Source organism: Fibrobacter sp. UBA7003 (genome assembly GCA_002449765.1).
Lineage (GTDB): Bacteria > Fibrobacterota > Fibrobacteria > Fibrobacterales > Fibrobacteraceae > Fibrobacter.
The window spans coordinates 56301-171643 of the sequence record DJXN01000012.1; the positions used below are offsets into that span (position 1 = coordinate 56301).

Below are 115343 nucleotides of genomic sequence, written 5' to 3' on the forward strand. Positions count from 1 at the left end.
TCCTGTTCGCCTTCATCTACTGGCCGCTGAACAAGGAACTCAAGCGCAGGAATGCCGTTAACTACAACAATCCGGCCCCGAAAGATCCGTAAAAAAACACAACGGCAAAAAAATTATTAGATATTTTCCGTCATGGATAGTCTGGAACTAAAGGTCATCGCGCGAATCGAAAGCGACTTTCCCGAAAAATTCGGGATTCCGAGGCAGAGCGGGATAGTTCCCGCGCTGCGTTCCACGATCCGTTTCGAACCAGAATTCCGCAACGCCGATGCCCTGCGTGGACTTGACGGATTCAGCCACCTGTGGCTCCTCTGGATTTTCTCGGAGAACGTGCGCGACACCTGGAAACCGACCGTACGGCCGCCCAGACTCGGAGGCAACACTCGGCTCGGGGTATTCGCGACCCGCAGCAGTTTCCGCCCCAACCCCATCGCAATGAGTTGCGTGAAAATCGAGGAAATCCGGCTAGAAGGTTGCGACGGGCCCGAAATTGTCGTGAGCGGCGCAGACCTCATGGACGGCACCCCCATCGTGGATATCAAGCCCTACCTGCCGTACGCGGACGCCATCTCCGATGCGAAGGGAGGTTTCGCCACGGCAGTCGCCGAAGACAAGCTCCCCGTGGTCGTTCCCGCGGAACTCGCAGGCGCTCTTCCTGCAGAAAAAATGGACGCCCTCAGGGAAGTCCTCGCGCAAGACCCGCGCCCGCATTACCAAGACGACCCCGAACGCATTTACGGATTCCCGTTCGCAGGCAAGGAAATCAAGTTCAAGGTCAACGAAAAAGGCCTAAGCGTAGTTTCCATCGCCTAGGCCTCATCACCACCCCTGGTTGCTTCTCCAACCTAACCCCAAAGAGGTGATTTTTACTTAATCTTCAACTTCTGCACCGAGCGAACAGCGCCCACCTCAACAGAAACGATGTAGTTTCCAGACGGAAGCATCGCGGAATCGAACCCGAGCATGCCACCGGCATAGCTGCTGCCAAAGTCAAGGACCTCGTTTCCAAGCAAGCTGTAGACCTTCGCGACAATGCGGTTCGCGGACGCCATGACCGGGACGGACACGCGGTTATCCTTCACGACTACCTTTCCGATGATTCCGGACTGAGCCTGTTGCAAATCAATGGCATCCGTCGCAGAAGATTTCGGCCAAGACCAATTGTGATGGCTGGAACTGGACGCCGCGCTCGACGAACTTTCGGCCTGCTGGCTGCTGCTTGACTTCGCCTCGGAACTGCTCGATGCAGCTACGGTCGCAGGCTTGACCTTGTCGCCCAGGACCTCGATCATCTTCTCGGCGTAGCGCTTACCGAAGTCGCGGTATTCCTGTGCGGTAAAGTGCACGTTCTGGCCATCGCCCAGAGCCTGGTTGAACCCTTCGGAAGAGACTACGTAGAAGTTCTTGGACTGCTGCGGGAGCTTCGCGATGTTGTTGTTCGCGCCGGCACTCACACCGCTGCGCAGCACTTCGCCCGCAAGGAACGGGATGTCGTCGCCGAGGCCCAAGTCCTTGATGATGTTGCTGTAGACCCTCTTGACATTGGAGGACCACTGGCCGTCACCGGCATCCGTTTCGCCCTGGTGGAAGATGATGCCCTTGATGACACCGACTTCCTGCGCCTTCTTGGCCATCTCGATCAAGCGGCCATAGGGATTTCCGCCGTATTCATTAATGCGTTGAATCATCCAACTCTGGCTCTGCTGCGAACTGACATAACTTTTATAGTTGTCCTTGTCGAACAGCTTGATGCTGCAACCTGCAACAGCGACCACAATGACGCCCACCTTGATCTGGGAATCGGTCTTTTCGACCATCGTGCGGCCGAAGTAGTCCGTGGGGCCAAGCTTCGCGCCCTGGCAATGGGCCAGCGGCGGAACGGCAGTAGACCATTTGCCTTTGGTCTTCCCGGAGCAAGAGCCATTGTCGGCCGCCCAGAGAACCTGGAATCGGTCGTCGACAGACTTGTCCTGTTGCCCGATATCGCCCTGGCCTTCCATGTTGGACTGGCCGAAAGCGAGATAGATGTGGAAATTCGGGTCCGGCGCTGCATATACAGCCGAAGCAACGCACGCTGCGAGTGCAATTTTCTTTAGATTCATTTTATACTCCATAACACAGACAGGTAACCAGCCCGTCACCATGTAAAATAAATCATAAACGCTGGATAATCGCGCCTAGAATCCAGATTCCGTTGTATAAAAAAGCAACACCGGCCCCTTTTTAAGGCTCAATAACATCAAAAAAAGATATGTCGACTAGCTAGTTGCAAAAGTTTTATATATATTCCCTAAAAACACTATCCGGAGAAGTTCTATGAAAAAAATTTTCCTGACCGCCCTTGCCGCAGCAAGCCTCTCGCTCCTTTCTGCCTGTGGAGACGACCCCGAACCGACCATGGTCGAAAAGTGCGCCAACGGTCTGAGCAAGGACTGCCTCGTCGGCACCTGGAACCTCCAGGCCATCAAGACACTCGACCTGAGCAGCGTCCACATCGACTTCGGTACAACACCGAGCACGATCGAGTTTACCAAGGACGGCAAGTTCACCTTCACCTGCACCTCCAACACGTCCGAATCCGAAATGGCGGGCCGCGGATGTGCTGGGCAGAGTTCGTTCGGAACGTGGGAAATCGCAGGCGCGAACCTGAACATCAAAATCGACATTTCCCGTTGCGGCGAACCCGTCGAAGGAAACTACACGGTCACGCCGACCATCAACGACACCTACATGGACTTTCACGGACTCCTGTTCCATGTGAACGACATGACGGACCCGCTCACCAACAAGAACGCGACGGAATACTACATCCGCGCGGCAAACTAACGGCGCCAGCGGTTCTTCTCGTAATCGCGAATTACATCCAGGGCACGCTCGAAGAGGGCGCGCCTTTTTTGCGGGATACCCTCTGTATTTTCTATCCGCCGCAAGAACGCCCCGACCGTTTCTCCGGGCTTGCGGACAAGCCCGAGCCTAACAAGTGCTTTTTCCGCAGAATCGAGCCCCTTGACCCAGTGCTGCACGGACTGCGCGTATCCCGCATTTGACTTGCGGCGACGGAGCCCCCGCACGAACCTGAAAGCAACAACCGCAAGCGCGATGCACCCGAGAACCACATAGAGAGCGGCACCCGAAAGGATATTCTGCACGGCATCCTGCCAGGAATTCAAGGCAAGCCTCCATTCCCCATCGCGCAACACGTGGAAAACGCGGGCCGCACGCGCACGCACCCATTCAAACTTCATGTCTAACCAGGAGGGGCTTTCCATCTTCACCACAAAGAGCGGTGGAGTCGGGTCGAATGTCGTCCAGAACGCCATGTTGCGCATCTCTACCCACGCATGCGAGGAATTCCGGCGGAATATTGCATACGGGCGCCCCGGTTCGACTTCCGGGCGGGCAAAACCCGTCACATAACGAGCCTTGATTCCAGCACGGCGCAACAGGAGCACAGACAACGTTGCATAATACTCGCAATAGCCGGAGCGGGTCGCCCAGAAGACCCGAAGCGGGTCTGCCTTCGCGCCCAGCTTGGCGGCAGCCTCCTTGGAATCGTCGACCTTCAAGGAATACGCAAAATGATTCAAGAAATAAGAACGGATAGCGTCGGAATATCTAGAAGGTTTCATTATAGCCGGTTTCTCGGGTATCGTATCGAGTCCCATTTCCATCGCGACTGTATCAAGGAAGCCAACGAGGGGCGCAAAGACCTGCAGGTAGGAACTGTCCGGCGTATCGTTACCATATGTACCCGCAACAAACGGCCCCGTGGAGCCGCTCGGCAACGGCATATAGTAGAACCAGTCACCACGGCGAGTTTCACCCTGCTTGAATATATTCGACCTGAAATATTCCACGGAATCCGCATTCTTCATAGCAACCGCAACGGCATCGTAAGGGGCGAAAATAAATCCGAAATTGTCGAGTGTAGACTGCACCCACACCGGGCGCGTACTATCGGCAGACGACACGGAATCGCGGGTCTCGAACACGGCGTAATCCACCTTGTAGCGCGAAGCGTAGAGCATGCGGTCGTGGTGTGCCGGAAGTTTCCAGATGCCACCCACGTATTTTTCGTACACGGCTGCGCGCATATACTTCGGAGCGAGAGTATCCCACACGCGCAATACGACCTCGCGGTTGTACTTGCCTGCAAAGTTGGATTCGAACGACCCGAGCTTTACCACAGGGTCAAAGCCCATCAGGTTGCGTTTCTCATAGTAGTTCGCCATGCGCTCGGCGCTGTAGCTGCGGTGATGACGCCAGTACTGGAATCCCGCATACGAGATGGCGGAGAAGCCCGCCAAAAGGAGCAGAAACAGCGCATGTTTCCACCACTTGACTCGGGGCCTGGCGTAGGCATGGACAAGGATCAGGAGCGCCACAAGGACCGCCGCAGCTCCGTTTCCATACCCCTGATAGCAGCTCAACAGCATCGCCGCCACGCCATTGAAGAGGATAAAGACATCGTGTCCGCCATTGCCTAGACTTCGCATCTGCAACAAAGCAAGCGACAAGAGATAATATGCGGGAATATACACCAGCCATGGAGAAATTCCATATTCCGCCTGCGGGCTAAGCACCCACCAGATGGCAAAGGGAACAATCAGCCCGTAGGCTATCGACTTGCGGTACACAGGATTGCGCGAGGCATCGTTGCGGAAAAACACCACCATGAAAGCCGCAAAGAAAATAAAGCCCAGCCAAACCAACCCCGAAGAGAATCCCAGGTTGATGCTAGTCATGCCAAGGAGAAGCAACTTCGCCCATTCGCGCAGGGTGAATTTTTTCATAGCGCCACCCCCTCCGCATCAAGCCTATCCAAGTCGACAAACAGCGCGTCTTCCGCACATTCCTTCGCAGCCGACGAGGCTACAACAACCTGCTTATGGACAAGCGGGTTTGATTCCACCTCAAGCCCCAGCCGAAGCACTGGTCCCATCGGGCGGGCCGCGGGCGACCAGACTTTACCTGCAGGCGATCTTGCAGACGAGCCGCGAACCCACCTTTCGAATACTTCCGCACGCGGGATGCGCGCCAAGGCCTCCAGGCAAGCGTCGAAGCGGCTGTCCGCATTCAGCGCAATCTCGCTGTCGCAAATGAAGAGCCTACCGAGGATTCCACGCTCGCACAGCCAATGGCAAACGCCGGCCGCTAGCCGGATCAAGGGTTCCACGCGGTACTTTTCCTGTATCGAGCGCGCGGCGACATCAACGACAAGCACGACACCCGCACCGCGTTCCACCTCGAATTCCTTGGTGAAAGGGCGACCGTAGCGTGCGAACGCCTTGTGGTGCAAATCGCGCAGGGAATCGCCTTCGCGGTATTCGCGCACGCCCACAAAGTCGAGTCCGCGTCCGAAATCCGGCATGAGGAGCGGGGCGAACGCCTGGCCGTTCTTCCCCATCGTGAGATAGGCAAACGAACGCAACGCAATCTCGCGCGGGTACACGAGAAGTTCGGCTTCCCCGCAGACAAAGGGCCAGCAGAGCATTCCCCTGATCTCGGGAACGACAAGCGACACGCGCGGAATCACGAAGGCCCCGCGGCGCGACGTAGCTATATCGCAACGCAGCGTGTGGTCGCTCCCGGGCGCGCATAGCGTCGCGGGCCCGGATTCCTTGCAGACAAGCGAAGTATCTATCCGTTCGCAAGAAAGCGTCGCGTAGTCAAGAGGACTCAGGGCGCGGAACTGGAGCTCGACATGCGCGACATTCCCTTCCACCGCATTCACGACGCGGATACCGCGGCCTTCGATACGGGTCTTGCGCGCCGTCATGAAAAGCGACGGGACAAGCGTCAGCATGAAGAGGAAGCAGACTCCCGAGAAAACCCACGGCAGCCAGAAATTCGCGACAAAGCCCACCACCAGCGAAAACAGGAACAGGCTCGCACAGGCGCGGCCCGCATAGGTGAAGCGTTCGCGCCACAGGTAATAGAGCCGCATCAGGATTCCGGCACGGCGCGGAGTCCTGGGGATAGAATCCAGAAACCACTTGAAAAACGACTGCCTCAAGCTTACCTGGGGATAGACGTTTGCGAGAGGATTCCCGAGAGAATGGCATGCGATGCGCCGGGCGCACTTTCTTTCGCGAACACGCGGTGTTCCATCACCGGGTAGAACACCCTCTGGATATCATCGGGATTCACGAAATCGCGCCCCGCGACAAATGCGCACGCCCTCGCCATCGAAAGCAGGTTGATTCCTGCGCGCGGGCTTGCGGCAAGCCGCACCCCCGCATCGCCGCGCGTCGCCTGCACGAGCGACACCGCATAGCGTTCCAGCGACTCGTCGACATGGACATCCCGCACCTGGGCCCGCGCGTCCAGGACGCCTTCCGGCGACGTCACCGCGCCGAGCTTTGCCAAAGGCCGCCCCGCGCGGTGGCTCCTCACGATGTCGAGTTCTGTCTCCGCCGTGGGGTAGCCGAGCGAAAGCCGTATCATGAAGCGGTCCATCTGCGCCTCGGGAAGCGGGAAAACCCCGTGGAATTCCACCGGGTTCTCGGTCGCGAGCACCATGAAGAGTTCGGGCAGCGCGTGGCGTTCGCCCTCGAGGCTCACCTGCCGCTCTTCCATCGCTTCCAGGAGGGCGCTCTGCGTGCGCGGCGAGGCTCGGTTGATTTCATCGGCCAGGAGCACCTGGGTAAACACGGGTCCCTTGCGAATTTCGAACTCGCCCGTATTCGCCTTGAACACCGCACCTCCCGTCACGTCGGCGGGCAAAAGGTCGGGCGTGAACTGGATACGCGCGAAGTCGGCACCGACAGCCGCCGCCAGCGCCTTCGCGAGCGTCGTCTTGCCCGTGCCGGGCACATCCTCGATCAGCACGTGGCCATCGGCAAGGAGCGCCATCACAAGCAGTTCAACGGAATCGTGCTTTCCAAGCAGCACGGAATCAAGAGCGTCAACAAGTTTTTTCACCATATCCGTAAAATACATTTCTATCCGCCCGCGCGGTTCAGAAATTTTCGCAAAAATGCCCGCCTTTCTTCTTTTCTATATTTTTGGTATGGAAATAGAGAAGCAAACCGTCGCCGTAGGGCTTTCCGGAGGAGTCGACTCCTCGCTCGCCGCCTGGACCCTCAAGCAGCAGGGCTACAACGTCGTGGGCATCACCATGTCCACATGGGACAACTCCATCCCCGGCATGCCCAAGATCGAGGGCCGTTCCGGATGCTTCGGCCCCAACGAGGACGAAAGCATCGCCGAGGCGCAGGAAATCGCGAAACGCATGGGAATCCCGCACTACACCGTCCCCGTCTCCGACGAATACAAGCGCCAGGTGCTCGACTATTTCCGCAGCGAATACCGCGCGGGCCGCACCCCCAACCCCTGCGTCCGCTGCAATCAGACCATCAAGTTCGGCGCCCTCCTGCATACCGCACGCAAGATGGGAATCGCCTTCGACCGATTCGCCACCGGCCACTACGCGCGCCTCGAATTTACCACCCCCGACAGGCCGTTCCTCTACCGTGCCGCCGACAATTCTAAGGACCAGTCGTACTTCCTTTCGAGACTGAGCATGGACCAGCTTTCCACCGTCATCTTCCCGCTCGGCGGCATGCACAAGGAAGACGTGAAGAACCTGGCCCGCGACCTCGGCTGGAACGACTACGCCGACAAGAAGGAAAGCCAGGACTTCCTCGAATGCGGAGACTACTCCGTACTCTTCGACGAGAGCGACAACGTCCCCGGCGACTTCGTGGATATAAACGGCAAAATCCTCGGCAAGCACAAGGGAATCGTCCACTACACCATCGGGCAACGCAAGGGGCTAAACATCGGCGGCCAGCCGGAACCCCTGTTCGTCGTGAGCATCGACGCCAAGAACAACCGCGTCGTCCTCGGACCACGCAGCACCCTGCAGTGCCACCAGGTCCACGCCGTAAACCTGAACCTAATGGTCGACCGCGACTCTTCCCTGCTTACAGGCAAGCTGTCCGCGCAGATCAGGCTCGGGCACAAGGGCGCACCCGCGCACATCACGCAGCTCGAGAACGACAGTATCTCCGTGGAATTCGAAGAGCCCCAGTTCGCATCGACACCGGGGCAAATCCTGGTACTCTACGACGGAGACGGTGTTGTCGCCTCCGCCGTCATCGACAAGTAAAAACTAGCCCTGGCTTTCGGTATATTCGCCGCCGAACGCCATCCCGCTCACCGAGAGGATCGGCGGGAACTGGATGCGTTTCGCAAGCGCAAGCCCGCGGAAGCGCCTGTGCCATGCGCGCATGTCCTCGAGCGCATCGGCCTTCGTCTTGAAAAGCTTCTTGAAGTACTTCGGGTCCGCCCCGATTTCCCTGCAGAGAGTTCCCTTCTCGAGCAGTTTCTCCGTATCCTCGAGACCATGGTTCTGGTCTACCCAGTAGGCGAATAGCCTGTCGTGGTACGGGTACTTGATCGGATCGCCCTTGCCCTCGTCCACGTTCATCGCCTCGCTGAGTTCCGCACTCGCGGGTACGTCGATGGAAGCCTTCGGGATGATTTCCTTCTTGCGGTTGATATAGCGGGCCAGTTCGTACACCTGGGTCTTCCAGAGGTCGCCGAGCGCGCACATCACGCCGCAGGTATCGCCGTAGAGCGTGCAGTAACCGGCAGTGGCCTCGCTCTTGTTGCCGTTGCAGGTGATACCCGCACCGAGCACGGATGCAATCGAAAGCAGCACGGAAGAAGAACGGGTGCGCGCCTGCAAGTTCTCGTAAGCAAGCCCTTCGATATTGATTTTCCTGTCGCTACGTTCGAACTTGCACTTGGAGAGGCTCCCGCGCACGGCTTCGAGCATGTCAGAAATCGGGGCGACCATGTAAGGCGTCTTCAGGTTCTTCGCGAGATCGCGAGCCGCATTCTTCGTGGTATCGGAATTGAAGCGCGTCGGCATATTCACAAGGTAAACATTCTTCGCGCCAATCGCCTCCACGTACAAGGCCGCAGAAACGGCACTGTCGATACCGCCGCTCGCACCGATGACCATGCGTTCGATATGGAACTTCTTCAGGTTCTCGCGGATCATGTACACGAGCGCATCATGGAGCTGTGCAATCGGCTCCGCGGGCTTCACGGACTTTTGACCCGAAATAAACTTCACGCGGCCCTTCGTAATATCCAGCAGGGCCTCGCATTCGCGGAACTGCGGCATGCGGTAGGCAATTTTGCCCGTCCTGTCGTACACGCGGCAACCGCCATCGAGCGCATAGATGTTCTTGCCGGAATTCTCCGTCCCGACAGCGCCCATGTAGACAATCGCCTTCTTGTTTTCCTTCACGAAATCCGTGCAGAACTCGTCGACGTATTCTTCCTTGACAATCGAGAATTCCTGATAATCAGAGACGACCTCGAAGTCGTTCTTCCAGTCTTCGACACAGCCATTCACATAATGGTTGTACATGAATTCTTCGAGCATCGCACTCGTACCTGCGAGAATCTCGACACCCTTCGAAACCTTTTCAAGTTCCACTTCCGCATCACGGCACCTTATCTGGAAGCCGATTTCGTCTTGTCTGGAGCCGAGCCTGCTGAAATCGCCAGATACCGAAAATTCCGGGAACAGCACCACCTCCGCACCCGCCTTCTTGGCGCGCGCGACAGCGGCCTTCATTGTCTTGAAATTTTCTTCCGGCTTTCCCGGAACCACATTCATCTGCGCTATATAAACCTTCATGGCAAGCCTCTTGTATATTCAATCCAAATATAAAAAACGCTGCCAGCACAAGACCGGCAACGTCATAATCACTCAATGGCGTTCAGCCTCGCCACTATTCGTACTCCGGAGCAATCCAGTCCTCAGGAATCGAGGGATCGTCGGGATCCGAATTGCCGTAGTTGAAGAACGAGCCGGCCTTCCATTTCGAGACAGAGCCTATCACGGCCGGAGTGCACTTGCCGCCCAGGCAGCCGGTCACCTTCATCAGCAGCTGGTTGCCGTAGACATCCCACGTTCCCTGCTTGAGCGCCTTGTTCTCGTTGCCCTTGAAGGCCTTCACCTCGAAGGTGCGGTCGGTGCGCAAGTCAAGAGACCAGGCGAGGCCGCCTTCGTCAGATTCCCATTCGCCCTCGAGATCGGCAGCAGGCACTTCGTTATACTTCAATTCGCTCAACGTGCACGAGACATCTTCCGCTGATATAGTCAACGTCTTGTAATCCGAGCTCACGGAAGCCGACACCAGCGCATACACAGGAGCACTGTAGAACAACGGGCGCATCAGGAGCTTGCCGCGGTGGATGTCGTAATAGCCGGCAGACCAGGATACAAGAGAATCGTTCGTTTGTTTGGCATTTCGGACAACATCGGTCGCCACATAGCGGCCCTTATAGAAGCTATAACCCGTAAAGGTATTCTCGCCGGTCTTGCAAAAGAGTTCCTTCGATGCAAGGCTGTCGCCGTTCCAGACTACCGAGGAATTCTTCTTGACGGAAGTCTCGCCAACATCCTTGTATTCCCCGCCATCCAGGGAATACTGCAGCTGGTCATCCTCGTTCACGATAAATCTCATGGAGTGGTCGGAATCCTTCTCCACCAGCTTTTCCATGGACTTAATCGCATCGTAATCTATCTTGATAGAAGTAATGGCACCCTGGCTAAAATTGAGCACGCCATCCTTGAAATCGGACGGGGCGGCAAGCCATGCCGTGTCGGGAATCCAGAGAGAGAACAGGCCGTGCTTCTCGCCCGTCGCCAGGTAGATGTCGCGCCCGAACAGGCCCTTGAGGGTCATGTTCTTCTCGAGGTCGTCGAGGGTGGCCGCGCGTGCACCCTTGGGAATATCCTTCGAGACAGACGAAGACGATTCTTCCTCCTGCGAAGAAGAAGACTTCCCGGAATCATCGGCAGAAGACAAGATATCATCATCGGTATCGGACGGAGAGCTGCCGCCACAGGCGACAAGCGAAATCGAAGCGGCCAAAATGCCCGCACAAAGCAAATATTTTTTCATAAGAACCTCTTTCCCTTGAATATACTCTTTTATACGGGAAACGACACGGAAAAACGCAAAAAACATCCTACAAAGCGTTTTTCGGGTGATATTCGAGGTCTTTTTCCGCATTTTCGATGCCGGGTACGGCATCATAGAGGAATCCGGCGAGCGCCTGCTCGGCAGAAACGCGCCGTCCGCCAATCCAGTTCCGGAGTACCGCAAGCCTTTTCGCAATCCACCAAGGCAGCGGGAACATCTGGTGGCGTTTCCCCGCGGTACGCAAGATGCGCGCCGCCATTTCGGCCATCGTCATCACCTCGGGGCCCGCAAGCGCATACGTATTCCCGATAGCCTCGGGAGCAAGACCCGCAGCGGCGATTCCCTTCACGAGGTCAACACTCCGGACGGGCTTCTTGCGCGCGGTACCGCCCCCCGGGAGCGGGTAGACCGGGAACCTGCAGACAAAGTCCGCATACATCCTGAATTCAACACCCCCGCCGTCACCAATCACGAGGGTCGGCCGCACGATGGTCCAGTCAAGCCCGGATTCCTTTACCGCAGTCTCCCCCGCAAGCTTGCTTGCCCCGTAGGGAGTGAGCACCGGATAGGTGACAGAAATGCTCGAAACATAAAGCAGGCGACGCACGCCCGAATCTTGGCAGGCAGAGACCACGTTGCGCGTTCCGCCCGCGTTGATGCGCTCGAACGCGGAAGCATCCCTCGAAAGGAGAATTGCCGCCAGGTGGAAAACGCAGTCCACGCCATCGAACGCGGGCCGAATGGAGGCGTAGTCGGCAACATCGCCATAAACAACATCAATATTTCGAGGAAACGACTGCACCAGGGGATCACCGGGGAGCGTCAGGACACGCACACACACACCGCGTTCCTGTAGCTCCCGGCATAGCGCCCTCCCTACGACGCCAGCCCCGCCCGTTACCAGAGCCCGCATCAGGACTCCAACATGTAACGCAAGTCCCTGACGCGCCCCGCAAGGGCCTCGTCATCTTCCATCATCTTTTTGAGGGACTGAATGGCGGCAATCACCGAGGTATAATCGCGCTTAAAGACCTTGCCCACATCCTCGACCGTTTCGGAGGTGAGCTCGCGGCAAAGGAACATCGCCACCTTGCGCGGCAAGGAGGCGCCCTTGTCCTGGCGCCTGGAAGAAAGCACAATCGTGTCGACACGGAAGGAGGCGGCCACGGTTTCGCTGATATTCTTTAGCGTAAGCGTCGCGCCATCGTTTTGCGGGGATACAAGCAACTGCTTGATGCAGTGGAGGCTCAGTTCCACGCCGTTCAGTTTGTGCATGGCGTCGAGCCAGTGAAGCACGCTTTCGATGAGGCGCACGTTCGCACGCGGCGGAATGGAAAGGAACCTGCAGATTTCCTCGCGGTCTTCAGCCACGAACGGGAGATTCTCCGACTTCTTGCGGATAACGTCCATGCGAGTCTTCAGATCGGGTTCCTCGATCCCGACGGCGACACAACTTTCGAGATGGTTCAAAAGAATCGACGTAAACTGCGGCGTCTGATCGTCCGTCGGCTTCTCGCCCGGCATGAGCTTGCGGAACGAACCCGGATGGCGGTCGCAACTCAAGATAATCTGCTTTCCCTCGTGACGGAGCGTGTTGATGAGTTTTGCAAGATGATCTTGGCAATAGACGCTGCTCTTGAGCAACTGGATATCGTCCAAAAGCAGCACATCGCAATCGATATACATTCCCTGGAAGCGTTCCTTCAGCTCGTTCGCGAGAGTCCAGTTTTTCTTGGAAGACGCTCTCACGATATCCATGGTATCGCGCAAGAAGTCATAGGCCTGGCGATAAACGACCTTGAGCGAGGAGTTCCGCGCGCAAAGCCTCGCCGCAACGGCATGGAGCAGGTGCGTCTTGCCAAGGCCAGTCGCCCCGTAAACCAGGAGCGGGTTCATGGCCATGTCGCCCGGATGATCCACGACCGAAAGGCACGCCTTCAGCGCCGTGTTGTTGCAATCACCCTCGACAAAGTTCTCGAAGGTATAGTTTGCATAGAGTTTCGGGATGCGACACGACTTCTTGCGGGTGCGAGCAGTCGCTTCCGCCTGCTTGACAACCGCAGGGGCCACCGCCGGAGCCGAAAGCTTCATTTCGGGAACCGCCGCGGACTGCGCAATTTGACGCACGCGGTAATCGACAAAGGAAGACCCGACAACCGAGGCAAACGCCTTGCGCAAAAGTTCGCCATAGTGGCTGTTCAGCCAAGTTTCACGGAACTGGTCCGGGACTGTCAAATAAGCAATGCCATCGTCGATTCCCTCGAATCCGACCGCATCGAGAATAGCCATTCCAAAATCATTGCACTGCGAACGCATGTACTCCATGACCATCGGCCAGGGCGACGCAGATAAACTCAATAAGGTAACCGTATTTTCCACAATAAACCAAATAAACCAAAAAAACTTTCGGGTTTAAAAATTAGATAAAGGGCCAACAGCGAAACCGGGGCTTTTTCTTTTTTTTTAAAAGCCCCCCAAAAAGGGCCAAAAAAGGCAATTTCCCACAAAAAACTTTTTATTCCCGCTTCTATCCCCAAATCTCGGGAGTTTAATCACGCAGCAATCAAGGTATCATCACTACCGACTGCACAACATATCAACAGAAAAATTTTCAATCATCCCTTGACAGCGAAAATAATGACCATTTGTTCACTACAACCCTGACAAAATGCGTTTTTTTGTCAAATTTCGGCACTTTAGGAAGGCCCGGAATTCGTAAGTTGTTGATATTGTTGCCGTTATGTGAGTTTTATGTATCATTTTTTGCAGAATACGATATAGTATTCATCCACATGCCCCACTTGCCATTCCGGGGCACTATCGAGAGCGTCGAGAACCCTTCCCCAACGGGCATAGTAGCGGAGCGGAAAAACAGCGCGGTCGACCCCCCAGGAATCCGCCTCGGAGAAAAACAGTCCCGGCTCTTCGGCAAAGCGCAGATAGCGTTCAAAAAAGTCTGCCGTCTTGAGAATAAAGCGTCCATCGACATAGACGGAATCGGACGGGTTCACGAAAGCGAGGTAGCCGCCAGCGCGATCGTCATTGAAAAGCCTGCCAGCATGCGGATGAGCCGACATCCATTTCGCCGCATCGACAGGGACCCGCTGGTAGGCGACAAAGGAATCATAAGCGGCAAGGGAACGCGCCCAGAGCCCGAACACAAAAGCCAAGACCGCAACCCCCGACCATTTATAGAACAAATTAACATTTTGCAAGCAACATTCAGCACGAGATATTTCATGTAAAAAAGCAACGGCAAATACGGGTAGGAACAGCGCCATATTGCGTTCTGCGACTAACGCGAGTACCGCCGTCGTCAAAAGAGAAGCAGACAAAGTCCACTCCCGACGGTACAGGATGTTGCGAAGCGACCAAGCACACGCCACAGCGCACACTGCAACCGCAAAGACACATCCTAAGACGTTTTCTCCCGCCGCAAGTATCGAAAACGGGCTACGGTTCTCGGCGATGGACGATGCAAACACGGCCACCGACGGAGTAATGCCGAGAAGCCTATCCAAAAGCCCAAGCGGGTACAGAAACAGACGCAATCCATCCCCGCGCAACAAAGGCATCGCAAACATCGAAAGGAGGAATGCGGATTTCAGAAGGCGTTCGCGCGCGTTCGCACTTTTTACAATCTGCGGCAAAAGCACGGCCGCCGCAAAGAGCGGCCCCAATATATAGAGGCCCTGCACTCGACACCACAGCCACTGCAAAATGAGAATCGCGACAGCAACGGGAACACGGCGCAATCCCGGCAGCAGATTCCAATAGACACCCAGAATCAACAGGCTGAACAGCACCGGCCGTATTTCGAAGCAATAGCGGAACACAAACAAAGTCACTGTCAAAGTAGCGGCAGTCACAGCATTGCATCGGATTGCCTTACGGAACGGCCAAAGGAACAGCGCAAACACAGTTCCCCAAAGCAACGCCTTGAAAGCGACAAGCAACGGCGCCCCGCCGAGAGAATACGCCGCATAGACGACCTGCTGGAAATACTCGTGAACATTCACTGCGGGAAGCCGCACCGGGGACCACGTCAGATACCACTCCCGGGCACAAGCCAGATGCCACCAGATATCCGTATCCGTCAGAGGAAACAGGGCAAACAGGGCAACCGAAACGGGGACCAGGAGCCCGCTACTGATTGCTCTTTTCGTGATGGCACAGAGTTTCAACAGAATGTCCAAGCAGTTTTTCGATTTCGGGCAGGAGCGAGCCTTTCACGCGCTCAAGGTAAAGGCACTGCAGCTGAATCATGCGGTCGCGATGACGCCCAGCGTGTTCCTGAATCCAGTTGCTCACGGCGGCCTGCCTGTTTTCGAGCTGGCTACGCAACGTCTGCTGGATAAAGGTCCGTTGCACTTCCATATAGCGGTGCATATTGAAAGGCAAGCGGTAGGTGCGGATAAACTGCTTCAGAAGGACCAGGAGCGAAAGGTTCTGCCCCTTGTGCAATTCGATGAAGTTCTTCAAGTCATCCAAATGATCCCTGAAAAAAGGGACGATTGCCTTATCGTCTATTTGATAAAGTTCCAACTCGTCCTGTTTTTTCGTCGCTTCGTCGACTGCCATATTCAAAATTTACGTATTAGACGCCCTATGCGCTGTGATTTTCTTTACAATGAACCCGAAATTGGCCTTTTCCGTGTTTTTTAGCACATTTTCCTGTAAAAAGACGCGCCCTTCCGTCCCCGGGTTCAAGCGGTCGGCCGCCGCACCCCGGAAATCCATCAGGCTTTCCACCTGGATCGGATCCATCCCCGCGGGAGTCATGATTTCGAGCGAATCGTCCATGCAGAACGGGTTCTTCACGTTCACGCGGCAGGAATTCGTCGTAGCGTCATAATCGAGGATCTGTGCGGCGACACACCCGCCTTCAGCATCCACATGTGTCGCCTCGTAATTCTGCGGCAGGGGGCCACGTAAAAATCCCGGCATGAACCCGCGGCCGTCCACAAAGCGCATCGCCCTGCGGGACTCCTGCGGAACAAGGTCCTGAGAGCAGGGACTTCCCGATTCCAGGGCAACAACCGACGCATCGATGGCCATGCGATAAGCGCGCACTACTTGGGAAAGGTAATATACCGAGCGCGTGCGGCCTTCTATCTTGAACGAGTCGAGTCCGCCCTGCACCAGTTCGGGAATCACGTCCAGGGCGCAGAGGTCCCGGCTACTCATAAAGTATGTTCCCCAAGTATCCTCGTCCAGGGCCACCGGTGGAAGTTCGGGTCTATCCGTCCGCTGCAAGCTGAATTCGCCTTCGTGTTCGCGGTAATCCTCCACTTGAGGCCCGGAATTGGCATAAAGCCGGTAAGGCATACGGCAGCTGTTGTCGCAGGCCCCCTGGTTCGCATCGCGGTGGGTCACCCAGTTGCTGAGCATACAGCGTCCGGACATTGCCATACACACGGCACCATGAACAAACACCTCCAGTTCAAGGTCCGGCAGCTTTTCCTTTATCTCCAAAATTTCAGACAGCCGAAGTTCACGACTCAGGATAATTCGGCGGACACCCAGATCTCGCCAGAACTTTGCGGCGAGGTAATTCGTGGTATTCGCCTGCACCGAAAGGTGGATTTCCACATCGGGACGTTCTTTACGAAGCCAGCCGACAAATCCAGGGTCAGCGACAATCAGCGCATCGGGCTTGAGTTCTATCGCCGCAAGCAGCGCCTTTTGGAACGATTCGACCTTCACGTTACGGGGAATCACGTTGCTCGTGAGGTAGAATTTTTTCCCGAGGCTCCTCGCATAAGCGATACCTTCCGCCAGGTCATCCAAGCTCCTGAACCCGTTTTCGCGGGCCCGGAGGCTAAAAGCAGGTTGGCCCGCATATACAGCGTCCGCACCATAGGCATACGCATACTTCATGCGCACAAGGTCACCCGCAGGAGCCAACAGTTCTGGTTTTTTCATACAAGCTACCACTTGAATCCGGCGCGGAGGTACACCTTGCGGTCGTCAATAAAGGTAAGTTCACCCATGAAGCTTACGTATTGTCCCTCATATGCAAGTGCGGGCGTGAGAGAATACTGCATTTTCGCCCCGTCGAGAAACTTCTTATGGATCTTCATGTGGTTATGGCGCGGAGTCGTGTCATTTACGGCACTCCCGTAATCCGTCCCCTTCCAGAACCAGGTATTGCGAAGCGACGCGAAGATATGGCCGTCGAACTGCGCAAATACATTCCAATCTATCGTTTGGCTATTCGGACCGCCCTGGTTTCCGAGCGGATAGCCCAGGTGCGCCATCTGCGCCGTATTCTTCACGAAATGCGTATAGACATAGGGCTCGACACGGGCATATTCAGCGACAGTCCCCACTTCGAGCTTTTTCCCCTTGATATAGAAATCATGTCCCGCCTGCAAGCCGGCCATCCATGCCCACTTCGCTTCGATATTGTCGTTCTTGACGAGACTAATCGGAGATTCCATGTCATCGAGGAAGAATTCCGTATAAATTCGTACCTTGTTGAACAGGCGATAATTGAAATCCATCGCCAGGGAGCCATTGTTGCTGCTTTCGGAATAGTTGCCCTTTTCCATAAAGAGCGGAACCGTCGGCACAAACAGCCACGGCTTCATGTTATTGTAAAGCACCGTGAGTTCGCTAATGCCCACCGTCGCATTCCCGAAGGCAAGTTCGTAGCGGTGTCCAAAGAGGTTGCGCGTTTCGTCCTTATTCTTGTCGCTCATGCTCCCGTAAATGCGAAGATCGCCATAGAAGCTAAACACGCGCAAAGGTCCGAAGCGCAAATCGACACTCATCGAATTGAACGGAAGCGAGAACTGATTCAACGTGAGGTTGTTATAGTAGCCAGGGCCCCAGTGCATCACGTCACGACCGAAGTCCAGCCGGAACCAATCGTAATTGAACGACAGGTGCGTGCGATAACGGGCATAACTCGTATATTCGACCCCGGAGTTGTTTTCTTCTTTCTGCACTTCCAGGAACTCGCGGTCCCACGACTTCGGTTTAGCCGCGGAATGTCCTTCGTCGTAAATTCGCGCATCAAGTACAAACTCGACGGAATCGGCAAAGCCGCGCAGGTAGATGCCACCGTCGATTCCTGGCCAAATGGTATCGCCCAAAGCCTCGCCTCCGCGATAGTCGATTCCACCCACAACACTCGTCGCAATTCCTATGCGCGGAGCCCTGACAGAATCATCATCGAATCCGTGGCCCGCAATACCCACGCCGTTCGCATTGTCGTAATAGAGAATCGCGTTCGATTCCGTTTCGACAAAATGCTTGTGGAATTCCGCATCACGTCGCGGATAGGTAAAGAACTGGCGGTCGCTACCGGTTGTCTGCCGATGGTATTCAAAAAGCATCGGGGCCATTTCAAGCGTCCGCAAATTGCGCGTGTGCTCGGGGCCAACGACCGGGGATGCAGCAATCACCTGCGAAGAAATAATTGCCACAAGAGCAAGAGAACGAGTTTTTTTTACGAACATAACTGCAATTTAGTTTTTTAAAAAGAGTCCGTGCCGTTGTCAAAAGCACAACAGGTCTTTTCTGACCGCATTCGTTCCGAACGGAACGAAAGCCCCCAAATATCGAATCGACTTTTTTCAAAACAAGCGAAAAAAAACTTAAAACCCGGACTTTCACTTGGTATTTTTGAAAACGAACAAGCCCATTCAGGATTGTTGTTTGGAAAAGGGATACAATCATGACATCAAGAATTCAAAAAAAGCTCGCGGTTTCTTCTGCACTCGCCTTCGGCCTACTCGCCGCCTGTTCGGACGACGCTCCTAATACCCAAGCGCCGGCAAACAGCGATTTCGAAGGAATCGAAACTAACGGGAATGCCGATAACATCTGCCTCAACGAGAACTACACGGGATTTTACGCCGCTGACGGGATTACGGTCATGTGCTTCGATGCCGCAGGGAATCTCTCGTTCTGGATTGGAGAGGACGGCATTATCGGCGTCCCCGAATCCGAAGCAGGGACGCCCTCCGGAGACACCCCAGCGGACACAGGAACGGCAACCGTCGAACCCACCTCCAGTTCCGCGGCAGCAATCGACTGCGACACTCGCGGAGCAACAATGTTGTATGTTCTGGACGGAATCACCTACTACCGGGCACAGGGCAAGACCTTCTACTTCGACAATGGCTGCAACAAGATTATGTTGGCCGAGGCGGTCGGTTCTTCTTCCAGCGAAGCAGCCGCCATCGCATCTTCTGCCGATGTCGCCGTAGCATCTTCGGGAGACTCCGAAACAGGCTCCAACGCCCCCCCCGAAGCCGTATCCAATGGCAACGAGCCGTCCATCACTTTTGCCGCCACGGGCGCAACCGTCGTAAACGACAACGGCTGCGTCAGCATCGAAGGGAGCAACGTCACCGTCACCTGCGCAGGCAACTACTTCTTCAGCGGAAGCAGCAGTAACGGACAGATCAAGGTCCTCGCCGGCGCACAGGACAACGTGTATCTCTTCATGAATTCGGTCACGCTTTCGAATACGACTTCAGCACCGGTTGTATCGCTCAACAGCAACAAGACCTTCATCGTCGCAAACGAGGGAACAAGCACATTCTCTGACGCATCGACGAGAAATTCTGTTATCTCATTTACAAACGCAAACGGGGCATCCGATACGACCTACGCGGGCGCCTGCATTTTCTCGAAGGATGACCTTACCATCAAGGGTTCCGGCATCATCAAGGTGACCGGCAACTACAACAACGGCATCCACAGCAGCGACGACCTGCGCGTCCGCGACAATCCGACCATCACCGTAACCGCGAAAAACAACGCATTTAAGGGAAAAGATCTCGTCGATATCGAAGGCGGCACGCTGAACCTCACGGCTACAAGCGGTGACGGCATCAAGAGCGACGAATGCACCGTAAGCGGGAACGACACGACCATTACCGAAGGCAAGGGCATTGTCAACATCAAGGGCGGCACCATCAACATCGAAAAAGCCGGCGATGACGGCATCCAGGCTTACAACTACGTGTTCATCAACGATTCCATCTCCGCCCCGAAAATCACGGTCAAGAGCACCGGCAAGGGCATCGTATCCGAAGACAGAATCTACATCAACGCGGGCAACATCGATGTCACCTCGAACGATGACGGCATTCATTCCAACCTGAACGTTTACATGAACGGCGGAAACGTGACCGTGAGCGCCGGCGACGACGGCATCCACGCCGATTCCGCGCTCCACCTCGCAGGATCCACCATCAACGTCACGAAGGCCTCCGAAGGCATGGAAGCGTTCTACATCTTTGCCGAAGGCGGAATCACCGCAACATACGGCACTGACGACGGCTGGAACGCCGCAGGCGGTTCTGCAGACCCAGGCACCTCCAGCGGCTCGCAGTGGGGCGGTTTCGGTGGCGGCATGATGAGCAGCAGCAAGGGCTACATCGTCATCACGGGCGGCTACCACTACATTAGCGCCTCGGGCAACGACATCGACGTGCTCGATGCGAACGGTACGGCAAAGCAGTCCGGCGGAGTCGTCATCGTAGAAATTCCCGCAAGCAGCGGCGGCATGGGCGGCAGTATGGGCGGAAGGCCGGGTCAGAGCGGTAGCAGCGGCGGATGCGCAACGAACGGCGCGGGCGGACTCATCGACACCGACAACGGGTTCACCATTACGGGCGGAGTGTTCCTCGGATTTGGAAGCCAGACCGAGGAATACCCGAACTGCACGGCAACATCGTACACAGCAGGCACGGCCTACGGTAGCGCCAACGCAGCATTCGCCCCGAAGGGCTCGGGAAGCATGATCCTCTATGGCGGCTCAGTCACTTCCGTCGCACAGGTAAACACCAGCGGCATGAAGCAAGTCACCTTCCCCAACGGCCTTGTTTTCTACGAAAAATAGGCAAAGTGACCAAAATCACATATGCGACTTTTTTCAAGGGGGATATCTTCCCAAGAGCATTTAAATTTCTATAATTAAGGATACTCCAAACCAACCCCAAGGTCAGACATTCTAAGCGTTCGCGCTTGCGGTGTCTGGCCGCTTTTTTTATATATTTAAAGTCAAGAAGTCCCCCAGCGAGGTTTCCATGTTTTTTTTGCGCACTTTTCGCACTTTTTTAGCTGTTCTCTGCACCTTAGTCCTCGGCGCCTTTGCCCAGGTCGAGTTTCCCATGGGCGCCGAAGTCGTAAACGTCAAGGCTGACCCCTACAACGCGAAGGGAGACGGCAAGGAAGACGACACGGAGGCCATCCAAAGAGCTTTGAACGACCACCCTGATGGCGACTACATTATCTACCTGCCCCATGGCATCTACAAGATTTCTTCTGCGCTCACCTGGCCTACAGCAAACGGCAAACCCGAAAAGGACTACCGCCGTACTATTCTCCAGGGTGAAAACATGGGTAGCACCATCATCACCCTCCAGGACGATGTCCCGGGATTCGAGAACCCCGACTTTCCGCAGGCAGTCATCTACACAGGCGACGGCCCTGCCCAACGACAGAGGAACGCTATCCGCGACCTTACCATCCGCACCGGCAAAAAGAACCCCGGCGCCATAGGCATCCGCTTCAACGCGGCAATCCAAGGCAATATTACCAACGTGAAAGTTCAGTCCGGCGATAGCGCGGGCGTCTACGGAATCGACATGGGCTTCACCGAGAACATCGGCCCGTTGCTCCTGAAGAACGTCGAAGTCAACGGATTCGACGTGGGTGTCTACACTGCGGGTACGACCAACAGCATGACCTTCGAACACTTGACTCTCGGAGGCCAAAAAAAATACGGTCTCGACAACGACGGTCAGATGATTGCCACGCGCGGGCTCAGATTCAAGGGCAACGCGCCGGCAGTCTACAACCACGGCACGGACGCATCCCTCGTCATTGTCGATGCCACCCTCGAATATGACCCCGGCAAGAATGTCGCCAAGCCGACCACCGCCATCGTGAACGAAGGACAGCTTTTCGCACGGGCAGTCATCGTAAGCAAGTTCAAGTCCAAAATCAAGAGCACCGTCAAGGCACACAACGAGGAATTCAGCAATACCGAGATTATCGAGTTTTCCACGCAGGAAAACCACCAGCTCTGCCACAGCCCCAAGCAGTCCATGAGGCTTTCCGTGACCGAGACGCCGACCGGAAGCGATCAAAAGTCCATGTACTGGACGTCCATCACCGGCGATTATGGCGGCAGGGCAAACGACGGATCCGATGATTCCAAGGCCATCCAGAGCGCCATCGACGACGGCGCAGAAACCATCTTCTTCCCGCCCGGAGGCCGCTGGACCATCAACCGCGACATCTACCTGCGCAACCGAATCCACCGCATCATCGGAACCGAAGGTAAGATTGACGGCAAAGGCAAGTTCATTATCGAGGAAGGCACCTTCCACGACATCACCATCGAACGCTTTTCCACCTTCGGAAGCGGCATCATCAACAACTCCAAGCGCACCGTGCTCCTGAAGAACATGTACGTGAAGTCATTCGAGACATCCGAATTCGGCAACGGTGACGTATTCCTCGAAGATGTCTCGGTAGGCACCATCCAGATGAACTACCAGAAACTCTGGGGGCGCCAGGTCACCATGATCGGCGACACCAAGGGAGCCAAGATTACAAACAACGGCGGAACGCTCTGGATTCTAGGCCTCACCGTCAAGGACGGCAACACCATCCTCAACAACTTCAACAAGGCGTCTGCCGAACTCCTCGGCGTGAACGTCATCGCAAGCGACAAGGCGAAGAACGCGCCCATGTTCATCAACGACAACTCGAACCTCTCCATTGTCGGCCTCAAGGAGACTCTTACCCGCGGGAACCCCTACGTGAAGATTGTCGAGGAATCGAGGCAAGGTTCGAAGGTCTACGTGCTCAAGAACACGGAACTGCCGAAGAACGAATCCGGCGGAATCATGATGAACCTCTACACAGGCTATGCCCCGAAGCAGGGCCACAACGATCCTCCCAAGGCGAGCATGGCCAAGGAACTCATCCTGGTGCAGCCGAACAGGCTCAAGCTCACCGGGACCGTCGAGGATGATGGCCGTGGCGACGGACTCTGCCGCGTACCCGTTGTCTGGAAAAAGGGAGTCGGCCCCGGCAAGGTGACCTTCTCCGATTCCACCGAATACGAGACGGACGTGTCGTTCACGGCAAGCGGTCGCTACAACATCCTCTTTACCGCAAACGACGGCTACCAGACGGGCGCCGATACAGGCAAGGTCTATGTGTTCGACAAGCGCTACACCACGTTTGACCATTCGGGCGACAACATCCCGAGCGGGCGCGGCGCCGACACCTGGATTTCACAGTTCGACAACTATTCCCCGCACGGCACCGACGAAAACCTCCGTGTCGCTCACGACAAGAACGATGCCGGCAAGATCTACCTCAAGTTCGACCTGTCCGTGCTTCCGGGACCGCTATTCGACGTGGCCCTCAAACTCGACTTCGACCCCGATTCCATCAAGAAGCCCGTGCAGTTGAACATCTTTGGTCTCAAGGAAACCGCCAAGGAAATGAACTTCGGAGAAGACAAGCTGGGAGTGGACTGGAAGAGCGACGAACTCACCTGGGAAAACGCCCCCGCGAACCTCGACCAGCCGGGCGGACAGTTCAACATCCGCAAGAACTCCGGTGGAGGCATCGACACGAAGTACGCAGACTTCCTCGGTATCATTACGCTCAATCCGAAGGCTCCCCTCGGAGCCTTCCTCCGCACGCCGACCCTCACCGAGTTCTTCAAGAGGAAGCACCCCTCCAACCTCTACACGCTCATCCTCACCGCCGTCGAGCCCGGCGAAACGCACATCCGCTCCCACAACTCGGGCAAGGATGTCGCCCCCACGCTCTATGTGGGCTACTACGACAACACGCGTTCCGTCGGCGGCGACGCCATGGACGGCGGCTACACGCTTTCGAAGGTCAACATCGACATCGTGAACCTGGAATGCAACTTCGACCTGACCGTGGGCTACCCGCAGTTCGTGCAAATCGAGATTATCAACGAATCGGGCAAGCGCATGCTCACGGTTGCTGCACGCGAAGTCCCCGGCGAAAAGAAAATCAATTTCAAGTTCAAGGCGAAGGCCTTCCCCACCGGCAAATACACCCTCAAGATTAACGGCGAAGCCTTCAACGCCGAACAGAAGTTCTTCATCCTCAACTAACGCGATTCCCCGGTATCCCTATGAACAAGCTTCTTTCTGCACTCATCCTCCTTGCCGCACTCCTTATCGCGTGCAGCGAGACAACGCATACAAACACATCGTCCGTCACCGACGGCAACGAAAGCTTTGCGGGGGAATCGTTCAGTTCGAGTTCCTCGCTCAGCACGCGCCTCGACATCGACTACCGCGACACCATCGACATCGGCGAGACGATGAACTTCTACATGGAAATGGCCACGTGGGACACCGTCAAGGTCAAGAAGGATTCCACCGACAAGAAGTCCGAAGATTCCACCTACGTCGAGAAGGTCTGCCACGACGACATCGTCTGTCTCGACAGTTCGAACACGACCGTTTCGCTGTTCCTCGGGTCGTTTCCGAAGGGAACCCGCATAAACGTTGCCGCAGCGACCAGCGGCACAGAAGGGGACACCATCCGCGTCCGGAGCGAAAAATCCGTCAATCTCAGGACGACCGGACCCGTCTGGAACTCCACGAAAAAAGATTCCGTCTACTCAGACTACATGCATTCCGGCTCCGGAGCCGACATGCTCCAAAACAGCTTCGTCGTGTTCAACGAGGATTTCTACTACCTCGACCTCAAGGCTAAATTCGACACTTCCGCCCACCTGCGCATCAAGGTCGACGTCGACACCTCCTACTACAATTACACCGGAGACTCCTCCCATATCGACATCGACTTGCGCGATACCGTCCGCGGCATTCTCGTCATCGGCGAAGCCCCCAAGAGCATCGAAATCGCCTTCAAGGTCGAAACCGGCTTCAGCGTGAACCTCTCCGTGCAGGGAGATGGGATCAACAAGTATGAACTGATTGACAAGGACAGCAATGTCTACTCCCCCGAGACAAACACGCTCGACACCCTGCTCGTCACCAACGATTCTTCCGCATGGACCCTCAGGCTGAATCCGAGCAACGTGGTAAGCTTCCTCTCCGGGCCTTTCGCCACCTTCGAAGCCGCCACGCGCTTCCGCAGGCTGAACCAGGGAGAATACCTCGCTAACCCCGATTCCATCGTCTATCCCGGCGACACCCTCGTCATCGTGCGTCCGGCAAACGATTCCACCAAGTACTACCTGCGCCAGGACCACTACGTGTGGCTCGCCGACCTCAAGAAGGGAGACTCCATCGTCGTCTACCACGAAATGCAGGGCTACTGCAAGTACATGGAATGCAACGGCACGCCGAAAGCCTACTATGCACTCATCAACGCGAAGGGTGATTCCGTCGGCACCATCAACAGCCTCCAGCACGGCTACAAGGCCAAGAAGGACGGTGCGCTCTACCTGCGCTACCTCCAGCTCAATTCGAAGGCGCTTACCGATTCGAACCTCACCCTCCGGACGTTCATCCAGCGCCCGGGCTCGCTCGATTCCCTCAAGTTCTACAACGAGGCCAAGGACGTCACCTACAAGACCATGAGCGTCGATTCCGGCGACACCGTACGCCTGGACAAGTTCTCCTTCCAGACCGTCCCCTACAAGACGAGTTCCAACGTCAAGTGGTTCGTCCCCTGCGAAGACCTCACCGCCCTCGGCACCGAATCTTATATCAGACAGATGGAAATCTGCAAGGGCGAACAGGAAATCTCCTCGTACTACCTGATTGCCCAGGATGGTGCAGAAGAAAGGACGGCCAGGCTCATCGCACAGAGCATGGCAGACCCCCTGATGAGGGACACTTTGACCGTCCTGGTGCGCTAAAGGTCGGACCAGCCCTTGAAGACCGCCCCGATTTTACTATTTTTGGGGCCTAATCTTGCAAGTCGCGCCAAGCTCTGCCAACCTGCAAGCTGAACCAAAGAGCTTCCTCAAAGAGGTAACTATGTCCTCCTTCCGTGGACCAAAAGGTAAAGTAGCGCGCTCCCTCGGAGTCGCCGTTTCTCAGAAGACACAAAAGGCTCTCGACCGCCGCAACTTCGCGCCCGGCCAGCATGGCCAGAACCGCAAGAAGTCCGCTTCCGTGTACAAGCAGCAGCTCGTCGAAAAGCAGCGTCTTCGCTTCACCTACAACATTTCCGAAGCACAGCTCGCCAAGGCTTACAAGGAAGCCAACCGTCGCGAAGGCTCTGCCGGTGACAACCTGATGATCTTGCTCGAAACCCGCCTGGACGCTCTCGTCTACCGCATGGGTTTTGCCCGCACCATCTTCGCTGCCCGCCAGTACGTCGCACACGGCCACTTCGCCGTGAACGGTGTTCGTAGCTTCTCCCCCAGCCGCCTCGTGAAGGCCGGCGACGTGATTTCCGTGCGCGAACGTTCCAAGGAACACGTGCAGATCAAGGAAGCCATCGCTAACGCCCCGGCTGCTCCGGAATACCTGACTGTCGACGCCGGCAAGATGGAAGGCACGCTCGTGAAGCTCCCGCTCCGCGAACAGATCCCCGTCAAGCTCGAAGAACAGCTCGTCGTGGAATACTACTCCAGGTAGTAAACCATACAAACGAAAGTTTGAGAAAACGCCCGGCGAATGCCGAGCGTTTTTCTTTTGCAGTTTCGAATCGCGCAAGAAGGAGGGAGCCGGTGCTCCCCACAATCAGTCGTCCGCAGCGGACGCGCCCACCGCCTGTTCTAGCGTGGTGAGGCCCTGCAGCGCCTTGTTGATGCCGTCCATGCGGAGCGTAATCATGTCGCATTCCTTCATGGCGCAGCGCTTGATCTCGTCGCCGGATGCGCGGCGGATAACGAGGTTACGCACGGATTCGTTCGGCACCAGGAACTCGTAGATACCGCAACGGCCCTTGTAGCCCGAACCGTCGCACTTCTCGCAGCCCTTGCCGTGGTAGAACTGCATGTCCGGGGAGAGGTGCAGTTCGTCGCGAAGGGAGTCGGAAATTTCCACCGGCTCCTTGCAGTACTTGCAGATGCGGCGCACCAGACGCTGGGCCAGGATGCCCTTGATAGCGGTAGAAACAAGGAACGGTTCCAGGCCCATTTCCAGCAAGCGCGGGAACGAACCGGCAGCATCGTTTGTATGGAGCGTACTGAAGACCAAGTGACCCGTCAATGCAGCTTCGATAGCCATGGACGATGTCTCCTGGTCACGCATTTCACCGATCATGATGACGTCCGGGTCCTGACGGAGCAAGGCGCGGATGCCCGCCGCGAAGGTAAAGCCCGCGGCATTGTTAATTTGTCCCTGGTTGACGCCGTCGATGTTAAGTTCGACCGGGTCCTCCATGGTAGAAATATTGATCGTAGAATCGAGAATCTCGCGGATGGAAGCGTAAAGCGTGGTGGACTTACCGGAACCCGTAGGACCGGTAACGAGGATAATGCCGTTCGGAAGGTTAATCGCCTCGAGGAACTGCTTGAGCACTCGGGAATCGAAACCCATTTCGCGGAGCGGGAACTGACCCGAGTTCGGGTCCAAGATACGCATAACGATCTTTTCGCAGACACCGCGCTTGCGGAGCGAAATAGGGAACGAGCTCACACGGAGGTCGACTTCGGAACCCTTGTAGCGCACCGTGAAGCGTCCGTCCAACGGGCGACGCTTTTCGGCGATGTCCATCTTGGAGAGGAGCTTGATACGCGAAAGGATCTGCGGCATGAGGCGCGCGGGAATCGGAGCCATCACCTGCAGGTCGCCGTCGATACGGTAACGGAGCTTGAGGAAGGTCTCCTGCGGTTCGAGGTGAATATCGGAAGCATGTCGTGCAATCGCTTCGTGAATCAAGGTCGTCACGATTTTCACCACCGCGCGTCCTTCTTCGTCGGTCAGTTCGGGCTCGTCGTTACCGCCCTGGCCGCGTTCCACCGTTTCGAGTTCCTCGCCATCCTTGGTTTCGCCGATAAGTTCGGCAAGGGATTCTTCGGCGGGGCCGTGGCCCGCAAACACGCGTTCGATAGTCTTCTGGATGTCGGCCTCGGAGGCCATCACCACATCCACTTCCATCTTGACCTTGAACTTGACGATCTGGATGACGCGCATGTTGGTCGGGTCCGCCATGGCAAGCGTAAGCGCCTCACGGACAACCTTGCGTTCGTCCTCGTTCTTCGAGATGAACAGCGGCACCACCTTGTAGGTCTTGCACATGTCTTCGGGCAGGTAGGTGTAGGCCTCGGAATCTATGGCGAAGTTTTCGAGCTTCACATAGGGCACTTCGAACTGCCTGGAAAGAATCTCGATAAGGCGTTCTTCCTGCATGTAGCCGAGGTCCACCAAGGTTCGGCCGAGACGCTTGCCGCTCGCCTTCTGCATTTCGAGGGCCTTCTCCAGCTGTTCCTGGTTGATGTAGCCCTGCGCAAGAAGCATCTCGCCGATACGCATCTTGGTCGTCGACTGCATCTGCACGCCGAGGATGCTTGTCAGTGCGTCTTCCGTCACCATACCGAGACGGACCAGGATCTTCGCAAGGGCCATGCCCGTACGCTTGTGTTCAGAAACGGCATGGGCCAGCTGGTCTTCGTCCAGGACTCCCTGACGGAGCAGCAATTCGCCCAAGTTCATTTTCACGTTGCTTATCATAAATGCGACCACGCTTGTGCTTTGACAATTTCAACACGGCCGTCCTTACGCACCATGCTCACGCCGGAACCGGCCTTTACGGAACCAATTCGCGTCAAGCACTGCGACAAGGCGGCATTTTTTAAAAATATATCATTTTTTAAAGAAAATGCACATAATAGTTGATATTCCTCACCACCATTCAACGCAAATTCCAGGGGATCGAGCCCGAACCGGTCCGCAAGCCTGCGAACATCGGCATCCACGGGCAGCAGGCCCTCTTCGATTTCGATTGCGACCCCAGACGAAAGGGCAAGGTGGTTCAGTTCGGAGGAAAGGCCATCGCTGATATCCATGCAGGCCCCGCACACGCCATGCTTCACGAGTTCCGCGCCACAGCGTTCGTCGATTTGAGGGGCGAGGTGGTAGTCGGCGAGGCGCGCGAAATCCGCGCGAGCGTCCGGGCGGTTCATGAGAAGCCAGAGCCCCGCCGCCGACTTGCCCAGCGTTCCCGCGACATACACGCCGTCGCCCGGACGCGCGCCGCTGCGCAGCAGCGGCGAACCGCCTTCCATCTGGCCAAGAAGCGTCGTCGAGAACATGCCGCACTCCCCCGCAACCGTATCGCCGCCAATCAGGGCGATTCCGCGCCGCGCAAAGCCTTCGGAAACGGCACGGCAGATGCGGTCTCGCACCTCGGCATTCCACGCCTTATTCACGCAAATGCCGAATACGGCGAGCTTCGGCACGCCGCCCATCGCGGATATGTCCGAGACGTTCGATACAATATGCTTTTCGACCGCCTGTTCGGGAGTGGACCAGTCCAGGCGAAAATGCGAACCTTCCACCGAGAGGTCCTTCGTCACGAGCCACCCGTCAAAGAGCGCGCAATCGTCTCCCGCGGGCAACCAGTCACGGTTCCCCGGTGCTTTCGGGTCCGGGGCAACGCTGTTTTCTAGAATCTTGCGAACAAAATTAAACTCGCCTAAATTAGGGAACATACCCCAAATTTAAATAACTCGCGCCCCCTCCAAAAAAACATCTTGGCGACAAATGGTGGATAAGTTGGCAATAATCGTGGGGTAAAAAATAAAAGTTCAAAACACCCTAAAAAATCTATTCACAATTCAAAATAAATACCTATCTTTTAATCCGTGGGACACATATTCTTCATAACGCCATCTTCCCCGGGCAGCCTCGACCGCATGAGCCAGTGGACTCTCCGGTGGCTCCTGGAAAACGACATGGCCGAGGACTGCACCATGTACACGTGCAACTCCGTGGAAGAGGCCTCCGGCATCCTGGAGACGGCCCTCATCGTAGGCGAGACCCCGTCTCTCATCATCTTCGACCATGCCGACCGCCCCACAGACGTAAACATCGAGTTCAGCAAAAGGCTCCACAGCAGCATCCCGGAATCGTGGATTGTGGAAATCGTCCCGGATTCCATGCCTATCCAGAAGGACATCGACAACAGCCTCTACTGGATCCGCCGACCGCTCGACGAAGACGAATGGCGCGAGACGCTCGAACAGGTGCTGTGCAAGACACCGACCCCGCAATGGGCGAGCACAGAAATCTAGATTTCCATACATGGAAAATCCGATTCTCAAAATCAAGGGCGTCAGCTATTTTGGCGTACGCGCGCCCAAGCACGTTCTTGCCGACATGGCCGACGTTAAGGCGGCAGGCTACAACGCGGTACTCCACACGTGGAGCGAAGAAGACGAACAGTATTACTACGGAACGATGAAGGACATCGTGGACGGGAGCGCCGGAATGGGCCTCAAGGTCTACGTGAACCCGTGGGGCGTTGGGCGCGTGTTTGGTGGCGAGGCATATTCGGAGCTTACCGCCCGCAATCACGACATGTGCCAGGTGGCGCTCGACGGCAAGCCCAAGGTGGCCGCCTGCCCGAACCATCCGGAATTCCGCGCCTACATGCACAAATGGATTGAATCCGTTTGCGCGACAAAGGTCGACACGATTTTCTGGGACGAGCCGCATTTCTATTTCGAGAAGGGCGGACTGCAGAACTGGAGTTGCAGGTGTGAAAAGTGCCGGGCGCTGTTCAAGGCGCGTTTCGGCTACGAGATGCCCGCCGAACTTACCAACGACGTGTTGAAGTTCCGCGAGGATTCGCTTATTGATTTTCTGAAAGAAATGACCGAGGACGTTCACGCGCGCGGCAAGCGCAACTGCGTGTGCATGCTTCCGCCCTGGTTTCCCGCAGGGCTCGATGACTGGGGCCGTGTAGCCTCGCTCGAAAGCGTCGACGAAGTGGCCAGCGACCCGTACTGGGAACGCGGCGCCACCGAGGAATGGGTCCGCGAGAAGTATGCCGAGACGGCCCGCAAATTGACGGATGTCGCCGCCAAGTACGGCAAGGCCGTACAGATGTGGGTAAAGGCGTACCAGATTGAAGCGGGCCGCGAAAACGACCTCGCGATTGCTGTCGAAGAGAGCCGTGCCGCCGGCATCGACAATATCTTCGCGTGGAGCTACCGCGGCACCGAGACGCTCACCTGGCTAAAAAGCGACAACCCGGACGAAGTCGCCCGAGTGTTTAGGGATGCTTTAAATGACTAGGGAGGGCATGGGCACACCTGCAGTGTGCTTGAATTATTTTATCTGCATCGTCAAGGAACCTGCGCGGGATTTCGCAATGAACGTGCCGCTGTTTTTCACGAGGGTTTTCGCGCTGGCCCGGAGTTCCTGCATTCCAGAGGCTCGCACCATTCCCAGATAGTTGCCGTTCATGTCAAAGACGCGGTAGTTTTCGGCTCCGGTCGCATGCGATAGCGCAGGCCTTACAAAGTCTGTGCATCCGTCAACGCAAACGATTTCGTCTTCTCCGAACACAAAGTAATCCACGTCCATCCAGGAACCGGTTACCGTAAAGCGCAATATGTGTTCGCCCGCGGGGAGGTTCACCGTCGCACGCACCTTGTTGTAGTCGTCATAGTTGTCCTCGCCTTCGTTTTTCGGGACAGAGATCACGTCGGTGATGTTCTTGCCGTCAAGCGACATCTGTAAGCCTGAAGTCTCGTTTGCGGATGCGACAGACGCGTAAAAGGAATATTCGCCCACTTCCTTGACGTTCACGGTGTATTCGAGCCATTCGCCTTCCTGGTTGTAGCCCACGATGTAGCCCGTCGCCTTCTTGTAAATGTCGACACCCGTCCCTTCGCGGTAATTGGTGCCGCCGTGGTCTTCGGAATCGTTTTCGCTGTAGGAATCGTTGCCCGAGCCGACACCCGGGATGTCGAAGTCTTCGGCCTCGATCTTGCCCGGAATTTCAAACGGCTTACCCTTGAAAGGCTTTTGCGGTTCGGGAACCACCGGAGCGCGGTTTATTGCCTTGAGCATCTGTTCGGCATAGCGCTTGCCAAATGTCACGTAGGCATCGTGACCGAAATGGTAGCGGTCCACGCCGTTGCCGTCAAGGCCTTCGGAAGAAGCGTAATAGGTATTATCCATCGTGTTCGGGAGTTTCGACACGCGGTCGGAATAGCAGCAGCCCGAACGCAGGAGCTCGCCCGCCACGAACGGCACCGTATCGGAACTCATGTCGAGCGCCTTGAGGATATCGTCGCGGGTCTTCTTCACAATTTTCGGCCAGTCCGGGTAGCCGCCGTCGGTTTCACCCTGGTGGAAGATGAATCCCTTGATGACGCCCACCTGCTGCGCCTTCTTCGCGATATCGATAATCGTCTTGGTGACGTTGCCGTCGCTCGCGTATTCCTTCGCGTAGTTCTGGAGCCAGCTTTCTGCCGTAGAGAGGTACGTTGCGTACTGGTCCTGGTCGAACAGCTTGATGCTTGCGCCACCCACCGCGACCGGGATAATCCCGATGGTCACGTCGGGCATGCTGTCGGCCATCGTGCGCCCGAACCAGTCGGCAATCGAAATCGTGTTGCCACAGTTGAACAGCGAAGGCACCGCCGGGTAGACCTCGCCCAGCGTGTTGCGGCCCTTGCCACTGCACTTTTGCGAGGCGAAAATCTTGAAACGCGGGTTTTCGGCCTTATCGGCGCTCTGGGCATCGGCAGTGCCACCCATATTGGACTGCCCGTACGCGATGTAGATGTGGAAATTCGGGTCCGGAGCGGCACCAGCAGGCGCGGTTCCGAACGCAAGAAAGCCCGCGGCAAAGCACGCCACGGACATAAACCGGGTGAGTTGTTTAAACATTCCCATACATACTCCTTTCAAACAACATTCTAAATCTACCCTCTAAAATGCGAAAAAGGCGCCCAAAGCGCCCTTATTCCATAGACAGATTGTCAATGAGGTGATTTTTGAAGGGGTTAGCCCTAGTCCTTGAGGCAACGAACAGAAAAACCGTCGTACTTGCCATTGTAGCCCAAGTGCGCACCGCCGTAGTAGTAGTACAAGAACATGTAGTACGCGTTGTAGCTACCGTCCTCTGTAGAACTCCAGAAGTCCGCGTAGTTGCCCTCGCCGTCGTAACTCCCGTAGTAGTCCCTGCCGCCGGTAGGGAGCGCGGAGAAGGCGAAGGCATCCTCGTTGGTGATGCCGCTCTTCGTCGTCCAGCCAGTCGCGAACTTGAGCTTTTGACCAGCAATCGATAATCCACCGACTGCAGCAAACAGTGTTGCCCACTCCGTTGAATCAGGCAGATGCCAGCCCTCGGGGCAAACACCGCGAACAGGATAAGTCGGAGAGCATGTCTTATTATAGCCGCAACCCATGCCGTTCGTGCTCCATGTGCCCACGCTGTCCATCGCGGCTGCCCATGTATAAAGGCGGCCGTATTTGGTGCAGTAGCTTGCACTGTCTTTGTAGCACCAACTGGTGGAATCAGAGGTATAGTCTAGACGTTTATAAGGAACATCAGTATAGGCGTAGTTGAGGTTCTGGGCCATCCAAGTCTGAGTGCCGATGGTGACCGTCTTGTACGTTTGGCCGTCGCGGGAATCCATAAAGCAGTTCTTATCAGTGTTCACATCGCACGATGTTCTTCCAGTCACTGAACTGCTGCTGGACACACTTGTCTCGCTATCGCTCGACTTCGGTGTGACACTCGAAGACGAATCGTCCGAAGGACGAGTCGCGAAATCGCTGTCGTCGTCACCGCAGGCGACAAACATCGCCGCACAAACAAGAACACTAAACCAAAGTGAGCGCATATTTCCTCCTAAAATTAGTCCTGGAGACAACGAACCGAAAAACCGACGTACTTATAGTCGTAGTTGTTCAGGAATGCATCGTCGTTGTCGTAGTACAAGTTCACGAAGCATGCGTAGTCGATATTGAGCTCCATAGAACTCCAGAAGTACGCGAGGCTGCCCTCATAGTTGTAATTCCCATCGTCGTCCCTGCGGCCAGCAGGGAGCGCCGAAAACGAGAAGGCATCCGTGCCGTTGCGGCTACTATTCCAACCGGATGTAGACTTGAGCTTTTTTCCGGCTATCGTCTTTCCACCGACTGCGTTGAACAAAGTTTCCCATTCTGCGTTGCTAGGCAGGTGCCAACCACTGGGACATACTCCTCGTATAGTACCGGTTGGTGAGCATGTCTTGAGATATCCGCAGCCCTTGCCGTTCACACTCCATGTGCCAGCACTGTCCATCGCCGCGCCCCATGTGTAAAGGCGACCGTACTTGTCACAATAATCGACAGAATCGTTGTAGCAGACACTTTCATCCGTTTCAAAGTTCAGGTTCTCCGCCATCCATACCTGATTGCCGATTTTCACAGTCTTGTATGTCTGACCATCGCGGTCATCCTTAAAGCAGTTTTCGTCAGTTTCAACTTTGCATGGCCCACTTCTATATACAGAACCAGACGACATTGCCGAGCTACTGCTCAACGAAGACCCGTCCGAAGGACGAGTCGCAAAATCGCTGTCGTCGTCACCGCAGGCGACAAGCATCGTCGCACAAAGAAAAACACCAAACCAAAGGGAACGCATATTTCCTCCTAAAAACACAATCAAATAATAGAATTTTTTCGTTTTGGCGGTAAAAAAAAAGACCCCCGAACGAGTCGGGGGTGACAAAAGCGTCATTTTCGCGCAGGCGAAAGGGAGATGCCCGCCTTCGCGGGTATGACAAAACGACGAACGAGCGGTCTTACTTGGCGCGTTCGAGGTAAGAACCGTCGCGGGTGTCCACGCGGATCTTGGTGTTGTTCTCGATGAACAGCGGGATCATCACCTTGGCGCCAGTTTCGAGAGTGGCTTCACGCATCACGTTACCGCTGGTGTTGCCCTGCACTGCCGGAGGAGCTTCAACGATCATCAGGTCGACAAATGTCGGCGGGATGACTTCGATGGGGAGCGTAGAACCGCTCTTCGGGTCCTTCCACCACGTGACTTCGACGGTAGCACCGTCAAGCAGCCACACTTCGCAGCCGTTGAGGGCTTCCTTCGCGATTTCCATGGTTTCCTGCGTGGTATTGTCGAGGAAGTACCAGGTGGAACCGTCGTTGTAGAGGTAAGTCATTTCGGTGTAGGTCACGTCGGCTTCTTCGACAGTGTCGCCGCTCTTCCAAGTACGTTCGAGAGTACGGCCAGTCACCAGGTTCTTGATGCGAACGCGGTTGAAGGCCTGGCCCTTGCCCGGCTTCACGAACTGGTTCTCGATGATTTCGTACGGCTGACCATCAACCATGATTTTGAGTTTCTTGCGGAATTCGTTGGTGCTTACAGTACCCATATTATCCTCTTGTTGATTTTTGATAGCTAAATTTAGCAATATAATGGAAGAATCAATGGACGAATCCCCAAAAATTTTCACGCAAATTCCTGCATTTTTAGAATATCTGGGCCCGGAATGCTCCCCTGCCATCGCAAATGCGGCCCCGCACGGCAAACTAGACTTAAGCCCTAAGTTTCCTTTCGTGTGTTCGAGGCACTATGCCGACCTAATCAAGAAGGCAAACGAACCCGAGGCGCTTTTGCGCGAAATCCTACCGCATGTCGACGAGCGCGAGAACGTCGCCGGATTCGTGGACGATCCGGTAGGCGACCTGCCCGCGGGCAAGGCGGACTGCGTCATCCAGAAATACGACCGGAGGGCGCTGATTGTCTCGACCGCCACCTGCGGTGCGCGTTGCCGCTTCTGTTTCCGCAAGAACTACCCCTTCCAGAACATTCCCGACGTGGCGCGACAGGTAAGCGATTGGCTCGACACGCACAGCGACATCTGGGAAGTCATCCTTTCGGGAGGTGACCCGCTCATGCTGGGCCCCGGTGAATTCCGCGACCTGGTGGAGGCGATAGCCATGCATGGTTCTGTCACCACACTGCGCATCCATACGCGACTCCCCGTAATGCGGCCCGATGTGGCGATGCAGCACTTCGAGTTCCTGCGCGAACTGCCCGCGCGCTTCGAGTGCGTGCTTACAGCACACGTAGACCACCCGGACGAACTCGACGAGGAATCCCAGATGGTTTTCGGACAACTGAAGTATTCCGGCTGGACACTATTGAACCAGAGCGTTCTTTTGAAGGGAATAAACGACAGCGCCGAGACGCTCGAGAAACTGTGCCGCAAGCTTTTTGTCCAGGGGGTGCTCCCTTATTACCTGCACCAGCTGGACCACGCAAACGGCGTCGCGCATTTTGAAGTGAGCGACGAGAAAGCGCGCTCGCTGATTGAAGAAATCCGCAAGCGCCTGCCCGGCTACCTCGTGCCGAAGCTGGTGAGAGAAATCGCGGGCGAAAAGAGCAAGACGCCTGTGTAAAAGATGCTCGCCTTCGCGAGCATGACGAAAGAATGTGTCGCGAGCATGACGTCAGTATAGCGGCTTCCGCCGCGGTGACTAATGTGTAGTGTGAAATGTGAGGTGTGCGATGCGAAATCATTCATTACACATTCCACACTCCACATTCCACATTAAAATAAAGTTTTCACGCCGAAGCCGATTATACCGTCGAGGAAATCGCAGCCGTTGCGGAGCGCGTAATACAGGTTCACGCTCCAGTTCCCGCGATACTGCGTAAACCCGATTCCGTAACCCTGCTCGCGCGCCCAGCCGTGTCCCGGAGCCAAACGGCGATATAGCCCAGGCTGGTAGAACGCCTCGATGCTCAGGTCATAACCGTCCTGCCACAGTAGGGCAAACTCCGAAAGCCCGTAGGCGCGACTGCGAAGCATGCGGTACTGCATTCCCTTGAAATCGCCCGGGCCGCCGAGCGCAAACAGGTCGGAGCGACGGAGATCAGCCTCCGTCGGGAAAATTCCGCCCGCCATGCCGGCAAAGCGCGCAATGAAATTGCCGTACAACGGGTAATACGCCATCACGTTCGCCTTCGCCGAGAGGTAGTTGTCGAGTGAATCGGGCCGGTCAATCTTCCATGAAGCGGAGGCATCCAAGCGCATGCCGCTACGGGGCAACACAAACCTGTCGAGCGACACGTAAGACATTTCGAGGGACGTGTGCTTGTCGTCTTCGCTGATGCCGAGGAACACGCCGATGCTGAAATCGAACCCGATATCGCGCGTAATGCCCGCCTCGCCCACGACGACCCTCTCGATAGTCGAGTCTTCAACCGTTTCCTCGTCGAAGTTACCGCGCACCACCACGTTCCATGCGGTCCCGAAAATCCAGGGTTCTTTGTAGCGGCCCGAGAGGTGCCGCGTATTTTCGCCCGTAAAGCCTTCCAACTGCAGGTCGCGCGCCGTCCCCGCGATATTGAACAAATTAACATCCAATTTTCCTTCCCACACATTGCCTTCGCTGGAATACGTCAGTACGCCTTCCGCTTCCGACACATTTGCCTTCCGCATGCTGAACGCGGGCACAATCCTGTTCCTTGCGGGGTCGCGGAAGAGGCGCGTGGGAGCCGTGCGGTTGTAGTACCCGATGCGCGAAAGCCTGCGCTCGCTGCGTTCCAGGTCCGTGAGGGACACGGCCTCGCCCGCCTCGATGCCTGTGAGTCTTGCAAACACATCGCGCCTTGTCCCGCCGGAATCGAGATTTTCGGGCGTTGCCCATACGTAAGCCGCGCCCCGCTGGATTTCAAGTTCCAGCACATTCCTTCCATGCGTTCCACCCTCGTGCCGGACTTCACCCTGCACGCGCGCTGCGACAAATCCCTGGTCCTCGTAATAGCGTTCCAGTTTCGCCGCCAGCGCCTTCCACGCGTCGCAAGGTTGCCCGAGGGCGCCCTTGATTTGCGCCTCGTCGAATGCGGTATGTTCACCCTTCCACGCGATGCTATTGATAGTACATGCGCCCTCGCCCTTCGCGAAAGCGAAGGCCGCCAAGAGCAATATGTACAACACCAATCGATTCATATCCTAATCTTCAAATTTAAAGTTCACACTCCACATCATCCATTATCAAAATACCGCACGGGCCTCGGTTGAAAGTTTCTGGAAAACATTTTCTTCGGAATCACCGAACCGCAGCACATAATGCAGGCCGAAAGAAATATTCTTGTTCACCGAAAGCGATGCGGAAGCCTCCAGCCTGAAGGTATTGCCGTCGCTGTAGCCCGACATCATCTGGTAGGGAACGACGTCGTCCCCCGTTTCCACCTGCACATAGGAGAAACGCACGAACCCATCGAAGGTGTTAATCCGTCGATAACCGAAACGCAACGACGCTTCCCAAAGGTAGGCGTCGAACTCGCGACCCGTAGATTCCTCGCCCGCGCCATAGCGGTAGCGGCCGCCGGGTTCCAGGCTGAAGCCGTCCAAAAAATGGAAACGGTACTTGCCGGACACACTCCTGATATCCCATTCCAGATCCTGCAGCGCATCCAGTTCATCGCTCTCGACAAACCCGGTCAAACCCATGTAATGGTCTTCATTGATCTTGTAGCCGATTTCCGCCTCGTGACGGAATACGGACTCATAATACTCGATAGATGAAAGTTTCTTGTCGAAATTCGCCGACGGACGGTAAACCGCCAAGGCACCTGACGGATGCTCCCATTCCACATTCCCGCTCCATGAAAGCGCACCCGAAGAAACCCGGTGCAGCGCCGAAGGCAACAATGCCGGGAAATACAGTTTATGCCCCGTCGTATCCTCGGATAACGCGTTGAAGGAACCGGACAGCTTGATATCACGCAAGATACCCGAATTTACTCCGAAGAGGCGCCCAGGCCACATTTCCATACTCGCAGTAAATCCCGAATTCGACGCCAGTACCGCCCCGATGGAATCGTTACGCCCCATTCCCTCGTACACAAAGTCGCCATTGTCGACCCCTTCGATAAACGCGCCCGTCAGGCTATCGTAACGCACGTCGCCCGTCCCCTTCGCCACCGCCTTGTAGACCGGCGTGTAGGTCTGTTCTTCCGTTAGCCCCAATTTGTACGAAACTGTCCCGTGGATTCCCGCCTTTTCATCGCCGAAACGGCCCGCCAAATCCCCCGCCCAGCTATTTTCGTCTCCCGATTCTGCAAGGTCGCGGTATTCATACTGCAAAAAATGCGTCAACTCAATTTGCTTCAGGTGAATTTCGGCAGACTGGTTCCACCTCACTTGCCGCAGGGAATCGCTCCATTCTTCACCATAGGAATCGCCACGCCTGTCCACGTTCCAGAATTCCGCAGCCTCGCGCACGTTCCAGGAATCCTTCACCAGCGATATCCCGGCATTCGCCCTGAGCGAAAATTCCTCGTCCACGAGCCCGGCGCTATCGCGTTCGGTATAGCGCACATCCGAACCGGCAAAGGGTCGCACGAACCCACGTTCCCATTTTTCGGAAAAATACCCTTGGAAACGCTCCCCGGCCGCCTCCGTCTGGCTCTGCACATGGATAAGCGAGAGCTCGGTCGCATGCCCCTGCACGTTACGAGTGAGCCCCCCCTTCACGCGCGAAGAATTCCAGCGTTCAAAGTCGCCCTGACGGTAGCCCCACGCGACATTACCGAACCAGCCCGCCCCCAGGCGGAAGCGCAGGGCGAATTCATCGTGGCGATAGCTGCCGTTTGCAAGCAGCGCGCTATCCAAGTCCCATTCGTCCTTTAGCTTATACGAATTCCAGTCGTTATCGCCGCCCTGGAACCCCGAAAAGTCGAAACGTTCCGCCACGTAGTTTCCGTATGCGGAAAACGCCACAGGAAGGGCGCGCATCGCGGCAGAGGAATCCGTCGTCAAGAACCAGCGGAAGGCACGTCCCGAAGGTCCGTTCACTTCTTCGGAAACCGTATTGCTGTCGCGACGGCTCGCCGCAAGCTCGAAATCCGCAAAATAGCGGTGCATCCCCTGCAAACGGATTCGCGCCCCGGCCATCTCGGTACGCATCGGACGACGCAACTCGCCCAGAGAGTCGTCACGAACAAACTCGCTTCCGTCATCGGACTTGAGCATCTTATAGTCGTCATCGCTCCACAGGCCCTTTTTAAGGCGGTCCACATCGTGCTCCAGCCGGAACCCCGACAAATCCAAATACAGGTTCGGATGCCGGAACGCCCCCGCCACGCCGTAAAGGCCCATTACGTTGTCCGCTTCGTAGGCATCATATTCCACACGAATTTCGTCTTCGGGATGCGGCATCCGCGTCCCCCTGAAGTTCAAAAGGCCGCCAGCATAATTCACCTCGTAATCCTTGCCCCGCGAAAGTTTTTCGCCGTTGATCCAGACGGATTCCGATTGCGGAACCACCGAAATGAAGCTTCCGTCACCGCTCAGGGAATAGCCCTCGCGCTGGCCACTCACGCCCGCAAAAGTGCGAGAAATACTCTGGACACCATCCGTTCCGGCCACGGCGCGAACTTCAGACAAATTCGTCCTAAACCCGACCATTCCCCCCAGTGTGGTCCGTTCCACCGAAAAAAGTCCAAGGTCGGAATCCTGCCACGTGAGGTCGCCCAGATGAAGCATCCAGTGTCTGGAAGTCGCCTTGAAATAGACCTGATCCACCTCCTGGAGCGTCGCGGTCGTCTGGTCTCCCGCCTTGCGGTCCACATCGCTAAGCAAAGCATCTATTTCGACGCTATCCCCGATCATTCCCGTAATGGAAAGCCTAAGCTGCTGGTCAACCTGGGTATCGTCGTCCCCCACGGTCACCTGCATGGTCTTGTAGCCATGGGTCTCAAGCGACTGCACAGGCCTCGCCGAATCTACAGCAACAGGGATGCTGTCGCGAAAAAGCGAATCGGGATTCCATACCGGAAGTTGTTCCACATCCAAGGCAAAAGCCTTGCACGCGACAAGGACGCCCGCCCACAACAAGCGCCTCATGGGCCCTACCTATCGGCTTCGATGCGGAACTGCTTGCTCGACAGAAGCTCCCTGCCGGCAACGAGGTCCACGCTCCATTCGCCCGGTTTCAGGAGTTTCGGGGAAATCTCGGTATGGCAGACGCTAAAGCTGGACTGCGAAGACTGCTTGTCTTCGATTCCCTTATGGATTTCTGCAGCCTTCATCACGCAGGGAGCCTTCTGGATAGTGTCCGTGCCCCAGTACCAAACGTGCAGCAACGTATCGGCAGAATAACGGACCGAACTGGAGACGGTAGAATAGAAGTAAAGTCGAGTATTTTCCTCGAAGACGCTGTCGACACCGAACGGCGTTCCACGCACGACATCGCGGCACACAACACTCTGCGCAGGAGTGAGGTCCGTCCCCGTGAAATTCTGCAACGAGAGGTCGTCGGTCAAGAAATCAACGAAGCGGTGGATGAAGAATCCAAAAAAGACAATGACAACGACGAAGGTCGTCTTCCTCAAATTGCGAAGTGGCGGAATGCCTGCCACGGAAAACCCCTGTTACCTGAGCTTGCTCGTGTTCTGCGTAAATGCGGGGACGGCATCCACCAGCTTTTCGACAAGCAGGCGGTTGAAATCGTCGATACGGTTCGGGAGTCTGGAACCCGGGAACACCTGCACCAGCAGCAGGGATTCATCGACAGGCGAAATATAGATGGAACGGTTTTCGCCGGAATACGATACCGATTGGAAATTTTCGCCACCGAGCATCATCCCCACCTGGCGGGCGGAGTCGAACGACGCCGTACTGAGGACGGCAAGCGGAGTCGCATCTATTCCGAGAGATCCCACTTCGGCAATAATGGAACCGTCACGATGGCACAGCACAATGTAGTTGGCCTTCACGCTAGCCTGGTAAGCAAGCATCAGGCGGCGAACCTTGCCAACGTCATCGGAAAAAATCGTAAAATCGCTCATTCAGCAACACTCCTGAAAAATCCGCAAATCACTTCTTCTTCGGGACATACGGACGAAGTTCGATTTCGTCGTCCGAGACCTCCTGGTTCGCCTTGTCGACCACGCGGCCGAATGAAGGCATGCGCGGAGCCTGCGGAACCGCACGGGGACGTCCGAACGGGGACGAGGCAACGTTTTTCTGGAAGAGCCCCGAACCTGCATTGCCAGACGGCATAGCGCCGGCAGTAGGCCTTGCAGCAAAAGAGGGCATCTTGAAAGGTGTGGCAGCGGGGGCTTCCGCCGGGCGCGGTTCGCGCTTGGGAGCGGGCTGGGAAACGGACACCCCTTCCTTGGTGAGGCTCACGTCGTGCACGCCCGTGTTGTTCACGCTTTCGGCGGCCTTGCGGAGGAACCCTTGCTTCACGTTGAACTTTTCAATCACGAGCATCGCGATAGTCTTGAGCGTCGTGACGACACCCTTGCCGTTGTGAGCCGTCGCCGGGAAGAACGGAACCTGACGCGGGTTAAGCTCGGCGTTCATCTCGTCGAGGGTAAACACGTTTTCCATGTCGCGCTTGTTGTACTGGAGCACGAAGGGCATGTCGTCGAGGTCCATGCCGTAATCCTGGAGGTTCTGGCGGAGGTTCTGCAGGCTCTCGATATTCTCGGCCTGGCGCGACCGCTGCGAGTCGGCGACAAAGACAATTCCATCGACACCGCGAAGCACAAGCTTACGTGTACTATTGTAATAGACCTGGCCCGGAACCGTATAGAGCTGGAAACGGGTCTTGAAGCCCTTAATATCACCTAGATTGAGCGGAAGGAAATCGAAGAACAAGGTGCGGTCACCCTCGGTCGCAAGCGACACCATGTCCGTGCGCTTGTCCTGGGGCATTTTCTGGTGGATTACCTGCAGGTTCGTCGTCTTACCACTAAGACCGGGCCCGTAATACACCACCTTACAGCTGATTTCACGCGTAGCAAAATTAATCGAAGACATTTCTAATCCTTGATACTTGTCGCTAATCTAGAAAAAATTATCAGGAACGGAGCCGGAAAGAGCATGAGAAGCAACGATTTAGCCCCATTTAGACAAGTCCAACTCATTGCCGTACAACGGAATAGACGGGAACGGCCGCAAAAAACACGAAATACCGATGCACGGAAGTGCACCGGTACGCAATTCGTCGAACTAGCGTGCGCGATTAGGCGAAGCCGTTAATGACCTTAGCGACCTTGGCCTTGTAGTTGGCAGCGCGGTTGGCATTGAAGCCGGCGCGGCTCTTGTTGGCAGCAACGTCGAGAAGGCGGAACAGCTTCGGCATTTCGGCAAGGGCGGCATCCTTAGAGGTAGCAGTACGGATGGCCTTGAGGCTTGCGCGAATTTCGGCGCGGGCTGCACGGTTCATGGCATTGGCCTTTTCGGCCTGACGCAAACGCTTTTTGCAAGATTGATGTTGAGGCACCTTAAATCTCCGGGTAAAACCTACTTAAAATTTTTTGTAGGGACAAAGATAGTAAAGAATGGGAATTTGTCAAGCCCCCAAATTGGGCGAATTTGCTAAATTTTAGCCATTATGATGCCATTCGTGAACCTGACAGCGCAAAGAGAGGCCTATCGAGAAGAACTCGAGACCGCAGAACGCGCCGTTCTAGACAGCGGATGCTACATCGGCGGGCCGGAAGTGGCAGCCCTCGAAAAGGAACTTGCGGATTATTGCAATTCTGGGAATTCGGACGCCGGAATGCAAGGCTCTTTTGCCGGAAAAGACCGCGCGGAACCCGAAACTCACGCCATCGCGTGCGCAAGCGGCACCGACGCCCTCACCATCGCGCTCATGGCGCTCGGGCTTCAACCGGGGGACGAGGTCATAGTACCCGACTTCACGTTCATTGCACCGGCGGAATGCGTCGCGTTCTTGGGCGGCATACCGCGTTTCGCCGACATCGACCCCGAAACGCTCCAGATCGACCCGGAAAGCGTGAGAGCGCTGATTGGCCCCAAGACACGCGGGATTATCGGCGTGGACCTGTTCGGGCAAGTTGCGGATTTCAACGAGCTATGGGAAATCGCCGTCGCGAACGACCTCTGGCTTTTAGAAGATGCAGCACAGGCATTCGGGGCGACATTCGCTCCGTGGGAAGGCATATCCCCAAACAAGCCCTGGCGCGCCGGCACCATCGGCAGCATCTCGATCACGAGTTTCTACCCCTCGAAGCCGCTGGGCTGCTATGGCGACGGCGGTGCGCTGTTCACCAGTGACCCGAAGTTGGAAGCAAAAATCCGGCAAATCGCGAACCACGGGAGCAAGGAACGCTACCTGCACGAGACCGTGGGCATGAACAGCAGGCTCGACGCCCTGCAGGCAGCAGTGCTACGGGTAAAGCTCCGCCACCTCGAAGAAGAACTGAAGGTGCGCCGCGAGAACGCCCGCAAATACGGCGAGTTTTTCGCGGAATACAACGCGGGTCTTCGCGCTTCCGCGGGTGCGGACATTTCGGGCGCAAGCGCCGGTGCAAAAATCGTGCCGCAATACATCGAGCACGGATGCACCAGCACCTACGCGCAGTACACCGTGCTGGCTGATGACCGAAATTCGTTTATCGCAAAGTTGGACGCCGCGGGAATCCCGCACTGCATCCACTACCCGCAGCCGCTGCACGAACAGCCCTGCTTCAGGGGGCTCGCACAGGGCAGCGAAAACAGGAACGCCATCATGGCGAGCCAGAAGGCAGTAAGCCTCCCCGTCTGCGCCTTTACCGATGTAGATTTTATCATAAACAAGCTGAGGTCCGTCCTATGAGAAACACAGGCCTGATACCCGAAATCGCCAACGACAAGACTCCCCGCAAGGTCTCTGAGTCCGCACTGGAATCGCACGCCATCGTGCATCCCGTCGACACGAACGCGCTGAACAACGCCTTCGGGGGCTACCTGATGAGCCTCATGGACGAAGCCGCCTGCATCGTCGCCTTCAAGCATGCGGGCCGCAAGGTGAACACCGTCTCCATCGACGGCGTGCGGTTCTTCCGCCCGACTGCGGTCGGCACCATCCTCAATATCCACGCGAGCATGAACCGCGTGTTCAACACCTCCATGGAAATCGGGCTCAAGATAACCGAAACCGACCCCGAGAACGGAGCCGAACTCCCGGTCGCGCACGCCTACTTCACGTTCGTCGCCATCGACGACAACGGCAGGCCCACCGCCACTGCCCCCGTGGAACCCGATTCCGACGAAGCCCGCCGCCGCTACGAGCAGGCGCTTGTCCGCCGCGAAGCAAGGATTGAATTGGGGAAGAAACTCGGGTAACAGCGGCGCGGACTGTATACAGGCGGAACCATTATTTATGTTCGAGGCTCTTTCGCGGGCCCCTTCCCATTTCTAAAATTGTGCCATGCGCGGACCCCAAAAAGACGTCAAAGACCGCTCCCTGATAAGCCTCTCCTGGCCGCTTATCCTCACGTTCGCCGTGGGCATGATCCAGCCCATGATGGACAGCTGGTTCCTCTCGCGCACATCCGAAACCGCAGCCGCCGGCGTCGGCGCCATGCTCCCGATTCTCGGGGCACTCTTTACCGCGCTCCACGCCTTCGCGCAGTCCGGCGCAAGCATCGTCTCGCAGTACATCGGCGCCAAGCAGAACAGCCACGCAAACAGCACGCAGACGATGGTCCTCTTCGGGAGCATCTTGCTCGGGGTCGCCCTCACGCTCGTCATCTTCCCGCTTTCGGGGCACATTCCGCAATGGATGGGCCTCACCGAGGAACCCGCGAAATACGCGATGATGTTCCTGAGCGTCGTCTCGTTCGGATTCGCCTTCCGCGCGCTGCAGACCATCCTCACCGCCCTCATCGCCACGCACGGCCTTACCGTATGGAACCTCGTGGGCAACACGCTCACCATCGCCTCGAACGCCGCCCTGAACGTCGTTTTCCTCGAAGGATATTTCGGGCTCCCCAAGATGGGCGTTTACGGCGTGGCCCTCGCCACAGCGCTCTCGTGGCTGATTTCTTCGGGAATTTTGTGGATGGTGCTCAAGTTCAAGGTCAAGCACCAGAGCAGGGCCCGCGACTGGAAGCGCTCCCGCATACTCCTCCCCGACTGGGTGCGCATCGGCCTCCCCGCCGCCGCGGAGCCCATCAGTTTCCAGCTTTTCCAGGTGTTCATTACCGCGATGGTCGTGTACGTGGGCACCACCGCGATGACCGCCCGCGTGTTCGCAGGTAACTTCGCCGCCCTTTCCGTGATTCTCGGGGTTGGCCTCGGCAGCGGAAACCAGATTCTCGTGGCACACCTCGTAGGCGCCCACGACTTTGTGAAGGCGAACCGCCGCGTTTACCAGACGCTTGCCGTGGGCATCACGAGCGGGCTCTTGCTCTCGATAATCGTCGCACTCTTGGGCGAGCACCTGCTACGGCTCTACACCGACAACCCGGAAGTGCTTAGGCTCGGGAAAATATGCCTCTGGTGCGACGTAGCCGTGCAGCCGTTCAAGGCGGTGAACTTCATCCTCACCACATCGCTCAGGGCCGCGGGCGATTCCAAGTTCCCCGCGATTGTCGGGAGCGGCATGATGTGGACGCTCGGGCTTGCGACTTCGCTTATACTCGCGTTTGTCGTGGGGCTAGGACTCCCCGGACTCTGGCTCGGCATGGCGAGCGACGAATTCTACCGTTCGTTCGCAAACATCTGGCGCTGGCGCAGCGGCCGCTGGAAAAGCAAGGCCGTGGTTTAGTCTTTGAGACAACGAACTGAGAACACGAAATACTTACTGAAGTCATCCAGGAGCGCATCATCGTAGCGCAAGCGCATGCCGCCATCGTCGTAGCCGAAGCGCAAGAGCATGCAGTCAGCGTAACTACTATCGTTCTCCGTAGAACTCCAGAAGAACGCGTCGCGGCCCTCAAGGCTAAATTCCCCTCTGACGTTCCTATCGCCAGCAGGAAGCGCCGTGAACCCAAAGGCATCCGTGCCATTGCCACTGCTATTCCACCCAGATGAGGACTTGAGTTTTATGCCAGCGGTTGATTTTCCACCTACAGCGTTAATCAAAGTTTCCCATTCAGCCCTGCTCGGCAGGTGCCAGCCACTAGGGCATACACCCTGAATATTTCCTGACGGCAGAGAGCATGTATAGCCATAGCCACATTCACTCTCCGACTTGCCTACCGTCGCAGCCCACCTGTAAAGGCGCCCGAACTTTTCACAATACTCGGCAGAATCGTTATAGCAGAAACTAGAATCCACTTCGTAATTCAGGTTTTCAGCCATCCACCACTGGTCACCAATTTTTACCGTCTTGTAAGTCTGACCATCGCGGTCATCCACCAACTCGCCGTATTCGCAGTTGTCTTCCGTTTCGGTCTTACAACCGACGACAGAATCCAAAGACTTAGACGAACTGCTGCTAGACTTGGCGCTGGACGAAGACCCGTCATCGCAGTCCTCGCACACGCTCGACGACGAGCCATCCGAAGGCCGCGTCACGAAATCGCTGTCGCCATCGCTACACGCGACAAAAGCAAGTGTCAGGCAAACGATTGCCGCCACCACGCTTCGCTCGTGGCAGGCTCTAGCAAATCCCCGCAGCAACCTAGAGAATAAGTACTTCATATTTCCTCCTATTTTTTTGAAATATAAGAAAATGCAGTTCAAAGGAAAACCGAAAGGACAAGCAGTCACGAGGTTTTACTCCCGCCGCCCCCCCCCACATGCGCCAAAAACAACAAGCATTTTTCTACTGGAGTCCTCGTCATTTTTTGCGTAGAAGGCAACCTTACAAAGCGAATACTTAAACGAAGTGATTGTGCGAGCGTGCGGGGCGTGCCCGAAGCCAACATTTTTACTAAAAAAAGCTAAATTTGACGCATGCCGTTCTACCCTAACGAAGTCATTCAGCAGCTCAAGAGCCAAGCGGACATTTCGCTCGTGATCCAGCAGTTCTTGCCGCTGAAGCGCACGGGTACGAACCGCTACGTGGGCGTATGCCCCTTCCACGACGACCACTCCCCCTCCATGACCGTGAACCCCACGCTCGGCATCTACAAGTGCTTTGCATGCAATGCGGGCGGCGACGTGTTCAAGTTCGTGCAGGAGCACGAGAAAATCGACTTCAACGGCGCCGTGGAATGGGTTGCGAACTTCGTGGGTTTCGACCTCCCGAAATTTACATCGAAGGAAAACGCCGAGGTCACCGAAGAGCGCGCGATGGTGCGCAAGCTCAACGAACTCGCCTGCGAATGGTTCGAGCAGCAGCTCCCGCTCAGCAAGAAGGCTCTCGAGTACCTCAACAAGCGCAACATCAGCGAAAAGACGCGCAAAGAATTCCACATCGGTTACGCTCCCGATGGACGCGAAGGCTTTATCGGCTATGCGGCAAAGAACGGCTTTTCGCCCCGCGACTGCGTGAAGGCGGGCCTTGCCACCGAGAAGAAGAACGGGGGCATCGCCGACAAGTTCCGCGACCGCCTGATGATCGCCATCCAGAACCAGTCGGGAATCGTCGTCGCGTTCGGCGGCCGCGACCTCGCGCCCAAGCAGGAAGGCTTCGAACGCCCCAAGTACATGAACAGCCCGGATACCGCACTCTACAACAAGAGCGAGATCCTTTTCGGGCTCAACCACAGCCGCGCCGCCATCTCCAAGGAGAACGCGGTCATCATCGTCGAGGGCTACTTCGACCTGATGAGCCTCTACCAGGGCGGCGTGCAGAACGTGGTCGCCGCATCGGGCACGGCGCTCACCGAAATTCACGCGAGCATCCTCGCCCGCTACGCGAAAACCGCCTACCTCGTGTTCGACGGCGATGCCGCAGGCCAAAAAGCGACCATGCGCTCGCTAGAAATCGTACTCCCCAAGGGCATCAACCCGAGAATCTTTGCGCTGTCGCGCCCCGACGGTACCAAGATCGACCCCGACAATTTCGTGAACGAACAAGGAGCCGACGCATTCCGCGAAGAGCTCAAGCACGCCGATGACTGGCTCAGCTATCTTGCCCGCAAGACGGACCTCCAGAGTATCGAGTCCAGGGCCAGGTTCGTCACTTACGCAAAGTCTATCGTCAAGAGCATCCAGGACAGCGAACTCAGGAACCAGTACCTAAAGCTCATCGCCGAACGGTTCGACACGTCGCGCTCACTGGATGGCATCCAGAGCATCCGCCCGCAAAGGGCGCCCAAGGTAAGCGTACCGCAGCCGCAACCGGATCCGGAATTCGCGGAATATGGCGAGATGCCCGCAGCTCCGCAGGAAGCCGAAAGTGTCCCGTGGAACGTCCTCGCCCAAGTAGAGACCCGGTTCGCGAATCTCCTCGTGAAAAACCCGACGCTTCTCGACCGTGCCTGCGAATATTTCGACATGGAACTCGCTGCGACCGGCATACAGTTCTTCGAATCCTCCCTCGTCGACGAATTCGTGATGACCGTCATCGCCTTCTACTCCGAAACAGGCACATTTTCCCCGCAGAGCCTCTACGAGCAGCTTTCGCCGTTACAGCAGCAGTTCATGGAAGGGCTTCCTGACGAAGCATGGACCCCGCCGAAAGAAATCTACGAGTTCTACGAGACGCTCCTGGTGCTCACCTCCAGGCTGTGCGACCGGTTCCGCAAAACCATCGACCTCAGCACAAACGAGGGCGTGCAAAAGCGCATCTCGCTGAATACGTTCGTGCAGAACATGCAAAAACTCGAGAACCAGTACCGGAACGGCGCCGTATCCATCGACAATCTCGCCGACCAGCTCATAAAGAGCAAGAAACCCCTTATACAAATCCTAGCCGCCACACAAGGATAAAACCATGTTATCTATCAAGAACCTGAAAGCAAGCATCGAAGACGGAACGCAAATCCTCAAGGGAATCGACCTCGAGGTAAGACCCGGCGAAGTCCATGCCATCATGGGCCCCAACGGCTCGGGCAAGAGTACGCTTTCGAAAGTCATCATGGGCCACCCCGCATACAAGGTGGACGACGGTTCCGTGGAACTCGACGGCAAGAACCTGCTCGAAATGGAAATCAGCGAACGCGCCAATTCCGGGCTCTTCATCAGCACGCAGTATCCGACCGAAATCCCGGGCGTGAACAACGTGGATTTCTTGAAGATGGCGCTCAACAGCAAGCGCGCCTACCTGGGCATGCCCGAAATGAGTGACGACGACTTCAAGAATCTTTGCGAAGAGAAGATGGCCCTCCTCGAAATGGACGAGCGCTACCGCGAACGCGGCGTGAACGACGGCATGAGCGGCGGCGAGAAGAAGAGGAACGAAATCCTGCAGATGGCGATTCTCGACCCGAAGGTAAGCTTCCTCGACGAGACGGATTCCGGCCTCGACATCGACGCGCTCCGCATCGTGGCTAACGGAATCAACCACATCATGGCGCCGGAAAAGGCCGTCATCCTCGTCACCCATTACCAGCGCCTGCTGGACTACATCAAGCCCACCTACGTGCACGTGCTCCGCCACGGAAAGATTATCCTCTCCGGAGGCCCGGAACTCGCCCTCAAGCTCGAAGAACAAGGCTACGACTGGATCGAGGAGAAGTGATGGACGCCATTGCCCGCATCAAGCAACTGGGGATGCCCCGCCGTAACGACGAACTTTGGACATTCTTCCCCGTTTCAAAGATTCCAGCGCCGGAATTCCCCGACGCATGCGCCTGCGAAGAGGACTTTTCGGACGAAATGGATTTTGCAGCCCTCCTGCCCATCGCAAGCAACGCCCGCACGATGGTCCAAAGCATCGCCGACAACGCCGAGGAAATCGCGATGCTCAAATGCAACAACGACTTCGGGCGCACGGTACTCAACATCGGCAAGAACGCGAAGGCAAGCATCGAGATTCTCGACAACAAGGTCCTGCATCCCATATGCGCCGAACGCTTCGACGTGAACGTGGGCGAAGGCGCCGACGTCGAAATCTTCTTCGCGAACCCCGCAAACGACCTCCCGCTCGCCTTCAGGCACTTCCACATCACGCAGGCGGCAGGTTCCCAGGTGCGTTTTGCCTCCATCGAGCGCGGGAACGGCATTAGCCGCGTGAGTATCGACGACTTCCTGAACGCCCCAGGCGCAAAGTTCGAATGCCGCACGCTCAACATGCTCGGCGGCACGGCAGAAAGCCACCACAGGCTGCATATCTACCACAACGCCCCCGAGACAACGAGTACGCAGCTTTCCAGGAACCTGCTCGACGGCAGTTCCCGCGCGAGCTACGACGGCAGCGTCATCGTCGGTGCCAACTGCACCAAGGCTCTATCAAGCCAACTCGTGAACACCATCCTCCTCTCGGGAGACAGCTCCGTCTCCGTAAAGCCCGTGCTCAAGATTTACCACGATGATGTGGAATGCACGCACGGCAATACCGTGGGCGAACTCGATGCAGAACAGATGTTCTACCTCGTGAGCCGCGGAATCCCGCAGGAGACCGCCAAACGGATGCTCATGTCAAGTTTTGCAAAGGAAACGTTCTACCCGCTCCCCGATTCCGTAGGCAAGAAGCGCCTGCTACAGGTCCTCGCCTAAGACCCGCCTACCGCAAAAAAAAAGAAACGCCCCCGTGCATGGGGGACGTTCCTTTGGTAGGATAGATTTTAGGAGGAGTTACGAAAGTGTCTGCAAAAGGTAGAGTGTCACGCCCATGAAGGCGAGCATGAAGTTGGCGAGGAACGTTGTGGAGGCGAGGTCTTTGAAGATTCGTGTCATCATCCGTTATCCCTTTTTGGTTACGGTCACAATATAGAATAGAATATTCCAACTTCAAAGTAATGGAAATCACACTGCGATTTGCGTCACGCGAAATACGAACGGTCCTTGACAAGCGGGAACCAGGTTCCCAATTTTTCGCTACTCCTTCTCGTTCTCGATAATCTTGATGGGTTCGTCCATCATCTTTTCGGCGATGACTTCGGGCGTTTCCTCGGCAACCGCGGCGTTAGATTCCTCGGGCATCCAGGGCTTGTCGAGGCTCTTTTCCCAAGAAACCGTAGGCGCGGGCTGGACTTCGTGCGATGTATCCACCACGGGGAGCCCCAGGAGTTCACGCGCACGGTTGAGCGCGGCGTCGATATTGCCAAGGGCATTCTCTTCGCCAAGCTGTTTCAAGACGCCGGCACGGGTGAGCGCCACCACGGGCTGAGCATGCACGCCACTGAGCAGGAGTTGCGTCCCTTCGCGGTTGCAACGATTCAGCAAGTCTTCAATCATCTGGATACCGGCGGCATCGATGCTTGAAACGCTGCGCATGCGCAAGATAAGGATTTTCGGCTTGTCGGAAATGCGCGCCATCGTGTCCTTGAACTTGTCGACCGCACCGAAGAACAGCGAACCGGCAAGCTCGTACACAACCACGCCCTTCGGCACCTGGCGGCTGAGCTCGTTGTGGGCGGCCTCCTCGTCGTCTTCCTTGAGGGCTTCGGTCACCGTCTCCATCTCGGAAACATCGCTCATGCGCTTGATGAAGAGCACCGCGGCCAGCAGCACACCGACTTCGATAGCCACCGTGAGGTCAATAATCACCGTGAGGAAGAAGGCCACGAGCATCACGATGACGTCGCTCTTCGGGGCCTTGAACATCTTGATGAAGCTCCGGTAGCCGCACATATTGAACGCCACCTGAAAAAGCACTGCAGCAAGCGCCGCCATCGGGATCATTTCGGCATACTTGCCGAGCACGAGCATAATGAGCAGAAGCACCACCGCATGCACAAGGCCCGAAACCGGACTCACTGCGCCGTTACGGATGTTGGTCGCCGTACGGGCAATGGCACCCGTCGCCGGGATACCGCCAAAAATCGGGGAAAGGATATTCGCCACGCCCTGGCCAAAGAGTTCGGTGTTGGAACGGTGCTTGGTAGAGGTCATGCCGTCGGCCACGACCGCAGAAAGCAGGGATTCGATGGCACCAAGGATGGCAATCGTCAAAGCCGGCTGGAACACCTTCTGCATCATCTCGAGGCTGATGTTGGGCAGGTGCGGCATCGGGAAACCGGTCGGGATATGGTTTTTCATGCCGATGGTCACCACGCCGTGGCCCGTAATCGGGTCGTCCCAGCCCAAGACCTTCACCATCACGGTCGCAACGATAATCGCAATCAGGGAACCGGGAACCTTCGTGGTAATTTTCGGCCACAAGATGCATACGGCAAGCGCCACAAGGCCCACGATGACAGCATATATATTAATAGTGTCGAAAGAAGTCGCGTAAAGCTTGATTTTTCCAACCGCATCGGCCGGATCCTTCACCAAAAAGCGGAGTCCGAAGAAATTCGGGACCTGGCCGAGCGCGATGATGATGGCGATACCCGCCGTAAAGCCGACCGTCACCGGGTAAGGGATGAACTTGATGATGGCGCCGAGCTTCGCAATGCCGAAAATGATGAGCAGAATACCCGCAAGGAGCGTCGCGGAAGCAAGGCCGTCGTAGCCGTACTGGGAGACGATGCCGTAGACAATAACAATGAATGCACCGGTAGGGCCGCCAATCTGGAAGCGGGAACCGCCCAGCAAAGAAATCGCAAAACCCGCGATAATCGCCGTGTAGAGGCCCTGTTCGGGACCCACGCCCGAGGCGATGGCGAACGCGATGGCGAGCGGAAGCGCGAGAATGCCCACGATGAGGCCCGACATGAGGTCGCTCACGAAGTTTTTCTTGGTGTAGCCTCGACGCAGTACCCGGACAGATTCAGGGGTAATGGTCGCTTTAACGCCCGATAGGAAATTCTTGAAGGATTCCTTGGCGTGGATATTGGTCATCTGGCACTCCGAGATTGAAGAACGGCGCCAAATTTAGAAAACTTTACAATACCCGTTAAGGGTAAAAAGAAAAAATAATGGAAGACCTTTGCGAAGGCTACAACAGGCCCTTCTTGGCAGACCGCATCAGGTTCTTCACCTGCTTCTTGGAAAGCTGCGGAACCTCGGCGTCCTTCTGGGCCCTAGACTTCGGGGCGCATTCCTCGCAGAAGTGCTTGATGACGGTCCCGTAGCTTGCAGCGCCGTCCATCTTGTCGGCCTGGCGGGAGCGGAACGGCCTCACCAGTGCCTCGCGGTGGCACTTGTCGCAGATACCCATCTTGGGAGCAGCAGGCTCACGGCGCACGTGTTCCTTTTTGTCCTGGTCATGGGTCATTTCCCAGGCACGTTTCTGGGCGGCAATCTTCCTTGCAAATGCGTCATCTAATAGGCTCATATCATCTCCTTGTTTTCTTTAATCTCTTTCAATATACAATCTTGCAGGAAAAGGGAATGCAACGTGATGCACAAAGAAGTGGGTTTCGCCTCGTCCGAATAGAGGCTCCGGGCAAACTTGCCGCGTTCCACCTGTTTTTCCTTGAAAAATTGCGCGTGGCTGGCGAAATCGAGGACCTTGACGCGTCCCGGGAACTCGCTTTCGAAGCCTCGGATGGCCTCGTTAATGACCTCAATCTGGTCGGAAGCATCCGGGAGCAGGTCGCACGGAATGGTCTCGACAAAGATGTCGGACTGGGTCTTACTAACAAGTTCACGGACCAGGTTCCCATAGTTTTCGGCCGTTTTCGCCCCGTTGCCGTGTTCCCCCCTCGTCAAGTCGTGAAGCCCGAGGCCGAGCACGATGCGCCCCGCCTTCTTGCCGATGATATCGGACGCCGCACGCGACAGGAGCTGCGGAAGCAGGAGCGGAATCGGGGAATTGATGGAAAACTGCATGGGGCGGTTGGGCGCCCTGCAAAGGAGCATCTCGGCACAGCGGGTCGCCACTTCGCCCTGTTCGCCGAGCAATTCGTCACCTATGATGAGGATCCTGTTTTCCACGATTATAATCTACTACTTATCGGCGGGTTTGACCACCGAAATTTTCCAAAAATCCGCATTTTTTTCGCGGGAAACGATGCGGCAGCCGTCTGCAACCAGCGCTCCCGGTACATTTTCGATCGGGGAACCCTCGTCAAGGAGTATCGAAAGTTCCCTTCCCGGCGGAAAACCGGCCATCACGAGCCTTGACCGAGCCGCATTCAGGGGGCACTTCACCCCCCGCAGGTCGAGTTCGCCAGGCAAATCCCCCTGCAGGGCTTCCGGCAGAGGTCCGGACTTCGATTTTGCGCAAAAATCGGCAATTTCAGCCTGATGTTCTTCCGGGGACTCTAGCCAGCGGTTGACCGGGACGTCGGGAAGGCGCGCAAGGGCGACACGGGAAAGGGCCTCCGCAGGCGGAACGGGCACCCCCAATCCCCGGCGGAGCCACTCCGCACAAGCAAAGGAAACAAGCCTCGAAAGCGCCTCCGCAAACCCAGCCGAACCGCGGTTCGCCTCCATCCAGCGGACTACCGCCCGAGCATCTGCCTGTTGCCGTTCTTCCATCGTTTCATTCCTTTTATCATAAAAATCTGTTTTTTTCTCAGAAAAATACACAAAAATGATTTTTTTTCAAAAAAGCCTATCCTACCAACTTTTTTAACATAAAAATCGACCTAGAACATAGCAAAGTTTTGGTTCAATTTCTATATTTGGCGCCAAGCATCACAAATGCAAAGGTTTTTGATACGATGAATACATTTCTCCTCTACGCAATGTTCGTAGTATATGTCATCGCCGGTGTGGGTTTGGTGATTTACGGCTTTAGCTGTTATTACAGCATCTACTTGTTCCTCAAAAACAGCCGAACCACGCGACTCACCGACCGCAAAAAGATTCTCAAGTTCTACCGCGAGCACTCCATCAACGACCTCCCGCAGGTCACGACCCAGCTCCCCGTCTTTAACGAGGCGAACTGCGTGGAACGTCTGCTCGACGCTGTCTGCGCCATTGACTACCCCAAGGACAAGCACGAAATCCAGGTTCTGGACGACTCCACCGACGAATGCTACGAAGTGGCGAAGAAGAAGGTGGCCGAACTTGCCGCGAAGGGTTACGATATCAAGCTTATCCACCGCACGAACCGCAAGGAATTCAAGGCCGGCGCCCTCAAGGAAGCCATGGCCGTCGCGAAGGGCGAATTCCTCGCGATTTTCGACGCGGACTTCGTTCCGGAGAAGGACTTCCTCCTCAAGACCATCCCCTACCTGGTGATGGACGACCAGATCGGCCTCGTTCAGGGCCGCTGGGGCCACCTGAACCGCACGGAATCGGGCCTTACGCTCGCCCAGTCCATCGGTATCGACGGCCACTTCGTTATCGAGCAGTCCGCCCGTAGCTGGGGCAAGCTGTTCATGAACTTCAACGGTACCGCAGGCGTGTGGCGCAAGCAGGCTATTTACGACGGTGGCGGCTGGGAAGGCGACACCCTGACCGAAGACATGGACCTCTCCTACCGCAGCCAGCTCGCCGGTTGGAAGATGAAGTTCGTGTTCGACGTGATTGTGCCGGCAGAACTCCCGAACGACATCAACGCCTACAAGGCACAGCAGTTCCGCTGGGCCCGCGGTTCCATCCAGACGGCCATCAAGATTCTGCCGCGCGTGTGGAAGGCGAAGGTTCCGCTCCGCATTAAGATTGGCGCGTTCCTGCACACCACGCACTACTCCATTCACCCCTGCATGCTGTTTACCGCCCTCTGCGCCTGGCCGCTTCTCGCGTTCTTCGAACCGGTCGCGCACTTGCCCAGCTGGGCCTACACCATCGGCTTCAGTTTCATTTTCCTCGCCGCTATCGCTCCTTCCGTCCTTTACTTCGTTGCACAGCGCTGCTCGGGCTACACCGGCTGGAAAATCCGCATGCTGAGCCTCCCCATCTTGATGGCGCTTGGCGTGGGCATCGCCGTGAACAACACGCGTGCCGTGTTCGGTGCCGTGACCGGCGTGAAGGGCAGCTTTGTCCGCACCCCGAAGAGCGGCGGGTCCAAGAAGAAGGCGAAGAGCCACTACGCACAGAAGTTCCCCTGGATGGCCGTCCTCGAACTTGCCGTGGGCGTCTACTGCATCTTCGGTCTTCTGGAATACATCGGCGCACAGAAGTTCATTATCGGACCGTTCCTCGCCCTCTATGCGGTGGGCTTCCTCTCCGTGGGCGTCCTGAGCTTTATGCACTTTATCGGCAACATCATCGAAGTGCACAAGGCCCGCAAGGAACACGGCAACGTCGAAGAGCAGGAATCGTAATCCGCTACAAACGATTTGCATCAGGGCATCCGCGAAGTTCGCGGATGCTTTTTTGCATTTCTCGGACTTTCGCATCGAACATCAACGAATGCGAAGAAAGCGCGTAGGCGTAGTCGCGAAGCCCTTTTCCGTAAGCCCCGAGCGAAAGCGAGACCAGGACTCCGGCAAGAGCGAGAGCCACCATCAGTTCCATCAACGTAAATCCACGGTGCACCGCAGCAACCTCCTGAAAACGTAGGGTTCCGCGCGAACTTCCACCCACTGGAATCCGCCCATGCCGAGCGTCCACGATTGCAAGACGCTAAACCCGCCACCGCATGCAGGGGCAGGGCATGCAAACAAGATGTCGGAGCAACGCTCCGGAGCGGAGATTCGTCGTTCCAAGTAGGATATAGCCTCTACCACAGCATCTGCCCGGGACTTTTCTCGAGCCGACATCCGGGCGAAAGCGGCCGGGAAAAATGAAATGGCGGCAAGCCCCGACGCAAGCACGGCAAAGGCGACAAGGATTTCCATCAGGGTGAATCCGCATGTCCGGTTCATGGTTCAAACCTCCGGCGGAACACCATACGGTCACCATCGAGCACGACCGGCAACAACGCAAAAGACGAATCCGTCACCGGCCCCGGATACGACGCACCCAAAAGATTTTTTTTGTCTTCGATATCGACGCTACCTCCGGGGGATGCAATCACGCCCTCGAAGAGGGCGTGACCGGCGAGCTCGGCGCGGCTGTCGCCCGACCCGAGCGACACCGCGACGCACGGGAATATCCCGTGCGCACGGCCCGCGATGCGGAGCCCATCGCGGCCGTAGAGCCCGCCGGAAAAGCTGAATTCAGACTTAACTTCCACAAACGCATCGCTCACAAGTTCGAGGTAGGCGACCGAGACTCGCCCCCCGAGTTCGACATTGCCGCGCGCAAATATGCGGAGCGTATCGAACGTCGCGCTCCCCTTTACCGCTACATTCCCGTCCACGTCGAAGGAGGCGCTCCGGACTCGTCCATCCAGGTCCAAATAAAGGTCCCCGTCCTGTATCCGGAACGCGGCCGAAGAATCGAGCGTAAAGAAGCGCCGGTTCCCCGACAAATGCCGCAGGCGCAAGTCGCCTGCAATCCCTTCGCGCACCCCACGGCGCAAGTTCTGGACAACCAGCATCCAGTCCTCGAAACGGAACCTCGCGAACTTCGACCCGTACAGGGCACAAACTTTCGATGGCTCCAGCAACGAATCGCCCGGAACCGGAGCGCACACCCTTCCCCACAAGGTTCCCTCTTCGGATTCTATGGCCACTTCCCCATGCGGCAAGCCGTGAAGAAAAGCGACAATCGCCGACTCTGCCGCATAGATGCCACCCGCCTCCCGTGCGACCCTGTCCGCGTAGCGGCGCAGATTTCCCGAGGCATGCAGCAGTCCCTGGAAGAGGATTCCCAGCGAAAGCAAAATAATCAACACGAACGGCAAGACGAAACCCCTACATCCCATTTTCCACCTCCACGATACGGCCGCCGCAGGCAAGCGACACCTTAGAACCGCCGATGGATTCCACCCGGAAATTTCCAAGAGAATCACCCGTCCGAAACCAAGCCATTCGTCCATCTTCCATCTCGACCCGGACAAGCCTGCCGCCGACAATTCCACGAATCTTGAACAGCACAAGGCATGCGGGCGAATCCGGGAACGACGCTTCCGGAGAATCCACCTTCATAACCCGGACGCCATCCTTGCCCCTTGACATACCCATCGGATGATCAACGACGGTGATTTCCGGGGCGACCGACAAGGACGGGGCCGCCATGTCGACTTTTGCAACATTCTCTCCGCTCCCGCGCCAAACAAAGGAAAAAAAGAGAGCAACAGCGAATGTCGCCGCAAAGGCGAGACGCCATTTCGCCCGAGGCTTGATTCCATCGAACAAGTCCAGGTCGTAATCCTTCCAGAACGGGTCCCTGGATGCCGCCTTGAGAAGCGCCTTTCTCTGCGAATCCGAAAATTCCCTTGATTCCACAAAGACCTTCCGCCACGATTCCGCCCGCGAGAACAGGTCATCACGCATCAGGAACTCGTCAAAACGTTCAAGGCGTTCCTCCGCAGTCGCATTGTCGTGCGCCACTTCCTCCGTCCAATGGCACAGCCGCCCCTCAAAAAAGACAAGGATGTAAAGCGTCGATTCCGCAAGCACCGCATAGCGCAAGTTCCCGAAGCCATCGTTTGTCCGCATCAGCGCATCGGCAGCACCGTAAAGCATCGCCGTCTGCGGGAGCACCCGGTCAAAATGCCGCCTGAGACATTCTACGTCTTTTTCGGGAAGCGCCACCAGGAACCGGTGCCGACGCCCGCCCGAACTGTTGAAGCCCACCATCTCCCTGCAAACAGGATTGCGGTCCCTAAGCGTTTCCGGAAAATCTTCACGGAGCCATTGCAGCAATTTTTCATGGGACACGTCCGAATCAAAATTCGTCACAAGTTCCCAAGTCCACAGGCGGGCTCCAACAAAAGCAACACGTTCCAGCATCAGAAATTCACCTCGGGCGTGATGAATATGGCCAGTTCGCTCTCGTCTTCGACCTCGCTCACGTAACTGAAAAGCCTGCCGATAAGCGGGATGCTACCGAGGAACGGCACCGCCGTGCGCACCTCCGACTTGCCCTTCCGTACGAGGCCGCCCAGGCAAAGTGTCTCGCCGTTTTTCAAGGTGACGGTCGTCTTCAGGTTTCGCGTGCTGATATCGCGCGGGCCATCGCCGCTCGAGCGCCCCGCCGTCTTGATTTCGGGCGAAATGTTCAGCGTGATGCTCCCGCCCTGCGTGACCGTCGGCGTGATTTCAAGCGAGATTCCGTCATTGAAACTGCGGTAATCCGTAATCGGGTAGCCGTCGGCGGATACCTGACTCACCAGGTAATAGACCGTGTTCGTCACGTTGAGTTCCGCCTTGTTCCCGTTGAGCGTCGTGAGCCGCGGGCGCGCAAGAACCTCGGCCCTGTTGTTCTCTTCCATCGCGGAAAGTTCCATCTCGAAACGCGCCGGCAGAATCCCGATTTTCCCGAACGCGCCCGAAGCGGAAACGTCCTTCCCCATAAAGTCCCAGAACCCGCGCACGCCCAGGTCGTTCTCGCCCGTCTTGCGCGTAGAACCGCTGTGAAGCCCGATTTCGAAATTGCGCCCGCGCTTGAGCTCCACGATTACGCACGAGATGGTCACCTGCATGGCAGCCCTGTCTAGTTTCTCGAGAATTGCGGTTGCATCCGCGATTTCGGAAGGAGACCCGCGAAGCATTAGAGCATTCTGTTCCTTCACCTCCGACACGACAAGCCCCGAACCCGGCAACAACTTGGAAAGTTGCGGCACGAGGGCCTCCGGCGTCGTTGCCTTCAGCGGGTAAAGTTCCGTACGCGAAAGCACGTTTTTCGCCCCGCGTTCTGTTACAAACAAAGTATTCGAATCGAGTGCATAGGTGTAGCGGCTCCCGCGAAAGAGCGACTGCAGGAGATTCGCAAGCGGTTCGCGTTCAAAACGCATCTGCAAGCTCTCGCGCACGTCTCCGTACAGCACCAGATTGAGGTTCGATACCCGCGAAAGTTCCTTGAGGAACACGTCCAGCGGGGTGCCGTCCAGTTCTACCGTATAGAGCGAGTCGTCCTGAACGATATCCGGCACGGAATTTGCGCCCGCGGGCGAAGCGCCGTTCGCACCCGCGCCATTCGGGCCCGAGCCACCCGCAACACCCGCGGGCGAATTGCGTGCGCGTTCCACACGGAAGCAGTCCGCATCGCGCCTCACGCGGAAACCGTGCGATTCGAGCAGCACCCGGAGCGCAATCCCGGGCGGTACGGATTCCAGCCGGCCGCTCACGGGACCCGCGACATCGGGCGAAGCCACCACGTTCAGTCCCGTATTCGCGGAAAAATCCCGAATAAACTCGCGAACGTCGCGCTCCCGCACGTCGAGCGACACGAGCGAATCCGCGACCCGGAAAAAATTCTCGCCACGTTCCAGCCGTTTGCGGATATGGAAGACCGTTCCGTCGCGAATGAGTTCCAGCCCGAGGGTAGAACACAACGACGTGAGCCCCTCCAGCAGCCCGACGCCATCGAGGTGGAACGTGACACGCGCCTCCGCACCGACGTCCACAAGCACGGGCACCCCGTAGGCAAGCGACACCGAGCGGGCGACATCCTGCAGGCTCGCATCCACGAAATCAAGCGAAACCTTGTCGGGCACGTCGCGCTCAGCGCACCACGCGCGCCCCAGGCAAAGAAGTAAAATAATAACGAGGCAAGCTACCGCGGGCATAAAGCATCCGCGACTTTCCTCCGCATTTTTGCGAGGCACAATCGTCCCCTAGATTTTAACACTATAATAAAAGGGCGTCACTCGACAGCCGACAAAACCCGAAAACGGGTTTAGCCTAATCTACAAAATAAGAACCGGAAAAACAAGTCCCTACAGATTTTTTTCAAATTCCCTTAAAAGGGCACGGCCTTCTTCCCATTCGCCGAGGTTCGAAAGCGCATTGATATGGCCCTTGCGCCCCACGTCGAAAAACAGGGAACCCCAGGAATCCGCAAACTGACGCGCACGCTCGATGGTCACGTACTCGTCGTTCTGGCTTGCGACAACGCACGAGGGCACGGGCAACTTTTCCAGGGGCATCGGCGCGAAATCCTCGACAATATCAATCACGTCGATATCGGCCGGAGCGACAAGGAACACGCCCTTGACTTTTGCCGGAACGGCACCTTCCGTCGCCTTCTTCATCAGCCAGAGGACCGTCGTCGCAACCCCCAGACTGTGCGAAACGAGAACCGTATCGGACTCGAGTGCGGCCACCGTCCTGTCGAGCGTATCGACCCACTCAGCCTTGTGCGGGTGTTCCCAGTCATACTGTTCAACGCGGCTTGCATCGGGCATGTTGTTCGCCCAATAAGTCTGCCAGTGAGTGGGGCCAGAATTGCTGTAACCGGGAACAATCAGATAATGCATCAAGAACCTTGTTGAATTACATGCTCACGAACTTGCGCATGCTTAGGATAGCAGTGAGTACGCTGAGGGCCAGACTTACAAGCAACGTAACCGCGGGAATGAAAAGCCCGACCAGGAACGTCTCGTGGAAAACCTGCACCAGCAAGAGAAGCGGCACCACGACGAACAGCGAGAACTGCGTTGCCGCGCGGACCGTCTTTACGCGGAGGGAAAGCACCAGCGAGAACGATGTCGTGAGAAGCACAGCAGAGACGGCCCCGAGAATCGAGGCAATCGCCGCAGTCGATGGAATCTCGGGATGCGCCAACCAGTAGGCCACCTGCGCCAAGATAGCAAACAGCACCGGGAACGGGAGGATTGCCAGGAGCTTGCCCCAGAAAAGCTTTGCCGGAGCAATCGGAGAAAGCTGCAGGAGTTCGAGCGAATTGCGCTCGCGTTCACCCGCGAAAGAATCACCCGCAAGGGGCGAACCCATCGGGGCCATGAGGCAACCGAGCAGGAGCATCATGTAGCCTTCCATGCCCTGCATAATCTGCCCGCCGTAACGCGAAACCGCAATCGCCTGGCTCGCCGCGAGAATCACCGGCGGGATGATGAAGGGAACCCAAAAACGCGGGTCCCTAAAAATCAGGCGGATTTCGTGTCTAAAGACAAGGAGCATAATTTCGCGACTAAAAATACAATTATTCGTGCAAAGAGCGGGCTAACGTGCGCCAAAAACATTTGTTTTCGCTTGCGAAATTGGCAAGAACATTTCAAAGGAAGACCGCAGGGACTAACAGTCACAAGGGCTTCTTCCCGCCGCTCATCTCACAACCTGCAACAAAAAGCAACAAACGCTTGTTTGCTGGAGCCATCGTCATTGATTGACGAAGGCGCGCGCTCCGCTAAGCGAACACTGGAACGAAGTGATTGTGCGAGCGTGCGAAGTGCCGCCGAAGTCAACAACTTTTACAGATGTCATAATTTGACACCTTAAAAATCTATATTACGTCATACGGGGAGCATTGGCGACATCCCGCAAACAGCCAACAGGAAAATTTGCCAAAAAAAAACAAAATTTTCTGTCAAAACATATTGACTTTTGATTATAAAATATGTATATTATAGATATAAAAGTAAGGTTTGACGAAGAAAAAGCCAAAAAAGTGTTCGAAAAGCATGGCGTCATCATGGAAGATGTCAGGCAAGAAATACTTGCCGAGCGTTTTGACATGGACGATGTCGTAAACCAAGACGGACATCCTGGGCAAAAAATGTTTATTGTACTTGTAAACGGTTACGCCCATTGTGCTCCATTCGTCAAGGAACCTGACGGAACATATTTCCTCAAGACGGCATTCAAAAGCCACCTTTATCAGCGGAGGTACGAAAATGGCGAACTCAGAATTTGACCCGATGGACGAAGAAGAACGTATTCTCATGGAGGCAATTGAACGCGGTGACACAAGGCCTGTACCCAAAGAAGAACTTGAAGCAATCAAAGCAGAAATCCGAGGATCGGCCCACAACATCACCATCCGGATGAAGGATGCCGACATCGAAGGCATGAAGGCAAAGGCGGCCCGTCTCGGAACAAGCTACCAGACGCTCATCAACAGCCTTGTACATCGCTATCTAAACGGCGGCGTCACAATAAACGAGGCGTTTTAAATGATTCTTATATAGACGTCTTGTACTGCAGAATGCAATAGAAAAGAGTATATTAGAAAGGAAACGTCATTTCATTAGGGGTATTCTATGGATAAATTCACGTATCCATATACTCCAGAACAAAAGCATTCTTTCTATGCTTGTTTCTAGGTTTTCTAGGGATTCACAGATTTTACGAAGATAAATTTTGGACAGCATTACTGTGGATGTTTACACTTGGCTTGTTCGGAATAGGTTGGGTGGTCGACCTGATAATCATTCTCAATAAGCCTCGCTATTATGACTCGGACGGGAATGAGTATTATTATGATTAAGTAACGCAGGGAACTCCGGCAAGTTGACAAGATTATCCTCGTTTCTTATATTTTTATTATGAAGCCAAGAACGCGCAACACGCTTACCCCCCCATCAACTGCCCATTTGTGCAGTGATTTTAACAGTATAGTCAGCTTCATAGCATTTCATTCTTTTACATCGAAAGTTCTTCGTGTGCCCCCCCTCTTACGACGGGGGATTTTTCGTGTTTCAAACCCTATAGCGACCCTTTACGAGTCAAAGGAAAAATATGAAAATTCGCAAAAAAATTATTCAAGCATTGGTGGCGCTGGCGGTCATTATGCCGAGCGTAAGTTATAGCGCAGACGCGCAGAACGACATCAAGGACAAATGGATGGCCGAGGCAAAGGAAATCTTTGAGAAGCAGGATTCCACGACCTCCATTCTCGACAGATGCCGCGCTTTCTACTACGGATACCAGAGAGACGCCGAAGCCCAGCGCAACAAAGAAGTCGACTTCCGCCTTGTATATGCCGACCGTATGGTAACCAGCTGGAACCTACTGTTCGACGCGAAGGTGGGGGTCAAATATGAGGATTTCGAGAAAAGCAAAGAAGGTTTGTCCATTAAAGATCCTGCCGACAAGCTGACACTCGAAGCATGGGAATTTGTGAAAACTGAGGTTTACAACAAATTTCCCGGACGAAGCACAAAATACTGGTCGGAAATATACAAGCTCAACCAAAACTTAGACGTACCGCTGCCATTCCAAGACATTTCGGGCTACATCAAGGGTATGCTCGACAAGTCTGAACAATGCAAGAGCAACGAGTGCAAGCTCGTCTGTCTCTACCGTGTAATCGTCAACCGCGAGAAACACACCGTGGAATATCCGCAGGTAATCCCTAACGACGAAATTCTCTATACCGAGCGCATCAAGAATGGCGTAGCCGCATTGCCCGCCGACCTCCTCGCTAAAAACCCGCTACCCGTACTGCGTACCGCCGAGGAGCTCTTCAACAAGCGCATCTCCGACGCAGAAACTCACAAGCTGCCATTTGAGACGCCCAAGAAAAACCGCGACACCGCATTGGAAACACAAATCAAGAAACGCGTTCAGGCTGGCAGCCCCTCCGCCAAAATCAAGGCAGTGGCATTCGGATCCGACGCCACTGCATCGTGGTCCATCCACAGAAACGCATTTGACATACCCATCTCTCGCAGCAAGCAAGGCATCATCATTGTGGAATACCCCGGCAAGCCCGGACTCTATTTGGGCCATGGCCTCACCGCAACCCAGGCACACCAGGGCGGCGGGAAATACGGCAAGTCCGAGGTGAGCCTGGACAATTCGTTCATAATCTGCAAAGAAATGATTTTCGATTCGAATTGGATGCCGATCGATTTGAAATAATTGTCTTCAAAGCGCCAACGCCGCGTACTGCTTCAACGTGTTCCAGATGAAACACGTTGTTTCATAAATGCATCAAATAGCGAAAAATCCGCATCGAACGCACGATAAAGTTCCCCGATTCCGATAAATTTGCATCTTTAATTATATACATTAAGGTAGTTAGGATCGCAAAGTCCATGCGATTACGGGAAGGAGGAATACCATGTTCACGCTACGTTTTTTGTGGATTGCCGCAGCACTGTCCGCCATGTTCCTGGCTGGCTGCGGAACGCCCGTGTACAGGCAGGGGAACCTAACGCAAGGCATTTTCGAGACAAGCGTTCCCGAAAACTTCACCGGTGCAGGCAAGGAATTTGCAGCAGGCTCGTCTATCAAGGGGGTTTCACTTTCGTTCGACTACACGACGGAAGAAGAAATGAAAATGAAAAACGTCAAGAACGCGGAACTCAAAGAAGGCGATTACGACCCTCTAATCAGCGGAAGCGACGATGACAAAAAAATCATGTCCGAAACAAAAATAAAGAAGTTCAGCTACAAGCGAAACCGCTTTCCCGTCTCGGCAGCATTCACGCACCTTTTCAAGGCGAAAGACGAACTTGCATGGGGATATTCCATCGGCCTGGACCCGGGATTCTACGCTCGGGTCATCGGCGGAATCAACAAGAAGAATTTCGAAGTCGGTGCCTATTTCGATATCGAGTTCTATAACGTGGGCGACATTTCGTTCGATTATTACGAATGCAGCGCCCCCACTAAGGAAGGATGCAAGGACATAACCGAAGAGAAGCACCTTGAAGAAGAAAATGTCCGTCAAGGCCGTCTGGGCGCAGGCATCTTCACGTCGTTCTACGTGAACGGCCTAGCGATTTCTTACTCACCGCTGCTCTACGTGCCCACAATAGAACAGGAATACGAGCTGCAAGAGAACGACATGCACGGGAACACCTTACGCACGCGCGTCGACAACCCATTCATACTGAGCCAATACGCAGGCGTATCGAAGTGGATTGACGAGCACTGGAAAGTTTCTCTCGGGGCAACGGTCCTCAGCAGCCTCTATTTCAACGACTTCTACCTTACCGCCAACGCTTCGCTCGGATTCTGGTTCTAAAAAAAATTTCCGATGGCCATCGTTTTAGCGAATGCAATCAGTAAGAGCTCGACGAAGACTCTAGTGTCCGCGCACTCGACAACAAATCATGAACACTCATCGAACATGAAGATTCGGGCATGGGAGGCTTGCCCGGATCCGGCTCATACACAACTTCGTAAGTGCTATGCTTGGCGTAAGGCGCCGTGTAATCAATATACTTGATATTTTCAAGCTCAGATCCATAACTTATCGCGAAATCAGACCAGCAGAGACAATAGGTACTTGCCTGCACGTCAACAAATTTCATGACCAAGGTGTCCCCAGACATCGTCTTGGATAGGGTGCCTCCCTGCCTTCTACAGTTATCTACAACATAATACAGCGTGCCCGAGTATCTTCCGCTCGAATCCGGCTGCATATACGCTTTGGTGGCAAGCGGCGGCACTTCCCCAATAGGATAATCAGCAAAGCAATTCATTGACACCTGGACATCCAATTCCTGCGGCCCCGAAGACGAAGAAACGACTTCCACAGACGAACTAGAATTCACAGTAGTCGTATCGCCCGAATCCGAGCTCGAGGACTTCTCAACGACTACCGAAGACGACAGAGCTTTTTCTGATGAAGAAGATTTCTGTTCAGCTACAGAAGACGACGATTTCGCCTTTTCTTTTGATGATGACGACACATCCTTTGACGAGGAACCTTTCTGTTCAATCGATGACGAAGAAAGCGTTTCTTCTACAGAACTAGAACTGTCAAGTTCTGAATCTGCAGGATTTGAGGATGAAGGCGAATCATCGCCACAAGCAGCCAGCGCCATGGCAAGAGCCGAACTAAAGATAAATGATTTCTTCATGAGAACCTCTTTCTGTTTTCTTCCGTCCCCTATTAAATAATATAATCTTTTTTTCAACGCACTGCATGTAAAAAAAAAAGACGCAAAGTAAAATTAATTATCTTCACTTATATAAAATGAGCAAAAATGGCGGCTCAACGGCCGCCTCTTTTATTACTGTCTCGTGAGCGTCTTGTACCTGATGGGCTTCGGATTGTCGGCATCCTCGCCGAGGCGCTTCTTGCGGTCGGCTTCGTATTCGCTCCAGTTGCCTTCGAACCACACGACCTTGGAATCGCCTTCGTAAGCGAGGATGTGGGTGGCGATGCGGTCCAGGAACCAGCGGTCATGCGAGATAATCACGGCGCAGCCTGCGAACTTGAGGATGGCCTGTTCCAGAGCCTGCAGCGTTTCGATATCCAAGTCGTTGGTCGGTTCGTCGAGGAACAACAGATTGCCCGGCTTCTGCAGGTTCTTCGCCATGAGCACGCGGTTGCGTTCACCGCCCGAAAGCGCCGTGAGCTTTTTCTGCTGGGCAGCACCCGTGAAGTTGAAGAGCCCACAATAGGCGCGGCCGTTCATCTTGCGGTCACCCACCATAATCTCGTCGTTGCCGCCGGTGATTTCTTCCCACACGGTCTTGCTGTCATCGAGGCTATCGCGGCCCTGTTCCATGCTGATGATTTCCACGGTCTCGCCAATCTTGAGCGTACCGCCATCGGGCTTTTCCTGGCCCATAATCATCTTGAACAACGTTGTCTTACCTGCACCATTCGGGCCGATAATGCCCACGATGCCGGAGCGCGGCAAGTTGAAGTTCAAGTCATCAAACAGCACCTTGTCGCCAAAGGCCTTCTGCAGGTGTTCCGCCTGGATAACGATATCGCCCAAGCGCTTGCCGTTCGCAATGTGAATCTGCGCCACCTTGATCTGTTCGCGGGAATCTTCGGCCAAGAGTTCCTCGTAAGCCTTGAGACGGGCCTTGCTCTTGGCCTGGCGCGCCTTCGGGCTCTGCTTGACCCATTCCTGTTCGCGGGCGAGGCGCTTCTGCCTGTCGGATTCGCCCTTCTCTTCGCCACGGAGGCGTTCCAGCTTCTGATCAAGCCACTGGGCGTAATTGCCTTCCCAGGGAATGCCGCGGCCGCGGTCGATTTCCAGAATCCAGTTCGTCACGTTGTCGAGGAAGTAACGGTCATGGGTCACGAGAATCACGGAGCCCTTGTATTCGCGGAGGTGGCGTTCGAGCCAAGCAACCGTTTCGGCATCCAGGTGGTTCGTCGGTTCGTCAAGGAGCAGCAAATCCGGTTCTTCGAGGAGCAAGCGGCAAAGGGCCACGCGGCGTTTTTCACCACCAGAGAGGTTCGTCACCGGCCAGTCACCCGGCGGGCAACGGAGAGCGTCCATCGCAATTTCGATATTGCGGTCGAGGCTCCACAAATCCTGCGCGTCGATGATGTCCTGAAGCTTCGCCTGTTCGTCGAGGAGCTTGTTCATCTCGTCGTCTTCCATGGGTTCGGCGAACTTCATGGAAATCTCGTTGAAGCGGTCGAGCACGGCCTGCTTCTTGGCAACGGCCTGCATCACGTTTTCCTTGACGGTCAAGTTCGGGTCCAGCTGCGGTTCCTGTGGCAGGTAGCCTGCGGTGCGGCCCGGTTCAATCCAGGCTTCACCCTGGAATTCCTTGTCGATGCCCGCCATAATGCGGAGGAGCGTCGACTTACCGGCACCGTTCTGGCCGATGATGCCAATCTTTGCGCCGTAGTAGAAACTGAGTGAAATATCCTTCAGCACCTCCTTGTTAGGCGGGTACGACTTGGTCATCTTGTACATGTAGAAAACGAATTTTTCTGCTTTATTCTGTTCGGCCATAAAAGGTTCCAGTTTGTTTATGGACTCTACGTCCAAGGTGATACGCTATATTTTTTCAATATAGCTTTTTCACGCAACGCCGTTCTTTACTTTTTGAACCGGACAATATCGGTGCGGTTTCCATTGCGGGCAACTACATGGTAGATTCCCGGGGCAAGGCCCTGCACATCGAAAACCGCCGAGCGCACCGTCTGCCTACGCATGACCTCGCGCCCCTGCAGGTCAAGGATGCGCACCGTCGCACCATCAATAAACGTGCTTCCGAGTTCTACAAACAGATGGCTGTCGGCGTAATGGACCGAAGTTCCGTACACGCTTGCGAAATCACCCAGCGCAGTCGTACCCGTGTCGGTTTTCGCCGTATCTTCCTTCGTCGGAATCTTGTCGTCCTTGCCCACCAGGCGCCACATCTGGTTCCATTCCCAGTCGTCGGCCCAGCTCTGCACCACGCGCTCGCCGTCCGTCGTCGCGCGCAGGTACATGTTGCTGTGCTGCATTTTCATGCGCACCACGGAGCCCTCGTAACCGGACTGCTTTTCCATCACCACCTTCTGGTGGGCGCCCCCATTCCACTTGTAAAGACCCATCGTGATGCCCGCATCCGTAGATTCGTTCGGGGTATCGAGAGAAATGTCGCCGAAGTTGATGCGGAACGTCGTCGAAGATAGCGGCGTAACCGTCGCAACAGCATTCTCGCCATTGCAATCACCCAGCGCAAGCTTGTCTTCGGATGTACGGACCATGCAGGTACCAAAATTCATTGACATGATGCGCACCGTATCGGGTTTCGCGGGTTTGGCCTGCCAAACCCGCACCCAGTCCGCCTCGAAATACGCCGGCTTGTCGGAGGTAATCTCGATATCATCGCCCGCCCAGCCACCGATGGCGAGGTTCACGATGATGTACTGAGCCGCAAGCTGCTTGATTTCTGTCGGGCGCGTGTAACTTGCAAACCGCTTGTCGTCAAAGTAAAAACTGAGGGTCGACTCGTCCCATTCCACGCCGTAGTTGTGAAACCCCGCAGAACGGTCCACGTCATCGTCCTTGTGTCCGCCGAAGGACGCCTCGTGATCCCATGCAGAGCCGTGACTGCTATACCAGCTCGGGTCGGTGTAGTGCAGGTAGTAGTGGTGCTGCTTGCGCGACGCAGGAATTTCGAGAATGTCGATTTCCGGAGGCCAACCGTCCTGCAGGGTCCAGAACGCGGGCCACGTTCCCTTCTGCCACGGGGCCTTGAAGCGGCCTTCGATGTAGCCGTACTTGACTTCGAAGTGACCCTTAGTATCGATAGCGCCCGAGGTGTAGTCCACCGGGATTTCCTTGTTGTTGAACTTCGCCTTTTTTCCGTTGGCATTAGGGTGAACTTTCTTTTCGCCCTTCAGCTTGAGCGTACCATCGGAGACAATCACGTTCTCTTCGGCGCAGTAGGCGCGATGGTTGTGCGTCGGGCCCCAGTTGTACGTGGGGTTCCACTTTTTTTTGTCAAGAGAAGTACCGTCGAAGTTGTCCTCGAACACCTTCTCCCAGCCGCTGAAGTTCGCCGGCGGGTCAGCAAAGGCAAGCGTTACTGCAACCGCACCCGCGAGAACCAGGAATTTTCTTTTCATATCCTAAACCAACCTCATCCAAAGTTTATTTCCGACATCCCACCTTTTATTACCTCGCTTAATCTATACTCTTTTGTACAAAAACGCAATAGAGAGCCCCCGCACAAACGCAAAAACGCCCCGATTTCGGGGCATTTTCTAGAAAAATTTTACAAACGTTTATCGCATGCGGCGCGGGAGCTCGGACGCATGCTTCTGGAGCCACACGGCATCTTCGAGAGCGCGTTCGGCCTCGGTAGCCCAGTCGGAATCCGGGAACTGCTGCACGACGTCGCGGTAGCGCTGCGCCGCGCTGTTGAAGTCGCGCAGTTCGCGGTAGATATTGCCCATCTGGAGCATGGCGAAGTAGCGTTCGTCCGGAAAAATTTCCATATTGAGCAGAGCCTTGTACATCTGGAGAGCCGCTTCGAAACTGCCCGCCTTGAAGAGCAAGTTCGCATTCGCGATGGAATTACCGTCGGACGCGGGCGCCGTAGAAGCCTCGGGGGCGGATGCCGTCGCGGGGGCCGCGGCAGGTGCGGCGGCCACGGGTTCCACGGCACCAGCCTTCGCAATGGAATCCTTCTTCTCGGCTTCCACAACCTTCAGCGAATCGGCGACAGCCTTCATCTCGGCAAGTCGGTCCTCGGCAGGGCGGCGGAACTTCGCATCGGGAGCGGCCTTCTTCAGGTACGCCGCCAGGGATTTCTTTTCGAGGTCGCCACGCTTGGTCTTCTGGTAGACAAGCGCAAGGTAGTAGTTGGCGTCGTTGCCCTCTTCCTTGTACTCGATACCCTTCTTCAGGTTGATTTCTGCCTTGTCGTATTCGCCCATGTAGTAGCGCGTGACACCGGCATAGAAATAGGCACCCTTGTCGCCGGGCTTCTTGGCAAGCACCTCGCGCCAGAGCGGAGCCGCCTCGCTGTATTTTCCGGCAGCGAGCAGGACCTTGCCCTTCTCGAACGGGTCGGTCGGCGTCGCAGCCTCGGCCTTCGCGGGTTCCACCGGTTTGGCCTCAGGAGTGGCCTTTGCCGGTTCGGCGGCCTTTACAGGTTCGGCCGGCTTCACGGGCTCAGCCGTTTTCATCGGCTCGGCGGCCTTCGTTTCGGGAGCCTTGGTCTCGACCGGGGCAGGTTTCGGTTCGGCGGGTTTCGCCTCCGCAACCGGTTCGGCAGGCGCTGCAGGAGCTTCCGCCTGCTGCACAGGCGCTTCTTCCACAGGTCTGTTCTTCGGGTCCTTCAGGCGTTCCTCGTCGGCCTTCGCCTTCTGCCCCATGAGTTCGTAGACTTTCGCGGCTCCCTCGTAGGCCTTGCTCATCGTGGGCGCAAACTTGTACGCGAGGCGGTAGTTGGCAAGCGCACGGCTATAGTTCTTCGTCTTGACGTAGACTTCCGCAGCAAGGAAGTAGGCCTCGGAATTCTGGGGCTGTTCCGCAAGGATCGCCCTGTATTCACCGAGAGCCATTTCGTATTCACCCTTCGCCTCGAAAATTGCCCCCTGTTCTATGCGGGGGTCAGCGGCAAAGGCGGCGCCAAACGCGAGCGCCAGCATGACAGCAGATACACGAATATTCATGCATAAAATTTAATAAAAATCCACTACGGGGCAGACTTGAAAATCTTCATTTGACGCACAGAGCCCGCCATCGTAAGCCGTACCACATACACTCCCGCACGCAGGCCCGAAAGGTCGACCACGCGGGAGGCGCTGGAGAGCACCTTCGTGCCGTCCATCCGCAGTACGTCTACACGGAACTGGCCTGCCGCATAGATTTCCAGGCGGGATTCGCGGGCAATGTAGCGCATGGGCTCACCATGCAGGGATTTCGAGACCACGAGAGCGTCCGTACCATCCGAGGATTCCGCACTCGACGAGCTTTCCGCTTTTTCGGACGAAGAAGATTTCTCGGACGAGGAACTCGACTTCTCGGAACTGCTGGACAGATCCTCGACCGGTGCCGAGGATGACGAAGAAGCGAGAGTCGAGGATGACGAAGAAACCGGCACAACATTCCCATTCCAGCCCTTGTAGGCCACGAGCGCATCCTTGAGCGGCTGGTTCACATCAGAAGAAGCATCATCAACAGAATTGTCGAAAGTCCACTTGAAATCGCCGCCCTGCACGCGGCCCGCATACCGGACAACGTTGTCCCTAGCCGTTACGGCATCGTCCGCCTTGTAGCTGTACATCACGGAGTTGTCGGTATCGAAGTTGTTGTAGGTATTTCCACCATCGTACGACTTGACCGTAGAAGGCACCTTCGCGCTGCGGCTATCCACGACATACGCATCGAAATCTTCAGAGGTATTGATTCCCTGGCTTGCCGCCGTCGTTTCCACACCCTTTACCTTGTACGAGGTCGCGCCATACGGAATGAACGTGTAGGAGCCTTCAAAATGGTTGCCGTAAGCCTTGATGGTACCGCCCGCTTCCTTACTGAACGTGCCGTTGTTCGTCGGGTCGCGCTTGGTGCCGCTCGCATACACGTCAGTCCCCTGCATCGAAGTGAGCATCGGGTACTTGCAGTTGCGGAAGTAGTTGTTTTCCATGAACACCGAGGAACCCAGCGTAGAGCCCGCACCGTATTTGGCATTGCCGTCGTAGTAGTTGTTGTACACATGCGCGCTGTAGTAGCGCACGCGCGGGTGGCGGCTGTCGGAATGGTCGTACCAGTTGTGGTGATACGTGATGTAGTAGCCATCGTTCGTACCTTCCTTAAGCCCGAGCAGGTTCGACTTGCCGTTGTCCCAGAAATGGTTATAGCTGAACGTAATGTACGTGGAAAGTTTGCAGTCAAGCGCGCCATCGCCCTTCACCTGGTCCTTGTCGCTGCCCGTATCGCCGTAGAAGAAGTCGCAGTTGTGCACCCACACGTACTGGTTGTTCTGCTGCAGGCCAACGTTGTCGCCTTCATCGCTGTTCACGTTCATGATTCCGAGATTACGGATTTCCACGTTCTGCGCGTTCTTGACGCGAATTCCCCAGCCGTTCACCGTAGCATCGGGCCCGACACCTTCCACCGTCACATAGGAGGTTTCAGACTTGCCGAGGTCAATCACCATGTCGCCCTGCACGAGCGAGTCGGAATCCGTCACGTTGCCGACAAGGCGCAGGTCGAGCGGAGTCGTCTCGTAGCCCTTCTTGTAGCAGTTCAATATGCCCTGGAAGCTCTTGCAAGTTGTCTTTGTACCCTTTGAACTTGTAGCCACGTCCATCGTCACGGTATTCTTGGTGCTTTCGGTAATGTAGAGCACCACGGCGCCATCCTTGAGCGTGCCGTCGGCCTTGTACGCACCGGGAACGCGCCCGTTAGCAAAAGCAAAACCGCTGCGGTCGTGCGCCTTTACCGAAAGCGTCTTTGTAGTGGCAGAAGCGCCTTCCTTGCCACCCTTCACGCCCACAACCTTGAGCGTGTAGTCGCCCGCCTTGAGGCCCGGAACGTCTACGCGCCAGGTAGAACCGTACTTGCGGACAAGTTCCGCATCGACCTTAACATTGCTCTTACCATTACCCGAGTAATACACGTTGTAACTGTCGGAGCCGTCCGAGGCCCACTGGGCGTAGGCAGATTCGAGCCAGCCACCGGCATCGCCGAGGGTCACCTGGGCACCCGCCACGGCCACCAAACCGAGGCAAGAAATAGCTATAACCAAACATTTCATACATCCATCCCTTTTTCGGGAACACCGCGAAGACATTCCGCTATTTGTTCTCAAATTGTTTCTCAAAAATATAATTCAATTTCAACTCAACTTGCAATTATTTTCTCTATTTTTAGGTAATTTTACAAAATTACGTTCTCAAATTTTTATAAAAACACCATTTTCAACGCAGATTTTGCGTAGAATATTACAAAAAACACGGAAAGTCATGATACAAAAGCCAACAAAAAACAACGCTTATTCCGGAAGTCGCCCCCTTTTTTGCGCCTATTTTTTTATTCTTGTAGAAAATCAATTTGGAAAAAAGATGAAGTCTAGATTACTTTTGACAATGTTGTCCCTACTTTTTGCAACAACATTTGCAGAAAACGCACCGGACACAGCCAATTTCGATATTCTTCACGGAAGCGCCTACTACTATTCCGTAAATGCGCCGAGTGAAGCCCCTTCCACACTAAGAAACCTCTACACCCCGCACCTCATGTTCGGGCACAACCTCGCCTCCATCAACCTCAACGTGAACACCGGCGGCATTGCAAGCTACGCCTCCGGCAGCCACACCTCCTATATCGCCCTCCAGGGCAGAGAGGCCATGTTCGGCATCGCTACAAAGACCTTCGGCCTGGGCTTTGGGCTCATCATCGACGAAAAAGTGGACCTTTCCAGCGAAAAGGACGCCTACCACAAGGACGAAACCACAGAAATCGTCAGCAAGAACGCGCTCTCCCTCCGTTTCTCCATGCCCCTGCAATCAATCGACTTCTTGGCGTTCTTGAGATTCACGCAAGGCGTCGATTCCGTTGCCATAAATGAGTACGCCGACAGCGAAGGCAAGAACAACCTGGATTACCACAGAAACAACTACGAAATTTCCGGCTCGCTGAGCCTCACAAACCGGCCTTCCGCCAAAAACTTTTTCTGGAGCTCCGGCATAGGCGCAACCCGCAACAACAGGACAAGGGAGACGACCTACAAAAGCACAATCGACCCCGACGACAACTACCACAACCAGACCAATGCACAGGACAGCTACATCTATGCGAACCTCTTCTACAACTTCAGCAGCATCGTCCTGAAATCGAAGAACGCGCGTCTCCATGTCGGCAACAACGCCCGCCTCTACGCCACCCTCTACGACCAGGTCGAAGACAAGGACAGCCATCGCAAGGACTTCTACGTAACCGGATCGCTCATTCTCACTCCCAACATACTCGCCGAATACGCATTCAACGAGAACTGGATGTTCTGGGGTGCGGCAAGCTACACCTGGACCACCTCCGGCAACCACGAAGACTACATCGAATACTGGAAAGACGAAAACGAAACGAAGAACAAATTTACGCGATTCTCCACCAATACCGGTGCAGTCGACGTGAGCACGGGACTCCTTTTCAAGTACAAGAAGCTGACTCTTGAAGCGGGAGTCGCCTCCAATTTATTCAGCAACCCCTTCAGGGGCTTCAGCGGCAACAACGTCCAGTACAACTTTACCGGGATTGTCGAATTTTAATCGGGAGAAAACATGAAAAAGACGCTATTCCTTTCTCTGCTCTTGATTCTAGCCCTTATTGTCGCGTGCACCTCGGACTCCGCCATCACAGGGCCGCACAACAGTTCCACCCCGCATGACAGCGCATACGTCTATTCCAGCAGCTCGAAGAAGGCCTCCAGCAGCAGCAAGGCCATCGAGAGTTCTTCCAGCGCAAAGTCCTCGTCCAGTGAAGACGACGAAATTTCCAGCAGCTCCGCAAGGTCGAGTTCTTCCGTAGCATCGAGTTCCAGCGAAGACGACGAGGAAAGTTCCTCCAGCGCCGAAGAAGAATCGAGCTCCAGCGAAGACGACGAAGAAAGCTCTTCCAGCGCCGAAGAGGAATCGAGTTCTAGCGAAGATAACGAGGAAAGTTCTTCCAGCGCCGATGAAGAATCGAGTTCCAGCGAAGCCGGAGAAGAAAGCTCATCAAGCGAAGAGGATCCGGGTTCCAGCAGTTCGGCGGAGCCGTCATCCTCGACATCAAACGAGGAGACCTCCAGTTCGTCGGACGACGTGGGAAACTCTTCTAGCAGCGAAAAAGTTTAAGAAACAATAACAAAGGACAAGCAATGAATATCAAACTGATTACCTTGACTGCGGCAGTCGCCTTCGCAACCGCCATGGCTCAGGATTCCAGCGAAGACACAAGCGCAGCCCCGCAGACAGAACCTGCCGTGGAAGCTCCGGCGCCCGCACCAGCCCCCGCTCCCGCACCCGCCGCCCCGGCTCCGGCAGCCACTACGCCTACCACCGCACAGGCGACCGATTCCACCACGGAAACTCCGAAGGCAAACCGTATCCACGGCATCGCCTACAACAGGGTCGGCAACCAGGCCGCAGACGCAACAATCCGTGACAACCTGAACAAGCCCTACAAGATGGCCGGCGCCAAGCTTGTCTATATGGAACCCACGAGCAACTTCAGCGCAGTCGCCTTTGGCAACGGCAACACCAAGTTCCTCTCGTTCGATATGGAACAGGGGCTGGGCCTTGCCACCGCGGGTATCGCCAACGGCATGATGGGTATCTCCTTGAGCTACGCCCTGAGCAAGCAGATTACCTTTACCAAGAGCAAGGACGCCTACGAAATGGAAACCGAGGACACCTACACGGTCAACGCGGGTGACATCCTCCGCCTCCGCTTCGCCATGCTCCTCGGCGCCATCGACCTGAACGCATCCGTCTTCTGGCTCACCTACCAGAACGAAACGTCCACTAGCGAAGAATACAAGGACGCCGACACCAAGAGATCTACCGACATCGACCGCGACTACTGGGATATCGGCGGAAACGTGTTCGTGAGCAACGACCCCTCCGCCAAGGGCATCTTCTGGAACGCGGGCGTGAACTTCACCCGCCACGAAAGCGCCTACGAAAGGGAAGCAAAGAACGGCAACTCCACGTCCACCACCGAAACGACCGGGGAAGACGCGAACATCTACATCCAGCCGTCCATCAACATCGGCGCAAGCATCCTCCAGAACAAGTTCGCCAGGGTGCTTCTCGGCATCTACGCCCGCGCACCCTTCGTCTTCTACGATGAATTCGAAGACGAAACGAACAAGAACAAGGATTCCTACTTCACCATGGGAATCTACGCCGTACCCAACATCTTTGCCGAACTTAGGCTCGGCAACTGCTGGAAGGTATTTGCAGGCGCGAACTTCAACTGGACCGTATTCGCCATGGAAGACGAAGAGTTCATCACCGACTACAACGACGAACTCGACATCGTGAAGAACAACACGACAAACATCAGCATGCGCACGGGAACGACGAACGTGGATATCGGAGCCCGCTTCCAATACAGCAACTTCGCCGTGGAAGCCTCCATCGCCAATACGTTCTACTCGAATCCGTTCGGCGGGTTCGCGGATGAAAACTTCAACTTCATTGCCAACTTCGGCGGGTTCATCTACTTCTAACAGGGAGGCATCATCATGAAAAAAACATTTGCCATTCTTCTTGCGTCCTTAGCAGCAGTCGTCCTTTCTGCATGCTCCGCCGCAGACGACAGCACGATAACCTCCCCGCGCATGGGTAAAATTGCGAACGACATCTGTCCCAACCCCACCGCCATTACGGTCACCGCCTCGTACACCACCATCAAGTGTGACGACGGAACCACGTACAAGTGCGATGATCTCGGCTGCGAGAAGGATTAATTTATTATAACCCTACGGCAAGCACAGTTTGCCACGCGCCCGAAAGGGCGCGTTTTTTATAGTTTTTCAAGCTGGGCGTACAGGTCGTAAAGCCTCTGCACCCCGTTTTCGAGTCCGAAGTAATGCCTTATGTAGGGCACGAGAAGCACAAGGAACATCACGTCGAGGCAAAACACGGCAAGTGCGGGGTTAGAGACGAAGAAAAAGAAACCGCCGACCGTCAACAGGGCAAACAGCACCAGGACAATTTCGTGCGCAAGCCTCTCGTGCTGGAAGAATCCGATATGCGTACGTACCGACAGCAGCTGCGCTTCCGTCAGCGGAGCCCCTTCTGCGACAAGGTCCTGGAGCGATTTTTCGTAGTCGGAGAGTTTCTTGAGCATGGCGAATCCTTTTTTGTGCAAAATAATCAAAATATTTCAAAAAAAACATGAAATTTCGTAATAAGAATAGTATTTTAAGGGCATGGAACCGTTACAGTTTACCTCGCTTGTGTCTATGTTCTTTGCCAACTGCTCCCGCAATGACTTTGGCGGGTGGTACAAGCGGGTCGAAGGCCAGTGGCTGCACTACTCGCGCGAATTCCTTCGCGACAGTTCCATCTACCTATCCATCGCCCTGAACAGCCGCGGACTCAAGCCCCGCGAAAGTGTCGGCATCATCGCGCCGAGTTCCCCCGAATGGTTCATCGCGGATATCGCGACGCAAATCAACCATGCGCAGGTGGCCCCCCTGTTCCCGAACATCTCTTCAGAAAATTTCAAGTTCCAGTGCGAGGATTCCAACGTCCAGATTCTGTTCGTGAATTCCGTCTCCGAGCTGGAAACTCCGCTCAAGGAATTCCTTCCACAGTTCAAGCTGGTCATCTGCATCGATTCCAATTCCGAGCTCCCCGAAAACGCCATCTACTGGAACACCCTCATCGACGAGGGCAAGGAGCTCGCAGAAACGAACCGGTATTTCAGCTGGGTAGACGACCAGATCCAATCGATACGCCCCGACGACCTTTTCAGCATCATCTACACGAGCGGTTCCATGGGAGCCCCGAAGGGCGTGGAGCTCACGCACAGGAACATGCTAGTGCAAATCCAGAACCTCCTCGAGCTCTACCACATGAACCGGAAAGAGGACTGCTGCCTCACGATATTGCCGGTCGCGCATGTGTTCGAGCGCATGGCGGTCTACTTCTACACGCTGAACGGAGTGCGCATCTACTTCGGCGACACCCCGAAAAACGTGGCGACCATGCTGACCGAGGTCCGCCCCACCGTGATGATCGTCGTCCCGCGCATCCTCGAGCGCCTCTACGAAAGCATAACCATCATCGGCGACAAGGCGAGAGGCCCCAAGCGGCTGCTCATCCAGAACGCCATCAAGCTTGCAAAGATAAGCGAGCCCGGAAAGAGGCGTTCGCCCATGCAGCGCATCTACGACCGCCTCGTCTACCGCAAGATGCGGGAAGCTCTCGGCGGAAGGTTCAAGCTCATCGTGAGCGGCAGCTGCGCCTTGAACAAGTCTATCCTCCGGTTCCTCCTGAACATCGGGCTTCCCGTTTTCGAAGGTTACGGCATGACGGAATGCAGTCCGGTCGTCACCGCGAACAGCCCCAATTCCTCGAAGCCCGGGACCATAGGCAAGCCGCTCGCCCACCTCCAGGTAAAGATCGGCGACAACAGCGAAATCCTCGTGAAGGGAGAAAGCGTGTTCCGCGGCTACCACAACGATCCCGAGGCCAACAGCAGGGCCTTTACCGAAGACGGTTTCTTCAAGACGGGCGACCAGGGATTCTTCGACGCCGACGACTTCTTGAACTTTACCGGGCGTATCAAGGAACTCCTCAAGACGAGTACCGGCAAGTACGTGTGCCCGAGCCCCATCGAACTCGAGATCTGCCGCCACCCCGTCATCGAGCAGGCGCTCGTCATCGCGAACGACCGGAAGTTCACCTCCGCGGTCATCTGGCTGAACCCCGAAGGCGCACGCAGGCTCCTCAAGTTCCAGAAAGAAGAATTCAGCATCGAGAAGGCGCTTCAGTCCGGGCGCGTGCGCGAGGCAATCAACCGCCACATCACGCGCGTCAACAAGAAGCTGAACCACTGGGAACAAATCCGCAAGTGGACGCTCGTCGGCGACGAACTCACCACCGAATCGGGACTTCTCACGCCTACGCTGAAAATCCGGCGCAAGGTCGCGGAAGCCATGTACGCCGACAAGATCGAAGCGATGTACAAATAAACTACTTGGCGATAGCCTTGAAGCTTCCCGTCGGTGTCGTTTCGCCCGGCGGCAAAATCATCATGACCTTTTCCATGCGAGTGCCGTCCATCTTGAGGACGCGGAAGGTGTAGCCCTTGACCTTGATTTCGGCACCCGGGGAGGGAATCACGCCGAGAGTCGCCTGGATGAGTCCGGAGAGGGTTTCCACATGGGAATTCTCGGGAGCCTCAAGTTCGACGCCCAGTTCCTCTTCCAAATCCGAAAGCGTCATGAGCGGGTCGAGGATGTAGCGGCCGTCCTTCAGTTTCTGCACGTCGTCTTCCTCGTCGGCATCGTCCTCGTCCTTGATTTCGCCGACGATTTCTTCGAGGATATCCTCAAGCGTCACGAGGCCCGCGGTTCCGCCGTATTCGTCGATCACGATGGCAAGCTGGTTGCCCGTCTTGCGCAGTTCGGTCAAAAGATCGTCAATCTTCTTGTGGTAGGGCACGAATACCGGCGGCATCACTATCTTCATGATGTCGAAAGGTTCATCGCCATGTTCGGTATACCATTCCAGGAAGTCCCGGTTCGAGAGGATTCCCACGATGTTGTCCATCGTATCCTTGTAGACCGGCAAGCGCGAATGGCGTTCGTTGTTCAGCACCTTCACTAAATCCTCGAGCGGCGTATCCACGTCGATGGCGCACATTTCCACACGCGGGGTCATGATTTCGCGCACGGGAGTTTCCACGAAGTCGAAAATATTGAGGATCATCTGCTGTTCCTCTTTTTCCAGGCCCTCGGCATCGCCGGACTTGACATCGGAAAGGTCGGCCTGCACGGCATCGCGCATCTCTTCGGGCAAGAAGTTCAGCTTGGAATCGTAGCCGAGAAGGTTCAGCATCTTGACAAACACCACATGGCAGAACTTGGCCACCGGCACAAACGGGAGGCGAATGAGCCTGAACAGCGGCACGAGGACGACAGACAACGTATCGGGCTTGAGACTGGCGAGCAGGTACGGGATGAACACCGTAAGCGTATAGAGAACCGCACTCGCAAATACCAGATACGCAGCGACACTCAAGTAGGGATAGGTGCGCACGAAATCCCACTGCGAATTGGCGAGTACAAAGAACCCGAGAACGCCCGCGCTCACGTTGCCGAAGATACGCCCGATGGAGACGCATTCGTTGAATCCGTGCCAGCGGACGAGCTTCGCTATTTTTTCTTCGCGCTCGCTGCGGTCATGCGGATCGCGCTTTGCGAAGATGAGGCTGAACGCGCACTTGGTCGCGGAGAACGTCGCCGAAGTCAGGATAAAGATGCAGAGGAATACGATAGCGAGGATTTCGGACGTTTCCATTATGCACCTTCCTTGTAGGGGTCGAGCCCCAGGAATTCGCATTCTCGCTTGCGCATCACCTTTCTATCGGCAGCCTTGATGTGGTCGTAACCCGAAAGGTGCAGAAGCCCGTGGACAATCACGCGCTTCATTTCGGCATAGAACGTATTGCCATATTCGGGAGCCTGACGTTTCACCTGGTCACGCGCGATGTAGATTTCACCGAGCATTTCTTCGGCACCCGGGAATCCGTCATCGTGCCACTCGAACGAAAGGACATCGGTCACCTTGTCGAGCCCACGGTAATCTCGGTTCATGTTACGGACAAACTCGTCCGTACAAAGTACGATATTGACGCTCCTTTCCTTGCCTTCTTCGGCAAGGAGCTTGCGCGCCATTTTTTCGAACTTGTCCTTATACGGAAAGCTTTCGATATCGCCTTCGCAAAGGAACTCTATACTGTAAAATTTCTTTTTACTACTAGCAGGGTCTGCCATTAAATGTTATACCACTTCTTGAGATTTTCAATAATGGCTTCGGCCTGGGCCTTGCCACTGATATTGAACTTGCTGCGGGCCTTGAAAGCACCACCAGCCTTCTGGTAGCGGCGGAGGTACACCTTCGGTTCCCCGAATTCGCCCGTTTTCGCGTTTTTTTCCTGACAAAGGAACATCATCGTCTGCCAGGCGCCCTTGGTGAGGACGGCCTTGTCCAGTTCCTTGATCACTTGTTCGCCAGTTTCGGCATCGACCATTTCGACGGTCGGTTCTTCAACTTCCATGCTCATTTTGGACCTCGCTAAAAAAAATCACAAAACACTCACACCAAAGATACATTTTTCTTCCACCTCGGGCAAAATAATACATATATTTGTTTATGGTATTCATCTTGCAAGTGAGGCTACATGTCTTTTTCGCAAAATTTAAAAACATCCGTTATCCTTCTGGTGGCACTCGGCACCATGGCCATGGCAAAGAGCACCACAGGCAGAGTGACCGACCGCGTCGGTGACGTCAAGGTCCAGAGCGCCAAGACCGGGAAATGGGAAGAAAACATCCAAGTAGGCGCGCGCATCCGCGAAAGGGACCAGATCAGTACCGGCGCCGAATCCTATGTGACGGTGCGCCTCCCCGACGGAACCTCCATCACCGTGCAAGAACAATCCCTGGTCCAACTGGACACCCTGGATTCCGAGAACGGCGTCCAGATGGCCTTCACCGACGTGAAGACGGGTAAAATCAAGTTCGAAGCCCAGAAACAGAAAAACGGTGGATACCTCAAGTTCAAGACCGGTGTGGCAACGGCAGCCATCCGCGGAACGGTCGCCTTCATCGGTATAACCCCCGGCGGAAAGGCGTTCGTCTCGGCCAGCGAAGGTAAAATACGCACCACACACAACAAGAGCGGCAGGGAATGTGACGTGAGCGCGGGGCAGACGCTCTTCTTCACCAAGAACAATGACAACTGCAACGTCGTGGAAACGCAGACTTCCGGCGACCCGAGTTTCGTCAATGAGCTCGAAAGAATCCTCGACAACGACAGCCTGTCCATCGAAGAAATCACGAAATCTCTGAAAGATGCGGACGCGAACCTGCTACAGCTACTCTCCAAAATCAGCACGGAGAGCGCCTGCACGTTCGAAAGCCTAGAAGACACCGTAACGGTCAACAAGGTTTCCATCAAGGGATCCTGCCCCTCCGGTACGACCCTGCAGATCGCAGGCGCCTCCCAGAAAGGTACCGGCAACGCGTTCGACATTCCGGCCGAATGGGCCCCGAGTGCGGACGGCGATAAGAAATTCCCGGCTACATGCTCCATTGTAGCAGTCACCCCTTGCGACAAGAACAGCACCGACAAGAATTCCAAGAAAGGCAAGCAGAAGAAACCCGAAACATGCTCGAAGCCACTCACCTTCAACTGCGGCGAACTGCATACCTACTACAAGGCTCCCGTTTCCCCGGACACCGTCGTTGCGGACACTGCCGTGGCAGACACCTCGGTTCAAGACACCTCCAGCACCAAGTCTTTCTCGATAAAGACGGCCTCCCCGGTAAAGGTTTGCGACCCCGGTTCCGTGACCATCGAGGGTACGTTTGACCCGAGCGACCCCGAAGCCTCCCTCTATGTGAAGCTCGGGAACTACACATCCCGGAACCTTGTCCCGCTAAGCGCGAACGGCGAATTCTCTCACACCGTTACCATCAACGACATCGTCGGGAACTGGAACGTGAAGAAGGCGACCGTCGAATACAAGGGCAAGAGCGGAAATCGCAGCGCCCACATCGAACTCGACATCGACAAGACCTGCAAGCAGGTGAACCAGGGACGCCCGATCGTATCGTTCACGTCGAGCGACTCACTCCGCTGCAAGGCGACCTTCATGGTTTCCGGTGCAAAGAGCGACATCGTCCTTGTCGAAAGCGAAATTGACGGAGACCTCATCAAGGAAACCACCTTCATGCAGGACGACCCCATAAAGATCAAGCTCAAGAGCGGCATCCACACCTACACCTTCACGGCCAAGGACCAGGCCGACAACAGAAGCACCCTGCAAAAGAAACTCAGCTGCCATCCCCAAAGCAACACGTCTGTGGAATTCACCGGCGGCGATTTCGAGCGCCTCCGCGTTCCGCCTCCGCCGCGAGGAATGTCAAGCACCTTCGTCAGGAACATGCATTTCAGAATCACCAATGTCCACTCGCTTAACCCGGCCCACATCAGGCGCCTCCAGGTAACGCAGGGGAACAAGTCGCTATTAAACATTAGCAATGGCCAGATTACCGACCTTGACTACGACGTTCAAGTCAACCTGACCCGCGGAGAAACGACAAAAGTGACCGTCACCATAGACATGAAGAATGGCATGAAGGTCGTTAAATCCAAGACTTACGAGGTCCGCTAATGAAGTATTCCTACAAGACCCTTATTTCGACCATTGCACTCGGTTCCACCCTGGCTTTTGCCCAGGCTACCCAACCGGCAGCGCCGGCCCCCGTAGCAGGAGAACCAGCCCCGGCAGTCAAGGAAGCTCCTGCAGCGGCGTCCGCCGACTCCTCGCAGGCAGCGGCAACACCCGCAGCCACCCCTGCTCCCGAAGCTACAACCGCACCCGAAGCAAGCCCTGCGCCTGCAGAAAGCTCCACAGCCGCGGCAACACCTGCCGATTCCCCGCAGGCTGTAACCGACTCCACTGCAAGTGACAGCACAATGGCAGCTCCCGAGGAGCAAGCTGCAGCGCCCGCAGCAGAACCCGCCGTGGCCAAAGCCGATTCTTCGGCAACTGTCAATGCCGATTCCGCAGCCGCAGGATTTGTCGCCGACACGACAACACCCCCGCCGTCACTGCTTTCGGGAACAGAAATCTCAGGCAACGTCCATGGCTTCTTGAAACTGGACAAGTCGCCCTACCTCGTCACCGAAAACCTGACCGTCGCCCCCAATACGAGCCTCATTATCGAGCCGGGCGTCGTCCTCTACTTCAAGCCCGGGACCGGCCTCGTCGTCAACAAGGGCCAGCTGGTCATCGCCGGATCCAAGACCTCGCCCGTCATTATGCGTTCCGCCTTCGACCGTCCGAAAAGCGGGGACTGGAAAGGCATATCCATTACGGGTGACGAGCGCGCCGAAATCCGCCACCTGCAGATCAGCGATGCCGAAGCAGCCATCGCCGTCGAAAACGGCTCGATGGACTTCCAGAATTCGAGCGTCGAGAACACCTCCGTTCGCGGCGTCTTTGCGCGCAATTCCGAAATCAAGGTCAGCGACTGCGAATTCAAGGGAAACCGCGTGGCGGTCCACATATCCAACTATGCCGACGGTTCCATCGAACGCAGCACGTTCACCAAGAACGAAATCGGCATCCTGAATTCGAAACTCGCAAGCGTATCCATCTCCTCGACCGAAATTTCGGACAACGAGCTCGGCCTTCTGAGCATGGACAACAGCATCGTCTCGCTGAGCAACACCAAGATCGAAAAAAACAGGCTGGGCGTTGCTTCGGCAGAAGTTCTCGCTCCCGAAATCATCGAGAACGTCAAGGGCAATGAACTCGACATGAACAACGAGGCCGTGGCAGCCTCCTCGGCGCTCCCGCCCAACCCCGAAATTCCGGGCGTCGAGCAGCGTCCTGTCCGCGAAACCGACAAGATTGCCGACATCGTAAGCGAGAGGGCCGCAGCAGCCGACACTACCGCCAAGCGCTGGACAGTCATCGGAAACGCCATGCTCGGCGGAACGTTCCACCTCGTCACCACAAGCAAGAACGAAACCGGCAAAGATTACATTTCCAACGGGGACACGATCGCTCCGGGCAAGGACTACAAGAACATCTTCCAGGTTCCCGGACTTGCAGGCAGGGCCAGCGCTTACCTCTACATGCAGTCTCCCGACGGCAAGACTATCGAGTTCAACACCGACCTTACGGTGGATTCCTGGAACCATTTCTCTCCCAATCCTGTCAGCCTGCGCTATGCGGACAGCTACAATAACGTAGCCCTCGGCGACTTCCAGCTCGTCGGCGGGGAAACCTACATGGCGAACCTACCGGTGTTCGGTGCCGACTACACGGTATCGCTCCTGAAGAACAACGCGAACCAGCCGCTCTTCCAGCTGAACGGATTCTTCGGAGAAGCCAAGAGGAGCCTCGTGGAAGGCGCTCGCCATCCCTACATCTACAACGACTACATCGACGACGGTGAACTCCAGGCCCAGCGTCTCGCTTCTGGCGGTTTCATCAAGTGGGCCCCGGTGCGCCGCTTCGATGCGAAGTTCGGCCTCGTCTACGCGACCGACGAACTCGAAGACCCGCTCCTGCGCGACGGTGCTAGCGGCAACTGGACCACGAGCGACCCGATCCAGAAATCCCTCACGCTCTATGCCGACGGGAACTGGCTGTTCTTCCCGGGCGACATCGAGCTCAACGGCCAGATTGCCGTCGGCCGCGCCGACACTGCCGACGTCATCCGCCAGCGCGCCATCAACAAGGTTTTCGCCGAAGAAGGAATCAGTTCGGCCTCCTACAACCTCCTGCGCAAGCTGATGAGGAACCCCAACAGGATTGACCAGCTTACCGAAGCGGAACTTCTTTCCATCTTCGGAGACAACACGACGCTCCGCAAGGGCCAGATGATCGAAAAGCTGAAGACCCTTATCGAGAAGGCAAAGCTCGTCCAGACGGAAGAAGAAAACGACCGCGACGACGGACGCGTGCTGGGTCTCAACTGGGGCAGCCAGAATTTCGCCATCGGCGCATCGCTCAACTGGAACATCTACAAGACAAGCATCAACGGCCACATCAAATACGTGGGCGAAGAATTCTACAGCGCAGGCTCTCCCGACCAGCTCTCCGACACCCGTGAATTCGGTGGCCGCATCGAGCAGGAAATCCTCACGTTCTGGGATCTCGGATTCGAATACCAGATTAACGTCGAGAATGCAGCCAAGGGAGACAAGACAAACATCTTCGGCCTGGGCGAAGGTTCGGAATGGGGGCTCTTCGCCGATGACGAAGGTTCGTGGTTCGACAAGCACGAGCTCGACAACGACCGTACCAAGTACATCCACAATATCGGCCTCGACAACACGTTCAAGATTAACAAGGACATCGACGTGACCGCGGCATACAACTTCGAATACAAGAACCAGTACCGTCCGTTCCAGCTGCACGGAGACTACATCCTCGAAGACGGCATCTATCGTGACGACTGGTTCGATGCTCGCAAGGGCAGGGATTCCACCGCGATTGACGACAACGGCGACACCACCTACGTGGATGCAGAACGCTGGGGCGAATACATGAGCCTCGCCACCAAGCCCTGGATTGCGAGCCGCTTCAAGGAACGCCTCTTCAAGCATACCTGGAATCTCGGAGCCTCCCTCCGTGCCCTCAATTCCGTATTCAAGGTCAACGGTCGCTGGACCTACCGCACCGACGGCTCTGTATTCGAACGCGACAGCCTCATCGACGGCATGGAACTTTCGAACACGACCTGGGACAAGCTCGGTTACTTCTTCGGCGGTTCCGACTACTTCGAACAGAGCTACCCCATGTCCGTCACGACGACTCTCAACATTCTGCAGAACCGCTTTGCCGTCACTCCGCGCTTCAAGAGCTACAACCGCGACAACATGGGCGAATTCGAAATCACCGTCGAGGATGAATTCGAGATGCCGTTCAAGAACCGCTTCTTCGTGCTGACCGTGAACGCCTCGTTCCGCTACATGAACACCGACTGGGAAGAAGAAGGCGAAAGCTTCGACGAAACCGAAATCGATGTTCTCAGCAACGCGAACCTCCGCGTGAACCATAACAAGAAGTTCTACACGGAATGGTTCCTGGGCAATGCGCTGTACTACCGTCCGGACAATCCGAGCAACGAATACAACGACTTCTACGTGGGCGTGAACGCACACTACGTGTTCTAAACCTAGATTCAGATTTCAAAAGGCGGGCCGAACGGTTCGCCTTTTTTTGAACGCAGAGTTTTTTATTTTTGACAGCAATGTTCACCTACCGCTTCAGAGAACTGCAGGTCGCACTCGACCGCAAAGGCCAAGTCCGCGAGGCCCTGGCACGAGAACTGCGCGTGCATCCCGAATGCATTTTCAATCTCGAGGTGGAGAGGTTCTCGCTGGATTGCCGCAGGAAGGGCGATCCGAAATGGAACTACAACGTCATCTTCGACGTGGAAAAGCCGTTGCGCGTTTCGGGAAACGCGGCGCGTGGCCTCGTGGAGGCTACGCGGGAGCGCGAGGCGCTCGACGGCGATGAATTCGCACACAGCATCCCGATGGCTTCGCACGTGGACATCGTAGGCGCGGGACCCGCAGGGCTGTGGGCAGCACTCCACCTGCTGCGTCGCGGATTCACCGTAGATTTATACGAGCAGGGCAAGCCCGTAGAGGAGAGGTTCCGCGACATCCGCAGGTTCTTCGTTGACCGCAAATTCAACGCACATTCCAATGTGCTGTTCGGCGAAGGCGGGGCCGGTGCATTCAGCGACGGAAAGCTCAACACGCGCACCCGCAACATCTTCAGCGAGACCGTGCTCCGGGACATGGTGGAATTCGGAGTTGATTCCCATGTCGTCACGTTCGCAAAGCCGCATATCGGAACCGACAGGCTCGTGCTGATGCTGAGGAAAATCCGCGCGGAGATTGTGCAACTCGGCGGCAAGATCCATTTCGACACCGCGCTTGAAGATATCGAAATCAGCGACGGGAAGGTAAACGCCATCAAGATACGCGATGTCTCGACAGCAAACAGTGCCGCTAGCTGGAAAAGTTGCGAAGCGCTCGTGCTTGCCACGGGACATTCCGCCCGCGACATCTACACTATGCTGCACGCACGCGGAGTTGCACTCGAAAGCAAGGCTTTTGCGATGGGCGTCCGCGTGGAACATCCGCAAACGCTCATCAACATGAGACAGCTTGGCAGGGGTGTCGATACGCGCCTCACGGGTTCCGCCGAATACTTCCTCGCCACCCCGACGCTCAACAAGACGAGCAGCGCCTACAGTTTCTGCATGTGCCCCGGCGGAGTGCTCGTGCCCTGCGCTTCGGAACCGGGGACGCTCGCCACCAACGGCATGAGCTACAGCAGGCGCAACGGCTGGGCCGCAAACGGCGCCATCGTCGTTCCCGTGGAAGCAAGCGAGACGCTTTTCGGCGGCCTTGAATTCCAGCGGAAAACCGAATGCGACGCATTCGAAGTCGGAGGCAAGGGCTACGCCGCCCCCGCACAGACCATCAAGGCATTCCTCGCCCACCACGCCGACCGCGAACTTCCCAAGTCGACCTACCCGTGCGGGCTTGCCTCATGCAACATGTGGGACTGGCTCGACAAGAAAATCTGCAAGTCGCTCGCCGAAGGGTTCCAAAATTTCGACCGCAAGATTCCGGGATTCATCGAAGAAGGCCTGATTGTAGCCCCCGAGACGCGCACGAGCTCCCCGCTACGCATCACGCGCAACAACGAGACGCTCGAAAGTATCAATACGCAAGGACTTTTCGTACTTGGCGAAGGCGCCGGATATTCCGGCGGTATCGTCACGAGTGCGGCAGACGGAATTCGCCTCGCCGTGCGTGCAAAAAAATCCCGCTAATGCAGAGGCTTTCCCTGAGCCGGCCCCCGGGACACAAGCCAGAGAACCGCGACCGTATCTGCAACACAAAATCCCAATAGCCATGCGGCCGTGCCGCCCTGGAATCCGTAGCTGTGCAGCCCGACACCGAGCAGGTTCACGCCGAACCAGCAGAGGAACGTAACGATCACGTTGAAGCAGTTGAGCAAGGCGAAGTTGCGCACATTCACCAGGCGACCCGCACGCAAATGCAGCAGGAGCATCGCCCACAGGATGACAAACAGCGCACCACATTCCTTCGGGTCGAACCCCCAGAAGCGCCCCCAGGCAAAATCAGCCCACACGCCGCCCAGAAGCGTGCCAATGATGGTAAAGACCGCGCCAAAGACGAGCGTTCCATACAGGAGCGAATCGAGCGGGGTGCGTTCTGAAGATGCGCGGAACAGCGCCACATGTGCGACAACTCCCGAAAGAATCATGCCCGCAAACCCGAGCGCAATCGTAAACACGTGTATCGTGAGGAACACGGAGGAATTCAATACGGCAGGAATCGGCCGGAACGTATCGCCCGGCTCCAGCACGAACTTCGCAAAGAACAATAGCAGCGCCGCCATGAATGTCACGGGAACCATGAGCGAGAAGGTGCGGCGCTTGCAGAATATAAACGCCCCCGATTCGAACGACATCAAGAGCAGGGCCACAAGCAATACGATTTCGTACAGGCTCGAGAGCGGAGCTCGTGCGGCAACATACGTGCGCAAGGCAAACGCCACTGCGAGGATTCCCGCCGTCGCGATGCAGGCAACGTTTGCAGCAACATCCATTTTCCGCGACTTGAAAACCATATTCAGCGATGCAAGCATGCAGGCGATAAACGCCAGGATAAAAGCTATCAATGCAAAATTCGCCTTGTGGTAAAGCACTTCCGCCGCAAGGCGTGAATTATCCACACTAGTTTCGGAGTCAACCACGACCGAAAACGCCACCCGCTTCGCAATCGATTCGTATTGTTGGACATTCGCAAGCAACCGGCGCATTTCAAGAGTCGCCGGATGGCTGTCATCCCGGCTCGCATAGAGTTCCAGCAAGTTCCGCGCCGGGAGCAAGTCCGCATAGCTCACATAACGGCGGTCTTCGGGCAAGTGCAGCGCCTGGGCCACATCGCTACGGAGCACCTTGAATATTGCAAGGTCTTTCGCCTCTTCCGGGTTGTTCAGTATCAAGCGGACAACATTCCCTGCCGAAATCTTTCGAACATCCTGCTTTTCGCAATACGGGACTCCAGCCCCGCACTTGTAAGTCACGCGCCCGTTCACATCGTCCAGGAACCCGCGGGCAAAAGATTCGAAGGGACGCACCGCAGAATCCACAAGAACAGGAGAATCAGCCTTCAAGCCTACCCAAATAGGAACCGGTCGCGCCGACGCCTGCGAATTGGCGGGCACCATCGCGACAAGGCACGCAACATACGCCAGCACTGGCACGATTTTTGAAGCCACGCGAGTAGCCGATGCTTGAGCAGCGCTCTTTCGCGCACCGCGCACCTTCACCACGTAATGGAACACCGCCCCCAGCAGGAACAGCGCCATGAACGCATACGGCACAAAATGGAACGGGTCGTAATAGGCCTTATACATCGCGACATTCTTGTTTCCCGCCATCGGGACATCGCCACGGAAATGCACATAGTAGGGCCACGCATCCGCAATCTCTACAGGACGCATGCCAAGGCTATCGTCTGCAGCAAAGAACTTCAGGTTCTTCCCCAAGGATACATCCAAAGCCGTCGAATCCGCCGTTACGACACCGAACCCGTTATATTCCCGCTTGATTCCGCTTCCGGCAACGCCACCCGCAAGAAGCACGAGGAGCGCCACGTGCATAAGCCAGAGCCCCGCATTCTTCCAGCCGCGGGGCATCCGGAAGACCATGCTCGCGACAAGATTCACGCACGCAAGAATTGCGATACTCTTGAACGCAGGCAGCGGCACCACACCCAGCGTCCATATGAAATAGCTGTCAAAAAAACGGTCGATGGCAACCGATGCCGAAAAACCGGCCGATTCCGCATTCGCCTGCGCCAGGGTTCCCCAGAACGTAAGCACAAGGAAAGCGACGAGAATTGCGACAGTCACCTTCAGCGAAGCCAACTTTTTCAAAAAATCTTTCGTCCTTCGTCTTTCCACTTTCGTCTAAACAGCCTCCACCCAAACGAACTTGCTTTCGTCGAGTTTCTGTTCGCCATCAAAACGGTAGGCGACAAGCCGCCCATCACCGCGGTAACCCGCCACACTGTAGTCCAGGCAACACACGTTGTCGCGTATGAGTTTCGGGAGTCCGGTAAGCCAGTAGTGTCCGAAGAACACGGGCCGTTCGTTCTCGCCGTAATAGCCATGTCCAAGGACTTCCGCGGGCGCATCGCAGGCCGGCAGTTCCACTCCCGGCTGGAAAGCGAGTTCCCGCAGGCTACTGCCCTTCGGGTCAATCCACCATTTTAGCCGCGCACGCTTGCGAAGAACGTTTTCGCCATCGCGGAACGTGATTCCCGCAGGCAGGTCCATCTCGGGGCCCTTCAGGAAAAAGTTTATCGGGTCAAAGAGTGAATCGGCGTATTCGTTGAACTGGTCGTTCGCGCGGGCAATAAGTTCGTCAAAGTTCCCGTCGGCAAAACTGCGGATGCCCACGGCATCCAGCGCACGTGCGGCCCCCAAGTCAAAGCAGGCATGCTGCGCCCGGAACGAATCCTCTTCAATAAAGAACGGGAGCGTCCTCAAAAACAAGAGCATGTCCTCGAATTCTGCACGGCGCCCACGGTAGCTGTCCACGGTCTTCGCATGAATCGCCACCTTGTTGAAGCTGTGCTCGCGCAGGTAGCCCCCAGGAATGCAGTGAATCACATGAGAGCCGCCGGCGCCGTTCATTTGCCAGAAACAGAGCGCGTTGAACTCGTGGTTCCCCATTAGGGCGACCGCCGAACCTGCGTCGCGCATGGCACGCACCAGGTTTATAACCTCGCGCGACTGGCTCCCGCGATCGATGTAGTCCCCCAAAAATACGACGGAACGCTCGCCACCCGGGTAGCGGAATGCGCCCATGGATTCCTCGTAGCCAAGCTTCTGCAGCAGGGCTCGAAGTTCATCGCAATGGCCGTGAACATCGCCAATAAAGTCAAGGGAATCCGTCATACCTCCAATATAACAACTAATGGCTCCGCCCATGCATGCGCCATGCTTTTTCAGTTGCTATCTTTCTCCACAAACACTTGAACGGAAGGTCCCCCATGGAAATAGGAAAATATAACCGCGCACGCGTCGAAGCAATCATGCCCCAGGGCTACTACCTGGAACTCGAAACGGGAGGCCGCGTGCTCCTCCCCGGCAAGCGAGACGAGTTCACGCTCCAAGAAGGCGAAATTCTCGACGTGTTCGTCTACATGGATTCCGAAGACCGCCCCATCGCGACCCTCGACAAGCCGCTCGCCACCGTCGGCGAATTTGCCGTTCTCGAAGTAAAAGACGTGAACCGCTTCGGCGCATTCCTGGACTGGGGTTTAAACAAGGACCTCTTCCTCCCCTTCAAGCAGCAGCTGGGAGAACTTGAACGCGGCGACCGCTGCGTCGTATTCGTGCTCGAAGACGAAAAGAGCGGACGCATCGTCGCGACCGAAAAAATCAAGAGCTTCATCGACACCGACACCTCGGAACTCCACATCGGCCAGAAAGTCCAGCTCGCCGCCTACGAGGTGACCCGCGACCATATCGACTTCCTCGTCGATTACCGCTACACGGGACGCCTCATGGTCAATCCCGCGACGCCGCGCATCTACATCGGCGACACGATGGCAGGCTACATACAACGTTTTACCGAAGATGGAAAGATAACCCTCAACCTCACTCCCGTGGGCTACAAGGGCATCATGAAAAGCGAAAGCCCCGCGGCCATCCTCCAGAAACTCGAAGAAGCGGGCGGATTCCTGCCCTACGGCGACCACAGCGATCCCGAGGACATCCGCCGCGAATTCGGCATGTCGAAGAAGACCTTCAAGAAAATCCTGGGGACGCTCTTCCGCGAAGGGAAAATCATGCTCGACGACGACGGGTTCCGGAGCATCTAGCACCTTACAACAACAAAGAGAAGGCTCCCCTGCGGGGAGCCTTTCGAATATCGGTTCAAGCCGGATTCGACTAGAAGAACTGGGGCGGCCAACGCGGGTTCTTCGAGGACATGTCTATCTTGTAGAAGTCCCTTTCGAAGCGTCCGTCGTCAAGTCCGTACATCTGCATCACGTGGCGGGCAATCCACTTGCCGAGTTTCATCACGGTGAGCTTCTTGCGCAGGCGACCCTGGCAGTCGCGGTTCATGATGTCCGGGAGGGTGGACGTCGTGAGGATTTCGTCGATGGCCGGGCTGTTGAGCTTTTCGCGGGCCTCGGGGCTCGTGTGGAAGTGCGTCACGCCGAAGCACACGCGGTTCGGATTACCCTTCTTGATATGCTCGCAGCACTGCACGATGGTCGTACCCGTACGCACCATGTCATCGAACACAATCACGTCCTTGCCCTGGATTTCCTCGATGCTGATGTCGGAGAGTTCCGGGTTGAAGGTCATGCTGATTTCACGTTCGCCGGTACGGACCTTGTCCATCACCACGCGCTTGCATTCCGGCAGGTCGAGTGCCTCGTAGACGGCGTTCATGAACGGGCGAGCGCCCTTGTCCGGAGAGACGATCACCAGGTTGTTGCCGTCCTTGCCGGTCTGCACGAAGTTGCTGTTCTTGATGTAGTGGGCATAGACGTCGGTCGGAATCAGGTTGTGGAAATTGTCCTTGCCGAAGATGTCGGCAAACAGGTTCTGCACCTTGATGCTGTGGTTGTGCACGGTCACCACGGCGTCGACACCGGACTTCTTCAGGAGTTCGGCATAGAGGAGGCTCGTGAAGGCCTGGCCATCGAACTTCTTGAGGTCGACATCCGGACGGTCCTTTTCGAGTTCGCCGATGCGGTGGGGGCCTCTGTCCTGAGCGCTGTAGAACAGGTCGGGTTCAACAAGCACCACCTGCTCGGCACCATTGTCCTTCGCGGCGCGGGCCAGGATGCAGTTGCGCATGGCGTAGTCGTTACGGCTGCGTTCATGGTTCGAAACCGAGCAAATCAACACGATCTTACCTTCCAGACGGCGGCCGATATGTTCCATGTCGTCCACGTCCAGCATGTAGCGAGGGCAGAATTCGGAGTTGGCGAAGGTCTTCAGGGAGACCACGTCGGAGATGTCTTCACGGATTCCGATGTACTGCGCCATGTCGATGGCGAACGGATCATCGGTAAAGTTTCCGGTCACGATAAAACGATCTGACATATTTTTGCCTTGATTTGAGAGTTGAACCTTTGAGAGTTAAACCTTTGGGTGGGTAAAATATAGCTTTATTCCTCGGAAGCCCCGACTTCGTCCTTGTTCACGACGCGGATTTCGATGCGGCGGTTCGCCTTGCGGCCCGCTTCTGTAGCGTTGTCTTGCTTGGGATGGCTGGAACCGTAGCCCACGGCGCTCACGCGGTCCTTCGCGATTCCCTTGCTAATCATGTATTCCATGACGCTATTCGCACGGTCTTCGGAAAGTTTCTGGTTAAAGCTTTCGCTACCTTCGCTGCTGGTGTGGCCTTCGATTTCGATTTTGGCCTTCGCGTTCCGCTTGAGGCCGGCAATCGCATTGTCCAGCGTCTTGAGTGAAGAGGGAATCAGTTCCGCACTGCCCGCCTTGAAGTTCACGCCGGTAAGTTCGGCACGGGTGTCGTCAAAGAGCACCGTAATGCCGCCCGTGCTTGCCGTCCTGGATACATAAGGTGTCTCGCCACATTCGAACGGGCCAGTCAGGCTCTCGCAAAGGATCGTATAGGAATCCTCGCGCGGAATCATGAAGGCGGCCTCGCCGTAAGTATCGGTCGTCACCGTAATCTTGTTCTTCGGCTTTTTCTGCCCCACGAATACGAGTTTTTTCTTAACCTGCGGCACGTCATCGTAGTTCGTGTAGGTGACGTTCAGCACGGCGTGCGTCTTGTTGGGCGCAAGCGAACCTGCGTGTACAAGCGCAGTTCCCGGAAGCAAAAAAGCGGCCACAGACACGGCCAAAGCGGATACCTTCATAAAGAACCTCTCAATTTACGCGCCAAAAATAGAATTTTATCACACAATCGTGCAATCATGTATTTGAAAAAAGGGTGCACAATTCTATCTTTGTCAACGGATTTTCAAGGAGTGTGTACACCGTCTTCCCGGACGGTTTCCTGTAGGAGAAATAAATGAAACGTTTGAAGATTGCAGCTGCCCTTCTAGTCGCCGGCATGGCGACCTCCGCATTCGCCATCGATGGCGAATTCAGCCTCAAGGGCAACATCCAGACCCAGGTCACCAAGTCCATCGCCAACGACTCCACCAATTTCAACAAGGGCTGGTTCCGTGCCAACGTGGGTGGCCAGTACAAGAGCGACAACCTCGAAGGCCTCATCATGCTGCGCATCTTCGCGCCGGAATTCGGCAACAAGATCGAAGGCAAGATGTACGACAAGATTCTCGCCGACCTCTACTGGGCGAACTACAAGTGGAAGCTCAGCGAAAACGACGTGCTGAACCTGAAGATCGGTCACTGGAAGACGGACTGGTCGCAGTCCACCCATTTCGGTACCTACGTGGACAAGGAACTCACGGCCCGCGGCCTCTGGATGCGCGACTACAGCCACAACGCCCTCGAACTCGGCTGGAAGCACGGTCTCAGCTACCTGACCGCCATGCTCGCCACAAAGGATGAGTTCGCGAACCGCGGGTACGTCCGCGTGGAAGAAGACATGAAGTTCACCTTCCCGCTCGAAATGAAGGTCGCCTACCGCGGAAACCTCATCGACGTCCTGCAGAACACCGCCTACATTACGCACCGTATCGCCGCCTACGCAAGCTACAACGTCCTTCCGATTCTCCGCTTGTACGGCGAATACTCCTGCGTCTACACCCAGGACGACGACCTCAACAAGGACGCGAAGAACTACATTGCCCCCGAAACGAAGTACTACCAGCCGGGAATCTACTTCCAGCCGTTCTACCTGGGCCTCGACTTCGCCCCCAAAAGCGGTTTCTGGAACATCCTCATGAGCGACCTCATGGTGGAATGGGAATTCATCGACAAGCGCGACAACCTGTACGCCGTCTCGAAGCATACCTACGACGACTGGGCCTGGACCGTCGCCTGGAACAAGAAGATTGGTTCTTCGAGGCTCCAGTTCAGCATCTACAGCGAAAAGGAAATCAGCGACGTGGCTTTCGCCTTCCGCCTGACCTCCACGTTCAAGTAATTAATAGAAGTTCATGTTGAACCAGGCCTTGGTGCCGTCACCGCTATAGGCGATGCCACACGCCAGCGAGGTGTAGCGCGTATTCTTCATGTTCAGGTAGTGGCCGATGTAGGAATAGTCCTCGGACTTGTTGGGGTCGCGTTCGCCGCTCGTCACGAGCTTCTTCTCGTCGTCCCACATCATGTTCACGTAGGTATCGACAATCTTCTCGGGGGTACCATACCACGTGGTGTTGATGTTAGGGCCGGTATTCTGCGCCGATTCATTGCAACTGCCGAAATTCGCATGCCCCTTGCCCGCTTTCATGTCGGCGGCGGCCTGTTCCTCCACGCAGGATTCACGTTCCGCAGTCGCTCGTTTAAGGGGCGGAAGGTCTTCCGTCGCGCGCTTTGCATTTACGACCTCCAGACAGTAATCTCGCCAGTCCGCCGATGCCGCCTCAGAGCTTGTGGGAGCCTTCTCGCTAGAACTTGACGCCGCAGGCTTGCTTTCGCTCGAAGCCGCAGCCTCTTCCTTGGCAGAAGAACTTGCCGGGGCCTTGGCGCTGGAACTTGGAATCGGGAGGTTCACCTCGCCGCGATCGATAAAGTCGTCGCCACTGGTCGCCGAAGAATCGTCGGAACAACCAACGGCAAAGAAAGATGCCACGGCCAACGCCGCACAGATTTTCAGGAAACTAGCTTTCTTCTTCATCAGTTCAACTCCGTTACACAACGAACATAAAGTCCTTTCTGCACATTCTGGTCGGTGCGGTCGATACTCTTGGCCTGCCGCCTGAATTCCCATGAACGTCCCGTGTTTTTCATGATGGAGGTCGAGGACCAGTAATGACCGGTCATGTCGCTATTGCAGTAGCCGTCCCAGTCCTTGCAGCCGCCACGGCCCAGGTTATCCCAGTTGAGCCTCGCTCGGTCCTTCTGGAAATCGCGCCATTCGCCGTCGTCGGGCAGGTGCCAGCCGCTCGGGCATGCCTTTTTCGCCTCGGTATGCGTGTAATAGCGGCCGAACTTCTTGCAGAAAGTCGTGTCTTCGAGCAGGCACTGCTTCGCGCTCGTGAGGCTATATTTCAAGTTCGAGACCATCCACAGCCTATCGTCGCGCTGTTCGACCTTGTAGACCTGGTTGTCGCGCGGGTCGGTGAGTTTCATCGTCTTGCTGTCCACGAACTTTTCGGCATAGAAGTCGCGTTCGGAGACACAGCGCACCGTCACCACCGCCTCGGGAGGGAGCGTGACCATCTTCGCATTGCCACGCTTCACGTCGAGCATCATGGCCCGCGCCCCGTCGGGGTCGGCGACCGCGAAATAGGCGGCGTCCTTGCCCTGGATGTTTCTCGCAGGGTCCGCCATGTCATAAAAGCCTCTCGTCTTCCCGGCAAAGGACTTCACGTTCGAAAGCTTGCGGGGGCCCGTAAAACGGTCCTTGGCAAAGAGAGTCCATTCCTGGATGTCGGGAAGGTGCGTCCCCGCAGGGCACGATGCCATCCACCCCGACTGCTTGTAGAAAGCGTTTTTGTCTTTATCCCTGAAGGCGACTGTCTTCTGGTAAGAAAGATTATCGGTAAACCAGTTCAGTTTTCCAGATGCGATTGCCCTGTAGGTTCTCCCGTCGCGGCTATCCCTCACAACGGGGTCCGCATAAGCAAATTCTGCTACAAAAATAAAGGCCACAGCCAAACGGCCAACAAGTCGAAACATTCAATACACCTCTAGAGGTAAAAACTTTTCCTTAATATATATACAAGCTCGGAAAAAAGGAGCTTCGTCAAAAAAAAATGTTAAAAAACTAGAAAGTGAGGCTCAATCCGAGCGCTCCGGGTCCGCCCCAGACTCCGGCAATCGAAAGTGGGCCAATTCGTACCGATTTTTTATGGAGTTCAATCACGGCGAGGCTTATTCCGGCCCCCGCGAGCGAACCTATCACGACATCGGTCAGGTAGTGTTTGCCAGCCGCGATGCGTAGCACCCCCACAAAGCCCGCCAGCGAGAGCGAGCCCGCCCAGACGAGAGACCTATACCGGGAATTCGGGTACATTTCCGAGAACCACTCGCCCGTAAACACGGCGACCGTAAAGGCTGCCGAGGCGTGCCCGCTAAAGAAGCTCCCGTAGGCCTCCCCCGTGGCTTCCGCAGCAGCATCCGCGCCCGCCCCCCCGGTCGCATACATGTAGGGACGCGGCCAGAACTTCATGGAACGCACGGCAAGATTGAACCCGTTCTGCAGAGCGAGCGCCTGCGCGAACATCAGGGTATAGGCAGCAAAATCTCCCCCGGCGGCATCCCCCCGGAACCAGGAGATTCCCGCAAGGGCCACAGGAGCCGCCCCAAGCACGGCAAACCACGTACTCACATCTCCCGCCGCCTCGCTGTAGCGCCCCGCAATGGCGCGGTCCCACGGCAAAAGGTCCTCGCGCGCAGGCATGTCCTCCGGTGCGGACACCGGCATGTTGCCCAGAAGATAATTCCCGTAGACACTCGCAAAAGCAGAAAAAAAGGTCAGCGGCATGTCCAGCGGAAGCGAGACTTCGTAATGGCGCTCCACGGTTTGCGATGCAGGCGCCCCCGCAACACAACAGGCAAGGATAGCGAAAATGCAGATTTTCAACGAAAAGCGCGACACTCCGTAAAGTTAAATAATTATATTGCATAGCGTATGCAACGCGAACCGATTACCCCGACGATGGATTTGTTCGGCGCCATTTCCGACGAGATGCGCCTCAAGATTCTGATGCTCCTCGACATTGCGGAATTTACCGTCAACGAAATCAAGGATATTCTCGACATCCACCAGAGCAACGCGAGCCGCCACCTCTCGAAGCTTTCCGCCTGCGGCCTCCTCAAGGACAGGCGCGACGGCATCAAGGCCTACTACCGCTTAAGCGAAGAACTCCTGCTCAGCAACCGCGTGCTTTCCGTAATCCGCGACGCCTACGGCGAACTTCCCGACAAGGATATCCTGCGTTGCCGTGCCGAACAGGTGCTCGAAGAACGCACCGACCAGACCAAGGGGCAAATCCACAAGCTGAACCAGGCGGGCGGAAGCCTCAAGGCACAGATTAGCCTGTTCAGCAAGCTCATGATACCTTTTGAGAACGCGGTCGATATCGGCTGCGGCGAAGGCGGCGACCTCTCGCTCATGCTCGCAAGCCGCTGCAAGAACGTCACCTCGCTCGACTACGACCCGAAGGTCATCAGCGGGCTTACGAAAATCCTGAAGCAGAAGGGCATCAAGAACATCACGCCGAAAGTCGCCGACATGACAAAGACAGGCCTCCCCGACGACTACGCCGACCTCGTGCTCATGAGCCAGGTGCTGCACCACGCGACAGACCCGCGACTCGCCCTCAAGGAGGCTGTGCGCATCCTCAAGCCGGGCGGAACGCTTGCTTTCCTTGACCTCGCACAGCACAAGGAAGAATCGTTCCGCACTACGCACGGGCACATCTGGCTGGGCTTTGACCGCGGCCAGCTCGAGTTCTTCATGAAGGAATTCAACTGCAAGATTCTCGAAAGCGAAATTATCCCGAGCGAGAACGAGGTGGACAAGAAACTCCCCGTCATCTGCATGATTTTGACGAAAGAGAACTAATTAACGGATTTTCAGCTGAGTGAAAGATTCGTAGTGGTCTGACGTGTAGTAGATTACGCAGTCCGGCTGGTACACGAGTCTTTTGGTTCCGCGATTTGCTCCGGAATAATCCACGTCGGCTTCGTGGTAAGAACCTTCGGGCAACGTCTCGTGAAAGTTCTCCGGATTCGAGGCCAAATTGTCAAAGTTGTCGCCACCGATCATTACACCGATTGTGGTCAACGGGTTGAAATTCCACTTTTCGAATGTATTTCCCGTCTTGGATTCGTAAAGCTTTTTGCCTTCGTTCTTGCCGACATAGTTCGCGGGCAACTTGTCGAACTTGCACAGGTATGCAGCCACGGAATCCCTGGTCGTGTACAGGCCGGTTTCCTCTACAACCTCGTAGATGCGTTTGGCATCTGCATCGGACGATTCTGCGACACTGCTCGAAGAAACCTTTTTGAAGCTAGGCGAGGAATCATCACTGCCGACAGGCTCTCCCGTCGCGGTGCATGCAGCAAAAAAAAATGCGGCAAGACCGGCAAGTAGAATCTTTATGGAAACATTCTTCATACGATAAATATACATTAAAAAGGCCCAAGCACACAAAACAGCAAGGCAACAGACGATAAAAGAACTATATTGTGGGCGATTACTAAAAACTATTAACTATCAACTGGCAACAAAAAATGGATATTAACGAACTCGCACAACAGCACATCTTGAAGCAGCCCGTCTACGTGACCGGCAAACCCATCGCCTACACCGCCCGCGAATTCGGCCTCGACCCGAAAGACGTGGACAAGCTCGCGAGTAACGAAAACCCCGTAGGCCCGAGCCCGAAGGGCATGGAAGAGGCCCGCAAGGCCCTGGAAGAAGTGAACCTTTACCCGGACGGCGGCAGCTACGACCTCATCGGAAAGATTGCAGAGTTCCGCGGCGTGAAGCGCGAACAGATTGCCGTGGGTAACGGCAGCAACGAGCTCCTGGACATGATCGCCCAGGTGTTCCTCGGCGAGGGCTGCGAAGCCGTGATGGGCAAGCACTCCTTCGCCGTCTACAAACTCGCCACTATGGCGATGAACGCGAAGATTGTTGAAGTCGACATGCCGGCCCCCGCCTACAACTACGACCTCAAGGCCATGCGCGCCGCCGTGAACGAGAAGACCCGCATCGTGTTCCTCGCGAACCCGAACAACCCGACGGGCTCCGACCTCACCGCCAAGGAAATTCTCGACTTCGCCGACAGCCTGCCCGAAACCTGCGTGCTCGTGATGGACGAAGCCTACACCGAATTCATCGAAGACACGCCGGAGCTCGTCCCGGATTTCAAGAGCCGCATCGATGCCGGCAGGAACATCATCTGCTGCCGCACGTTCAGCAAGATTTACGGCCTCGCGGGGCTGCGCGTGGGCTACTGCATCACCCGCCCCGAAATCGTCGGCCTCATCAACCGCGTGCGCGAACCGTTCAACGTGAACAGCATCGCCCAGGCGGCCGCCATCGGCGCCCTTGACGACCAGGAATTCGTGAACAAGGTCCGCGAAATCAACAAGAAGGGCCTCGAACAGCTCAAGGCCGGCTTCCGCGAAATGGGCCTCCCCTATGTGGATAGCCACGCGAACTTCATCGCCGTAAGCGGTTTCAAGGATCCGATGGACGCGTTCAAGTTCCTGCAGATGAAGGGCACCATCATCCGTCCGCAGCCTGCCATGGGCGACGTGCTCCGCATTACCGTGGGCACCGAAGCGCAGAACGAAAAATGCCTCAAAAACATCAAGGCATATCTCGGCAAGTAAAGGCTCACGGAGTCGCGCGAGTCATCTCGAAGCGTGGCTTCTGTAGCCGCAGCGCAGCAGAAAACCTGGTCCGCGAGGGCCGGGTTTCTTTGCGTGGTAAAATCGTGCGCACCCCCGAAACGCCCGCCTACGAGAACGACGAAATTCTTGTGGACGGCACGCCAGTCGAGGCCGCCCAGAAGTTCTATTTCGCAATGAACAAGCCCCGCGGAATCGTCACTACCGCAAGCGACGAAAAAGGCCGCAAGACCGTGATGGACTTGTTCCGCGAAGAATACGCCAAGATGTTCCCCTGCAGGCCCGTACCGCACATATCGCCGGTGGGCCGCCTCGACGCCGCCAGCGAAGGATTGTTGCTTTTTACGAACGACACGCAACGGGCCGACACACTGCTGAGTCAAACCCGCTGTCATTCTGGAGCCGCAGGCGATAGAATCCACAAGCAATCCCACTTGAAAATCTACCGCGTGCAGGTCGCGGGCAAACCTTCCGCTGACGACCTTGCGAAAATGGAAGCCGGCTTCAACGTACCGCCCCGCGTCTTCGGCGAAAAGGAAGAATTCATGCATGCCGAGCGCGCAGCCATCGCGAGCGTTGGCGAAAAGAACTGCTGGCTCGAAATTGAATTGTCCGAGGGCAAGAACCGTGAAATCCGCCGCATGCTCGCCCACCTCGGCTACGAAGTCATGCGGCTCATGCGCATCCAGTTCGACAAATACACACTGGGCAATTTAAAGCCAGGCGAAATCAGGGAAATCAAGCCACTTTAAAACAACTTACTGGCGGCGGTCAACGACAAACCCAAGTGGAAATTATTCCATTCATCGACGGGGTCGCGTTTCGGGTTCTCCCCTATCCGGAATCTATCGTCGCCATATTCTTCGTTATTGGGGCCAGCGGCAGTGACGTGAAATCCCGCAGTCAAGGTGAACCCGACAAGGTAATATTCCGATATGCTCCAGAGTTTGCCCGCCTCGACCTTGAAGCCGACATCAAAATCACAATACTCCATCCCATAATTTTCCCACTGGTTGTCGCTCCACATGAAAGAGAGCGTAGTACCCGCAAACAACCCGTACAAGGCAGAGTTTTTGGACGTGAAGGGGAAAACCTTGAGCCCGAAGCCGAAGAGCGGGCGGACCATAATCTCGGTTTCGGCGTATTCATCCTTGTCGCGGGAATAAAGTTTGTAGCGTGAATCGCCTATCGATACGAAAAGACCGAAATCCAACAAGAAGACGAACCTTTCGCCAGGAGAAAATCCCGCCTGCACACCGAGCATCGGGCCGCCACCTTCAAAAGAGAAGATATCGTACGTGAGGTCCTCGTCATAGACCATCTCGTCGCGTTCCGTATCGTGATACCAATGCGTGAAGGATTCCGTCTTGATGCTGTACGACGCATAATGACCACCCAGGGACACCTCGAAATACGCGAACCCCGAATCATCCAAGGCGAGCGCCGCACAGGCCAGGCAAGCAACTAATAGCACCATCCGTGGGAACATTTCAACCTCAGGGCGGCATAATTCACGAACTTGCCACAGGACGTATCCTCGGGCGGCAGGAATTTCTCGAACTCAAAATCTCCACGGACGGAGCGTTCGTCATATTCCACAAAGCGGAAATTGAGGTCATCCGGTTTCCAGTATTCCGAGTGGCTGTCAATCTCGTACGTGGGCAGTGCAACGACCTTGTCGCCGCAATAGAAGGAGATATCTACAGAAACCTTGTTCTCGCGACCTAGCGAAAACAGGCTGTCGCAAGTGTCCCTGCAAACAATCCTATTCACCGAATCCTGTACTACGGATGTATCCGCCCAGACCGTGTCCCCGGCCTGGTACGTAACGCGTAATTCTAGGGAATCTACCTTGTCGGGCTTATATGCAGCAATGTCTGTCCAGTATTCGGGATCGCCCCATTCATCCACTGGGTCACAGGCCATGCAACAGAATGCAAGCCACGCCAAAACGAGCGCGTAAAACACTGCAAATCTGAACCTGATAGACTTCATCAAGTTCTAATATATAAACAAATTAAATGTTGTGCAACAGGCGCCGGTTAAAAATCAGCAGCAGAAGCTGAGTGCCGCAACCAGCGGGGCATTCCAGTTGATGGCGGTCTCGTTGCTCGCAAAGGAGCAACGTTCGTCCGTGTACGAGAATCCCGGCTGCGGGCCCGGATAATGCGGGAACCTGTGCATGTCCTGCCTGTCGGCATTGATGCCGCCCGCGAGAAGCCCGGGGATAGGTTCCGCGATGCCGTCGGAATGGCTTATGCGATGATGGATGAACTTCGGGGAGCTCCACGCGGAACCCGTCACGAAGCAACGGTCCACCGGATTCTTGCCGAAAATAAAGTCGAGCATGCGCTTTGCACAGTCCGCATAAGCGGCCGACGGGAACCATTCGTTTGCGAGGAACAACGTTAGCGCGTGGTTCGCAATTTCGCCGTTGGAACCCCATACGAACTTGCGGATAGAAAGCCCGTAGGCATCTTCGGCAGCAAGCTTCACGATCTTGTCCGCAACGCCCTTCAGCGTGTTGCGTGCGCGCACCTGCAAGTCAAGGTCCTGCGACTGCAACGCAAGCGCAATCCAGCCCAGGTTCTGCGTATCGCGCCAGCTCATGCCCAAATCGGGCGGGCATTTTTCCATGTCCGACAGCAGATGATTCCTGAAGTGGTCGCAATCATCCCGTTCGCAATCCGCGCAAATCTTGATACTTCCGCAGACCTCGCGGAACAGCATCGCGCGCGCCCAGAAGAACTCGTCATCGTAGCGCTCGTCACCATACCCGCCGCTACCCTCGGTATTGTGCGGGTAAGTGACATCGGGATTCTCGACGGCCCAGCGGTAAGCACGGAGGGATGCATCCAGGCACTGCTTCGCAAATCCAGGATACGCACGGGCAAACACGTGATGCGCCTGCGCAAGAGCACCTGCAAAATTCAGTGTCGATGTGGTCGATTTCCCCAGAATCTGGCGTTTCTGCAGGGCATCGGACTGCGACGGCGAAACAAAACCGTCCCAGCGCACCGGCGACACCTTGAAGAACACGCCACCGTCATCGTCCTGCATGCGGAGGAAAAATTCAAGTTCGAACCGGATTTCCTCGAGCAAGTTCGCACGGAACGAGCCCGCGTCGAAAAAGTCAGCATTGGCGAAAGTCACACGCCGGTCATCCGCGAATTCGGCAGCCAGAAGGAGCGTCGCCACCGAAACGCCGCCATTCACGATATACTTGCCGTAGTCGCCCGCATCGTACCAGCCGCCATGCGCATTCCAGGTTCCCTTCCGTTCCATGCTCGGGTGGAATTCGATATTGTCATCCAGATGGGCCGCAGGCCTCGCCCATTTCCCTGCACGGTCCGGAGTCAGTTCCACGCCGCAACGCTGGAAATAGAACGAGCGGAGCGCCGACGAAAGCTGTTCCAGCACAAGCCTGTCCGAAATTTCGAAGAATTTGGATTCGGCAAGCACGTTCCCCTTCGCGTTGATTACCGAAACACGATACTTTCCCGACTTTTTGATTGTCGAAAAATCCCCTTCCCATACAAATTCGTCCGTATAGGTGCATGGCCCCTTCTCAGCCATCGAGGCACCGAACACGCGTTCCCCGTTTTCGGAAAGGATTTCGAACCAGGGCTGAATCCCCTTCAGGGGATTGTCCACCACGTCGCACGACAGCAAAAACACCTTCGGCCCCCTGGGGGCGTAGCCGACATGGTTGTAGCGGACGCTGAAATTCATGCCCTAAGAATAAATTTTTCACAACCCAAAAGAAAGGGCCTTGACCTCTTTTCCGTTTACAAAAATAACCAGCGCGATTAAATCAGGTCACGGGTCAGGAGTTCGCCGTGGTCAAGCACCAGGCGGCGGAAGGGGCTATTCAGGTAAAAGTCCGGATTATGCGTCGCCATCACCACGGTCGTCCCGCGGGCATTGATTTCCTTGAAAATCTTGAACACCTCGTCGGCGTTTTTCGGGTCGAGGTTTCCGGTCGGTTCGTCCGCAAGGAGCAAGTACGGGTTGTGCACCATCGCGCGGGCAATCGCCACACGCTGCTGTTCACCGCCCGAAAGCGTATAGGGCATCGCAAATCGTTTCTGGCTTATCCCCACCAGGGCAAGCGCATCAAAAACGGCCGCATTTATCTTGCTGCTCGGGGTTCCCACAATGCGGAGCGCGAGCGCCACGTTCTCGAAAACGTTCCTGTCGGGCAAAAGCTTGAAATCCTGGAAGATGATTCCCATCTTGCGGCGGAACGCCTGTATCCTGTTGTCCGGGGAACTCTTGCTGTCGTAAACGCAGTCGCCGGTAAACTTCACCATCACCTGGCCACCGCGTTCCGCATCCGGACGTTCGTCCATATAAATTAACTTGAGCACGGTCGACTTTCCCGCACCCGAATGCCCGGTGAGGAAAACGAATTCACCCTTGTTGATACGGAAGGTGATGTTGTTCAGCGCCTTCCAGTTGTCCTCGTAGGACTTTGTCACGTGGGTGAAGTGAATCATGGTGGACCTCGCGTCTCGCAATTTTTCCCGAAGCTATTCCGTCATGCGGATTTCGATATGGACTTCCTCGCGCCACTTCTTGATGAGCGCGTTCAGTTTCTCGTTTTCGAGATAATTCGCCGCCATCGCCTCGATCTTACCGTAATCCTCTTCGAGCGTGAGTTCACGAATCTGGCGGGAATCGTCCAGGCGGAACAAATGGTAAGAACCGTCGATTTCTACCGGAGCCGACACTTCGCCCACATTCAAGTTCGCAACCGGTTCGACATACGCAGGTTCCATCTCGTTTTTCTGGAACCAGCCCAGAAGCCCGCCAGCAAAGTTGCTCGACTTGTCCGTACTGAACTTTTTGGCGGCCAACGAGAAATCGGCCTTCGTTTTAATCGTGGTCCGGAGTGAATCGGCAAGACGCAATACGCGGGCAGAATCAGCAGCCGTCGGAATCGTACGGAGAAGGATGTGCGCCGAACGGACGCCATCTTCCTTACGGCCGATTACACGAACGATATGCCAGCCGCGGTCCGTCTTGACAGGGGTCGAATAGTACTGGCCGTTCTTCAGCTGATCGAGAGCGCGTTCAAATGCCGGATCCAGAAGTCCGCGCCTAAAGTAACCGAGATCGCCGCCCTTTTCGGCAGATGAATCCTGCGAATGATTCTTGGCCAGAAGTTCGAACTTGATTCCATAATTCAGGCTGTCGATAAGCGCTTCCGCAATACGCTTCACGGAATCCACAATAGCGGGATCCGGTTCAATTTTCAACTGGATATGGCTCAGCTGCACGCAGTTGAACTGTCTCGGCAGGGAATCCTTATAGGCCTTGTAGAAAGCGTCCACTTCTTTTTTCGTGGGGCTCACCGCACCCACATGGCGCTGGCGAACGCGCTGGGTCTCGACATGGCTACGGATCTGCTTTGCAAGCTGGTCGCGGTACTGCGCCATGCTCACACCGAGCTGCGAACGGATAGCCTTTTCAAGCGTCGCCATGTTGATGTTCTGGCTTGCCGCAAGCTGGGTCAGGTGCGCCGTTACGCGCTGGTCGATTTCGGCATCGCTCACCACGATGGAATCACGGTCGATACGGCTCAAAAGGACTTTTTCTTCGATTAACTTGTCGAGAACGTAATCTTTCTGCTCCTGCTCGCTCATCGCGGCTGCCGTAGGAGTTTCCTGGAAATGGTAAAGATTGTTCAAGAACTCCGAACGCATAATGGGCTTGCCGTCGACAATCGCCGCAATGCCTTCCATAAGCACCGGGGCGGCAAAAGACGCCGACAAAAGGGTTCCCAGAGCAAAAACTAACAGACCAAACTTTTTCATTGGCTTTCCTTTTCATTAAACACGTTCATCTTCGAAAAGATAGGACGCTTCATTTTCCATTCTTTCTTGAGGCGATCCATGACAGCCCTGCGATGCTCAATCCACACCATGTTGGACACGTCTTCGGACACCTCCTTGTAAGGACGGACATCGGCAGAATCCAGACGTTCCGTGACCACCGCCATCTTGAGCGCCCCATTGCAATAGCGCATTACGGAGAGTTTCCCGAGAGGATAGCTCACGATATCGGGAATCATGCAAGAATCCGGCGTGGCAGCCACGTTCTCGAACTCCACAATCGAACTAACCTGGGGAGTCTGCGTCGGGACCACATTGAACACGCGGGTTTTCATTTCCTTATAGTAGGCATCGGCACTCGCCCAATCTTTGAAATGGAGGATAGCACCCGACACGGTCGTCTTTCCACGGAGATAGTCATTCCGGTGCGTCTGGTAGTAGTTCAGTTTTTCGCTGTCCCCTATCATCATGGTATCGGCAAACGTCTGCAGGTAGAAATCGACCACCATCTTGCGAATCGTGCTTTCGATCTGCGTCGAAAGGATGGTGTCGTTCATGACATTCGCATCCATCGCCTCTTGGTAGATAACCTCTTCGTCAATCCAGCGTTCCAGAAAGCCCAGTTTTTCACGGTCGGAAATGGAATCCCACTGCGGCACCATGCGATAGACTTCAGACTGCGTAAGTTTCCTGTTTCCAACCGATACCACGACCGGATCATCCTTGCCGAACGGCAGGTTACACGCCGAAAGGCAAAGGAAAACAAGACACGCCAGTATTTTCTCAAATAGTTTCATCGCCCCAAATTTAGCAAATTTGACCCGTCCAAGGCCAATCTTCAACTATTTCAGGCGACCGAAACGCCCCTTGAGTTTGGCAAGGGCATCGTCTTCGATGATTTCTTCGCTATCGTCGCCCTTGCGCTTGAACTTGAGGATTTCAAAATCCTCAATCATGGCTGATGCCTGCAGGTAGAGCTCGGGGTATTCCGCATCGTCCTGCTGCATGCGTTCCATTTTCGAGAGGATTTCGCGGGCATTTTTGAGTTCGTGGTCCTTCATGAAGCGGGCCTTGAGGAAGGGGCGGAACTTTTCACGAAGGTCCTTGACGGAGAGGTCGACTTTATCGCCGATTGAAGATGCAAGCAACTTGTCGCCGGCATCAAGTGAGCTACCGAGCGCGGCCAATCTTTCGAACAAAGTATTTTCCTTGTGGTCAGGCAGGTAGAGCGCCACGATTTTCGAGATGGACTTGTTCTTTGCCATGAGCGCGGCGATGGCATCGCGGGCATGGTCTCCGCCCTGGCGCATCGCCACCGAGAATTCGCGGAGGATCTCCCAAATTTTCACGAAAGCGTCGGCCCCGAGAAGCGCCGATTCATAAGTTGCACGCACGAGCGCGAGGCGCATCTCTTCGTCTTCGCTGCGGGTGTTTGCGGCAAGATTCTTGAAGTCGCGAATTTTCTTGCCACGGGAATACTCGAGGCCCGAAAAACGCACGCAACGGTTTGCGTCCAGATTGTCGGCAGCGAGCGACTTCAAAACCCACGACTTGAGAGCCGTCTTGAAACCGTCGGAATAGAGGCCGCCCGTCTCGAGCATATTCAGGCGATCAACGATAAGCGAGGAGTCCCCCTCTGTCATCCCCGACCCGGTCGGCGATCTTCCTTCCACGCGCTTGCGGAACGATTGCCAGAAGGCAGATTCTGCCGGGGTCATGAGCGCCGATTCGCCCAAGCGCCAGCCAAAGCGCATGTCGCCAAGCGCAAAGTCGATACCGAACGTTACGAGGACGGGGCGCACCGCCGCAAAGAGCCTGAAACTTCCCCATTCCGGGTTAATCTCGCAAGGGAATTTTTCCGCAAAGCCCTGCTTGAAGATTCTCGCATGAATCCGCAGGTGGTTTTCCATTTCGGGCGTGACCGTCGGGATATCGCAATCGAGCTGCTTGATTTCGGCAAAGACCTCGTAGAGGCTAAAAAGCGGGGCCTTGTGCGGGTTCGCCTTGAGCTTGTCGCAGAAGGCGTCATCGATAAACGCGCGTTTGCCTTCCAACTGCTTTTTTGCAGCCTTGGGCATCTCGCGGATAATGGATTCTGTCATCCATTCGCGCCACTGGTGAATCGAAAGTGCAAGCGTCGCAGGCGTCACCTGCGGGAGCATGTCGTAAGGCAGGTCCAGTGTAATGCCGTCGCAGTCGCGCATCGCATCAAACACCATCTCGCCCACCACCATGCGGCTAGAGCCGTCGAGCCCTTCGATGCGGAACTGTTCGAGGGAGCCGCCGAGAGTGGGCTCCTGCGGTTTTGCAGCCTTCTTCTTGTCGCCCTTCGCCAGGGCATCGAAAGCGCGGTTGCTGAAACCCGAATCCGTATAGCTTACACCCGTTTCGCTCTGCTCCAACCAGAACTTCGCATCGAATTTGAGGAACTGGTCCGTGTGTTCGCGGATGTAGTCCTTGAGCGTCTTGATGGAATTGACTTCATGCGCAATGCGCGTGTAGTAATCCACCAGGGCGTCTTCGCTCGGGGCAAGCCCGAATTGGCGCTTGCGGGCTTCCAACGCATGCAAGTCATCGACCACACGCTCGTTGTGCGTCATGAATGCGAAGGGGCGCGCCATCTGACCAAGCACAACGGCCTCGCGCCAGAAAATCTCGGCACATTCATCGGGGTTCACGCGGGCGAAATCCACGCGGTGGCCGCGGCTAATCACGAGCCCGCGGAAGCTCACCTCTTCCACCGCTTCCACGAAACCGCGTTCCTGGTTCCATGTGGGCGCATACCAGCGGCGCGTGCAGAAAGGATCCGCCACCTGCATAATCCATTCGGGCTTGATTTCAGCAGCCTTGTTCAGGAATATGCGGCTGGTCTCCCGCACCTCGGCACTAAAAAGCCATTCCACGCTCTTGCCGTAAAGGTCACTGCCCGGGAACACGTGCGTCTCGCGCCCGCTCACTAGGCGATAGCAACCGTTCTCGATATCGCGCAGGGCAATACCGCCTAGGAATCCCGAAAGAAGCGCAATGTGCAGGTTGTCGCGATGGAAACTGTCGAGCGGGCACACGCGATTCTCGAATTTCACGTCGAGGATGCGCCCGAACTGTTCGTACAGATCGATCCATTCGCGGCAACGCAAAAAATGAAGGCTGTTCTTGTCGCAGAACTTGCGCAACTTATTCCAGGTCTTGCCATCCCATTCGGCACAGAAGGCATTCCACATGCAGATGAACGTGAGGAAATCGCTCTTGTGCCCCGCGAACCTGCGGTGCAGTTGGCGGATGCGGGTGCGTTCGGGTTCTTCGCTCGGCACCACGCGCGGGTCCTGGATGGAGAGCGCCGAGCAGACAATCAGCGCGGGCTGCAATACGCCGGCATTCCGCGCCCGCAGGAGCACCGCCGAGAGTGCCACGTCCATCGGGAGGCGCGTCATCTCGCGGCCAAGCTTGGTCACATGCCCGCTGGCATTGTCGGCGGTAAGCGCACCGAGTTCAAAAAGCGTCTTGTACGCGCCACGGAACGCCGAATGCGGTGGCGACTGCAGGAACGGGAAGTTCTCGAGTTCCAGCCCGAGGCTGCGCAACTGCAGGACAACGTTCGCAAGATTACTCCGCCGGATTTCCGGCTCCGTAAACTCGTCGCGCTTCTCGAAATCCTCGGGAGAATAGAGACGGATGCAAACACCGGGCTTTACGCGCCCCGCACGCCCTGTGCGCTGCCGCGCAGACGCTTTCGAGATATCCTCGACAGGCAATCCTTGGATACGCGACTGCGCATTGTAGCGCGAGATGCGCGCAGTACCCGTATCCACCACGTAGGCGATTCCCGGAATCGTGAGCGACGTTTCAGCGATGTTCGTCGCAAGCACCACGCGGGTCTTTTCCGTATGCCTGAAAATGCGTCGCTGTTCATCGGGGCTCATGCGCCCATAAAGCGGGAGGATATCGAACGTCGCGGAGTCCAGTTCGTGCGCAAGTTCGCCCGCCAAGTCCTGGATGTCACGTTCCGTCGGCAAAAAGCAAAGCAGGTGGTCGCGGTGGCGCGTTTCCAAATCTAGAATCGCATCGCGCGCCTCGTCGAGCAAGCCCGAATCGCCCTTGCCGCTGGTGTCTCGGCCCGTATTGTCATCCCCGCGAAGGCGGGGATCTCCATTCCCGCCGCCGAAATAATACTCCACATCGACGGGGAAAGTTCTTCCCTCGGCTTCGAGCACGCAACTGTTGTCGTAAAATTCCTCGAAAAGTTTGGCATCGAGCGTCGCCGACGCCACAATCAGCTTGAAATCCGGGCGAGCCTGCAGAACCGTCTTGAAAATGCCGAGCAAGATGTCGATGTTCAGCGAGCGCTCGTGCGCCTCGTCAATCACGATGGCCGAATACTGCCTAAAGAGCCTGTCGCGGCGGAATTCCTGCAACAAAATGCCGTCCGTCATCACCTTGATGGGGGCGTCACTCTGGCCCTGTTCCCAAAAGCGGATCTTCGTGGAGACAAGCGTTTCGTCCTTGAGTTCTTCGCGCAGGCGGTCCGCAATGGAAATCGCCGCCAGCCTGCGGGGCTCCGTCACACCTATTTTGAAACCACTCATGTCATCCCCGCCTTCGCGGGGATCCCCTTCTCGAACACCATCCACGAGATTCTCGCCTTCGCGAGAATGACGAACTGTAGCATACCACTCTAAAAGAAACTTTGGCAACTGCGTCGACTTGCCGGAACCGGTATCTGCCTTGACAATCACTACCTGGTGCTTTTCGAGCATCTCGAAAAACTCTTCACGATGTTCGACAACGGGAAGCTCCGGATACACGATTTTCAAGGTGGACAAATCCATAAGAGCAAAGCGACTACGTTCCACCCAAATATATTAAAATCGGCACCATCTTTTTCAAAAAAGTTTTATCTTTAAGGCAAGCCCCTAGCTACAGAATTGAAAATGAAAAAAATCGTTTTTCCCCTGCTCTTTATCTTGACGTTCCTTGCCCTCACCGCCTGCAAGGAACAAAAGCCCGCCGTCATCCGAATCACCAACGAAAAGACGGCAGTCCCTCCCGCCAAAGCGCCCGCATTCCTCAAGAAGGGCGACAAAATTGCGCTCGTTTCCCCTGCCTACAACACACCCGATTCCAACACCTACAACACCGCCAAAGTCCTTAAGGAATGGGGCTTCGTCCCTGTCATCGGAGAAAACGTCAGCAAACTCTACATGGGCAAATATTCCGGGACGCCCGAAGAACGCGCAAACGACTTCATCAACGCCATCCGCGACACAAGCATCAAGGCCATCATCTGCAACCGCGGCGGTTTCGGCGCCATGCACCTGATCGACCTCATCAACTTCGACGATATCGCGAAGAATCCCAAATGGCTTGTCGGCTTCAGTGAAATTTCCACCCTGCACGCACTGGAAGCAAAGATGGGCAACATGAGCATCCACGGCACCATGAGCGCATTCATCGGGAAGTCCGCCGGACGCGATGCGGGTAGCCTTCTCGTGAAAGACATCCTCCTCGGGAATATACCCACCTACAAGATTCCCGCCAACATCCTGAACCAGAAGGGACACGCCAAGGGAATCCTCGTCGGCGGCAACATGGCATCCTTCGTCCCCCTCATCGGCACGCCCATCGACGTCTACTCCAGGGACAGCATCATCCTCTTTGTCGAAGAGCTAGAAGAAACCATGCGGAATGTCGACCGCATGTTCAGCTCGCTGGAACTCCGTGGCATCATGGGAAACGTGAAGGGCGTCATCATGGGCGATTTCACCGACTGCGATACCGACCTCGATGTCGATAGCGCGCAGGCCATGCTTGCCGAGCGCCTCAAGAAATACAACATCCCCGTCATCAGCGGATTCCCGGCCGGTCACGGAAACGAAAACCTGCCGCTCATCATGGGCGCAGAAGTAGAGATGGATGTTTCCGATTTCGGGGCAACCCTATCGTTCAATGTCGACGGCAAAAAAGAAACCATCTTCACCGACGACTTTATCTTCAAGGCGAACAGGTCCAGATAGACCCTAGATTCACTCCTTGATGTGCCCGCACTTGTCGCAGGTGAGCTTGTAGCTGTTGTCGGGGTCGACGACCATCACGCCGTCGCATTCCGGCACTTCACACGGGAGTTCTCCCGGCATCACTTCGCGGTAGGTTTTCTTCTCTTCCATCGCTAGCCCCCGATTTCCTTCAGGTAACGAGCAAGGGCGTCCTGCCATGTGGGGAGCGGCTTGAAACCGGCTTCCACGAGTTTGCTCTTGTCGAGCCTGCTGTTGAACGGGCGCGCAGCCTTGCTGAGGCCATATTCGGCCGTAGTCACCGGAACGACCTTCGTCGCAAGCCCAGCCTGCCTGTAGATTTCGCAGGTAAAGTCGTACCAGCTGATGAACCCGCCCTCGTTTGTGGCATGGTAGTAACCGTATTTTTCGGTTTCGTTCATGTCGATGAGCAGACGAGAAAGGTCGAGCGTGTATGTCGGCGTTCCAATCTGGTCGTTCACCACGCGCACGGTGTCGTGAGTTTTGCCCACATTGAGCATCGTCTTGATGAAGTTCTTGCCGTTGAGGCCGAACACCCACGCGATACGCACAATAAAGAATTTTTCGAGAGTCCCGCTCACGGCAAGTTCGCCCTCGAGCTTGGTCTGACCGTAAACATTGAGAGGCTTGTAATCCTTGCAGTCGGGCTTCCAGGGTTCCGTTCCCTGGCCATCAAACACGTAGTCCGTGCTGATGTAGGTCATCTTGCAGCCGAGTTTCTTGCAGGCATTCGCGATGTTCTGCGTACCGCCCGCGTTCACCGCACGGACCTTCGCCACATTCGCATCGTCTTCGGCCATATCGACTGCAGTCCATGCAGCACAATGAATCACCGCATCCGGGTTCACTTCCGAAATCGCCTTTTCGACAGCAGCGGCATCCGTAATGTCGAGCTGCACGTAGGGCATCGTCGTCACTGCACTGCCATCGGCAACACCGCTATAGGCGGGAGCCATGTCCGAGCCCACGCCCGTATGCCCGCGCTTCGCAAGTTCATTCATCACGTCGTGGCCCAGCTGGCCACCAACACCCGTCACAAAAAATTTCATAGTAAAACCTCTTGTGCAAAAGATAGTTAATCCTAAAGCCCTTGAACTATGGTTCCTTTCTTTTACTATATTTAACGCATGGCTTATGTTCTTCTGATTCTCGCATCCATTGTCGGCCTTGCCGTATGCGCCTATTTCTGTCGCAAAAACGTTATCGCCATCCACGAGAAAAACAAAAACGAACCCAAGGCCTACAAGCGCGGGCTCAACTACGTCCTCACGGCGCTCTGGTACGGCTACTTGACGGTCTTCTTCGTCGGGTTGACCGTCAACAATTTAG

Annotated in this window: 99 protein-coding genes and 1 pseudogene (2 of these 100 cut by a window edge); 38 read left to right on the forward strand and 62 right to left on the reverse strand. The window is 55.8% G+C overall.

The window, feature by feature from the left end:
- Together B2952_RS08455 and tsaA are read left to right on the forward strand one after the other, a co-directional pair.
- Positions 1-92, forward strand: the 3' portion of a protein-coding gene (locus B2952_RS08455) for a hypothetical protein (RefSeq protein WP_173364872.1). The gene continues 691 nt to the left of window position 1, outside the view; only the last 92 of its 783 coding nucleotides appear in the window; the start codon falls outside the window, past its left edge; the stop codon is at positions 90-92.
- A gap of 40 nt (positions 93-132) precedes the next feature.
- A complete protein-coding gene (gene tsaA / locus B2952_RS08460; RefSeq protein ID WP_173364871.1) occupies positions 133-813 on the forward strand; it encodes a tRNA (N6-threonylcarbamoyladenosine(37)-N6)-methyltransferase TrmO in 681 nt (226 codons plus the stop codon).
- A 53-nt stretch (positions 814-866) separates the two neighbouring features.
- On the opposite strand, the gene B2952_RS08465 is transcribed toward tsaA, so the two are convergent.
- Entirely contained in the window at positions 867-2102 is a 1236-nt protein-coding gene (locus B2952_RS08465; protein ID WP_290734421.1) for a sialate O-acetylesterase, read from the reverse strand.
- Positions 2103-2316: 214 nt separating this feature from the next.
- Between B2952_RS08465 and B2952_RS08470 the strand changes: the two genes are divergently transcribed.
- Positions 2317-2826, forward strand: a complete 510-nt coding sequence (locus B2952_RS08470) for a lipocalin family protein (protein WP_290734419.1) — start codon at positions 2317-2319, stop codon at positions 2824-2826.
- On the opposite strand, the gene B2952_RS08475 is transcribed toward B2952_RS08470, so the two are convergent.
- Genes B2952_RS08475 through B2952_RS08485 form a run of 3 tightly spaced genes read right to left on the reverse strand, consistent with a single transcriptional unit; the run spans position 2823 to position 6927 of the window.
- On the reverse strand, positions 2823-4793 hold the full coding sequence (locus B2952_RS08475; RefSeq protein ID WP_290734417.1) for a transglutaminase-like domain-containing protein: 1971 nt from the start codon (positions 4791-4793) through the stop codon (positions 2823-2825). The two genes, B2952_RS08470 and B2952_RS08475, sit on opposite strands and share 4 nt — an antisense overlap.
- A complete protein-coding gene (locus B2952_RS08480; protein ID WP_290723011.1) occupies positions 4790-6016 on the reverse strand; it encodes a DUF58 domain-containing protein in 1227 nt (408 codons plus the stop codon). Before B2952_RS08480 ends, B2952_RS08475 begins: the two co-directional genes overlap by 4 nt.
- 2 nt (positions 6017-6018) lie before the next feature.
- Positions 6019-6927 carry an AAA family ATPase gene (locus tag B2952_RS08485; protein ID WP_290734415.1) on the reverse strand — a complete coding sequence of 303 codons (909 nt, stop codon included), beginning with the start codon at positions 6925-6927 and terminating at the stop codon, positions 6019-6021.
- Positions 6928-7012: 85 nt separating this feature from the next.
- Here B2952_RS08485 and mnmA point away from each other — a divergent pair, with 85 nt between their 5' ends.
- Positions 7013-8113: a tRNA 2-thiouridine(34) synthase MnmA gene (gene mnmA, locus B2952_RS08490; protein ID WP_290728863.1), complete on the forward strand. Its 1101-nt coding sequence runs from the start codon at positions 7013-7015 to the stop codon at positions 8111-8113.
- A gap of 3 nt (positions 8114-8116) precedes the next feature.
- Here mnmA and nadE read toward each other — a convergent pair whose 3' ends face one another.
- From nadE to B2952_RS08530, 8 genes are all read right to left on the reverse strand, one after another.
- Positions 8117-9661, reverse strand: a complete 1545-nt coding sequence (gene nadE / locus B2952_RS08495) for an NAD(+) synthase (protein ID WP_290728865.1) — start codon at positions 9659-9661, stop codon at positions 8117-8119.
- Between the two features lie 94 nt (positions 9662-9755).
- Positions 9756-10934 carry a hypothetical protein gene (locus B2952_RS08500; RefSeq protein ID WP_290728867.1) on the reverse strand — a complete coding sequence of 393 codons (1179 nt, stop codon included), beginning with the start codon at positions 10932-10934 and terminating at the stop codon, positions 9756-9758.
- Positions 10935-11001: 67 nt separating this feature from the next.
- Positions 11002-11868: an NAD-dependent epimerase/dehydratase family protein gene (locus B2952_RS08505; RefSeq protein WP_290728869.1), complete on the reverse strand. Its 867-nt coding sequence runs from the start codon at positions 11866-11868 to the stop codon at positions 11002-11004.
- The gene (locus B2952_RS08510) at positions 11868-13244 is read right to left on the reverse strand and encodes a DnaA ATPase domain-containing protein (protein WP_290781587.1); all 1377 of its coding nucleotides are present in this window, start codon (positions 13242-13244) and stop codon (positions 11868-11870) included. Before B2952_RS08510 ends, B2952_RS08505 begins: the two co-directional genes overlap by 1 nt.
- 467 nt (positions 13245-13711) lie before the next feature.
- A complete protein-coding gene (locus tag B2952_RS08515) occupies positions 13712-15139 on the reverse strand; it encodes a hypothetical protein (RefSeq protein ID WP_290728871.1) in 1428 nt (475 codons plus the stop codon).
- Positions 15102-15536 carry a hypothetical protein gene (locus tag B2952_RS08520; RefSeq protein ID WP_173364860.1) on the reverse strand — a complete coding sequence of 145 codons (435 nt, stop codon included), beginning with the start codon at positions 15534-15536 and terminating at the stop codon, positions 15102-15104. The genes B2952_RS08515 and B2952_RS08520 overlap by 38 nt, the downstream gene beginning before the upstream one ends.
- 9 nt (positions 15537-15545) lie before the next feature.
- The gene (locus B2952_RS08525) at positions 15546-16880 is read right to left on the reverse strand and encodes a U32 family peptidase C-terminal domain-containing protein (protein WP_290728874.1); all 1335 of its coding nucleotides are present in this window, start codon (positions 16878-16880) and stop codon (positions 15546-15548) included.
- A 5-nt stretch (positions 16881-16885) separates the two neighbouring features.
- Entirely contained in the window at positions 16886-18421 is a 1536-nt protein-coding gene (locus B2952_RS08530) for a hypothetical protein (RefSeq protein ID WP_290728876.1), read from the reverse strand.
- A 218-nt stretch (positions 18422-18639) separates the two neighbouring features.
- Here B2952_RS08530 and B2952_RS08535 point away from each other — a divergent pair, with 218 nt between their 5' ends.
- The 4 genes from B2952_RS08535 (at position 18640) to rpsD (ending at position 26542) form a co-directional block, all read left to right on the forward strand.
- A complete protein-coding gene (locus B2952_RS08535; RefSeq protein WP_290734413.1) occupies positions 18640-20817 on the forward strand; it encodes a carbohydrate-binding domain-containing protein in 2178 nt (725 codons plus the stop codon).
- 271 nt (positions 20818-21088) lie between these two features.
- The gene (locus tag B2952_RS08540; protein ID WP_173381616.1) at positions 21089-24091 is read left to right on the forward strand and encodes a glycosyl hydrolase family 28-related protein; all 3003 of its coding nucleotides are present in this window, start codon (positions 21089-21091) and stop codon (positions 24089-24091) included.
- A gap of 20 nt (positions 24092-24111) precedes the next feature.
- Positions 24112-25815, forward strand: a complete 1704-nt coding sequence (locus B2952_RS08545) for a hypothetical protein (RefSeq protein WP_290728880.1) — start codon at positions 24112-24114, stop codon at positions 25813-25815.
- A 121-nt stretch (positions 25816-25936) separates the two neighbouring features.
- Positions 25937-26542: a 30S ribosomal protein S4 gene (gene rpsD, locus B2952_RS08550; RefSeq protein ID WP_173364855.1), complete on the forward strand. Its 606-nt coding sequence runs from the start codon at positions 25937-25939 to the stop codon at positions 26540-26542.
- A gap of 105 nt (positions 26543-26647) precedes the next feature.
- On the opposite strand, the gene B2952_RS08555 is transcribed toward rpsD, so the two are convergent.
- Positions 26648-28564: a GspE/PulE family protein gene (locus B2952_RS08555; protein ID WP_290729090.1), complete on the reverse strand. Its 1917-nt coding sequence runs from the start codon at positions 28562-28564 to the stop codon at positions 26648-26650.
- A gap of 14 nt (positions 28565-28578) precedes the next feature.
- On the reverse strand, positions 28579-29562 hold the full coding sequence (thiL, locus tag B2952_RS08560) for a thiamine-phosphate kinase (protein ID WP_290728882.1): 984 nt from the start codon (positions 29560-29562) through the stop codon (positions 28579-28581).
- Positions 29563-29715: 153 nt separating this feature from the next.
- On the opposite strand from thiL, the gene B2952_RS08565 reads away from it, so the two are divergent.
- Positions 29716-30144: a hypothetical protein gene (locus tag B2952_RS08565; protein WP_173364853.1), complete on the forward strand. Its 429-nt coding sequence runs from the start codon at positions 29716-29718 to the stop codon at positions 30142-30144.
- A gap of 10 nt (positions 30145-30154) precedes the next feature.
- Positions 30155-31150 carry a hypothetical protein gene (locus tag B2952_RS08570; RefSeq protein ID WP_290728884.1) on the forward strand — a complete coding sequence of 332 codons (996 nt, stop codon included), beginning with the start codon at positions 30155-30157 and terminating at the stop codon, positions 31148-31150.
- 33 nt (positions 31151-31183) lie between these two features.
- Here B2952_RS08570 and B2952_RS08575 read toward each other — a convergent pair whose 3' ends face one another.
- The 4 genes from B2952_RS08575 to efp all read right to left on the reverse strand — a co-directional run bounded on the left by B2952_RS08575 (position 31184) and on the right by efp (position 35244).
- Positions 31184-32761 (reverse strand): sialate O-acetylesterase, encoded by a 1578-nt coding sequence (locus B2952_RS08575; protein ID WP_290728886.1) that lies wholly within the window; start codon positions 32759-32761, stop codon positions 31184-31186.
- A 116-nt stretch (positions 32762-32877) separates the two neighbouring features.
- Positions 32878-33714: a fibrobacter succinogenes major paralogous domain-containing protein gene (locus B2952_RS08580; RefSeq protein ID WP_290728888.1), complete on the reverse strand. Its 837-nt coding sequence runs from the start codon at positions 33712-33714 to the stop codon at positions 32878-32880.
- Between the two features lie 14 nt (positions 33715-33728).
- A complete protein-coding gene (locus B2952_RS08585; RefSeq protein ID WP_290728890.1) occupies positions 33729-34499 on the reverse strand; it encodes a fibrobacter succinogenes major paralogous domain-containing protein in 771 nt (256 codons plus the stop codon).
- A 160-nt stretch (positions 34500-34659) separates the two neighbouring features.
- Positions 34660-35244, reverse strand: a complete 585-nt coding sequence (efp, locus tag B2952_RS08590) for an elongation factor P (RefSeq protein WP_290723049.1) — start codon at positions 35242-35244, stop codon at positions 34660-34662.
- A 43-nt stretch (positions 35245-35287) separates the two neighbouring features.
- Here efp and B2952_RS08595 point away from each other — a divergent pair, with 43 nt between their 5' ends.
- Complete coding sequence (locus B2952_RS08595; RefSeq protein ID WP_290728892.1) at positions 35288-36274, forward strand: KamA family radical SAM protein; 987 nt, start codon at positions 35288-35290, stop codon at positions 36272-36274.
- Positions 36275-36426: 152 nt separating this feature from the next.
- On the opposite strand, the gene B2952_RS08600 is transcribed toward B2952_RS08595, so the two are convergent.
- The 6 genes and pseudogenes from B2952_RS08600 to rpsT form a co-directional block, all read right to left on the reverse strand.
- Positions 36427-37830: a BamA/TamA family outer membrane protein gene (locus tag B2952_RS08600; protein ID WP_290728894.1), complete on the reverse strand. Its 1404-nt coding sequence runs from the start codon at positions 37828-37830 to the stop codon at positions 36427-36429.
- 45 nt (positions 37831-37875) lie between these two features.
- Entirely contained in the window at positions 37876-40731 is a 2856-nt protein-coding gene (locus B2952_RS08605; RefSeq protein WP_290728896.1) for a hypothetical protein, read from the reverse strand.
- A gap of 5 nt (positions 40732-40736) precedes the next feature.
- Positions 40737-41246, reverse strand: coding sequence for a hypothetical protein (locus B2952_RS08610; RefSeq protein WP_173364847.1), 510 nt, complete (start codon positions 41244-41246; stop codon positions 40737-40739).
- A gap of 12 nt (positions 41247-41258) precedes the next feature.
- Positions 41259-41675, reverse strand: a complete 417-nt coding sequence (locus B2952_RS08615; protein WP_173364846.1) for a roadblock/LC7 domain-containing protein — start codon at positions 41673-41675, stop codon at positions 41259-41261.
- Positions 41676-42090: 415 nt separating this feature from the next.
- Positions 42091-42654: pseudogene (locus B2952_RS14170) on the reverse strand (GTP-binding protein); the annotation flags it as partial.
- 205 nt (positions 42655-42859) lie between these two features.
- Entirely contained in the window at positions 42860-43120 is a 261-nt protein-coding gene (gene rpsT / locus B2952_RS08625) for a 30S ribosomal protein S20 (RefSeq protein WP_290723061.1), read from the reverse strand.
- A gap of 111 nt (positions 43121-43231) precedes the next feature.
- Between rpsT and B2952_RS08630 the strand changes: the two genes are divergently transcribed.
- From B2952_RS08630 to B2952_RS08640, 3 genes are all read left to right on the forward strand, one after another.
- Complete coding sequence (locus B2952_RS08630) at positions 43232-44458, forward strand: DegT/DnrJ/EryC1/StrS family aminotransferase (RefSeq protein ID WP_290734410.1); 1227 nt, start codon at positions 43232-43234, stop codon at positions 44456-44458.
- A complete protein-coding gene (locus B2952_RS08635) occupies positions 44455-44967 on the forward strand; it encodes an acyl-CoA thioesterase (RefSeq protein ID WP_290723065.1) in 513 nt (170 codons plus the stop codon). Before B2952_RS08630 ends, B2952_RS08635 begins: the two co-directional genes overlap by 4 nt.
- 85 nt (positions 44968-45052) lie before the next feature.
- Complete coding sequence (locus B2952_RS08640; RefSeq protein ID WP_290734407.1) at positions 45053-46393, forward strand: MATE family efflux transporter; 1341 nt, start codon at positions 45053-45055, stop codon at positions 46391-46393.
- Here the strand turns inward: B2952_RS08640 and B2952_RS08645 are convergent.
- Positions 46390-47271 (reverse strand): fibrobacter succinogenes major paralogous domain-containing protein, encoded by an 882-nt coding sequence (locus B2952_RS08645; RefSeq protein ID WP_290734405.1) that lies wholly within the window; start codon positions 47269-47271, stop codon positions 46390-46392. The genes B2952_RS08640 and B2952_RS08645 overlap by 4 nt on opposite strands.
- Positions 47272-47526: 255 nt before the next feature.
- Between B2952_RS08645 and dnaG the strand changes: the two genes are divergently transcribed.
- From dnaG to B2952_RS08660, 3 genes are read left to right on the forward strand one after another with little or no spacing between them, the layout of a single operon-like run.
- A complete protein-coding gene (gene dnaG, locus B2952_RS08650; protein WP_290734403.1) occupies positions 47527-49449 on the forward strand; it encodes a DNA primase in 1923 nt (640 codons plus the stop codon).
- Between the two features lie 4 nt (positions 49450-49453).
- Positions 49454-50200, forward strand: coding sequence for a Fe-S cluster assembly ATPase SufC (sufC, locus tag B2952_RS08655; protein ID WP_290723075.1), 747 nt, complete (start codon positions 49454-49456; stop codon positions 50198-50200).
- Positions 50200-51177, forward strand: coding sequence for a SufB/SufD family protein (locus B2952_RS08660; protein WP_290734401.1), 978 nt, complete (start codon positions 50200-50202; stop codon positions 51175-51177). Before sufC ends, B2952_RS08660 begins: the two co-directional genes overlap by 1 nt.
- A 321-nt stretch (positions 51178-51498) precedes the next feature.
- On the opposite strand, the gene B2952_RS08665 is transcribed toward B2952_RS08660, so the two are convergent.
- From B2952_RS08665 to B2952_RS08680, 4 genes are all read right to left on the reverse strand, one after another.
- A complete protein-coding gene (locus B2952_RS08665) occupies positions 51499-53406 on the reverse strand; it encodes a SulP family inorganic anion transporter (protein WP_290734399.1) in 1908 nt (635 codons plus the stop codon).
- A 97-nt stretch (positions 53407-53503) separates the two neighbouring features.
- Positions 53504-53842, reverse strand: coding sequence for a hypothetical protein (locus tag B2952_RS08670; protein WP_173366135.1), 339 nt, complete (start codon positions 53840-53842; stop codon positions 53504-53506).
- Positions 53839-54444 carry a hypothetical protein gene (locus tag B2952_RS08675; RefSeq protein WP_173366136.1) on the reverse strand — a complete coding sequence of 202 codons (606 nt, stop codon included), beginning with the start codon at positions 54442-54444 and terminating at the stop codon, positions 53839-53841. Before B2952_RS08675 ends, B2952_RS08670 begins: the two co-directional genes overlap by 4 nt.
- 12 nt (positions 54445-54456) lie before the next feature.
- Positions 54457-54990: a sulfurtransferase TusA family protein gene (locus B2952_RS08680; RefSeq protein ID WP_290723083.1), complete on the reverse strand. Its 534-nt coding sequence runs from the start codon at positions 54988-54990 to the stop codon at positions 54457-54459.
- 185 nt (positions 54991-55175) lie between these two features.
- Between B2952_RS08680 and B2952_RS08685 the strand changes: the two genes are divergently transcribed.
- Entirely contained in the window at positions 55176-56726 is a 1551-nt protein-coding gene (locus B2952_RS08685) for a glycosyltransferase (RefSeq protein ID WP_173381265.1), read from the forward strand.
- A 4-nt stretch (positions 56727-56730) separates the two neighbouring features.
- Here B2952_RS08685 and B2952_RS08690 read toward each other — a convergent pair whose 3' ends face one another.
- The 7 genes from B2952_RS08690 to B2952_RS08720 all read right to left on the reverse strand — a co-directional run bounded on the left by B2952_RS08690 (position 56731) and on the right by B2952_RS08720 (position 62372).
- Positions 56731-56940 (reverse strand): prepilin-type N-terminal cleavage/methylation domain-containing protein, encoded by a 210-nt coding sequence (locus B2952_RS08690; protein ID WP_290723088.1) that lies wholly within the window; start codon positions 56938-56940, stop codon positions 56731-56733.
- The gene (locus tag B2952_RS08695; RefSeq protein WP_290728915.1) at positions 56919-57269 is read right to left on the reverse strand and encodes a type II secretion system protein; all 351 of its coding nucleotides are present in this window, start codon (positions 57267-57269) and stop codon (positions 56919-56921) included. The genes B2952_RS08690 and B2952_RS08695 overlap by 22 nt, the downstream gene beginning before the upstream one ends.
- Entirely contained in the window at positions 57266-58213 is a 948-nt protein-coding gene (locus B2952_RS08700; RefSeq protein WP_290728917.1) for a hypothetical protein, read from the reverse strand. The genes B2952_RS08695 and B2952_RS08700 overlap by 4 nt, the downstream gene beginning before the upstream one ends.
- Positions 58203-59243: a hypothetical protein gene (locus B2952_RS08705; protein WP_173381269.1), complete on the reverse strand. Its 1041-nt coding sequence runs from the start codon at positions 59241-59243 to the stop codon at positions 58203-58205. The genes B2952_RS08700 and B2952_RS08705 overlap by 11 nt, the downstream gene beginning before the upstream one ends.
- Positions 59243-61021, reverse strand: a complete 1779-nt coding sequence (locus B2952_RS08710; RefSeq protein ID WP_290728919.1) for a type II secretion system protein GspD — start codon at positions 61019-61021, stop codon at positions 59243-59245. The genes B2952_RS08705 and B2952_RS08710 overlap by 1 nt, the downstream gene beginning before the upstream one ends.
- Positions 61022-61171: 150 nt before the next feature.
- The gene (locus B2952_RS08715) at positions 61172-61711 is read right to left on the reverse strand and encodes an RBBP9/YdeN family alpha/beta hydrolase (RefSeq protein WP_290728921.1); all 540 of its coding nucleotides are present in this window, start codon (positions 61709-61711) and stop codon (positions 61172-61174) included.
- Between the two features lie 16 nt (positions 61712-61727).
- Complete coding sequence (locus tag B2952_RS08720; RefSeq protein WP_290728923.1) at positions 61728-62372, reverse strand: ABC transporter permease; 645 nt, start codon at positions 62370-62372, stop codon at positions 61728-61730.
- A 436-nt stretch (positions 62373-62808) separates the two neighbouring features.
- Between B2952_RS08720 and B2952_RS08725 the strand changes: the two genes are divergently transcribed.
- The 5 genes from B2952_RS08725 (at position 62809) to B2952_RS08745 (ending at position 66165) form a co-directional block, all read left to right on the forward strand.
- Positions 62809-63105: a hypothetical protein gene (locus B2952_RS08725; protein WP_290728925.1), complete on the forward strand. Its 297-nt coding sequence runs from the start codon at positions 62809-62811 to the stop codon at positions 63103-63105.
- A complete protein-coding gene (locus B2952_RS08730) occupies positions 63086-63364 on the forward strand; it encodes a hypothetical protein (RefSeq protein WP_290728927.1) in 279 nt (92 codons plus the stop codon). Before B2952_RS08725 ends, B2952_RS08730 begins: the two co-directional genes overlap by 20 nt.
- 107 nt (positions 63365-63471) lie before the next feature.
- A complete protein-coding gene (locus tag B2952_RS08735; RefSeq protein WP_290729092.1) occupies positions 63472-63678 on the forward strand; it encodes a TM2 domain-containing protein in 207 nt (68 codons plus the stop codon).
- 251 nt (positions 63679-63929) lie between these two features.
- On the forward strand, positions 63930-65054 hold the full coding sequence (locus tag B2952_RS08740) for a hypothetical protein (RefSeq protein WP_290728929.1): 1125 nt from the start codon (positions 63930-63932) through the stop codon (positions 65052-65054).
- A 202-nt stretch (positions 65055-65256) separates the two neighbouring features.
- Positions 65257-66165, forward strand: a complete 909-nt coding sequence (locus B2952_RS08745; RefSeq protein WP_290728931.1) for a hypothetical protein — start codon at positions 65257-65259, stop codon at positions 66163-66165.
- 37 nt (positions 66166-66202) lie between these two features.
- On the opposite strand, the gene B2952_RS08750 is transcribed toward B2952_RS08745, so the two are convergent.
- The 5 genes from B2952_RS08750 to B2952_RS08770 form a co-directional block, all read right to left on the reverse strand.
- A complete protein-coding gene (locus B2952_RS08750) occupies positions 66203-66970 on the reverse strand; it encodes a hypothetical protein (protein WP_290781590.1) in 768 nt (255 codons plus the stop codon).
- A gap of 189 nt (positions 66971-67159) precedes the next feature.
- Positions 67160-68854: an energy-dependent translational throttle protein EttA gene (gene ettA / locus B2952_RS08755; RefSeq protein WP_290728935.1), complete on the reverse strand. Its 1695-nt coding sequence runs from the start codon at positions 68852-68854 to the stop codon at positions 67160-67162.
- An 86-nt stretch (positions 68855-68940) separates the two neighbouring features.
- On the reverse strand, positions 68941-70461 hold the full coding sequence (locus tag B2952_RS08760) for a family 16 glycosylhydrolase (RefSeq protein ID WP_290734394.1): 1521 nt from the start codon (positions 70459-70461) through the stop codon (positions 68941-68943).
- Positions 70462-70620: 159 nt separating this feature from the next.
- Positions 70621-72015: a tetratricopeptide repeat protein gene (locus tag B2952_RS08765; RefSeq protein WP_290734392.1), complete on the reverse strand. Its 1395-nt coding sequence runs from the start codon at positions 72013-72015 to the stop codon at positions 70621-70623.
- A gap of 23 nt (positions 72016-72038) precedes the next feature.
- The gene (locus B2952_RS08770) at positions 72039-74102 is read right to left on the reverse strand and encodes a pectate lyase family protein (protein WP_290734390.1); all 2064 of its coding nucleotides are present in this window, start codon (positions 74100-74102) and stop codon (positions 72039-72041) included.
- 331 nt (positions 74103-74433) lie between these two features.
- On the opposite strand from B2952_RS08770, the gene B2952_RS08775 reads away from it, so the two are divergent.
- Genes B2952_RS08775 through B2952_RS08790 form a run of 4 tightly spaced genes read left to right on the forward strand, consistent with a single transcriptional unit; the run spans position 74434 to position 77798 of the window.
- Positions 74434-75612, forward strand: a complete 1179-nt coding sequence (locus tag B2952_RS08775) for a hypothetical protein (RefSeq protein WP_290734389.1) — start codon at positions 74434-74436, stop codon at positions 75610-75612.
- 12 nt (positions 75613-75624) lie between these two features.
- On the forward strand, positions 75625-76179 hold the full coding sequence (locus tag B2952_RS08780; protein ID WP_290723126.1) for a hypothetical protein: 555 nt from the start codon (positions 75625-75627) through the stop codon (positions 76177-76179).
- 23 nt (positions 76180-76202) lie between these two features.
- On the forward strand, positions 76203-77558 hold the full coding sequence (locus tag B2952_RS08785) for a hypothetical protein (protein ID WP_290734388.1): 1356 nt from the start codon (positions 76203-76205) through the stop codon (positions 77556-77558).
- A 15-nt stretch (positions 77559-77573) separates the two neighbouring features.
- The gene (locus B2952_RS08790; protein WP_290723130.1) at positions 77574-77798 is read left to right on the forward strand and encodes a hypothetical protein; all 225 of its coding nucleotides are present in this window, start codon (positions 77574-77576) and stop codon (positions 77796-77798) included.
- A gap of 56 nt (positions 77799-77854) precedes the next feature.
- Here B2952_RS08790 and B2952_RS08795 read toward each other — a convergent pair whose 3' ends face one another.
- Entirely contained in the window at positions 77855-78181 is a 327-nt protein-coding gene (locus B2952_RS08795; protein ID WP_173365638.1) for a hypothetical protein, read from the reverse strand.
- A gap of 82 nt (positions 78182-78263) precedes the next feature.
- On the opposite strand from B2952_RS08795, the gene B2952_RS08800 reads away from it, so the two are divergent.
- Positions 78264-80033: an AMP-dependent synthetase/ligase gene (locus B2952_RS08800; protein ID WP_290734387.1), complete on the forward strand. Its 1770-nt coding sequence runs from the start codon at positions 78264-78266 to the stop codon at positions 80031-80033.
- Position 80034: 1 nt separating this feature from the next.
- Here the strand turns inward: B2952_RS08800 and B2952_RS08805 are convergent, their stop codons facing one another.
- Genes B2952_RS08805 through B2952_RS08815 form a run of 3 tightly spaced genes read right to left on the reverse strand, consistent with a single transcriptional unit; the run spans position 80035 to position 82129 of the window.
- Positions 80035-81363 carry a hemolysin family protein gene (locus B2952_RS08805; RefSeq protein ID WP_173365636.1) on the reverse strand — a complete coding sequence of 443 codons (1329 nt, stop codon included), beginning with the start codon at positions 81361-81363 and terminating at the stop codon, positions 80035-80037.
- A complete protein-coding gene (ybeY, locus tag B2952_RS08810) occupies positions 81363-81839 on the reverse strand; it encodes an rRNA maturation RNase YbeY (protein ID WP_173365635.1) in 477 nt (158 codons plus the stop codon). The genes B2952_RS08805 and ybeY overlap by 1 nt, the downstream gene beginning before the upstream one ends.
- Positions 81839-82129, reverse strand: coding sequence for a hypothetical protein (locus B2952_RS08815; RefSeq protein ID WP_173365634.1), 291 nt, complete (start codon positions 82127-82129; stop codon positions 81839-81841). Before B2952_RS08815 ends, ybeY begins: the two co-directional genes overlap by 1 nt.
- Before the next feature lie 117 nt (positions 82130-82246).
- On the opposite strand from B2952_RS08815, the gene B2952_RS08820 reads away from it, so the two are divergent.
- From B2952_RS08820 to B2952_RS08830, 3 genes are all read left to right on the forward strand, one after another.
- Positions 82247-84244, forward strand: a complete 1998-nt coding sequence (locus B2952_RS08820) for a FecR family protein (protein ID WP_290734385.1) — start codon at positions 82247-82249, stop codon at positions 84242-84244.
- Positions 84244-87765 carry a right-handed parallel beta-helix repeat-containing protein gene (locus tag B2952_RS08825; RefSeq protein ID WP_290734383.1) on the forward strand — a complete coding sequence of 1174 codons (3522 nt, stop codon included), beginning with the start codon at positions 84244-84246 and terminating at the stop codon, positions 87763-87765. Before B2952_RS08820 ends, B2952_RS08825 begins: the two co-directional genes overlap by 1 nt.
- 77 nt (positions 87766-87842) lie before the next feature.
- On the forward strand, positions 87843-89444 hold the full coding sequence (locus B2952_RS08830) for an NAD(P)/FAD-dependent oxidoreductase (RefSeq protein WP_290734380.1): 1602 nt from the start codon (positions 87843-87845) through the stop codon (positions 89442-89444).
- Here the strand turns inward: B2952_RS08830 and B2952_RS08835 are convergent.
- Positions 89441-91582 (reverse strand): cytochrome c biogenesis protein, encoded by a 2142-nt coding sequence (locus tag B2952_RS08835; protein ID WP_290734378.1) that lies wholly within the window; start codon positions 91580-91582, stop codon positions 89441-89443. The genes B2952_RS08830 and B2952_RS08835 overlap by 4 nt on opposite strands.
- 33 nt (positions 91583-91615) lie before the next feature.
- The gene (locus tag B2952_RS08840) at positions 91616-92608 is read right to left on the reverse strand and encodes a metallophosphoesterase (protein ID WP_173381291.1); all 993 of its coding nucleotides are present in this window, start codon (positions 92606-92608) and stop codon (positions 91616-91618) included.
- A gap of 95 nt (positions 92609-92703) precedes the next feature.
- On the opposite strand from B2952_RS08840, the gene B2952_RS08845 reads away from it, so the two are divergent.
- Positions 92704-93537: a CvfB family protein gene (locus tag B2952_RS08845; protein WP_173365629.1), complete on the forward strand. Its 834-nt coding sequence runs from the start codon at positions 92704-92706 to the stop codon at positions 93535-93537.
- Positions 93538-93607: 70 nt separating this feature from the next.
- Here the strand turns inward: B2952_RS08845 and B2952_RS08850 are convergent, their stop codons facing one another.
- Positions 93608-94777: a ribose-phosphate diphosphokinase gene (locus B2952_RS08850; RefSeq protein ID WP_173381292.1), complete on the reverse strand. Its 1170-nt coding sequence runs from the start codon at positions 94775-94777 to the stop codon at positions 93608-93610.
- A gap of 65 nt (positions 94778-94842) precedes the next feature.
- On the reverse strand, positions 94843-95562 hold the full coding sequence (locus tag B2952_RS08855; RefSeq protein WP_173365627.1) for an OmpA family protein: 720 nt from the start codon (positions 95560-95562) through the stop codon (positions 94843-94845).
- A 155-nt stretch (positions 95563-95717) separates the two neighbouring features.
- Here B2952_RS08855 and B2952_RS08860 point away from each other — a divergent pair, with 155 nt between their 5' ends.
- Entirely contained in the window at positions 95718-96761 is a 1044-nt protein-coding gene (locus B2952_RS08860) for a hypothetical protein (RefSeq protein WP_290734375.1), read from the forward strand.
- Here B2952_RS08860 and B2952_RS08865 read toward each other — a convergent pair whose 3' ends face one another.
- The 3 genes from B2952_RS08865 to B2952_RS08875 all read right to left on the reverse strand — a co-directional run bounded on the left by B2952_RS08865 (position 96762) and on the right by B2952_RS08875 (position 99380).
- A complete protein-coding gene (locus B2952_RS08865; protein WP_290734373.1) occupies positions 96762-97454 on the reverse strand; it encodes a CAP domain-containing protein in 693 nt (230 codons plus the stop codon).
- Positions 97454-98458: an FISUMP domain-containing protein gene (locus tag B2952_RS08870; RefSeq protein ID WP_290723155.1), complete on the reverse strand. Its 1005-nt coding sequence runs from the start codon at positions 98456-98458 to the stop codon at positions 97454-97456. The genes B2952_RS08865 and B2952_RS08870 overlap by 1 nt, the downstream gene beginning before the upstream one ends.
- Positions 98459-98546: 88 nt before the next feature.
- Positions 98547-99380 carry a phosphatase PAP2 family protein gene (locus tag B2952_RS08875; protein ID WP_173381295.1) on the reverse strand — a complete coding sequence of 278 codons (834 nt, stop codon included), beginning with the start codon at positions 99378-99380 and terminating at the stop codon, positions 98547-98549.
- 33 nt (positions 99381-99413) lie between these two features.
- Here B2952_RS08875 and B2952_RS08880 point away from each other — a divergent pair, with 33 nt between their 5' ends.
- The gene (locus B2952_RS08880) at positions 99414-100349 is read left to right on the forward strand and encodes an ArsR/SmtB family transcription factor (RefSeq protein ID WP_290723158.1); all 936 of its coding nucleotides are present in this window, start codon (positions 99414-99416) and stop codon (positions 100347-100349) included.
- On the opposite strand, the gene B2952_RS08885 is transcribed toward B2952_RS08880, so the two are convergent.
- Positions 100350-100904, reverse strand: coding sequence for a ribonuclease domain-containing protein (locus tag B2952_RS08885; protein WP_290723160.1), 555 nt, complete (start codon positions 100902-100904; stop codon positions 100350-100352).
- 116 nt (positions 100905-101020) lie between these two features.
- On the opposite strand from B2952_RS08885, the gene hisC reads away from it, so the two are divergent.
- Entirely contained in the window at positions 101021-102130 is a 1110-nt protein-coding gene (gene hisC / locus B2952_RS08890; RefSeq protein WP_173381297.1) for a histidinol-phosphate transaminase, read from the forward strand.
- Positions 102094-102900 carry a pseudouridine synthase gene (locus B2952_RS08895; RefSeq protein ID WP_290728967.1) on the forward strand — a complete coding sequence of 269 codons (807 nt, stop codon included), beginning with the start codon at positions 102094-102096 and terminating at the stop codon, positions 102898-102900. The genes hisC and B2952_RS08895 overlap by 37 nt, the downstream gene beginning before the upstream one ends.
- Here B2952_RS08895 and B2952_RS08900 read toward each other — a convergent pair.
- The 7 genes from B2952_RS08900 to B2952_RS08930 all read right to left on the reverse strand — a co-directional run bounded on the left by B2952_RS08900 (position 102897) and on the right by B2952_RS08930 (position 112811).
- Positions 102897-103625 carry a hypothetical protein gene (locus B2952_RS08900; RefSeq protein WP_290728969.1) on the reverse strand — a complete coding sequence of 243 codons (729 nt, stop codon included), beginning with the start codon at positions 103623-103625 and terminating at the stop codon, positions 102897-102899. The two genes, B2952_RS08895 and B2952_RS08900, sit on opposite strands and share 4 nt — an antisense overlap.
- Positions 103613-104143 carry a hypothetical protein gene (locus B2952_RS08905; protein WP_290728971.1) on the reverse strand — a complete coding sequence of 177 codons (531 nt, stop codon included), beginning with the start codon at positions 104141-104143 and terminating at the stop codon, positions 103613-103615. Before B2952_RS08905 ends, B2952_RS08900 begins: the two co-directional genes overlap by 13 nt.
- Before the next feature lie 54 nt (positions 104144-104197).
- Positions 104198-105880, reverse strand: coding sequence for a glycoside hydrolase family 9 protein (locus B2952_RS08910; protein ID WP_290728973.1), 1683 nt, complete (start codon positions 105878-105880; stop codon positions 104198-104200).
- Positions 105881-105957: 77 nt separating this feature from the next.
- Positions 105958-106647, reverse strand: a complete 690-nt coding sequence (ftsE, locus tag B2952_RS08915) for a cell division ATP-binding protein FtsE (RefSeq protein WP_290723174.1) — start codon at positions 106645-106647, stop codon at positions 105958-105960.
- 33 nt (positions 106648-106680) lie between these two features.
- Positions 106681-107967 carry a peptidylprolyl isomerase gene (locus tag B2952_RS08920; RefSeq protein ID WP_290723176.1) on the reverse strand — a complete coding sequence of 429 codons (1287 nt, stop codon included), beginning with the start codon at positions 107965-107967 and terminating at the stop codon, positions 106681-106683.
- The gene (locus B2952_RS08925; RefSeq protein ID WP_290723179.1) at positions 107964-108782 is read right to left on the reverse strand and encodes a hypothetical protein; all 819 of its coding nucleotides are present in this window, start codon (positions 108780-108782) and stop codon (positions 107964-107966) included. The genes B2952_RS08920 and B2952_RS08925 overlap by 4 nt, the downstream gene beginning before the upstream one ends.
- 45 nt (positions 108783-108827) lie before the next feature.
- Positions 108828-112811 (reverse strand): DUF3418 domain-containing protein, encoded by a 3984-nt coding sequence (locus B2952_RS08930; protein WP_290728977.1) that lies wholly within the window; start codon positions 112809-112811, stop codon positions 108828-108830.
- Between the two features lie 102 nt (positions 112812-112913).
- On the opposite strand from B2952_RS08930, the gene B2952_RS08935 reads away from it, so the two are divergent.
- Positions 112914-113996, forward strand: coding sequence for a S66 peptidase family protein (locus B2952_RS08935; protein WP_290728979.1), 1083 nt, complete (start codon positions 112914-112916; stop codon positions 113994-113996).
- A gap of 9 nt (positions 113997-114005) precedes the next feature.
- On the opposite strand, the gene B2952_RS08940 is transcribed toward B2952_RS08935, so the two are convergent.
- Positions 114006-114146 (reverse strand): hypothetical protein, encoded by a 141-nt coding sequence (locus B2952_RS08940; protein WP_012820363.1) that lies wholly within the window; start codon positions 114144-114146, stop codon positions 114006-114008.
- 2 nt (positions 114147-114148) lie between these two features.
- The gene (gene rfbD / locus B2952_RS08945; RefSeq protein ID WP_173381306.1) at positions 114149-115063 is read right to left on the reverse strand and encodes a dTDP-4-dehydrorhamnose reductase; all 915 of its coding nucleotides are present in this window, start codon (positions 115061-115063) and stop codon (positions 114149-114151) included.
- Between the two features lie 78 nt (positions 115064-115141).
- Here rfbD and B2952_RS08950 point away from each other — a divergent pair, with 78 nt between their 5' ends.
- A protein-coding gene (locus B2952_RS08950) for a hypothetical protein (RefSeq protein WP_290728980.1) crosses the window boundary here: on the forward strand, positions 115142-115343 show its 5' portion. It continues 11 nt past the right edge of the window; the window shows 202 of its 213 coding nt (coding positions 1-202); the start codon lies at positions 115142-115144; its stop codon lies off the right edge, out of view.

Bases quoted from the DNA above. Each gene is read 5' to 3' on its own strand.
- tsaA (WP_173364871.1), top strand. From the start codon at position 133: ATGGATAGTCTGGAACTAAAGGTCATCGCGCGAATCGAAAGCGACTTT.
- B2952_RS08465 (WP_290734421.1), bottom strand. From the start codon at position 2,102: ATGAATCTAAAGAAAATTGCACTCGCAGCGTGCGTTGCTTCGGCTGTA.
- B2952_RS08470 (WP_290734419.1), top strand. From the start codon at position 2,317: ATGAAAAAAATTTTCCTGACCGCCCTTGCCGCAGCAAGCCTCTCGCTC.
- B2952_RS08475 (WP_290734417.1), bottom strand. From the start codon at position 4,793: ATGAAAAAATTCACCCTGCGCGAATGGGCGAAGTTGCTTCTCCTTGGC.
- B2952_RS08485 (WP_290734415.1), bottom strand. From the start codon at position 6,927: ATGGTGAAAAAACTTGTTGACGCTCTTGATTCCGTGCTGCTTGGAAAG.
- mnmA (WP_290728863.1), top strand. From the start codon at position 7,013: ATGGAAATAGAGAAGCAAACCGTCGCCGTAGGGCTTTCCGGAGGAGTC.
- nadE (WP_290728865.1), bottom strand. From the start codon at position 9,661: ATGAAGGTTTATATAGCGCAGATGAATGTGGTTCCGGGAAAGCCGGAA.
- B2952_RS08500 (WP_290728867.1), bottom strand. From the start codon at position 10,934: ATGAAAAAATATTTGCTTTGTGCGGGCATTTTGGCCGCTTCGATTTCG.
- B2952_RS08505 (WP_290728869.1), bottom strand. From the start codon at position 11,868: ATGCGGGCTCTGGTAACGGGCGGGGCTGGCGTCGTAGGGAGGGCGCTA.
- B2952_RS08510 (WP_290781587.1), bottom strand. From the start codon at position 13,244: ATGGCTATTCTCGATGCGGTCGGATTCGAGGGAATCGACGATGGCATT.
- B2952_RS08520 (WP_173364860.1), bottom strand. From the start codon at position 15,536: ATGGCAGTCGACGAAGCGACGAAAAAACAGGACGAGTTGGAACTTTAT.
- B2952_RS08525 (WP_290728874.1), bottom strand. From the start codon at position 16,880: ATGAAAAAACCAGAACTGTTGGCTCCTGCGGGTGACCTTGTGCGCATG.
- B2952_RS08530 (WP_290728876.1), bottom strand. From the start codon at position 18,421: ATGTTCGTAAAAAAAACTCGTTCTCTTGCTCTTGTGGCAATTATTTCT.
- B2952_RS08535 (WP_290734413.1), top strand. From the start codon at position 18,640: ATGACATCAAGAATTCAAAAAAAGCTCGCGGTTTCTTCTGCACTCGCC.
- B2952_RS08540 (WP_173381616.1), top strand. From the start codon at position 21,089: ATGGGCGCCGAAGTCGTAAACGTCAAGGCTGACCCCTACAACGCGAAG.
- B2952_RS08545 (WP_290728880.1), top strand. From the start codon at position 24,112: ATGAACAAGCTTCTTTCTGCACTCATCCTCCTTGCCGCACTCCTTATC.
- rpsD (WP_173364855.1), top strand. From the start codon at position 25,937: ATGTCCTCCTTCCGTGGACCAAAAGGTAAAGTAGCGCGCTCCCTCGGA.
- B2952_RS08555 (WP_290729090.1), bottom strand. From the start codon at position 28,564: ATGAACTTGGGCGAATTGCTGCTCCGTCAGGGAGTCCTGGACGAAGAC.
- thiL (WP_290728882.1), bottom strand. From the start codon at position 29,562: ATGTTCCCTAATTTAGGCGAGTTTAATTTTGTTCGCAAGATTCTAGAA.
- B2952_RS08570 (WP_290728884.1), top strand. From the start codon at position 30,155: ATGGAAAATCCGATTCTCAAAATCAAGGGCGTCAGCTATTTTGGCGTA.
- B2952_RS08575 (WP_290728886.1), bottom strand. From the start codon at position 32,761: ATGGGAATGTTTAAACAACTCACCCGGTTTATGTCCGTGGCGTGCTTT.
- B2952_RS08580 (WP_290728888.1), bottom strand. From the start codon at position 33,714: ATGCGCTCACTTTGGTTTAGTGTTCTTGTTTGTGCGGCGATGTTTGTC.
- B2952_RS08585 (WP_290728890.1), bottom strand. From the start codon at position 34,499: ATGCGTTCCCTTTGGTTTGGTGTTTTTCTTTGTGCGACGATGCTTGTC.
- efp (WP_290723049.1), bottom strand. From the start codon at position 35,244: ATGGGTACTGTAAGCACCAACGAATTCCGCAAGAAACTCAAAATCATG.
- B2952_RS08595 (WP_290728892.1), top strand. From the start codon at position 35,288: ATGGAAGAATCAATGGACGAATCCCCAAAAATTTTCACGCAAATTCCT.
- B2952_RS08600 (WP_290728894.1), bottom strand. From the start codon at position 37,830: ATGAATCGATTGGTGTTGTACATATTGCTCTTGGCGGCCTTCGCTTTC.
- B2952_RS08605 (WP_290728896.1), bottom strand. From the start codon at position 40,731: ATGAGGCGCTTGTTGTGGGCGGGCGTCCTTGTCGCGTGCAAGGCTTTT.
- B2952_RS08615 (WP_173364846.1), bottom strand. From the start codon at position 41,675: ATGAGCGATTTTACGATTTTTTCCGATGACGTTGGCAAGGTTCGCCGC.
- B2952_RS08630 (WP_290734410.1), top strand. From the start codon at position 43,232: ATGATGCCATTCGTGAACCTGACAGCGCAAAGAGAGGCCTATCGAGAA.
- B2952_RS08635 (WP_290723065.1), top strand. From the start codon at position 44,455: ATGAGAAACACAGGCCTGATACCCGAAATCGCCAACGACAAGACTCCC.
- B2952_RS08640 (WP_290734407.1), top strand. From the start codon at position 45,053: ATGCGCGGACCCCAAAAAGACGTCAAAGACCGCTCCCTGATAAGCCTC.
- B2952_RS08645 (WP_290734405.1), bottom strand. From the start codon at position 47,271: ATGAAGTACTTATTCTCTAGGTTGCTGCGGGGATTTGCTAGAGCCTGC.
- dnaG (WP_290734403.1), top strand. From the start codon at position 47,527: ATGCCGTTCTACCCTAACGAAGTCATTCAGCAGCTCAAGAGCCAAGCG.
- sufC (WP_290723075.1), top strand. From the start codon at position 49,454: ATGTTATCTATCAAGAACCTGAAAGCAAGCATCGAAGACGGAACGCAA.
- B2952_RS08660 (WP_290734401.1), top strand. From the start codon at position 50,200: ATGGACGCCATTGCCCGCATCAAGCAACTGGGGATGCCCCGCCGTAAC.
- B2952_RS08665 (WP_290734399.1), bottom strand. From the start codon at position 53,406: ATGACCAATATCCACGCCAAGGAATCCTTCAAGAATTTCCTATCGGGC.
- B2952_RS08670 (WP_173366135.1), bottom strand. From the start codon at position 53,842: ATGAGCCTATTAGATGACGCATTTGCAAGGAAGATTGCCGCCCAGAAA.
- B2952_RS08680 (WP_290723083.1), bottom strand. From the start codon at position 54,990: ATGGAAGAACGGCAACAGGCAGATGCTCGGGCGGTAGTCCGCTGGATG.
- B2952_RS08685 (WP_173381265.1), top strand. From the start codon at position 55,176: ATGAATACATTTCTCCTCTACGCAATGTTCGTAGTATATGTCATCGCC.
- B2952_RS08695 (WP_290728915.1), bottom strand. From the start codon at position 57,269: ATGAACCGGACATGCGGATTCACCCTGATGGAAATCCTTGTCGCCTTT.
- B2952_RS08700 (WP_290728917.1), bottom strand. From the start codon at position 58,213: ATGGGATGTAGGGGTTTCGTCTTGCCGTTCGTGTTGATTATTTTGCTT.
- B2952_RS08705 (WP_173381269.1), bottom strand. From the start codon at position 59,243: ATGCTGGAACGTGTTGCTTTTGTTGGAGCCCGCCTGTGGACTTGGGAA.
- B2952_RS08710 (WP_290728919.1), bottom strand. From the start codon at position 61,021: ATGCCCGCGGTAGCTTGCCTCGTTATTATTTTACTTCTTTGCCTGGGG.
- B2952_RS08715 (WP_290728921.1), bottom strand. From the start codon at position 61,711: ATGCATTATCTGATTGTTCCCGGTTACAGCAATTCTGGCCCCACTCAC.
- B2952_RS08720 (WP_290728923.1), bottom strand. From the start codon at position 62,372: ATGCTCCTTGTCTTTAGACACGAAATCCGCCTGATTTTTAGGGACCCG.
- B2952_RS08725 (WP_290728925.1), top strand. From the start codon at position 62,809: ATGTATATTATAGATATAAAAGTAAGGTTTGACGAAGAAAAAGCCAAA.
- B2952_RS08730 (WP_290728927.1), top strand. From the start codon at position 63,086: ATGGCGAACTCAGAATTTGACCCGATGGACGAAGAAGAACGTATTCTC.
- B2952_RS08740 (WP_290728929.1), top strand. From the start codon at position 63,930: ATGAAAATTCGCAAAAAAATTATTCAAGCATTGGTGGCGCTGGCGGTC.
- B2952_RS08745 (WP_290728931.1), top strand. From the start codon at position 65,257: ATGTTCACGCTACGTTTTTTGTGGATTGCCGCAGCACTGTCCGCCATG.
- B2952_RS08750 (WP_290781590.1), bottom strand. From the start codon at position 66,970: ATGGCGCTGGCTGCTTGTGGCGATGATTCGCCTTCATCCTCAAATCCT.
- ettA (WP_290728935.1), bottom strand. From the start codon at position 68,854: ATGGCCGAACAGAATAAAGCAGAAAAATTCGTTTTCTACATGTACAAG.
- B2952_RS08760 (WP_290734394.1), bottom strand. From the start codon at position 70,461: ATGAAAAGAAAATTCCTGGTTCTCGCGGGTGCGGTTGCAGTAACGCTT.
- B2952_RS08765 (WP_290734392.1), bottom strand. From the start codon at position 72,015: ATGAATATTCGTGTATCTGCTGTCATGCTGGCGCTCGCGTTTGGCGCC.
- B2952_RS08770 (WP_290734390.1), bottom strand. From the start codon at position 74,102: ATGAAATGTTTGGTTATAGCTATTTCTTGCCTCGGTTTGGTGGCCGTG.
- B2952_RS08775 (WP_290734389.1), top strand. From the start codon at position 74,434: ATGTTGTCCCTACTTTTTGCAACAACATTTGCAGAAAACGCACCGGAC.
- B2952_RS08780 (WP_290723126.1), top strand. From the start codon at position 75,625: ATGAAAAAGACGCTATTCCTTTCTCTGCTCTTGATTCTAGCCCTTATT.
- B2952_RS08785 (WP_290734388.1), top strand. From the start codon at position 76,203: ATGAATATCAAACTGATTACCTTGACTGCGGCAGTCGCCTTCGCAACC.
- B2952_RS08790 (WP_290723130.1), top strand. From the start codon at position 77,574: ATGAAAAAAACATTTGCCATTCTTCTTGCGTCCTTAGCAGCAGTCGTC.
- B2952_RS08795 (WP_173365638.1), bottom strand. From the start codon at position 78,181: ATGCTCAAGAAACTCTCCGACTACGAAAAATCGCTCCAGGACCTTGTC.
- B2952_RS08800 (WP_290734387.1), top strand. From the start codon at position 78,264: ATGGAACCGTTACAGTTTACCTCGCTTGTGTCTATGTTCTTTGCCAAC.
- B2952_RS08805 (WP_173365636.1), bottom strand. From the start codon at position 81,363: ATGGAAACGTCCGAAATCCTCGCTATCGTATTCCTCTGCATCTTTATC.
- ybeY (WP_173365635.1), bottom strand. From the start codon at position 81,839: ATGGCAGACCCTGCTAGTAGTAAAAAGAAATTTTACAGTATAGAGTTC.
- B2952_RS08815 (WP_173365634.1), bottom strand. From the start codon at position 82,129: ATGAGCATGGAAGTTGAAGAACCGACCGTCGAAATGGTCGATGCCGAA.
- B2952_RS08820 (WP_290734385.1), top strand. From the start codon at position 82,247: ATGTCTTTTTCGCAAAATTTAAAAACATCCGTTATCCTTCTGGTGGCA.
- B2952_RS08825 (WP_290734383.1), top strand. From the start codon at position 84,244: ATGAAGTATTCCTACAAGACCCTTATTTCGACCATTGCACTCGGTTCC.
- B2952_RS08830 (WP_290734380.1), top strand. From the start codon at position 87,843: ATGTTCACCTACCGCTTCAGAGAACTGCAGGTCGCACTCGACCGCAAA.
- B2952_RS08840 (WP_173381291.1), bottom strand. From the start codon at position 92,608: ATGACGGATTCCCTTGACTTTATTGGCGATGTTCACGGCCATTGCGAT.
- B2952_RS08845 (WP_173365629.1), top strand. From the start codon at position 92,704: ATGGAAATAGGAAAATATAACCGCGCACGCGTCGAAGCAATCATGCCC.
- B2952_RS08850 (WP_173381292.1), bottom strand. From the start codon at position 94,777: ATGTCAGATCGTTTTATCGTGACCGGAAACTTTACCGATGATCCGTTC.
- B2952_RS08855 (WP_173365627.1), bottom strand. From the start codon at position 95,562: ATGAAGGTATCCGCTTTGGCCGTGTCTGTGGCCGCTTTTTTGCTTCCG.
- B2952_RS08860 (WP_290734375.1), top strand. From the start codon at position 95,718: ATGAAACGTTTGAAGATTGCAGCTGCCCTTCTAGTCGCCGGCATGGCG.
- B2952_RS08865 (WP_290734373.1), bottom strand. From the start codon at position 97,454: ATGAAGAAGAAAGCTAGTTTCCTGAAAATCTGTGCGGCGTTGGCCGTG.
- B2952_RS08870 (WP_290723155.1), bottom strand. From the start codon at position 98,458: ATGTTTCGACTTGTTGGCCGTTTGGCTGTGGCCTTTATTTTTGTAGCA.
- B2952_RS08880 (WP_290723158.1), top strand. From the start codon at position 99,414: ATGCAACGCGAACCGATTACCCCGACGATGGATTTGTTCGGCGCCATT.
- B2952_RS08885 (WP_290723160.1), bottom strand. From the start codon at position 100,904: ATGAAGAATGTTTCCATAAAGATTCTACTTGCCGGTCTTGCCGCATTT.
- hisC (WP_173381297.1), top strand. From the start codon at position 101,021: ATGGATATTAACGAACTCGCACAACAGCACATCTTGAAGCAGCCCGTC.
- B2952_RS08895 (WP_290728967.1), top strand. From the start codon at position 102,094: ATGCCTCAAAAACATCAAGGCATATCTCGGCAAGTAAAGGCTCACGGA.
- B2952_RS08900 (WP_290728969.1), bottom strand. From the start codon at position 103,625: ATGGTGCTATTAGTTGCTTGCCTGGCCTGTGCGGCGCTCGCCTTGGAT.
- B2952_RS08905 (WP_290728971.1), bottom strand. From the start codon at position 104,143: ATGAAGTCTATCAGGTTCAGATTTGCAGTGTTTTACGCGCTCGTTTTG.
- B2952_RS08910 (WP_290728973.1), bottom strand. From the start codon at position 105,880: ATGAATTTCAGCGTCCGCTACAACCATGTCGGCTACGCCCCCAGGGGG.
- ftsE (WP_290723174.1), bottom strand. From the start codon at position 106,647: ATGATTCACTTCACCCACGTGACAAAGTCCTACGAGGACAACTGGAAG.
- B2952_RS08920 (WP_290723176.1), bottom strand. From the start codon at position 107,967: ATGAAAAAGTTTGGTCTGTTAGTTTTTGCTCTGGGAACCCTTTTGTCG.
- B2952_RS08925 (WP_290723179.1), bottom strand. From the start codon at position 108,782: ATGAAACTATTTGAGAAAATACTGGCGTGTCTTGTTTTCCTTTGCCTT.
- B2952_RS08930 (WP_290728977.1), bottom strand. From the start codon at position 112,811: ATGGATTTGTCCACCTTGAAAATCGTGTATCCGGAGCTTCCCGTTGTC.
- B2952_RS08935 (WP_290728979.1), top strand. From the start codon at position 112,914: ATGAAAAAAATCGTTTTTCCCCTGCTCTTTATCTTGACGTTCCTTGCC.
- B2952_RS08940 (WP_012820363.1), bottom strand. From the start codon at position 114,146: ATGGAAGAGAAGAAAACCTACCGCGAAGTGATGCCGGGAGAACTCCCG.
- rfbD (WP_173381306.1), bottom strand. From the start codon at position 115,063: ATGAAATTTTTTGTGACGGGTGTTGGTGGCCAGCTGGGCCACGACGTG.